The organism is Pedobacter sp. UC225_61 (assembly GCF_044452285.1).
In the GTDB taxonomy this organism is placed as follows: Bacteria; Bacteroidota; Bacteroidia; order Sphingobacteriales; family Sphingobacteriaceae; genus Pedobacter.
Window position 1 is genome coordinate 1,211,103 of sequence record NZ_JBIOAL010000001.1, and the last position, 115,343, is coordinate 1,326,445.

The 115,343-nt window shown below is 33.9% G+C and carries 107 protein-coding genes, 1 tRNA gene and 1 pseudogene (2 of these 109 cut by a window edge); 80 read left to right on the forward strand and 29 right to left on the reverse strand.

The window, feature by feature from the left end:
- The 4 genes in view from ACHMWN_RS05870 to ACHMWN_RS05885 are tightly spaced (at most 17 nt apart) and all read left to right on the forward strand, a layout consistent with a single transcriptional unit that may run on beyond the window.
- Positions 1 to 624: the 3' portion of a hemolysin III family protein gene (locus tag ACHMWN_RS05870; protein ID WP_397298508.1), read on the forward strand. The gene continues 18 nt to the left of window position 1, outside the view; 624 of the gene's 642 nt are visible here — the last part of the coding sequence; the start codon falls outside the window, past its left edge; it ends in the stop codon at positions 622 to 624.
- Positions 624 to 1,331 (forward strand): peptidoglycan DD-metalloendopeptidase family protein, encoded by a 708-nt coding sequence (locus ACHMWN_RS05875; RefSeq protein WP_397298510.1) that lies wholly within the window; start codon positions 624 to 626, stop codon positions 1,329 to 1,331. The genes ACHMWN_RS05870 and ACHMWN_RS05875 overlap by 1 nt, the downstream gene beginning before the upstream one ends.
- A 17-nt stretch (positions 1,332 to 1,348) precedes the next feature.
- Entirely contained in the window at positions 1,349 to 2,002 is a 654-nt protein-coding gene (locus tag ACHMWN_RS05880; protein ID WP_397298511.1) for an energy transducer TonB, read from the forward strand.
- 1 nt (position 2,003) lies between these two features.
- Positions 2,004 to 2,405 (forward strand): hypothetical protein, encoded by a 402-nt coding sequence (locus tag ACHMWN_RS05885; protein WP_397298513.1) that lies wholly within the window; start codon positions 2,004 to 2,006, stop codon positions 2,403 to 2,405.
- Here ACHMWN_RS05885 and ACHMWN_RS05890 read toward each other — a convergent pair.
- Entirely contained in the window at positions 2,383 to 3,264 is an 882-nt protein-coding gene (locus ACHMWN_RS05890; RefSeq protein ID WP_397298514.1) for a diacylglycerol/lipid kinase family protein, read from the reverse strand. The two genes, ACHMWN_RS05885 and ACHMWN_RS05890, sit on opposite strands and share 23 nt — an antisense overlap.
- A gap of 59 nt (positions 3,265 to 3,323) precedes the next feature.
- On the opposite strand from ACHMWN_RS05890, the gene ACHMWN_RS05895 reads away from it, so the two are divergent.
- Together ACHMWN_RS05895 and ACHMWN_RS05900 are read left to right on the forward strand one after the other, a co-directional pair.
- The gene (locus ACHMWN_RS05895; protein ID WP_397298515.1) at positions 3,324 to 4,301 is read left to right on the forward strand and encodes an App1 family protein; all 978 of its coding nucleotides are present in this window, start codon (positions 3,324 to 3,326) and stop codon (positions 4,299 to 4,301) included.
- Positions 4,302 to 4,308: 7 nt separating this feature from the next.
- Entirely contained in the window at positions 4,309 to 4,710 is a 402-nt protein-coding gene (locus ACHMWN_RS05900) for an META domain-containing protein (protein ID WP_397298517.1), read from the forward strand.
- Here the strand turns inward: ACHMWN_RS05900 and ACHMWN_RS05905 are convergent, their stop codons facing one another.
- The gene (locus tag ACHMWN_RS05905; RefSeq protein WP_397298518.1) at positions 4,711 to 5,079 is read right to left on the reverse strand and encodes a YccF domain-containing protein; all 369 of its coding nucleotides are present in this window, start codon (positions 5,077 to 5,079) and stop codon (positions 4,711 to 4,713) included.
- 52 nt (positions 5,080 to 5,131) lie between these two features.
- Between ACHMWN_RS05905 and aat the strand changes: the two genes are divergently transcribed.
- On the forward strand, positions 5,132 to 5,767 hold the full coding sequence (aat, locus tag ACHMWN_RS05910; protein ID WP_397298519.1) for a leucyl/phenylalanyl-tRNA--protein transferase: 636 nt from the start codon (positions 5,132 to 5,134) through the stop codon (positions 5,765 to 5,767).
- Here the strand turns inward: aat and ACHMWN_RS05915 are convergent.
- Both ACHMWN_RS05915 and ACHMWN_RS05920 read right to left on the reverse strand, forming a co-directional pair.
- Positions 5,759 to 6,415 carry a DUF2927 domain-containing protein gene (locus tag ACHMWN_RS05915; protein ID WP_397298520.1) on the reverse strand — a complete coding sequence of 219 codons (657 nt, stop codon included), beginning with the start codon at positions 6,413 to 6,415 and terminating at the stop codon, positions 5,759 to 5,761. The two genes, aat and ACHMWN_RS05915, sit on opposite strands and share 9 nt — an antisense overlap.
- A 4-nt stretch (positions 6,416 to 6,419) precedes the next feature.
- The gene (locus ACHMWN_RS05920; protein WP_397298522.1) at positions 6,420 to 9,317 is read right to left on the reverse strand and encodes an SNF2-related protein; all 2,898 of its coding nucleotides are present in this window, start codon (positions 9,315 to 9,317) and stop codon (positions 6,420 to 6,422) included.
- A gap of 320 nt (positions 9,318 to 9,637) precedes the next feature.
- Between ACHMWN_RS05920 and ACHMWN_RS05925 the strand changes: the two genes are divergently transcribed.
- Positions 9,638 to 10,279, forward strand: a complete 642-nt coding sequence (locus tag ACHMWN_RS05925; protein WP_397298523.1) for a GIN domain-containing protein — start codon at positions 9,638 to 9,640, stop codon at positions 10,277 to 10,279.
- Positions 10,280 to 10,423: 144 nt separating this feature from the next.
- On the opposite strand, the gene ACHMWN_RS05930 is transcribed toward ACHMWN_RS05925, so the two are convergent.
- Positions 10,424 to 11,965: an aldehyde dehydrogenase family protein gene (locus ACHMWN_RS05930; RefSeq protein ID WP_397298524.1), complete on the reverse strand. Its 1,542-nt coding sequence runs from the start codon at positions 11,963 to 11,965 to the stop codon at positions 10,424 to 10,426.
- Positions 11,966 to 12,116: 151 nt separating this feature from the next.
- On the opposite strand from ACHMWN_RS05930, the gene ACHMWN_RS05935 reads away from it, so the two are divergent.
- Positions 12,117 to 14,624: a M1 family metallopeptidase gene (locus ACHMWN_RS05935; RefSeq protein WP_397298525.1), complete on the forward strand. Its 2,508-nt coding sequence runs from the start codon at positions 12,117 to 12,119 to the stop codon at positions 14,622 to 14,624.
- Positions 14,625 to 14,707: 83 nt separating this feature from the next.
- Here the strand turns inward: ACHMWN_RS05935 and ACHMWN_RS05940 are convergent, their stop codons facing one another.
- Positions 14,708 to 15,172, reverse strand: a complete 465-nt coding sequence (locus ACHMWN_RS05940; protein WP_397298527.1) for a hypothetical protein — start codon at positions 15,170 to 15,172, stop codon at positions 14,708 to 14,710.
- A gap of 240 nt (positions 15,173 to 15,412) precedes the next feature.
- On the opposite strand from ACHMWN_RS05940, the gene ACHMWN_RS05945 reads away from it, so the two are divergent.
- The 7 genes from ACHMWN_RS05945 to ACHMWN_RS05975 all read left to right on the forward strand — a co-directional run bounded on the left by ACHMWN_RS05945 (position 15,413) and on the right by ACHMWN_RS05975 (position 21,454).
- Entirely contained in the window at positions 15,413 to 16,816 is a 1,404-nt protein-coding gene (locus ACHMWN_RS05945) for a tetratricopeptide repeat protein (protein WP_397298528.1), read from the forward strand.
- 65 nt (positions 16,817 to 16,881) lie between these two features.
- Entirely contained in the window at positions 16,882 to 17,649 is a 768-nt protein-coding gene (locus ACHMWN_RS05950) for a phosphosulfolactate synthase (RefSeq protein ID WP_397298529.1), read from the forward strand.
- 81 nt (positions 17,650 to 17,730) lie between these two features.
- On the forward strand, positions 17,731 to 18,492 hold the full coding sequence (locus ACHMWN_RS05955) for a shikimate dehydrogenase family protein (protein WP_397298531.1): 762 nt from the start codon (positions 17,731 to 17,733) through the stop codon (positions 18,490 to 18,492).
- A gap of 1 nt (position 18,493) precedes the next feature.
- Positions 18,494 to 19,078 (forward strand): gliding motility lipoprotein GldD, encoded by a 585-nt coding sequence (gene gldD / locus ACHMWN_RS05960; protein ID WP_397298532.1) that lies wholly within the window; start codon positions 18,494 to 18,496, stop codon positions 19,076 to 19,078.
- Positions 19,079 to 19,149: 71 nt separating this feature from the next.
- A complete protein-coding gene (locus tag ACHMWN_RS05965; protein ID WP_397298533.1) occupies positions 19,150 to 19,788 on the forward strand; it encodes an MBL fold metallo-hydrolase in 639 nt (212 codons plus the stop codon).
- Positions 19,789 to 19,834: 46 nt separating this feature from the next.
- Positions 19,835 to 21,067 carry an ABC transporter permease gene (locus tag ACHMWN_RS05970; protein WP_397298535.1) on the forward strand — a complete coding sequence of 411 codons (1,233 nt, stop codon included), beginning with the start codon at positions 19,835 to 19,837 and terminating at the stop codon, positions 21,065 to 21,067.
- Positions 21,068 to 21,070: 3 nt separating this feature from the next.
- On the forward strand, positions 21,071 to 21,454 hold the full coding sequence (locus tag ACHMWN_RS05975; RefSeq protein ID WP_397298536.1) for a hypothetical protein: 384 nt from the start codon (positions 21,071 to 21,073) through the stop codon (positions 21,452 to 21,454).
- Position 21,455: 1 nt separating this feature from the next.
- On the opposite strand, the gene ACHMWN_RS05980 is transcribed toward ACHMWN_RS05975, so the two are convergent.
- A complete protein-coding gene (locus tag ACHMWN_RS05980) occupies positions 21,456 to 22,307 on the reverse strand; it encodes a menaquinone biosynthesis family protein (protein ID WP_397298538.1) in 852 nt (283 codons plus the stop codon).
- A 45-nt stretch (positions 22,308 to 22,352) separates the two neighbouring features.
- Positions 22,353 to 22,976, reverse strand: a complete 624-nt coding sequence (gene mqnB, locus ACHMWN_RS05985) for a futalosine hydrolase (RefSeq protein ID WP_397298540.1) — start codon at positions 22,974 to 22,976, stop codon at positions 22,353 to 22,355.
- A gap of 108 nt (positions 22,977 to 23,084) precedes the next feature.
- Here mqnB and ACHMWN_RS05990 point away from each other — a divergent pair, with 108 nt between their 5' ends.
- From ACHMWN_RS05990 to ACHMWN_RS06015, 6 genes are all read left to right on the forward strand, one after another.
- Positions 23,085 to 23,495 carry a 6-pyruvoyl trahydropterin synthase family protein gene (locus ACHMWN_RS05990; protein ID WP_397298542.1) on the forward strand — a complete coding sequence of 137 codons (411 nt, stop codon included), beginning with the start codon at positions 23,085 to 23,087 and terminating at the stop codon, positions 23,493 to 23,495.
- A 26-nt stretch (positions 23,496 to 23,521) separates the two neighbouring features.
- Positions 23,522 to 24,157: a GTP cyclohydrolase I FolE gene (gene folE, locus ACHMWN_RS05995; RefSeq protein WP_397298544.1), complete on the forward strand. Its 636-nt coding sequence runs from the start codon at positions 23,522 to 23,524 to the stop codon at positions 24,155 to 24,157.
- 57 nt (positions 24,158 to 24,214) lie between these two features.
- A complete protein-coding gene (gene fabD / locus ACHMWN_RS06000) occupies positions 24,215 to 25,096 on the forward strand; it encodes an ACP S-malonyltransferase (RefSeq protein WP_397298546.1) in 882 nt (293 codons plus the stop codon).
- A 68-nt stretch (positions 25,097 to 25,164) separates the two neighbouring features.
- Positions 25,165 to 26,712 carry a hypothetical protein gene (locus ACHMWN_RS06005; protein WP_397298547.1) on the forward strand — a complete coding sequence of 516 codons (1,548 nt, stop codon included), beginning with the start codon at positions 25,165 to 25,167 and terminating at the stop codon, positions 26,710 to 26,712.
- A complete protein-coding gene (locus ACHMWN_RS06010) occupies positions 26,666 to 27,703 on the forward strand; it encodes a hypothetical protein (RefSeq protein WP_397298549.1) in 1,038 nt (345 codons plus the stop codon). The genes ACHMWN_RS06005 and ACHMWN_RS06010 overlap by 47 nt, the downstream gene beginning before the upstream one ends.
- A gap of 142 nt (positions 27,704 to 27,845) precedes the next feature.
- On the forward strand, positions 27,846 to 28,922 hold the full coding sequence (locus ACHMWN_RS06015; protein WP_397298550.1) for a sensor histidine kinase: 1,077 nt from the start codon (positions 27,846 to 27,848) through the stop codon (positions 28,920 to 28,922).
- Between the two features lie 18 nt (positions 28,923 to 28,940).
- On the opposite strand, the gene ACHMWN_RS06020 is transcribed toward ACHMWN_RS06015, so the two are convergent.
- The gene (locus ACHMWN_RS06020; protein WP_397298551.1) at positions 28,941 to 29,846 is read right to left on the reverse strand and encodes a hypothetical protein; all 906 of its coding nucleotides are present in this window, start codon (positions 29,844 to 29,846) and stop codon (positions 28,941 to 28,943) included.
- A gap of 227 nt (positions 29,847 to 30,073) precedes the next feature.
- On the opposite strand from ACHMWN_RS06020, the gene ACHMWN_RS06025 reads away from it, so the two are divergent.
- Entirely contained in the window at positions 30,074 to 31,612 is a 1,539-nt protein-coding gene (locus ACHMWN_RS06025; RefSeq protein ID WP_397298553.1) for a glycoside hydrolase family 10 protein, read from the forward strand.
- Between the two features lie 3 nt (positions 31,613 to 31,615).
- Here the strand turns inward: ACHMWN_RS06025 and ACHMWN_RS06030 are convergent, their stop codons facing one another.
- From ACHMWN_RS06030 to nagB, 3 genes are all read right to left on the reverse strand, one after another.
- A complete protein-coding gene (locus tag ACHMWN_RS06030) occupies positions 31,616 to 32,389 on the reverse strand; it encodes a DUF1835 domain-containing protein (protein WP_397298555.1) in 774 nt (257 codons plus the stop codon).
- 18 nt (positions 32,390 to 32,407) lie between these two features.
- Positions 32,408 to 33,556, reverse strand: coding sequence for an acyltransferase family protein (locus ACHMWN_RS06035; protein ID WP_397298557.1), 1,149 nt, complete (start codon positions 33,554 to 33,556; stop codon positions 32,408 to 32,410).
- An 86-nt stretch (positions 33,557 to 33,642) separates the two neighbouring features.
- Complete coding sequence (nagB, locus tag ACHMWN_RS06040; RefSeq protein ID WP_397298559.1) at positions 33,643 to 35,562, reverse strand: glucosamine-6-phosphate deaminase; 1,920 nt, start codon at positions 35,560 to 35,562, stop codon at positions 33,643 to 33,645.
- Positions 35,563 to 35,713: 151 nt separating this feature from the next.
- On the opposite strand from nagB, the gene ACHMWN_RS06045 reads away from it, so the two are divergent.
- The 6 genes from ACHMWN_RS06045 (at position 35,714) to ACHMWN_RS06070 (ending at position 47,345) form a co-directional block, all read left to right on the forward strand.
- The gene (locus ACHMWN_RS06045) at positions 35,714 to 36,913 is read left to right on the forward strand and encodes an anhydro-N-acetylmuramic acid kinase (RefSeq protein WP_397298561.1); all 1,200 of its coding nucleotides are present in this window, start codon (positions 35,714 to 35,716) and stop codon (positions 36,911 to 36,913) included.
- Between the two features lie 134 nt (positions 36,914 to 37,047).
- Positions 37,048 to 40,128: a SusC/RagA family TonB-linked outer membrane protein gene (locus ACHMWN_RS06050; RefSeq protein ID WP_397298563.1), complete on the forward strand. Its 3,081-nt coding sequence runs from the start codon at positions 37,048 to 37,050 to the stop codon at positions 40,126 to 40,128.
- A 16-nt stretch (positions 40,129 to 40,144) separates the two neighbouring features.
- The gene (locus ACHMWN_RS06055) at positions 40,145 to 41,440 is read left to right on the forward strand and encodes a RagB/SusD family nutrient uptake outer membrane protein (RefSeq protein WP_397298565.1); all 1,296 of its coding nucleotides are present in this window, start codon (positions 40,145 to 40,147) and stop codon (positions 41,438 to 41,440) included.
- Between the two features lie 608 nt (positions 41,441 to 42,048).
- Positions 42,049 to 45,474, forward strand: coding sequence for a SusC/RagA family TonB-linked outer membrane protein (locus ACHMWN_RS06060; protein ID WP_397298566.1), 3,426 nt, complete (start codon positions 42,049 to 42,051; stop codon positions 45,472 to 45,474).
- Positions 45,475 to 45,484: 10 nt separating this feature from the next.
- Positions 45,485 to 46,048, forward strand: coding sequence for a hypothetical protein (locus tag ACHMWN_RS06065; protein ID WP_397298568.1), 564 nt, complete (start codon positions 45,485 to 45,487; stop codon positions 46,046 to 46,048).
- Entirely contained in the window at positions 45,972 to 47,345 is a 1,374-nt protein-coding gene (locus ACHMWN_RS06070) for a RagB/SusD family nutrient uptake outer membrane protein (protein WP_397298570.1), read from the forward strand. The genes ACHMWN_RS06065 and ACHMWN_RS06070 overlap by 77 nt, the downstream gene beginning before the upstream one ends.
- 60 nt (positions 47,346 to 47,405) lie before the next feature.
- Here the strand turns inward: ACHMWN_RS06070 and ACHMWN_RS06075 are convergent, their stop codons facing one another.
- Positions 47,406 to 48,152: a DeoR/GlpR family DNA-binding transcription regulator gene (locus ACHMWN_RS06075; protein ID WP_397298571.1), complete on the reverse strand. Its 747-nt coding sequence runs from the start codon at positions 48,150 to 48,152 to the stop codon at positions 47,406 to 47,408.
- 219 nt (positions 48,153 to 48,371) lie between these two features.
- Between ACHMWN_RS06075 and ACHMWN_RS06080 the strand changes: the two genes are divergently transcribed.
- From ACHMWN_RS06080 to ACHMWN_RS06130, 11 genes are all read left to right on the forward strand, one after another.
- Positions 48,372 to 51,464 (forward strand): SusC/RagA family TonB-linked outer membrane protein, encoded by a 3,093-nt coding sequence (locus ACHMWN_RS06080; protein WP_397298573.1) that lies wholly within the window; start codon positions 48,372 to 48,374, stop codon positions 51,462 to 51,464.
- A gap of 18 nt (positions 51,465 to 51,482) precedes the next feature.
- A complete protein-coding gene (locus tag ACHMWN_RS06085) occupies positions 51,483 to 53,063 on the forward strand; it encodes a SusD/RagB family nutrient-binding outer membrane lipoprotein (protein WP_397298575.1) in 1,581 nt (526 codons plus the stop codon).
- Between the two features lie 10 nt (positions 53,064 to 53,073).
- The gene (locus ACHMWN_RS06090; RefSeq protein WP_397298576.1) at positions 53,074 to 53,886 is read left to right on the forward strand and encodes a hypothetical protein; all 813 of its coding nucleotides are present in this window, start codon (positions 53,074 to 53,076) and stop codon (positions 53,884 to 53,886) included.
- 110 nt (positions 53,887 to 53,996) lie between these two features.
- A complete protein-coding gene (locus ACHMWN_RS06095; protein ID WP_397298578.1) occupies positions 53,997 to 54,212 on the forward strand; it encodes a hypothetical protein in 216 nt (71 codons plus the stop codon).
- 58 nt (positions 54,213 to 54,270) lie between these two features.
- Entirely contained in the window at positions 54,271 to 54,987 is a 717-nt protein-coding gene (locus ACHMWN_RS06100) for a S41 family peptidase (RefSeq protein ID WP_397298580.1), read from the forward strand.
- A complete protein-coding gene (locus ACHMWN_RS06105; RefSeq protein WP_397298581.1) occupies positions 54,941 to 55,963 on the forward strand; it encodes a S41 family peptidase in 1,023 nt (340 codons plus the stop codon). Before ACHMWN_RS06100 ends, ACHMWN_RS06105 begins: the two co-directional genes overlap by 47 nt.
- A 235-nt stretch (positions 55,964 to 56,198) precedes the next feature.
- On the forward strand, positions 56,199 to 59,450 hold the full coding sequence (locus tag ACHMWN_RS06110) for a SusC/RagA family TonB-linked outer membrane protein (RefSeq protein WP_397298583.1): 3,252 nt from the start codon (positions 56,199 to 56,201) through the stop codon (positions 59,448 to 59,450).
- Positions 59,451 to 59,485: 35 nt separating this feature from the next.
- A complete protein-coding gene (locus ACHMWN_RS06115) occupies positions 59,486 to 60,097 on the forward strand; it encodes a SusD/RagB family nutrient-binding outer membrane lipoprotein (protein WP_397298584.1) in 612 nt (203 codons plus the stop codon).
- The gene (locus tag ACHMWN_RS06120; RefSeq protein ID WP_397298585.1) at positions 60,078 to 60,926 is read left to right on the forward strand and encodes a SusD/RagB family nutrient-binding outer membrane lipoprotein; all 849 of its coding nucleotides are present in this window, start codon (positions 60,078 to 60,080) and stop codon (positions 60,924 to 60,926) included. Before ACHMWN_RS06115 ends, ACHMWN_RS06120 begins: the two co-directional genes overlap by 20 nt.
- A gap of 27 nt (positions 60,927 to 60,953) precedes the next feature.
- Positions 60,954 to 61,985 (forward strand): DUF1735 domain-containing protein, encoded by a 1,032-nt coding sequence (locus ACHMWN_RS06125; RefSeq protein ID WP_397298587.1) that lies wholly within the window; start codon positions 60,954 to 60,956, stop codon positions 61,983 to 61,985.
- A gap of 184 nt (positions 61,986 to 62,169) precedes the next feature.
- Positions 62,170 to 62,850, forward strand: coding sequence for a hypothetical protein (locus ACHMWN_RS06130; protein ID WP_397298589.1), 681 nt, complete (start codon positions 62,170 to 62,172; stop codon positions 62,848 to 62,850).
- 71 nt (positions 62,851 to 62,921) lie between these two features.
- Here ACHMWN_RS06130 and ACHMWN_RS06135 read toward each other — a convergent pair whose 3' ends face one another.
- Positions 62,922 to 63,251 (reverse strand): 2Fe-2S iron-sulfur cluster-binding protein, encoded by a 330-nt coding sequence (locus ACHMWN_RS06135; protein ID WP_397298591.1) that lies wholly within the window; start codon positions 63,249 to 63,251, stop codon positions 62,922 to 62,924.
- Between the two features lie 2 nt (positions 63,252 to 63,253).
- Entirely contained in the window at positions 63,254 to 64,264 is a 1,011-nt protein-coding gene (locus ACHMWN_RS06140; protein ID WP_397298593.1) for an NAD(P)/FAD-dependent oxidoreductase, read from the reverse strand.
- A 208-nt stretch (positions 64,265 to 64,472) separates the two neighbouring features.
- Here ACHMWN_RS06140 and ACHMWN_RS06145 point away from each other — a divergent pair, with 208 nt between their 5' ends.
- The 3 genes from ACHMWN_RS06145 (at position 64,473) to ACHMWN_RS06155 (ending at position 66,692) form a co-directional block, all read left to right on the forward strand.
- A complete protein-coding gene (locus tag ACHMWN_RS06145; RefSeq protein WP_397298594.1) occupies positions 64,473 to 65,219 on the forward strand; it encodes a UDP-2,3-diacylglucosamine diphosphatase in 747 nt (248 codons plus the stop codon).
- Positions 65,220 to 65,451: 232 nt separating this feature from the next.
- Positions 65,452 to 66,525 carry a peptide chain release factor 1 gene (gene prfA / locus ACHMWN_RS06150; protein ID WP_397298596.1) on the forward strand — a complete coding sequence of 358 codons (1,074 nt, stop codon included), beginning with the start codon at positions 65,452 to 65,454 and terminating at the stop codon, positions 66,523 to 66,525.
- A 93-nt stretch (positions 66,526 to 66,618) separates the two neighbouring features.
- Positions 66,619 to 66,692, forward strand: a tRNA-Asp gene (locus ACHMWN_RS06155).
- 42 nt (positions 66,693 to 66,734) lie between these two features.
- Here ACHMWN_RS06155 and ACHMWN_RS06160 read toward each other — a convergent pair.
- Together ACHMWN_RS06160 and ACHMWN_RS06165 are read right to left on the reverse strand one after the other, a co-directional pair.
- Positions 66,735 to 67,157, reverse strand: coding sequence for a hypothetical protein (locus tag ACHMWN_RS06160; RefSeq protein WP_397298597.1), 423 nt, complete (start codon positions 67,155 to 67,157; stop codon positions 66,735 to 66,737).
- The gene (locus ACHMWN_RS06165; RefSeq protein ID WP_397298598.1) at positions 67,141 to 67,560 is read right to left on the reverse strand and encodes a DUF5655 domain-containing protein; all 420 of its coding nucleotides are present in this window, start codon (positions 67,558 to 67,560) and stop codon (positions 67,141 to 67,143) included. The genes ACHMWN_RS06160 and ACHMWN_RS06165 overlap by 17 nt, the downstream gene beginning before the upstream one ends.
- 152 nt (positions 67,561 to 67,712) lie before the next feature.
- Here ACHMWN_RS06165 and ACHMWN_RS06170 point away from each other — a divergent pair, with 152 nt between their 5' ends.
- Entirely contained in the window at positions 67,713 to 69,062 is a 1,350-nt protein-coding gene (locus ACHMWN_RS06170) for a Gfo/Idh/MocA family protein (protein WP_397298599.1), read from the forward strand.
- Positions 69,063 to 69,097: 35 nt separating this feature from the next.
- On the opposite strand, the gene ACHMWN_RS06175 is transcribed toward ACHMWN_RS06170, so the two are convergent.
- Together ACHMWN_RS06175 and ACHMWN_RS06180 are read right to left on the reverse strand one after the other, a co-directional pair.
- Positions 69,098 to 70,120 (reverse strand): LacI family DNA-binding transcriptional regulator, encoded by a 1,023-nt coding sequence (locus ACHMWN_RS06175; RefSeq protein WP_397298600.1) that lies wholly within the window; start codon positions 70,118 to 70,120, stop codon positions 69,098 to 69,100.
- Positions 70,121 to 70,225: 105 nt separating this feature from the next.
- Positions 70,226 to 70,570, reverse strand: coding sequence for a hypothetical protein (locus tag ACHMWN_RS06180; protein ID WP_397298601.1), 345 nt, complete (start codon positions 70,568 to 70,570; stop codon positions 70,226 to 70,228).
- Between the two features lie 215 nt (positions 70,571 to 70,785).
- Here ACHMWN_RS06180 and ACHMWN_RS06185 point away from each other — a divergent pair, with 215 nt between their 5' ends.
- Positions 70,786 to 71,316 carry an ExbD/TolR family protein gene (locus tag ACHMWN_RS06185; RefSeq protein ID WP_397298603.1) on the forward strand — a complete coding sequence of 177 codons (531 nt, stop codon included), beginning with the start codon at positions 70,786 to 70,788 and terminating at the stop codon, positions 71,314 to 71,316.
- Positions 71,317 to 71,368: 52 nt separating this feature from the next.
- On the opposite strand, the gene metK is transcribed toward ACHMWN_RS06185, so the two are convergent.
- Entirely contained in the window at positions 71,369 to 72,619 is a 1,251-nt protein-coding gene (metK, locus tag ACHMWN_RS06190; protein WP_397298605.1) for a methionine adenosyltransferase, read from the reverse strand.
- A gap of 231 nt (positions 72,620 to 72,850) precedes the next feature.
- Here metK and ACHMWN_RS06195 point away from each other — a divergent pair, with 231 nt between their 5' ends.
- The 29 genes and pseudogenes from ACHMWN_RS06195 to ACHMWN_RS06335 all read left to right on the forward strand — a co-directional run bounded on the left by ACHMWN_RS06195 (position 72,851) and on the right by ACHMWN_RS06335 (position 99,511).
- The gene (locus ACHMWN_RS06195) at positions 72,851 to 73,738 is read left to right on the forward strand and encodes a diacylglycerol/lipid kinase family protein (protein ID WP_397298607.1); all 888 of its coding nucleotides are present in this window, start codon (positions 72,851 to 72,853) and stop codon (positions 73,736 to 73,738) included.
- Positions 73,739 to 73,764: 26 nt separating this feature from the next.
- Positions 73,765 to 74,121: a translation initiation factor gene (locus ACHMWN_RS06200; protein WP_397298609.1), complete on the forward strand. Its 357-nt coding sequence runs from the start codon at positions 73,765 to 73,767 to the stop codon at positions 74,119 to 74,121.
- Between the two features lie 144 nt (positions 74,122 to 74,265).
- A complete protein-coding gene (gene pckA / locus ACHMWN_RS06205; RefSeq protein ID WP_397298610.1) occupies positions 74,266 to 75,870 on the forward strand; it encodes a phosphoenolpyruvate carboxykinase (ATP) in 1,605 nt (534 codons plus the stop codon).
- Positions 75,871 to 76,159: 289 nt separating this feature from the next.
- A complete protein-coding gene (locus ACHMWN_RS06210) occupies positions 76,160 to 77,041 on the forward strand; it encodes a MotA/TolQ/ExbB proton channel family protein (RefSeq protein ID WP_397298612.1) in 882 nt (293 codons plus the stop codon).
- An 84-nt stretch (positions 77,042 to 77,125) separates the two neighbouring features.
- Complete coding sequence (locus tag ACHMWN_RS06215; protein ID WP_397298614.1) at positions 77,126 to 77,746, forward strand: ExbD/TolR family protein; 621 nt, start codon at positions 77,126 to 77,128, stop codon at positions 77,744 to 77,746.
- 8 nt (positions 77,747 to 77,754) lie between these two features.
- Positions 77,755 to 78,297 carry a biopolymer transporter ExbD gene (locus ACHMWN_RS06220; RefSeq protein WP_182922684.1) on the forward strand — a complete coding sequence of 181 codons (543 nt, stop codon included), beginning with the start codon at positions 77,755 to 77,757 and terminating at the stop codon, positions 78,295 to 78,297.
- 30 nt (positions 78,298 to 78,327) lie between these two features.
- A complete protein-coding gene (locus tag ACHMWN_RS06225; protein ID WP_397298616.1) occupies positions 78,328 to 79,146 on the forward strand; it encodes an energy transducer TonB in 819 nt (272 codons plus the stop codon).
- Positions 79,147 to 79,381: 235 nt separating this feature from the next.
- A complete protein-coding gene (locus ACHMWN_RS06230; protein ID WP_397298617.1) occupies positions 79,382 to 80,293 on the forward strand; it encodes a PstS family phosphate ABC transporter substrate-binding protein in 912 nt (303 codons plus the stop codon).
- 83 nt (positions 80,294 to 80,376) lie between these two features.
- Complete coding sequence (locus ACHMWN_RS06235) at positions 80,377 to 82,092, forward strand: hypothetical protein (RefSeq protein WP_397298618.1); 1,716 nt, start codon at positions 80,377 to 80,379, stop codon at positions 82,090 to 82,092.
- A gap of 75 nt (positions 82,093 to 82,167) precedes the next feature.
- A complete protein-coding gene (locus ACHMWN_RS06240) occupies positions 82,168 to 82,539 on the forward strand; it encodes an NADH-quinone oxidoreductase subunit A (RefSeq protein ID WP_397298620.1) in 372 nt (123 codons plus the stop codon).
- A 107-nt stretch (positions 82,540 to 82,646) separates the two neighbouring features.
- Positions 82,647 to 83,189: an NADH-quinone oxidoreductase subunit B gene (locus ACHMWN_RS06245; RefSeq protein ID WP_397298622.1), complete on the forward strand. Its 543-nt coding sequence runs from the start codon at positions 82,647 to 82,649 to the stop codon at positions 83,187 to 83,189.
- Positions 83,189 to 83,689 (forward strand): NADH-quinone oxidoreductase subunit C, encoded by a 501-nt coding sequence (locus tag ACHMWN_RS06250; RefSeq protein WP_397298623.1) that lies wholly within the window; start codon positions 83,189 to 83,191, stop codon positions 83,687 to 83,689. Before ACHMWN_RS06245 ends, ACHMWN_RS06250 begins: the two co-directional genes overlap by 1 nt.
- A 3-nt stretch (positions 83,690 to 83,692) precedes the next feature.
- Complete coding sequence (locus ACHMWN_RS06255) at positions 83,693 to 84,907, forward strand: NADH-quinone oxidoreductase subunit D (RefSeq protein WP_397298625.1); 1,215 nt, start codon at positions 83,693 to 83,695, stop codon at positions 84,905 to 84,907.
- Entirely contained in the window at positions 84,900 to 85,412 is a 513-nt protein-coding gene (gene nuoE, locus ACHMWN_RS06260; protein ID WP_397298627.1) for an NADH-quinone oxidoreductase subunit NuoE, read from the forward strand. Before ACHMWN_RS06255 ends, nuoE begins: the two co-directional genes overlap by 8 nt.
- Positions 85,412 to 86,789 (forward strand): annotated as a pseudogene (gene nuoF / locus ACHMWN_RS06265) (NADH-quinone oxidoreductase subunit NuoF). The gene nuoE and the pseudogene nuoF overlap by 1 nt, the downstream one beginning before the upstream one ends.
- 2 nt (positions 86,790 to 86,791) lie before the next feature.
- On the forward strand, positions 86,792 to 87,802 hold the full coding sequence (locus ACHMWN_RS06270; RefSeq protein WP_397298628.1) for a 2Fe-2S iron-sulfur cluster-binding protein: 1,011 nt from the start codon (positions 86,792 to 86,794) through the stop codon (positions 87,800 to 87,802).
- A 1-nt stretch (position 87,803) separates the two neighbouring features.
- Positions 87,804 to 88,841, forward strand: a complete 1,038-nt coding sequence (gene nuoH / locus ACHMWN_RS06275; protein WP_397298629.1) for an NADH-quinone oxidoreductase subunit NuoH — start codon at positions 87,804 to 87,806, stop codon at positions 88,839 to 88,841.
- A 9-nt stretch (positions 88,842 to 88,850) separates the two neighbouring features.
- A complete protein-coding gene (locus tag ACHMWN_RS06280) occupies positions 88,851 to 89,351 on the forward strand; it encodes a NuoI/complex I 23 kDa subunit family protein (protein WP_397298630.1) in 501 nt (166 codons plus the stop codon).
- Positions 89,352 to 89,401: 50 nt separating this feature from the next.
- Positions 89,402 to 89,908, forward strand: a complete 507-nt coding sequence (locus ACHMWN_RS06285) for an NADH-quinone oxidoreductase subunit J (protein WP_131551941.1) — start codon at positions 89,402 to 89,404, stop codon at positions 89,906 to 89,908.
- Complete coding sequence (nuoK, locus tag ACHMWN_RS06290) at positions 89,901 to 90,230, forward strand: NADH-quinone oxidoreductase subunit NuoK (RefSeq protein ID WP_372817651.1); 330 nt, start codon at positions 89,901 to 89,903, stop codon at positions 90,228 to 90,230. The genes ACHMWN_RS06285 and nuoK overlap by 8 nt, the downstream gene beginning before the upstream one ends.
- 11 nt (positions 90,231 to 90,241) lie before the next feature.
- Positions 90,242 to 92,143, forward strand: a complete 1,902-nt coding sequence (nuoL, locus tag ACHMWN_RS06295; protein WP_397298632.1) for an NADH-quinone oxidoreductase subunit L — start codon at positions 90,242 to 90,244, stop codon at positions 92,141 to 92,143.
- 19 nt (positions 92,144 to 92,162) lie between these two features.
- Entirely contained in the window at positions 92,163 to 93,626 is a 1,464-nt protein-coding gene (locus ACHMWN_RS06300) for a NuoM family protein (protein ID WP_397298634.1), read from the forward strand.
- 2 nt (positions 93,627 to 93,628) lie between these two features.
- A complete protein-coding gene (locus tag ACHMWN_RS06305; protein WP_397298636.1) occupies positions 93,629 to 95,002 on the forward strand; it encodes an NADH-quinone oxidoreductase subunit N in 1,374 nt (457 codons plus the stop codon).
- A 46-nt stretch (positions 95,003 to 95,048) separates the two neighbouring features.
- Positions 95,049 to 95,723, forward strand: a complete 675-nt coding sequence (locus ACHMWN_RS06310) for a DedA family protein (RefSeq protein WP_397298638.1) — start codon at positions 95,049 to 95,051, stop codon at positions 95,721 to 95,723.
- Positions 95,720 to 96,268 carry an inorganic diphosphatase gene (locus ACHMWN_RS06315; protein WP_173273264.1) on the forward strand — a complete coding sequence of 183 codons (549 nt, stop codon included), beginning with the start codon at positions 95,720 to 95,722 and terminating at the stop codon, positions 96,266 to 96,268. The genes ACHMWN_RS06310 and ACHMWN_RS06315 overlap by 4 nt, the downstream gene beginning before the upstream one ends.
- On the forward strand, positions 96,268 to 97,581 hold the full coding sequence (locus ACHMWN_RS06320; RefSeq protein ID WP_397298640.1) for a hemolysin family protein: 1,314 nt from the start codon (positions 96,268 to 96,270) through the stop codon (positions 97,579 to 97,581). Before ACHMWN_RS06315 ends, ACHMWN_RS06320 begins: the two co-directional genes overlap by 1 nt.
- A 12-nt stretch (positions 97,582 to 97,593) precedes the next feature.
- Positions 97,594 to 98,295: a 16S rRNA (uracil(1498)-N(3))-methyltransferase gene (locus ACHMWN_RS06325; protein WP_397298642.1), complete on the forward strand. Its 702-nt coding sequence runs from the start codon at positions 97,594 to 97,596 to the stop codon at positions 98,293 to 98,295.
- 128 nt (positions 98,296 to 98,423) lie between these two features.
- Positions 98,424 to 99,008, forward strand: a complete 585-nt coding sequence (locus ACHMWN_RS06330; protein WP_397298644.1) for a DUF4159 domain-containing protein — start codon at positions 98,424 to 98,426, stop codon at positions 99,006 to 99,008.
- Positions 99,009 to 99,010: 2 nt separating this feature from the next.
- A complete protein-coding gene (locus ACHMWN_RS06335; protein ID WP_397298646.1) occupies positions 99,011 to 99,511 on the forward strand; it encodes a biotin/lipoyl-containing protein in 501 nt (166 codons plus the stop codon).
- Between the two features lie 47 nt (positions 99,512 to 99,558).
- Here ACHMWN_RS06335 and ACHMWN_RS06340 read toward each other — a convergent pair whose 3' ends face one another.
- Positions 99,559 to 101,148: an SUMF1/EgtB/PvdO family nonheme iron enzyme gene (locus ACHMWN_RS06340; protein ID WP_397298647.1), complete on the reverse strand. Its 1,590-nt coding sequence runs from the start codon at positions 101,146 to 101,148 to the stop codon at positions 99,559 to 99,561.
- Between the two features lie 329 nt (positions 101,149 to 101,477).
- Between ACHMWN_RS06340 and porV the strand changes: the two genes are divergently transcribed.
- On the forward strand, positions 101,478 to 102,659 hold the full coding sequence (gene porV, locus ACHMWN_RS06345) for a type IX secretion system outer membrane channel protein PorV (RefSeq protein ID WP_397298651.1): 1,182 nt from the start codon (positions 101,478 to 101,480) through the stop codon (positions 102,657 to 102,659).
- Positions 102,659 to 103,138 carry a 2-C-methyl-D-erythritol 2,4-cyclodiphosphate synthase gene (gene ispF / locus ACHMWN_RS06350; protein WP_397298654.1) on the forward strand — a complete coding sequence of 160 codons (480 nt, stop codon included), beginning with the start codon at positions 102,659 to 102,661 and terminating at the stop codon, positions 103,136 to 103,138. The genes porV and ispF overlap by 1 nt, the downstream gene beginning before the upstream one ends.
- Positions 103,139 to 103,191: 53 nt before the next feature.
- Here the strand turns inward: ispF and ACHMWN_RS06355 are convergent, their stop codons facing one another.
- From ACHMWN_RS06355 to ACHMWN_RS06390, 8 genes are all read right to left on the reverse strand, one after another.
- The gene (locus ACHMWN_RS06355; RefSeq protein ID WP_397298656.1) at positions 103,192 to 104,067 is read right to left on the reverse strand and encodes a pirin family protein; all 876 of its coding nucleotides are present in this window, start codon (positions 104,065 to 104,067) and stop codon (positions 103,192 to 103,194) included.
- Positions 104,068 to 104,092: 25 nt separating this feature from the next.
- Complete coding sequence (locus ACHMWN_RS06360) at positions 104,093 to 104,623, reverse strand: YceI family protein (RefSeq protein WP_397298658.1); 531 nt, start codon at positions 104,621 to 104,623, stop codon at positions 104,093 to 104,095.
- A gap of 157 nt (positions 104,624 to 104,780) precedes the next feature.
- A complete protein-coding gene (locus tag ACHMWN_RS06365; protein WP_397298660.1) occupies positions 104,781 to 105,368 on the reverse strand; it encodes a Crp/Fnr family transcriptional regulator in 588 nt (195 codons plus the stop codon).
- Positions 105,369 to 105,370: 2 nt separating this feature from the next.
- Complete coding sequence (locus tag ACHMWN_RS06370) at positions 105,371 to 105,535, reverse strand: FeoB-associated Cys-rich membrane protein (protein WP_397298663.1); 165 nt, start codon at positions 105,533 to 105,535, stop codon at positions 105,371 to 105,373.
- 101 nt (positions 105,536 to 105,636) lie between these two features.
- A complete protein-coding gene (locus ACHMWN_RS06375; RefSeq protein ID WP_397298666.1) occupies positions 105,637 to 106,734 on the reverse strand; it encodes a hypothetical protein in 1,098 nt (365 codons plus the stop codon).
- A gap of 131 nt (positions 106,735 to 106,865) precedes the next feature.
- Positions 106,866 to 108,797: a carboxylate-amine ligase gene (locus ACHMWN_RS06380; RefSeq protein WP_397298668.1), complete on the reverse strand. Its 1,932-nt coding sequence runs from the start codon at positions 108,795 to 108,797 to the stop codon at positions 106,866 to 106,868.
- Positions 108,798 to 108,819: 22 nt separating this feature from the next.
- Positions 108,820 to 109,881: a RimK family alpha-L-glutamate ligase gene (locus ACHMWN_RS06385; RefSeq protein ID WP_397298670.1), complete on the reverse strand. Its 1,062-nt coding sequence runs from the start codon at positions 109,879 to 109,881 to the stop codon at positions 108,820 to 108,822.
- Between the two features lie 30 nt (positions 109,882 to 109,911).
- Positions 109,912 to 110,616, reverse strand: a complete 705-nt coding sequence (locus tag ACHMWN_RS06390) for an esterase family protein (RefSeq protein ID WP_397298673.1) — start codon at positions 110,614 to 110,616, stop codon at positions 109,912 to 109,914.
- Between the two features lie 149 nt (positions 110,617 to 110,765).
- Between ACHMWN_RS06390 and ACHMWN_RS06395 the strand changes: the two genes are divergently transcribed.
- From ACHMWN_RS06395 to ACHMWN_RS06410, 4 genes are all read left to right on the forward strand, one after another.
- Positions 110,766 to 111,605 carry an alpha/beta hydrolase gene (locus ACHMWN_RS06395; RefSeq protein WP_397298674.1) on the forward strand — a complete coding sequence of 280 codons (840 nt, stop codon included), beginning with the start codon at positions 110,766 to 110,768 and terminating at the stop codon, positions 111,603 to 111,605.
- 141 nt (positions 111,606 to 111,746) lie between these two features.
- Positions 111,747 to 113,549 (forward strand): translational GTPase TypA, encoded by a 1,803-nt coding sequence (gene typA / locus ACHMWN_RS06400; RefSeq protein ID WP_397298677.1) that lies wholly within the window; start codon positions 111,747 to 111,749, stop codon positions 113,547 to 113,549.
- A gap of 183 nt (positions 113,550 to 113,732) precedes the next feature.
- Positions 113,733 to 114,668 carry a lysophospholipid acyltransferase family protein gene (locus tag ACHMWN_RS06405; protein ID WP_397298679.1) on the forward strand — a complete coding sequence of 312 codons (936 nt, stop codon included), beginning with the start codon at positions 113,733 to 113,735 and terminating at the stop codon, positions 114,666 to 114,668.
- A gap of 119 nt (positions 114,669 to 114,787) precedes the next feature.
- A protein-coding gene (locus ACHMWN_RS06410; protein ID WP_397298682.1) for a thioredoxin family protein crosses the window boundary here: on the forward strand, positions 114,788 to 115,343 show its 5' portion. Its footprint extends 17 nt past the window's final position; the window shows 556 of its 573 coding nt (coding positions 1-556); the start codon lies at positions 114,788 to 114,790; its stop codon lies beyond the right edge, outside the window.

Here is a 115,343-nt window from a genome sequence, read left to right on the forward strand (position 1 = left end):
ATACGCGAACCAGGAAACTTTTTTACTCACGTTATTCCAGCACTTTTAGCAATTCCAGGATTATACCTTTTGCTACAAAGATCACATACTTACTTTGAGTATTCGGCGGCTTATATTTATGGAATTGGTATTTTGATTTTATTTGGCGTAAGTGCAACTTATCATAGTGTTCCAAAAACAGAATATGGCATTCGTTTTTGGCAAAAATTTGATCATTGCTGCATTTATTTAATGATTGCAGGTTCTTTTACACCAACAGCTTTGCTGGTTTTTGATGGCTGGTTGCGCTGGGTATTATTTGGTGCAGTTTGGTTAATCGCATTAATTGGCTGCTTATTGAAGATATTTAACCGACTAAAGAGCCAAGCATTATCTACCGCTTTATACATATCGATGGGTTGTTTGGTAATTCCTTTTCTACAAAAAATGTTACAAGTTCTACCAGCTGCTTCAATTGCATGGTTAATTATTGGTGGCGTATTTTATGTTGGGGGTACGTATTATTACGCAAAGGATAAGCCTCTTAATAGATTTTTTCATAGTCATGAGTTATGGCATGTATTTGTGAATTTCGGGGCACTTTCGCACTTTATTTACAATTATGTTTACGTTTTTAATGTGTGATGAATACTCTACAAAAACTTCAGGACTTCTTAACTAATCCAATACATACAATTGGGAAAGTTGTTGATTTTAATTCATCAACTGATACGTTATTGCCATTCGATTTTACGGCAAGCAATATAGAATTAACAACCGAAATATTAGCAGATACGAATTTATTTTCCCTTTGGGTTGATAGAAAATTAGTGGAAAGTAATGCTAAATATGGTATTGGAGGTTATAATGAACACCGTACAATTTATAGCAGAAGCGGACATTTTGATACGAATGAGGAGCCTCGGAGATTACATTTAGGAATTGATATTTGGGGGCCTGCGGAAACGCCAATCTATAATTTTTACGATGCAAAAGTGCACAGTTTTCATTTCAATGATAATTTTGGAGATTACGGCGCCACCATAATTTTGCAATACCAATTGGATGATGTGACATTGTATGCATTGTATGGTCATTTAAGCTTAAAATCGTTAACTAATTTACAAGAAGGACAATTTATCAAAAAAGGGAAACATTTTGCCAGTTTTGGTATTGCCGAAGAGAATGGTCATTGGCCACCGCATCTACATTTTCAATTAATGTTTGATATGGAAAATAAAAAAGGTGATTATCCTGGAGTTTGTCAATTTTCTAAACGAGATGCTTATCTACACAATTGCCCAGATCCAGCATTAATTTTGCAGCATACTTTTACATCGGCTTTGCCTTAATTTTCGTAAATTTAATTATGTTCAAAATTACAGCAGCTTTTCTTCTGTTAATTTCTGTTTGTGTTAAGGCGCAAGAACCTCAACTAAAAGGTGGACTATCGTCTTTTTTGACTGAAAATAAAATTTATCCGCCGTATTCCTTATATAATTGTATTCAAGGATCAGTCAGCATTGGGTTTAAATTAAACTCAAAAGGGAATATTTATTATTCAGCTATTAAAAAAGGAATAGGAACTGATTTAGACGATGAAGCATTACGATTAATTAGAATGACTAATGGAAAATGGATAGTTCCGTTAACGCATGATACCACAACTTTAGTGATAGTTCCTGTTAATTTTTCATTAAGTGGTTATGATTGTGATCGAAAGGATAAAAAAGAAATTGCTTTAGCCATCAAAGCATATAAAGACGAAGAAGAATTGACAAACGTTGTAATCAATTTTTACCGCAATAAAGAAAAGGGAAATTTTAAACAAGAAGATGAGATCAAGATTTTACAGATTAAGGCCGATTTGGGAATAGACGATGAATATTTAGATGCTAGAGTTAATTCTGGCCTTAAAAAACAAAAGCAAGGCGATATGCAAGGCGCTTGTGAAGATTTTAAATTTGTAAAGTATATGGGCTCTGACAAAGCAAATGATTGGCTCTTAAAATTCTGTAAATAATATGCGCATACTTTTTCGTTCTCTTGCTTTTTTAGATTTAATATCACTTGTTTTTATGGCAATGCAATTGTGGAATATTGCAAATCATTATAACGAAATGCCTAATCAACTTTCCGTAAAAGTAGAAGGTATATTAATGTTTCCAATGTTTTTACTAGTGCTATTTGGCGCTAATGGATTGTTTTTCACCAAAAAATTCGGTTTTATACTCTATTATATTCAATTTCCATTTAGGCTTTATTTATGGGTTTTTACTGTCGGATTTATAACTCTTTTACCAGAAGCGCTTGATAATTTTGAAGATAAATGGCCTAATATCTTATTAAAAGTTTGTATAATGGTAGAATTTATTAGGTTGTATTTAACAGTAAAAGGCCAACTTAAACTGAAGGACCAGCAATAATATGTATTGCTTTTGGAATTAGTTTTGCCTCAATTTCATTCACTTTTCCAATATATTCACCATCAACTTGGAAATGCGCCTTATATTTTGTCGTTATTTTTAAACTGGAAGCTTGAAAACTCTCAATCTTTTTAGGATTCCAAGGTAAATTGCTCACCCATATTTTAAGAATTTCCATTACTGCATATTCTTTTACCAGAATAATTTCGAAAAGAGTATCATCAAGTTTCCCATCAGGATTTATTTGCAAACCAGAACCATATTGTGTAGCATTTGCAATGGCAACCATTGCCGCTTTCTGTTTTATTAATTTCTTTCCAATTTTAAACTCAACATCCATCTTATGATGATTCCAAAATGCCTGCCATGCAGCTTTTGCATACGTCCACATTCCACGGCCATGTAATTCGTCAAATTTTTTAACTAAAAAGGCATTAAATCCAATGTCAGCTAAATGGATACACAATTCATCATTAACCAAAACAGCATGTATTTGTTTTGGTTTTGCTGTTATCGTTAACGCTAAAGCCTCTTCTATTTTCAACGGAATATTCAATTCCTTAGCCATACCATTTGCAGACCCTGCCGGTATAATACCAATAGGCGTAGTAGTTTCTAATAAGCATTCGGCCACCAATTTTAAAGTTCCGTCTCCACCAACAGCAATTACTCGATCTGCTTTTGAATTTTTAATGGTTGTTTTTAAATCAGCAAGTGCACAATCTTTTGGTAATTCATAAATTTCAAAATCTTCGGCTTTTGATTTAAAAAATGCCTTTATTTCTTTTTTAAAGTCGATAGTATTATTGCCAGAACCAGGGTTTATGATAAAGAGCAATTTTTGAGTTTTCGATTTCACAGATGGTTATTTAATCTTTCATACAAACAACTGATGTTAAACTCTGTTTTAATTATATCATGAATAATGCTGCAAGTGTAAAAGTATATCACGGATATGGTCACACACACAATTTAGTGGTATATGGTCATGTGTTTAAATTTAAATCAAAAACCACACAAAATTTCAGTGATAATTTTTTTGTAAACATTGTTCATCTATTTAAGCTTTTTGTGGTTAAGCCTTATGCTTTTGCAAGAGTTAGATTAAATTTCTACGGGCAAATAGTGAGTCAAAAGGCGGAATACGATGGCTTTTTTAAGTTTGAATGGAAAGCAGAGAAAGATATTCCAGCAGGTTGGCATAATGTAAAAGTAGAGGTGCTAAATGATGATAAAGATAATGTCATTGCTGAAGCAGAAGGGAAAATATTTGTACCACATATTACTCAATATGCTTTTATTTCTGATATTGATGATACGATTATGATTTCTCACTCTGCCACAATTGCAAGGCGATTAAGAGAGCTTTTTATCAAAAATCCCCATACTCGAAAGACATTTCCATCTGTACAAAAACATTATCAATTGTTAGCCAAAGCACACACAGAAATAGATCAACCAAACCCGTTTTTTTACGTGTCGAGTAGTGAATGGAATTTGTATGATTATTTAGTAGAAACCTTTCGTTTTAATCAATTGCCCGAAGGAGCATTCTTGTTAAATCAACTTAAAAGATGGAAAAGCTTAATTAAAACTGGAAAAACTGAACATGGAGGTAAATTATTAAGAGTAATGCGAATTATTGATGCCTTCCCAAATCAACAATTTGTTTTTTTTGGAGATAATTCTCAGCAAGATCCTGCAATTTACCATGCCATTGCAGAAAAATATCCATTAAATATTGCAGCAGTATATATTAGAAATATAAGGCCAGAAAGACAAAGTATTACAGAAGAATTATTAGCAAAAATAGAGCAACAACAAATAAAAACGTGTTTATTTGTACATAGTGATGAAGCAGTTGCACATTCAATAAAAATTGGACTAATTAAATGATTAAGTTATGAAAAGAATATTTTTAGGATTTATCCTCGTAATTGCATTGCAATCTTGTTCGGAAAAACTAGGAATGAATGGTATTGCTAATACCAAATGGGTTTTAAACGAATGGCCAGGACAAGCAATGCCCAACACTACAAAAAAAGCAACTTTAAATTTTGATGCAGATCATAAAGTTAGTGGCAAATCTTTCTGTAATGGCTTTGGAGGTATGGCTACAATTGATGGTAATAAGATAAAAATTGGTGAACTAATTGGTACAATGATGTATTGTGAGGATGTTGGTCAGGCAGAGGGTAAATACACTGAGGGCTTGAAATCGGTAAATTCTTTTAAAATAGTTGATGGTAAACTACAGTTGCTAAAAGACGGTCAACTAGCAATGGTTTTTACAAAAGAGGAGTAATTAACTAATTGATTTTCCAAAAGGAGAAAAAGCTAAATTCATCAGTTTAAAATGTTGTAACCCAAACGGGATGCCCACAACTGTTATGCAAAATAACAATCCAAAAATTAAGTGTGTTATTACAATCCAAATTCCGCCAAATACCAACCAAATAATATTCATTACGGTTGATAAACAGCCAATATTTGAAGAAGTATCGGTTATTTTAACGCCAAATGGTGCTAAACCAACAATGGCAAATTTGAAACATTGAATACCGAAAGGGATACCTACAATGGTTAGGCATAAAACTAATCCACCAAAAAGATATTGAAAGAAAATAAAAATCCCTCCAAAAATCACCCAGATAATATTGCCGATAAAACTCATGTTTTTAAGACGGCTTGCTTTATCATTTGTTACAATTTAGTCACATTGCAACATGGTTTTCAGACTACTTGAAAATGCTTTAATTTTCCCAGAGACATCGTTAGCAGAGCCTGATGGTTTACTTGCTGTTGGCGGAGATTTGAGTGTAGAACGCTTATTTTTAGCCTATCAAAGTGGAATATTTCCATGGTTTAGTGAGGGAGAACCTATTTTGTGGTATGCGCCTCATGAACGCTGTGTAATTTATCCTGATAAGATTAAAATTAGCAAAAGTATGCGCAAGGTTTTACAGTCAGAAGTTTTTGAAATTACCGTTAATCATGCATTTGATAAAGTAATTGAATATTGTGCAAAAATCCCTAGAATTGGTCAAGACGGTACTTGGATAACCGACGACATGCAAAAAGCATATTTAAATTTGCATGAAAAAGGTCTAGCGTACAGCGTGGAAGTTTGGAAAGATAAAAACCTAGTTGGTGGTTTGTATGGTGTTAAAATAAACAAAGTTTTCTGCGGAGAAAGTATGTTTAGTTTGGTTAGTAATGCATCAAAATTTGCTTTAATTCATTTGAGCAAAAATATGGGTTTTGAACTGATCGATTGTCAGTTACCAAACGAACATTTAATGAGTTTAGGCGCAGAAATGATAAGCAGAAAGAAGTATTTATCGATGCTTAGCTCACTTTAAAATCTTATCAACTTGATCTCTCGTCATACCTGGTTTTATAGCCGGGAAATACAAGGCGGAGATAATATGTATATCAAAATCTTCAATTTTAATATCGTTGTTATTTTTAATAGTAAAAACACTACTAGGCGCTAATTCAGAACTACCTGAAAACCCAATGCACTTAACTATGTTTTTTTTGATAGCATTTTTAATATTTATTCTGCTTCCAAATTTTTTGGTATTAATTAAACTTTGACCCCAATAAATTTCACCACCATTAGTCGCTCTAACTCTGTAAGATCCTATAGCATCTAACGGCCTATTTGTAGAGGTATAGGCTTGAAAATCTGCTGGTTTTTCTCCGAAAACTAGTGTAAAATTTTCTTCAGATTCATTAGTTGATTTTTTGATGTCAAGCGGAGTTATTTTCTTTAGCAAATTAAAAAACGAATCAACTTCTTTAACAATATAAGCAGATGTATCTCCATAGATTTTATATCGAATCGGTTTTGCCCATTTAGATAATGTTTCATATTCTCCAATCTGTTTTCTCTTGTACACAATTTCATCGAAAACGATTTTTTCGTTTTCAGTTAGCTTCTGAGCGAAGGAATTTAAGCTGGAAATAATTAGCAGAAATAGAATGAAATTTTTTGAGACCTTCATAAATCTAATTTAATAACTCCTTAATATCATCTTTACTAAGCGATTTAAAGAAACTTTCTTCCGTAGTAATTAACGAATTTGCCAAAGATTTCTTACGTCTTTGCAGAGCGAGGATTTTCTCTTCGACAGTGTCTTTGGAAATAAATTTATAGATAAAAACCTTTTTATCCTGACCAATTCTATGTGTCCTATCTATTGCTTGTTGCTCAACAGCTGGGTTCCACCATGGATCTAAAATAAAAACGTAATCCGCTTGAGTTAAATTTAAACCTACACCACCAGCTTTTATTGAAATTAAAAATACTTTTAAATCTTTGTTCTCTTGAAATTCAGCTACAATTTCTCCACGATTTTTTGTTCCGCCATCTAAATAGGCAAAAGGAATTTGTTGTTTTTCAAAGCAATCTTTAAAAATGCTAAGGTGCTTTACAAACTGTGAGAAAATAAGCACTTTATGACCGCCTTTTAACACATTATCTAAAGTGTGCATCACGTTTTTGAACTTACCAGAATCAGAATCGTATTCTTCATCAATCATTACTGGATGATTTGCCAACTGCCTCAAAGCAGTTAATCCTTGCAATAACTGAATTTGTTTTTTGGCGTACGTTCCGTTATCCATGCTGGTCAACAAATCATTTCTATAGGCCGATTTAGTTTTTTCGTAATATGCAGCTTGATCCTCGCTCATATCGCAATAATAAATTTGCTCTGTTTTTGGAGGAAGCTCTGCCGCTACTTGTTCTTTCGTTCTACGTAACACAAAAGGCTTTATGATTGCTTGAAGTTTTCTTGCCTTTTCTTCGTCTTTTCGTTTTTCAATTGCTTGGACATATTCTTCATTAAAAAATGATTGTGTGCCCAATAATCCAGGATTTAAGAATGTAAGTTGTGTCCATAAATCGGCAACAGAGTTTTCCACAGGTGTACCACTCAAAACTAATTTATGTCTAGATTTTAACATTCTAACTGCTTTGAAAGACTTAGAGGATGGATTTTTTATATTTTGACTTTCATCTAAAATAATATAGTTGAAATAGAATTTGCTGATTAATTCCACATCAACACGAGTAATCCCATAGGTTGTAATTACAACATCGTACTTATCGAAAAGGCTAATATCTTTATTACGAAAAGTGCCTGTATGTGCGTGTATTTTAAGTTTTGGTGTAAATTTTTTCGCTTCGTTTAACCAGTTATAAATTAACGAGGTTGGCATAATAATTAATGAAGTACTATGCGTTTCATTTTGCTCATCTTCTTCTTTTAGTTTCTGCAACATAGCCAACGTTTGGATGGTTTTACCCAAACCCATATCATCCGCAAGACAACCACCGAAATTATATTCACGCAAAAAGCTAAACCAATTGTATCCCGCTTTTTGATAATGCCGCAAATCTCCTTTAAAATTTACAGGCATTTGCGTATCTGCAATGTGCTCGAAATCGTTTAGTCGTTGCAATTTTCTATCTAACGTTACATTGGCTAAACTATCTTCAGCTAAATCATTAATTAAACCAATGTGATGTTTTTTTAATTTCAGATTTTTACCGCCATCGGCTAAGCTAAACAAACTGCTATATTGCGTAAACCATTTTTCAGGAATGATTGCAATATCTCCATCTGGCAAAATAAACTCCCTTTTTTTATGAAGAATATGTTGTTTTAACGCAATAAATGGAATTGGATGAACGCCAAAATAGACTACTGCGTTAATGTCAAACCAGTCGTTATCTTCTTTAATTTCGAAATCAATTTTGTTGGCGCCAAAAACAAAACGTTTGCTACTACTCGATTGTTCAATTTCAAAACCTTGCTCTTGTAAAGTTTCTATATGTTCGTTTACCCAAGTAATTACCGCATAGGCCGGATTATCATTCTCGCTTAAATTTGGCAATTCTAAATGATGAAAAAGTGCACTTATTTTTTTTAAACCTAAGCTTTGTAACGTAGAAAATTTTTGTTTTTCCCAGTCCGTATTGCGTTTAATACGCGTAAATGTATAATTGTCTTCATCTTTACTTAAGCGTACAGTAACTTTATGCTCGTTGCCCATTGCAAAAGCATAATTTCCATATTTAAAATAAAGCTGAATTTGCGAAGTTCCACCATCAACATAAATAACTTTTATTACCGCTGTTGGATCATGCTTCTCTGTTTTAATTTCAAATCCCTCTGCATATACATGATGTTTTTCTATTAACGGGGCTACAAACTTTTCGAAATATGTTTCTTCTGTGGCTTTAGAAATTGCGATATAACGTTTGTTTAAAAATGGAACAAATTTCTTTCCCTCAATATCTCCTTCAAAATAATAAAGTACATCATTTAACAGCATCCAAGCAGGTTGATTACAAACTACTTGTGCATCTTTAAACATAAAATCAATGCGTAAACCTTGATATTTAATGGTTGGAAAATAACGGGTTTCTGTTTCTCCACGTCTAAAATGAAAAAGTACTGTTGCAGGTTCAGTAGCCAAATCTATTTTTCGCTCTGCTGGCCAACCATCTTTATCCATTAAATATAAGCCGTCTTTTATTTTAAGGATTTCAAGAACTTCTGCTAGTTTCTTTTCAATTTTTGGACGAACGCTTTCATAAAATTTATCATCGTAAAATTTACTAAAGAATTCAAAAGGTCTGATTGCTTTTTTATGATACTTTTTTATGATGTAATCTTGTTCTGTATCATCTAAAATCTTGATCAATTTAAAATCAACCTCAGTTAAATGTTTCGAAAATTCTTTAGCAGTATGTGTAAATAAACGCTGATAAGTTAAAGAAAAATCGCCCTGCGGATTAAGTTGAACTATGTGAGGTTCAATTAAATAGCCTAAAAACTCATGCTTGCATAAGGAATATACGATTTTGCAGGGTTTGGAACTATTTACGCGTAACATTGGCAAGGGCTAAAAGAAAGAAAAGATAAGCAGCTAAAAATTTCTAAACTTACAGTATTTCAATTTCTAATCAAACTGAATAGATAAATTTTTTTGTTTAACTGCTCATCTATCATTGACAAATGAAAAATTTCCCATCACTGTTCGTCGAAAAATTACAGCCGTTCGTCGTGAGTTACTTGCTCATGGTCTAAAAGGAGCAAAAGCGCTGCAACCTTTTTAGGGTATTGACGTCTTAATTACGAAACCTGCCAGCAAGGGCTTGCAGAAAATAAAAAATTATAAATATCAGATAAACAATTATTTAAAATATTAAGAATATGAAAACTTCTATTAAAACAGTATTCGCAGCAGCATTAACACTAGTAGTATTAACAAGTTCTGCATTCGCATCAACAGATGTAAAAGAAAGCAATGTTACTATCTTAAATCAGATAAAAAACATCAATAAAATTGTAGTAAGCGGTAACGTTGAAGTATTATTGGTACAAGCGCCAACTGAAAGTGTAAAAGTATACGATAGCTATTACTCAAAAAATGCATTGGTACAACAAGAAAACGGTGTGTTACGCATCAGTTCTTTCCAAAAAGAAACGTTAACTGTAGCAGTTTATGTTCGTAACCTTTCTTCAATTGAAGGTGGAGATAACTCTAGAATAAGAACTTACGGTAAAGTGAATTTCTTAAGTTTAGATGTGATTTTAAAGGATAAAGCAACTGCTGATCTTAACACAACTACAGTAAATTTATTTACTTCGGTAAAAGATGATGCAAGCTTGAAATTAGGTGGTTCAACTTCTGAATATTACGCAGTGTTAAGCTCGAATGCAAAATTAAACATGGGCTGTTTTGTAGCCGAAACTTCAAGCGTTAACTCTACTGCAACGGTTTTAGCAAAAGTAATAACAGTTAAAAAACCAACTTTAGAAAGTATTGTACTAATTGACGAGTTAGCAAAATAATAACCCAATCATATATCAATTTTAAAATCAAAAGAGCCTCAAATTGAGGCTCTTTTTTATAAGATTAATTTGAAACCACAAGATAATACAGGTTTTGTAATCCTGAGATTGTCGAAGAAAAATCTGCACATCTGCGGCTAACTATTATAAATCAAATTTAATTCCTTGAGCTAAAGGCAATGTATTTGCATAGTTAATAGTATTTGTTTGTCTACGCATATATGCTTTCCAAGCATCAGATCCACTTTCTCTACCTCCACCTGTTTCTTTTTCGCCGCCAAAAGCACCACCAATTTCTGCGCCTGAGGTGCCAATATTTACGTTTGCAATACCGCAATCAGAACCTTGAGCAGACAAAAATTGTTCAGCTTCTCTTAAATTTAACGTCATAATTGCAGATGATAATCCTTGTGGAACGCCATTTTGCAAAGCGATAGCTTCATCCAACTCTTTGTATTTTATCAGATATAAAATTGGCGCAAAAGTTTCATGCTGAACAATTTTATAATCGTTTTTAACTTCGGCAATACAAGGTTTTACATAACAGCCAGAAGAATAATCAGCACCACTTAAAACGCCACCTTCTACAACAAAATTTCCACCTTCGGCTTTACATTTTTCAATAGAATCTAAATAGCTTGCAACGGCATCTTTATCAATTAATGGCCCAACGTGGTTGTTTTGATCTAAAGGATCTCCAATTCGCAATTGTCCGTAGGCTTTAACAAGTTTTGCGGTAAACGCATCATACACACTTTCGTGGATAATTAAACGACGCGTAGAAGTACAACGTTGTCCAGCTGTACCAACTGCACCAAATACAGCGCCAATAATAGACATATCTAAATCTGCATCTTTAGAAATAATAATGGCATTGTTTCCACCTAGTTCTAATAAACTTCTACCCAGACGAGCGCCAACTGCAGCACCAACTGATTTTCCCATTCTGGTAGAACCTGTTGCAGAAACCAATGGAATTCTAGTGTCATTACTTAACAATTCGCCTACTTCTCTATCCCCAATAACTAAATTAGAAACGCCTTCAGGTACATCATTAGCTGCTAAAACTTTTGCTATAATATGCTGACAAGCAATAGCCGTTAAAGGTGTTTTTTCTGATGGTTTCCAGATACAAACATTTCCACAAACCCACGCCAAAGCCGTATTCCAACTCCAAACGGCAACAGGGAAATTAAATGCCGAAATAATTCCAACAATTCCTATTGGATGCCATTGCTCATACATACGATGATTTGGTCGCTCGCTATGCATGGTTAACCCATATAACTGACGAGATAAACCAACTGCAAAATCGCAGATGTCAATCATTTCTTGCACTTCGCCAAATCCTTCTTGCAAACTTTTTCCCATTTCATAAGAAACTAAAGTTCCTAAAGCTTCTTTGTTTGCTCTTAACGCTTCACCAAATTGACGCACCATTTCTCCTCTTTTTGGAGCGGGTACAGTTCGCCATTGTAAGAAAGCTTTTTGCGCAGTTTCAACTACTAAATCATAATCTTTTGCAGAGGCAACTTGTACTGATGCTATTTTTTTTGCATCTACAGGAGAGTGGCTTTCAATAATTTTTTCGCTAGCTGTTTTTCCCCAATTACTGCCCGTACTGTAGGCTGGATTACTATTTTCAATTCCTAATTGTTTTAAAACAGCGTTGATATTTGTTTTCATATGATGATGTTTAATCTGAAAATCGATTTATACAAAACAACAAAAAATTAAGCAGGTTTACCAAATTATAAATAGCCGATAATCTTTTGTAGCTTTCTAACTACCTTGTAACTTTATTTATCAAATTAAATCCAATAAAAAAATATAAACCATGAATAAACATTTTATAGCCGGATTAATGAGTCTGGTAATTGTAGGTGGAATTTCTTCAGCAAATGCTCAAGAAGAAAAAGCAAAAGTTAACCCAACTTATCGCGTTACGGCCACAAAAGTTAATGATTTAGTGCATACCAAATTAGATGTCAGCTTCGATTACGCAAAGCGATATTTATATGGAAAAGCTTGGATAACGCTAAAACCTCACTTTTACACTACCGATTCTGTAACTCTTGATGCAAAAGGAATGGATGTTAAAAGCATCGCGGTAGTTGGCGCTAAAGGAAATACACCATTAAAGTTTACGAACGATAAAGAGAAGTTATACATTCAGTTAAATAAAAATTATGTTAAGGATGAAAAATATACCTTATACATTGATTATACAGCAAAACCGAATGAATTAACGATAAAAGGAAGTGCAGCAATTACTGATGCAAAAGGACTATATTTTATTAATCCTGATGGCACAGAAAAAAATAAACCAACACAAATTTGGACGCAAGGTGAAACTGAAGCTTCTTCTGCTTGGTTCCCAACAATTGATAAACCAAACCAAAAAACAACTGCCGAAATTTCGATGACGGTTTTGTCTAAATATGTGACTTTATCAAACGGTAAATTAGTTTCGCAAAAAGGAAACACAAACGGAACAAGAACAGATACTTGGAAAATGGATCTACCACATTCGCCGTATTTATTTATGATGGCCGTAGGCGATTTCAAAATTTATAAAGATACCTACAAGGGCAAAGAAGTTAATTATTATTTAGAGCCAAAATATGCGCCTTATGCCAAGGCTATTTTCGGTAAAACGCCTAAAATGATGGGTTTCTTTTCTCAGGTGACTGGAGTTGAATATCCTTGGAATAAATACTCACAAATTGTTGCTCGCGATTATGTTTCGGGAGCAATGGAAAACACAACTGCTACTCTACACGGTGAAGCTGTACAAGCAACGGATAGAGAATTGTTAGATGGGGATCAAGAAAGTACAATTGCTCATGAGTTATTTCACCAGTGGTTTGGCGATTATGTAACTGCAGAATCGTGGTCGAATATTACAGTGAATGAATCATTTGCCGCTTTTTCAGAAATTATTTGGAAACAATATGATGCAGGTAAAGATGCTGCGGATAGAACGAGATACGAGAAATTAAATACTTATTTATCATCTACTCAAAATGGTGAAAGTCCAACTTTAGTACGTTTTAATTATAACGATAAAGAAGATGTTTTCGATAATATCAGTTACCCAAAAGGAGCAGTAATTTTATATGCGCTGAAAAATCAAATGGGTGATGATGCCTTCTTCAAATCGTTAAACCGTTATTTAACAACAAATGCGTTTAAAAATGGAGAAGCCCAACAATTACGTTTGGCATTTGAAGATGTAACAGGAAAAGATTGGTCGCCATATTTTAACCAATGGTATTATGCAGGTGGGCATCCAATTTTAGATGTGAAATATGATTATAAAGATGGAAATACAACTATAAATGTGAAACAAATTCAATCTGTATCTGTACAAACATTTACACTTCCAATAAAAGTAGATATTTACGTTGGCGGTAAAAAAACCACTAAAGAAATTGTTATTAATAGTAGAGAACAAAGCTTTAGTTTTCCTGTATCGGCAAAGCCTGATTTAATCGATTTTGATGCTGATAAAATTATAGTTGGACAGATTAAAGAAGATAAAACGTTAGAAAATTATATTTTCCAATATACAAATGCGCCATCTTATGCTAATAGAATAAAAGCAATTGAGCAAGCAACATTGAAAAATAAAGAAACCGCTGCTCAACAAATGTTATTATTAGCGTTAAAAGATCAAAATGAAGCATTAAGAGCCTTGGCTATTAAAGGTTTTAATTTAAAGGATGAAAAAATAAAAGACATGGTTGGATCTACATTAGCAACCATGGCAAAGCAAGATAAAAATTCAAATGTTAGAGCAACTGCATTAGCAAGATTAGCAACATCTGGTGATAAAGCGTATTTATCCCTTGCAAAAGAAAGTTTAAAAGATCGTTCTTATAAAGTAATTGGTACAGCTCTACAAGCTATCAATATGTTAGAGCCAACTTCATTAAATGGAGTAATGTCTAGTTTAGACGCAGATACAAAAGCACATATTCCTAATCAATTAGCCCAAGTTTATGCTGCTTTAGGAGATGATAGCTACAATGATTTTTACTTGAATATTGTAAATAATGAGGGCATCAATAAATTAGCTCAAGTAGTTGGTTTTTATTCTTCTTATTTAAGTAAAAACACGAACCCAAAAATTACGCAAGCTGGTGTTCAAGCTATCATTACTAACATGGATAGAACTAAATTGACACAGTATTACGGAAAACAATTTGTGCAGGTGTTCACTACTGCAGAGCAAGCTAAATTAAAAGCGGCAGAAACTTCTTCGAGTCAAGAAGCAAAAGATAATCTGCTTAAACAAGCGAGCTATTTTAAAGCCGGCGCTGATGAGTTAGCGAAGAAATAGAATTAAGCCGCAGATGTGCAGATTTCTTTCGATTATATTTAGGAAAAATCTGCGCATCTGCGGCTTTATCATGTTTAACTAATTTAAAAATTGCAATTATCTTTCCGTCTAGTATCGATAATATAAATAATTTTCCACCCATCTTCTCCTTTAAAAAGTTGGAAAGAATTAACGCCGCAATGGCTAAATTTTTCACCGACATAAAATTTATAATCCGTCCAAACACTAGCAAGATTGGCATCGATTAATATTTTCGTGAATACAATACGTTCATCGTATTTTTCGGGATGCGGAGTGCCAACACTTTTAATAAAATCGCTTACGTTTTCTGTTCTTATTATAAATTTTCCATCCTTGTTTTTAGCAATGGTTTGCATGATATTTTGAGCTGCTAAAGCTTTACGTATCATAGCTGTATCGGCATTTCTCATGCCATCAAACAATAAATTAATAGTTGTTTTTACTGCTGTTTCTTCGGTGTTTGATTGCGCATAAAGCTGAATGCTTCCAAATATGGACAATAATAGAATAAAACTTAATCGTTTCATGACTTCAATTTTACTGATTTAAGTTAAATATATGATATTTTTGTAAATAGTTAAAAGAACAAAGGTTGTAATCCAACTGCCCGCATCATTCACACTTGCTTAAAGCTAAATCTTTTATTACTAATCAATTACATTATAGAGTGTGTGTATGTTGAAAATTATTTTCGTAAGTCGGCTTGTAAAAAACGTAAACTTATAAGGTATTTGAAATAATAGGGTTGTTCTTTAAATATTCGAGACATGGAAGAAGAATTTGAATTTGATTTTAACAATGATGCGCAAAACTCTGTAGAACGCTACGAAGAGATGATCCGAAACCAGGATCAATATTTTTTTGATGCGCAGGCATTTGAATATATAATTGACAATTATATAGAAAAGAACGACCCGGTTAAAGCATTGCAAGTTGTAGAATATGCTTTAAACCAACATCCGTACGCTGCGGTTTTTTTAATTAAGCAAGCTCAATTATTATTATTTACTAATCAGGTAGATAAGGCATTCTCTGCACTAGAAAAGGCTGAAATGTTAGAGGCATCTGAGCCGGACATTTATGTATTACGTGGAAATATTTATCAGAATTTAGAGCGCCATGCAGAAGCTTTAGAAAATTTTGAGAAAGCATTAACATTAGCAGAAACTACCGATGAAATTTTATTGCAGATGGCATATGTGTATCAAAATATGCACGATTATGAAACTGCAATTGTTTACATCAAGCGAAGCTTGGAACAAAACATGGAAAATAAGGACGGTTTATATGAACTTGCCTTTTGCTATGATATTTTAGATAAACAGGAAGAAAGCATTCAATTCTACCAAGAATATATTGATAGTGATCCGTATTCTTATGCGGCATGGTACAATTTGGCAAACTCCTATCACAAGTTAGATTTGTTTGAAAAAGCAATTGATGCCTACGATTATGCTATTTTAATTAAGGAAAATTTTGCTTCAGCTTATTATAATAAAGGAAATGCTTTAGTGCAATTAGATAAATACCAAGAGGCGATAGATGTTTATAAACAAACTTTTGAATACGAACCACCTAATGCAGATACCTATTGTGCAATTGGAGAATGCTACGAGAAGCTTGAAAAAATGGACGAAGCCCGTTCTTACTATAAGAAATCCGTAAAAATGGATTCTAAAATGGCTGATGCTTGGTTTGGAATTGGTGTAACCTTAAATTTTGAAGAACGTTTTTTCGAATCACTTCATTTTTATAAAAAAGCATTAGAATTGGATGAAGAAAACCCTGATTTTTGGTTTGCTATGGCCGATGCACATTATAAATTAGGTCAGATAGACGAATCAGTAGAAGCATATTATAAAGTTTTAGAATATAATCCGCTAGATATTGAAGCTTGGCTAGATTTTTCAACTGTGTTATATGAACAAGGAAAATTAGTAGAGGCTTCAGAAACGATGGCTGAGGCGATTAAAAATAATCCAGATGCAGCAGAATTATATTACCGAATGGTAGCTTATTTATTTGCGCTTGGTCAAAGTAATGATGCTATTGCGTATTTAGAAACAGCTTTGGTGACTGATCCAGAAAAACATTATATCTTGTTCGAATATTTACCTCAATTACAAGATAATGGGTTGATTATTGAAGTAATCAATAAATACATCAAATAGAAATTAACAAGAAATAACAGCTTTATTTAAAAAATAGCAGAGTTTTTTTAACCTTTGCAGCATATATGAACTACAAATTAAATGATATTCCTGATCGCTCGGTAAAACCTCGTCAAAGTGGATTAACTATGGTGATGGATAAAGGCCTAAGTCTTAGACAAGTTGAAGATTTTATAGATATTGCAGGCGTACATACAGATATTGTAAAATTAGGATGGGCAACCTCTTTTGTAACTCCTAAATTAAAGGAAAAACTTGCGATTTATCGTGATGCCGGTATTCCAACTTACTTTGGTGGAACATTGTTTGAGGCTTTCGCTATCCGTAACCAATTTGATGATTACCGTAGAGTTTTAGACGAATTTGGAATGGAGTATGCTGAAGTTTCGGATGGTTCTATGGATATTGAGCACGATGAAAAGTGTGAATTTATTAGAAAATTATCATCTCAAGTAACTGTAATTTCTGAAGTTGGTTCTAAAGATGCAGCTAAAATATTTGCACCTTATAAATGGATTGCCTTAATGAAAGCTGAAATAGAGGCAGGTTCTTGGAAAGTTATTGCAGAAGCTCGTGAGGGTGGAAATGTGGGTATTTATCGTGGTACTGGGGAAGTAAGGGAAGGATTAGTGGATGAGATTTTAACACAAATACCTGAAGAAACGATTATTTGGGAAGCACCACAAAAAGAACAACAAGTTTGGTTTATCAAACTAATTGGTACAAATGTAAATTTGGGTAATATCGCACCTGCGGAAGTTATTCCTTTAGAAACTATCCGTTTAGGTTTAAGAGGAGATACTTTTGATTATTTCTTAAATAAAGGAAAATAAAACTATAAAAAACTCGTAATTGCGAGCATAGCGAAGCAATCTTTTAGCAAGAAAGATTGCTTCGTCGTTTTACTCCTCGCAATGACGCAACAATTTGACATGAGAACATTCGGATTAATCGGCTTTCCTTTATCGCATTCATTTTCAAAGAAATTCTTTTCCGAAAAATTCGAGAAAGAACGGATAGCGGATTGTAGTTACGAATTATTTCCGATTGAAAATGCGAATGAAATTGAAGGTTTAATTGCAAAGAATCCATCACTTTGCGGATTAAATATAACTATACCACATAAAGTAAATGTAATTCCATTTTTAAATGAAATTGATGATGCAGCGAAAGAAATTGGAGCCGTAAATTGTATTTCAATTGATCAAAATCACGATAAACCAAAATTAAAAGGATACAATACGGACGCATATGGTTTTTCTGAATCTTTAAAGCCATTGTTAAAAAAACATCATCAAAAGGCATTAATATTTGGCGATGGTGGAGCTGCAAAAGCTGTTAAATATGTATTAAATAAATTGCAAATTCCTTATTTGGTGGTGGTAAGAAATCCTGCACCAAATGCAATCTTATATTCTGCAATTACCGAAGAGATATTGAATGAATATATGATGCTCATTAACACGACACCATTGGGAATGTCACCAAATTTAAATTCTTACCCACCAATTCCGTATCAGTTTTTAACCGCACAACATTTGGCATACGATTTAGTTTATAATCCAGAAGAAACGGAGTTTTTAAAGAGAGCGAAAAATCAAGGCGCAAAAATTAAAAATGGATTGGAAATGCTATTTCTACAGGCAGAACGTTCATGGTATATTTGGAATACATAATATGAAAAGAAATCTCATTTTGCTATTCGTTTTGCTCTCCGTTATTGCTGCCTGTACCAGTGAAAGTACAAATACACCAAAGCCTAAAGGATATTTCCGGATCAATTTTCCAAAAAAGCAATACCAAGTATTCAATTCGGATTGTCCCTTTACATTTGAATACCCTGTTTACGCTCAAATAACTGCAGATAGCGATAAAAATGCTCAACCTTGTTGGAATAATATGAATTTCCCACAATTTAATGGTAAACTTCACCTTACTTATCATGGTGTTTTTTCGGAAAAGAATTATAACGAAATGACGGAATCGGCGAGAACATTAGCCATGAAACATACAATTAAGGCAAATTCAATCGACCAAAGAGTAATTAATTATCCTGAAAAGAAAGTATATGGAATTTACTACGCAATAGAAGGGAATACGGCATCTTCTGTTCAGTTCTTTTTGACGGACAGTGCAAAACATTATTTTAGAGGGGCGTTGTATTTTAACGAACGTCCCCAGTACGACTCCATTCAGCCAGTAGTTAAATTTCTTAAAAAGGATATTGATAGAATGATTGAGACTTTTAAATGGAAAAACTAGTGTGAAGTTGAAATGTCGTAAGTTGCAACGTTTCAATGTTCAAATATTTCAAACTTACAACTTTGTAAAATATGATCAGTTTAAAGAAATTTACATTTAATCCTTACCAAGAAAATGCTTACGTTTTATATGATGAAACAGGAGCTTGCGTAATTATAGACCCAGGAATGTATGATGGAGCTGAGCAAAACGAATTGGTAACTTTTATTAGAGAAAACGAATTACAGCCAGAACTTTTGCTCAATACCCATTGCCATATTGACCATGTATTAGGAAATAAATTTGTGTTTGATAACTGGTCATTAAAACCACAATTTCATAAAGGAGAATTATACATTTTACAAGCAGTTGCAGGTTATGCACCACAAATGGGTATGCGATATGAACTTTCTCCAGAGCCGGAAGTTTTTTTACCAGAAACTGGTACTATTAATTTTGGTCAAAGTAAATTAGAATTGATTTTTGCACCGGGTCATTCGCCAGCACATTTATGTTTTTACGCAGTTGATGAAAACTTTTTAATAGGCGGAGATGTATTATTTTACCGAAGTATAGGTAGGACAGATTTGCCTGGGGGGAATCATAAGCAATTAATAACTAGTATTAAAGAAAATTTATTTCAACTGCCAGATGATTGTGAAGTTTTTCCTGGACATGGCCCTTCTACAACCATTGCTTTTGAGAAAATGAATAATCCATTTTTAGTGTAGTTAGTAAACGTCATTTTTACCGCTTACATTTCCATATATTTGAAAGGTGAATACAGCATTTTATATTGCCCGCAGGTATCTTTTTGCAAAAAAATCGACCAATGCCATAAATATCATTTCGGCAATTTCTGTATTGGGTGTTTTTGTAGGGAGTACAGCTTTAATCATTATTTTATCCGTATTTAACGGTTTTGAAGAAGTTGTACTTAAGATGTTTAATACCATCACACCACAAATCATTATCATGCCATCTAAAGGCAAAACGTTTAATCCAAATACAGTTTATTTAAAAGAATTACAGGTAAATAAATCGATATTCTCCTATACCGAAGTCCTATCAGAGAACGCATTAATTTGGTATAATAATAAACAATCTCCAGCTTTAGTAAAAGGTGTGAGTAGTGATTTTTTGAAAAATAAGAGTTTAGATACCATCATGATTGAAGGCAATTTTGTATTGGAGAATAAGAATGGCCCAAATGCAGTGATCGGCTCTGCTTTACAAGCTTATTTAGGTGTAAATTCTAGTGATCCTTTTGAAAAACTACAAATTTATTCTCCAAAAAAGGGTGTTAAAGCGAATTCTATTAATCCAATGGATGATTTTACCGTGTTGAGTATTCCACCATCTGGAGTATTTGAAGTTCAACAAGATTTCGATAATTTAATTATTGTACCCTTAGCATTTGCTCGGGAACTTTTAGGAGAAGAAAAAAATGTATCGGCAATAGAAATAAATGTAAATGATGGTATAGACGCTGAAACCTTAAAAAATGAGATAGCTCAAAAACTAGGATCAAACTTTGTAGTTAAAAACAGAATTCAACAAAACCAAGGATTATATAATGTTTTAGGTTCAGAGAAATGGATGGTTTATATCATTCTAACCTTCATTTTAATTATTGCTATATTTAATATTATTGGCTCTTTAACGATGTTGGTTATAGATAAACTTAAAGATATTTCTATATTGAATAGTCTTGGAGCCGGGAAAAAATTAATTAAAAGAATATTTTTGGTTGAGGGGATGATGATAACGTTAGCGGGTTGTATCTTTGGCTTATTAATTGGATTTGTTTTCTGTTTATTACAACAACGTTATGGATGGGTTAAAATGGGTGAATCGAATTTATTAGTGTCCAATGCTTATCCAATTGCTTTTAAATGGAAAGATTTCGTACTCGTTTTTATCACTGTTAGTATTTTTTCTTTTATTGCTTCAGCTTTGGCATCAAATTTAAGTGTAAAGAAAATAGATCAATTAAATCAAGATCTTTAAGACATGAATGACTATAAAAAATTAATTCTCTTATTATTTACATCAATGATTGTTTTATCAGCATGCCATAATGATAAAAAATCGAATGATGATTCAACAAAAAAAATCATAGCAAAAGGACTTTACAGCTTCGGTCCAGAAATTAAATCTTTTACAGATTGCGAAGAACGAAGAGAATATTGGGTTGCAGATAGTGCTAAAACATTAGAATTGGCCTATAATAATTTAGGATTTGAAAAGCCATATACCCCAGTTTATATAGAAGTTGAATGTAAATTAGTAAAATCAGATACAACAACAGTTACGGGCGATTATGACTCAACAATGGTGGTAACGAAGTTGCTTAAAATTAGCAAGCAAATTCCTGAGGGGCCTTGTTCACAGTAATTTAAGCCACATATAAATTCTGCTTAAAAGCAGGAATTATTTCGTTTTTAATTGCTTTTTCAAATAAATTATCTATTGCTTTCTTGCCTTCTTCACCTAAATCTATTGAGTATTTATTAACGTACAATTCTATATGTTTGTACATCACGGCCTCATCCATTTCTTGTGCATGTTGACGAATAAACTTAATACCAGATTTAGGATTGGCAAAAGCATATTCCACAGATTTTCTAATCAATCTATTTACTTTCTGCTGTATTTCTAAACTTAATTTTCGATTAATTACAATCCCACCCAATGGGATGGCACAACCTGTTAATTTCTCCCAATACGTACCTAAATCAACTACTTTATGCAAACCCTTATCCTGATAAGTAAAGCGATTTTCGTGAATAATTAAACCTAAATCAATTTCTTCGTTTAATAAAGAATTTTCAATTTCAGAAAACACCATTTCTCTTTTATTTGTGAGTTGAGGATAGGCAACTCCCAATAAAAAATTTGCAGTAGTATATTTGCCAGGTATTGCAGTTGTCAGCTGACAGTTTTCAAATTTCAATTGCTGATTAATTCGCTCAAAATTCTCATTTTTGCAAATCAATAAAGGACCAACGCCGAAACCTAAAGCGCTACCAGCATTTAAAAGAGCGTACTTTTCTATTACATAAGCAAACGCATGAAAACTCAATTTGGTAATGTCTAATTCGCCATGCATAGCCTTTTGATTTAAGGTTTCTACATCATCAAAAGAAACATCAAAAGTTAAACCTTCTGTATCAATTTTATCATGAATTAAGGCATCAAATATGAAGGTATCATTAGGGCAAGGTGAAAAACCGAGTGTAAGTTTCATAGAGCAAAAATAAAGTTAAAAGTAATTCATATCGTCATGTTTAACTCATTTCGTTTTTGCATTAATAAAATCGATCAACCAATCATTTAAATTTTTAATAGCTAATCCCATTTGCCAATTTTCTTTATTTCTTGGCTCTACATAGTTAGAAATGCTTCTCACTTGTGCACATGGAATTTGTAAGGTATTACACCCATAAAATACAACGGCACCTTCCATACTTTCAGTTTGCGGATTAAATTTTTGTTCAATTTTTGCGATGCTATTAGCATTACCATGAACTTTATTCACAGTAATTCCCTTAGCAATAGGTAAATCAACTATTTGATAAGTAGCCTTAAACGTATTGTTTCCAAAGCCTAATTCATCAATCGTAATAAATTCATCATGATTTTCTGCGCCTAATTCGGAAAATGTATCTGTGTTAATGTTAAGTAAACTTCCCAATGGGATATTTTTATCAAAACTACCAGCAATGCCAACATTTACAACCAAATTGTAAATACTATTCAAATGCCTACCTAAAGCAAAAGCGGTAGCCGTCATGCCAACGCCAGTTATGAGTATATCAAATTTATCCTGCTGTACAAAATTTTTATCTGGCAGATTAAAATGCTCAAATACCTTACCTAATTCAGCTTTAGTGGCGGCAACAACCAATAGTTTCATAAGGTAAATGTAAAGAAATTCTTTCTATGCTAAATGCTAGTCGCGAAAGGTCTATCTGCTATTAACCTTAACCAATATATAGTATATTTGTTCTTTATTTGATACAAAATGATTTACATAACACGCAGAGAGAGTTTTAATGCAGCTCACAAATTATCAAGAACAGATTGGAGTGAGGATAAAAATACGGAGGTTTATGGTAAGTGCGCAAATCCGAATTGGCATGGGCATAATTATCAATTATATGTAACTGTTAAAGGAGAGGTTAACCCAGAAACTGGATTTTTAGTGGATTTAAAGTGGTTGAAGCAAATAATTAACGTGTATGTGATAGATAAAGTAGATCATAAGAATTTAAATTTAGATGTAGAATTTATGAAAGATATTTTGGCATCTACAGAGAATTTAGCAATCGCGATTTGGGATATTTTATTACCTCATATTAATGAAAGCGGAGCACAATTACATTGCATTAAAATTTATGAAACCGAAAATAACTTTGTAGAGTATTTTGGTTAATAACCATTAAAAGCAACTTATAACTAATGGAAAACGATAAATACGATCACGAAGAAGAAACAATAGGCTATCAAAAAATAGATCGATACGATGATGAAAAAATCGCCTCGGTTGCTGTTCATTATAAAGATATTTTAGGGAAATTAGGTGAAAATCCTGAACGAGAAGGTCTTTTAAAAACACCAGAACGTGTAGCGAAAGCCTTGCAATATTTAACTCATGGCTACGATATTCAACCGCAAGAAATTCTTCGCTCTGCAATGTTTAAAGAAGAGTATAGTCAAATGGTAGTGGTAAAAGACATTGAAGTTTATTCGATGTGCGAACACCATATGTTGCCATTTTTTGGGAAAGCGCACATTGCTTATATTCCAAATGGACACATTGTGGGCTTAAGTAAAATTCCTAGAGTAGTAGATGCATTTGCTCGTCGTTTACAAGTACAGGAACGTTTAACAAATGAAATAAGAGATTGTATTCAAGAAACATTGCATCCTGCAGGAGTAGCAGTTGTAATTGAATGTAAACACTTATGCATGTCTATGCGTGGAGTCCAAAAGCAAAATTCAGTAACTACAACTTCGGCATTTACGGGAGAATTTATTAGTAACGATAAAACAAGAGCAGAGTTTTTGAGGTTAATAACAGCAGATCTTCACTAAACCAATTTTAAGAACAAAATTTTAACAAAACAAACTTCCCTATTGGGATTTTAAAATATGAAAGCATATATATTTCCAGGGCAAGGCGCCCAATTTGTAGGTATGGGTAAAGACCTTTATGAAAATCCTTTAGCAAAAGAATTGTTTGAAAAAGCCAACGAAATTATAGGTTTTCGCATTAGCGATATTATGTTTAGTGGTACAGATGAAGAGTTAAAGCAAACAAATGTAACACAACCTGCTATTTTTCTTCACTCTGTTATTTTAGCCAAGGTTTTAGGAGATAATTTTAAACCAGATATGGTTGCTGGGCACTCTTTAGGAGAATTTTCTGCATTAGTAGCTGCAAATGCATTATCATTTGAAGATGGTATGAAATTAGTAATAGCTCGTGCAAATGCAATGCAAAAAGCATGCGAACTTCAACCAAGTACTATGGCGGCTATTCTAGGTTTAGCAGATGAAGTTGTAGAAGAAATATGTTCAAGTATTGATGCTGTTGTTGTTCCTGCAAATTACAATTGCCCAGGTCAATTAGTTATATCTGGTAGCATTGAAGGAATTGATGAAGCATGTTTGAAATTAACAGAAGCTGGAGCAAAAAGAGCATTAAAATTAAATGTTGGAGGTGCTTTTCACTCACCATTAATGGAGCCTGCAAAAGTCGAATTACAAGAAGCAATTGAAAATACTGATATTTTATCACCAATATGCCCAATTTATCAAAATGTAAATGCAAAACCAACTACTGATCCTGCAACAATAAAGGCAAACTTAATTGCTCAATTAACTGGCGCAGTACGATGGACACAAACGGCTACAAATATGATTGCTGACGGAGCCACAGAATTTGTAGAAGTGGGACCTGGAAATGTATTACAAGGCTTGGTTAAAAAAGTAAATAGAGAAGTACAAACTAGCAGCGCAAGCATAGTTTAAGTGCCCAAAAGTTGTTTAGTCAAATGAAGCAACTATATATAATTAATACCTTATTAAAATAACTTAACGTGAGTATTGGAGGTAAAATCAGGTTTTTATTATTATTATTAGGCATTTGCTGTATTATTACGGCATTGTCTTTAAATAATTCGATTACCAAAAAAGATCTCCTTTTACATGAGGCAGCAGTATTACAACAAAATTTAGCAGCAAAAGAGCGGATTGTTCAAGGTTATTTGAATAATCCTGCCAAAATAAACGAGCTAAAGCAACTTTATAAAGACGATAAGCTAGCAATAAACTTTATAAATACTAATCGAGTAAATGGTATTAACGTATTAGTTTATAAAGAAGGGAATCTTCAATTTTGGAGCTCCATTAAATCATTTCCTACAAATGTTAATCGTTTAAAAGAAGGAACCTCATTTACTCAATTGCTTAATGGTTGGTATGAGTTAGTTAAGAAAACATCAGACAACTATACTTTTGTGTTTCTTATTGCCGTAAAAACACAATTTAGTATAGAAAATCAATACCTGAAAAACCAGATAGTACCAGAGCTTTTTCCTAGAAATAGCTTAGATTTAGCAACCTTTACAGATAGAGAGATTACAGAAATCTTTAGCATTCATAAAGAATATCTTTTTCCTGTTAAACTAAGTGAAGAATATTCAAAAAACATCTATGCATCAATACAGGTATGGTTATGGGTAATTGGCCTTTTTAGCATCTGTTTATTTGTAAATTATTATTGTTCGTGGTTAGCTAAAAGAGGTTTAGTTGTTTCAGCTACATTAGTGTTAAGCGTATTTTTTATTGCCTTTAGGTTATCAGATTTACAATTTTTTTGGTTTAATCATCAATTTAACCTCGAAATTTTTAGTCCCTCTATCTATGCTCAAAGCGACTTCTTTCCGTCGCTTGGAGATTTACTTTTAAATGTGATCGCTGTAACATGGATTGCCTTATTTGCATATACACACCGTCATCAGTACATTCTACCAAAATGGATGGTTAAAGGTAAAGCGGTGGGCATTTTATTTCATGTATTATTCCTACTTATTTTATCTGCTGCCGCCTTTTTAATCGATGACATTTTCTTTGGACTCATATATAATTCAAAAATTAATTTTGACATTACTAACATCATTAATCTTGATTGGATAAGCTGGGTTTGTATCTTAATTTTATGTATTGTCTGGTTAAATGTTTATCTAGCTACCAATATCTTTATCGAGTTAAGCAAACAACTTAAGGTTACAAATAAAGAAAGGTTAATTGTTTTTTTAACATTATTAGCTGGCTATTTTATATACAAATTAGCTATAGATTTTAATGTTTTCTTTTTAGTTTATGGTTTGCTTATTTTCATTATAGGGTGGAATAACTATATTCAATTCCGTAAATTTTCGATAGGAACTTTTGCTATTATTTTCTTATGTATGGCTTTTCTTACAGCTATTAAATACATCAGATTTAATGACATTAAAGAACGCAGTAATAGAGCTGCTATCGCAGAAAAGCTATTAAATGCTGATGATCCTAAAGTGATAAACTCTATCGATAGCTTTGAAAAGGGAATTTCCTCCGGATTCATCTATTGTAGAATATTTTAAAAATCCTAGACTTACCAAAACATTCAGCTTCCACGATTATATTGAAAAAAAATACCTTGACGGGTATTTATCTCGCTTCGAATATAATATGTATGAATACAATAATCGAGATTCAACATTAAAAAATGAGGAAAGCATTCCTATTTCAAAATACAAAAATTTAGTAAGATCAGGGGCTGTTAAAACACCAGAAACAACCTATTCTTACCGAATTAATGACACTTTTGGCTATCAAAATTACTTCGGACTTATTCCAATATTTGATGGAAAAAATCTACTTGGAACATTAGTAATTGAATTAAAATCTCAACCATACGATATAAATAGTCATTTCCCAGATTTATTAATCGATGGAAAAACGAAAAGCGATGAAGATTTTACCGATTATTCTTTAGCTTTCTACAAAGATAATCTGTTGTATAGCCAATCTGGAAAATACACATATCCTATGGTTAACAAGCGATTTAAAGGTGCTGTAGGGAAAATTGAGTTTGTCAATGATGAAGCACAGGATGAAATCGATGCAGGTACTGATAAGAAGATTGCATATAGCCACGCAGTTAATCGACCTAATAGCTCCAAATTAATTATAATAAGTAAAGAAAAGGTATCCTACATTGCCCGTTTGGCTACATTATCCTTCTTCTTTTTAGTATTTATTTTATTTGGAATTGTACTTTATGTAATCATTTGGATAATTAAAAATATTAGTGATAATAAAGCCGGATGGTTTAGTTTTAATCGATATTTAATGATTAATGCGAATAGGATTCTTTATAAAACTAGAATTCAAGTTTCCATCGTATTATCGGTAGTTGCTACATTGTTAATTGTAGGTTGGACAACCTTTTTCTATATTAAAGATGATTATCTAAAACAGCAAGAGAATAGTATTCGGGAGAAATTAAGAAAAATTCAACTTTCTTATGAAAAACAAATTTTAAAAACTGGCGGAATTAAAAACGATAGCGAATTCTGCTTATGCATTTAATCAGTTTGCCGATGTGAATGCTGCTTTTTTAAACCTCTATGATACTAAAGGAAACTTATATCTAACTTCTTTGCCAAAAATGTATGATTATGGTATAATAGGGAAAAAGTTAGGGCCAAGAGCATTTATATCCTTAAACTTAATGCAACGTTCAGAATTTTTAAATTCTGCAGAGAAAATCGGCACTTTTACCTATGCTGCGGCGTATGCCCCGATACGTAATGCACAAAATGAAACTGTTGCTTATATGGGTTTACCATACTACGCTAATGAAGCTGACTATCAGGCAAAAATCGGATTATTCATTAATACTTTAATTAATATTTACGCTTTAGTTTTTGTGTTAATTGGAGTGCTTGCAGTATTCCTGGCTAACCAAATTACTAACCCACTTACATTTATCCAAGAAAGCATTAAAAAAACTAAACTTGGACAAAAAAACCAACCTATTGTTTGGCATCGACAAGATGAAATTGGGTCACTGATTAAAGAATATAATAAGATGATTGCTGCTTTAGAGATAAGTGCTACTAAATTAGCACGATCGGAGAGGGAAAGTGCTTGGCGAGAAATGGCAAAACAAGTAGCGCATGAAATTAAAAACCCATTGACGCCGTTAAAATTAGGAGTTCAATTACTAGAAAAATCATGGAAAGAAAATGATCCTAATTTTGAAAGGAAATTTGCGAGCTTCAATAAATCATTTATTGAACAAATAGATAGCTTAGCCACAATTGCATCTGAGTTCTCTAATTTTGCTAAGATGCCAGATACTAAATTGGAAGATTTAGAACTCCTACCAGTAATTGAACAGGCAATAGCAGTATTTAATACTTCAGATAGCATTGAAATTGTAGTGCTAAACCGTACAAATAGAAAAGTAATTATATTAGGCGATAAAGATCAGTTGTTACGTACATTTAATAATCTGCTTAAAAATGCAATAGAAGCAAGTGAAGGCAAAGGAAAATGTGCAATTCAGATTCGCCTTATAAACAATAATAAGTACGTTTATGTAGAAGTGCAAGACAATGGTAAGGGGATTGATTTAGTATTACAGGATAAGATTTTTGTGCCTAATTTCACTACAAAATCTTCAGGTACAGGTTTAGGATTGGCCTTTGTAAAACAAGCTATAGAAAACGCTGGTGGTACAATAGAATTTACATCAGAAATTAATCAAGGAACTACATTCTATTTAAGTTTTCCTATTATTTAATAAGAATAAAAAGAAGGTTTAGCGAAGTGTGATTTGACCTTTGCCCATTATAAAGCCATCGGTATACAGAATGATAGAGTAAGTCCCTTTCATAAACTCTTTTGGATTTGTCCAATCAATTTTATAAACAGCTTCGTCATTATTGTATGAGAATTCAATAGCATTACTGTATTGCATTTGCTGGCCATCTATCTCAAACATATTATTTTCATTAGCAACCAAGTTTCCTGCTGGATCAAATACTCTTAAATATACTTTATGATAATTTTTTTCTGCTAATGAATTTGGCACAATAGAAAAATCTATGGTGAATTTGTTAGCGGTGCTAGCACGAGTTACAAGTACATTTTTTCCGCTTTCTTTAACTTTATAAGCATTAATATTAATATTAGCTGCTTTTAACGCTGCGCCTACTTTTACTTTAGCATTTAAATTCTGATTTTCTTTTTCAAGGTTTTCTGCCTTTTCACTGTAGGTATTTGCAGTTGTTTTAAGGCTATCTCGTTCAGATTTCAGGTAGGTGTTTTCCGTTTCTAATCGCTTAATTTTATCGTTGTAATTTTTTACAAACTCTCTTAATTCCTTAACCTGGTTTTGCGCTTTTTCTAAATCACCATGTGTAAGCTGACCCTTTTGCAAAGCCAATTTTAATTCAGCTATTTTTTCTCTAGCTAGCTTTTGTTCTTCTTGTAGCTTTTCGCTTAAGGTTACGTTTAATGAATTTACTTTGTCGAGTTCTACTTCAATTTTTTCTACTTCAAGATTTAGGCGATCTTTTTCGGTATTTACAGTTACAAAGCGATTGCTCTGTTGTTTATCTTTAAAATATAGGTATGCATTTATACCTAAAAGTGCAGCTATTACAATAACTAAAAAGTAAACTTTATTTCTATCGATTTTATTAACGGGATCTTGGTCTTGCATGTTTATTAAATTTCAAATTGGCCAAAATATGCAGCCAATTAACTTAATCTAAAGTATTTCGATTTTAAAGGACAGCTAACATAATATAAAAAAATGAAAAGTGTAAAATTTGTAGCACTTTTGTGTCAGATTTTTTAAAAAAAGTCGTTTATTAAAAGTCAAAGGACAGTTAATGTACTTTGACGACTACAAATCAAACCTGTTTTTCTTTTATACAAAACCAAATAATGAATAAAAGCCATATTTACGCACTTTTACTCTTACTAGCTGCTCCACTTTTTTCTAACGCACAAAACACCACAAAAATTGCTCCAAAACGCGAATTTAGAGGCGTTTGGATAGCCTCAGTTACAAATATAGATTGGCCCTCAAAACCTGGCCTTTCTGCTGATCAACAAAAACAAGAATATATTGGGATATTAGAACAACATAAGAAAAATGGCATAAACGCTATTATGTTGCAAATTAGGCCTACAGCCGATGCATTATATGCTAAATCTAGAGAGCTTTGGAGTCATTGGTTAACAGGCACACAAGGTATTGCACCAGCTCCTGGATACGATCCTTTGGAATTTGCAATAAAAGAGGCCCATAATAGAGGAATGGAGTTACATGCATGGTTTAATCCATACAGAGCAACAATGACGGCTGGACAGTTGGTAAGCCCTGATCATATTACTAAAAAACGCCCAGAATTATTCTATACGTATGGCGGCCAGAAGTTGTTTGACCCAGGATTACCAGAAGTGCAAGCGTACATTGTACAAGTTATTTTAGATGTGGTTAAAGAATATGATATTGATGGCGTACACTTTGATGATTATTTTTATCCTTATCGCATAGAAGGGCAAAGAATTAATGATGCTGCTACTTTTGCAAAATATCCTAATGGATTTACAAAAATTGATGATTGGCGTAGAAACAATGTTAATATGCTAATAAAAACAGTAAATGATAGCGTTCATTATTATAAGAAATATGTAAAGTTTGGCGTAAGTCCTTTTGGGATTTGGCGAAATATTAGAGAAGATACCTTAGGATCTAAAACAAATGGCCTATCAAATTATGGGGAATTATATGCTGATTTTAGAAAATGGATTAAAGAAGGATGGGTAGACTATATTAATCCGCAAATATATTTCACTTTTGGAAGGTCTGCTGCACCTTTTAATGTGTTATTAGATTGGTGGGGAAATAATACGTATGGAAGACATTTATATATTGGTCAGGCGGCTTATTTAGTACGAGTGCCAACGAAAGTAGATCCAACGTGGATGAAATTCGATGAAATTCCTAATCAAATTAGATACATGAGGGACAATAATAGAGTGCAAGGAAGTATTTTTTTTAGCTCTAAATCGCTTTCTACAAATGCTAGATCTCTTGCCGATTCACTTAGAAATAATTTTTACAAATACCCAGCTTTACCACCACAAATGCCTTGGTTGGATGATGTTATTCCTAATGTTCCACAAAATTTAACGGCAGATGCACTTGAAGATGGAGTTAATTTGAAGTGGGAAAAACCACTAAAAGCAACCGATGGCGAAACAGCATCAGGTTATGTGATTTATCGATTTGAAGCAGGTGAAAAAATCAATGTTTTAAACCCGAAAAATATAGTAAACATTAGTTTTAGAGATTTTACCTTTTATATAGACACAAATGCAGAAAAAGGAAAAAGATATAACTATTTGGTTACTGCTTTAGATCGCTTAAAGAATGAAAGTGAGCCTAGTGGACCAGTTGGTGTACAAGCAAAATAGAAGTTAAAATAATTCCTTTTTAATTAATTTTCTTTCTTTTAGTTGAGTTAGAATATGGTCAAGCTGTAAATCTGTTAAGCCATATATACTTTCTTTTGTCCAAAATGTATGATAAAGTTCAGCTTTGCTGGAAATGCCCAAACGTATTAAACTCAATAGAACTTCTTCAATATAGTTTAATTGAGTAATTGGATTAGGAAACCGTAATAAATGTGCTTTAAGTGCTTTTTTTAGGAGCCATAAATTTCCAAAGTCTCGAGTTAGAAATCCTTGAATTTGCTCAACATCATTGTCGATATATAAGTCCCAAGCTTCTGCAGCTAGCTTTAGATCAGTTTTTTGTAATTTAACTTTTTGAGCTAAAAGTTTTTTTAACTGAGTTGGATTTAATTCGCCTAAACCTCTAAAATTTAGCATTCCCTCTATAGTATCTGGACAGATTAAATAGATAGAACTATTTTCTCCAGAAATTAGAATAGAAAGTATATAAATCAGGTTAATTTGACAGGTTAGATCGTATTCAAACCATAAAATAACCTCATCGTATTGCTCAAGATGGCTTAATTTTTCAACTTCTGTAATTACCTTTTGTTGGTAATTGATAGCGTTTTCTCCAAAAGTTTTACAAATCCAATCTGACCGAAGTTCCCATAAATTTGTTTTTGAAACCGGTCCATCAGCTAAAATTTCACGCCAAACTAAAATATCTCCTTCAATTTGCGTTTGATTGAAAACAAATAATGTAGCATCCCCATTTAAAATGTGAAGTGTTTTCATGCAGTGAATTTTCTTCAGCTACACTTTAATAATAATATTTCTCTTGTACATTATCCAAAGTATTACATAAAAGAAAAGTATTACAAATATCGCATACGCTAACGATGCGTTTATTGGAGAAAAATGAGGAGTGAAAAAAGTTTCATTAAAATAGGTTAACGCACCTGTTTCATCGCCATCAGCACGTTTAATTTTAATCATATTTAGCAAACGTGGCATCAATCCAGATACAAAAAATACAGTGATTGCATTTACGCCATAAATTACAAAAGGTTTTGTAAAACGATTGTATTGATGTACGTCGATAATCCAATAAGAAAGTGCTAAAACAATGGTGGCCAGACCTCCAGTATAAAGTACGTATGAACTTGTCCATAATGCTTTGTTTATAGGAAATTCTAAATCCCATAAAAGGCCTGCAATTACACATACGCTACCAACAGAAAATAACCAAGCAATTTTTGAAGCAGGTTCAACATCTTTACGTTTTAAATAAACGCCAACTAAAACACCGAATAATCCAGTTGCAATAGCAGGCAATGTACTTAATATTCCCTCAGGATCCCAAGTAACAGCAGATTTCCATAAATGTGCCTCGGTTAAAATTGTTCTATCTAACCAAGCGCCTAAATTGGTTTCTTTTTCAAGATTAGCATAGCCAACACCCGGTACAGGCACAAACATCATTAATGCCCAATAGGCTAAAAGAATAATAATTATTGTTCTAAAAATATTTTTTTCAGATGATTTTAAAAATATCACTGAACAGATAAAAAACACAACTGCAATACGTTGTAAAACACCTGGAATACGAACGTTTTTAAGTGCTTCTATAAAATTATAATCATGAAAATTTCTAGGGAAAATAGCTAAAATAAACCCTAATCCAAACAAAATTAAGCCTCTTTTTAATGCTTTAAGTATTGTTTTTTGATGAGATTTAGGATCTTCTTTTTTACTGCCCATGGCATAAGCTATGGAAACACCAACTATAAATAGAAAGAAAGGAAATACAAGATCTGTTGGAGTACAACCATTCCATTCGGCATGTTCTAGCGGAGCGTAAATGTGACTCCAGCTTCCTGGATTATTAACTAAAATCATTGTGGCGACAGTTAGACCACGGAAAAAGTCTAATGATAATAATCGCTGAGGTTTAAGTTCCATTTCTTTATGTTAAAATTATCTTCTATAAGACTAATATATAGAAGATAATTTTAAATCATTAATAAAAATGAACGGAAGGACAGGATTTAGAATTTATAGCGAACAAAAGCTTCCATTGCTTCGTAATCTGCTAAACCTAAATTATCATAGGCTTTTGCGGTTTCTCTGTTCCTATCTTCAGCTCTTTGCCAAAATTCTCTAGCATCATCACCTGGAAAAACAGCTCTATCTTTTTGAGATTGATGTTTGAAAATAGCAAACTTTTTACGTTCAACTTCTTGTGGACTAAGCGGAACTGCCATTTCAATTTCGTGTGTTTCAAATTCTAACCATGCACCGCGATACATCCATAACCAGCAATCTTTAACCCAGCTTTCTGTTTTTTGTAATCTTTTTAAAGCTTCTAAAATAATATTGAAACAAACAATGTGTGTACCATGAGGATCTTCAAAATCGCCTGCGGCAAATACTTGTTCAGGTTTAATTTTTTGAAGTAATTCCATCGTTAGTAAAACATCTGCCTCAGTAACCGGATTTTTTTGATTTTTTCCGCTCTCATAAAAAGGCAATGCCATAAAATGAATATGATCATCTTCTAGTCCGCAATAACGAGCACCAGCAATAGCTTCTCCTTTTCTAATTAACCCCTTAACGGTTTGTATTTCTGGAGTATCTACTTGATTTGGTTTTTTTTGCTCCATAAACTGGCGCATTCTAGCATACATGCTTTTCATCTCTGGATGCATCATGCCCATCTTCTCAGAAAAATCATTGTTAAATTCTACAAAACGCAATGCATCATCATCCCAAACTGCGGTATTGCCCGAAGTTTGATAAGCAACGTGTACATCGTGTTTCTGATCAACTAAGCGAATAAATGTTCCACCCATAGAAATTACATCATCATCTGGATGTGGAGAGAAAATAACAACACGTTTTTTAGCTGGCTCAGCTCTTTCAGGTCTTTGACTATCATCGGCATTCGGTTTACCACCTGGCCAGCCTGTTATTGTATGTTGTAGTTTGTTAAAAATATGAATGTTGATATTGTAAACCGGCCCCTTTTCTAACGCTAGCTGCGCCATGCCGTTGTTATTGAAGTCGTCTTCTGTTAATTTTAAGATAGGTTTATGCAGCGTATTTGCTAACCAAATTACCGCTTTTCTAATTAATTGATCTGTCCAAACACAATCTTTTACTAGCCAAGGTGTATCAAATCTAGTTAATAAAGAAGCAGCATCTTCATCTAAAACAAATTCTACATTATCAGAAAGTTGCAAATATGTAGCAGGTACTTCGCTTGACATTTCTCCTTCTACAGCTTTTTTAATAATTGGAGATTTTTTACGGTTCCAAGCCATTAACACAATTTCCCGTGCTTTAAAGATGGTTCCAATCCCCATTGTAATCGCCTTTGTAGGCACAAAAGATTTACCGCCAAAATCGCGAGCCGCATCTCTACGAGTTAAATCATCTAAAGTAACTAAACGTGTACCCGAATTAGGTGCAGATCCCGGCTCATTAAAGCCAATGTGACCTGTACGTCCAATACCTAGTATTTGCATATCAAGGCCACCTAAATCACCAATTTTTCGCTCATATTCTAAGCAAAAAGCAGGTATTTCTTCTAGTTTTAACGTTCCATCTGGAATGTGAACATTGTTTTTATCAATATCAATATGATCAAACAAATGCTCGTTCATAAATGAAACATAACTTTGAGCAGCCGTAGGTTGCATTGGATAATATTCATCCAAATTAAACGTAATCACATTTTTAAAGCTTAAGCCTTCCTCTTTGTGTAAGCGTACTAATTCAGCATAAACTGCAATAGGTGTGGCACCAGTTGCTAATCCTAGCACTGCATTTAAATTGTTTTTTTGTTTGTCTTTAATAATGTTCGCAATTCTATGCGCTACATTTATAGAAGCTTCTTTAGGGTTTTTAAAGACTGTAACAGGGAGTTTTTCGAACCTCGTTTCTTCTAAAAGATTTAATCTTGCCATTAATTCTGGTATTGTTTAGTGAACGGAGCAGTAAATATAGGCAGTAATAAGCACTTTTTAATAAAGGTTATTTACTTTTATCGCAAGTATTTTTATGAATTACCATTAATACTGCAATCAAACGTTTGATATCTAGAAATATTTTATTCTTATGAACACTACTATTAAAAGACTCCATTCAATAGCAAATAAAAAGGAAAGAGTAATTATTGGACTAATGTCGGGTACTTCTATGGATGGTTTAGACATTGCATTGTGCAGATGTAAAAATAGCGGGAGTAAAACGGAAGTTAAGTTGCTAAACTTTATAACAATGCCCTACCAGGATGATTTTAGAGCAGATGTTAAAAGTATATTTTCTAGAAGAGATGCAGATTTAGAAAAGGTGTGTTTATTAAATGAACTTATTGGTCTTAAACACGCAGAGCTGATTTTAAATGCATTGAAAAAGTGGAATATTAATCCTTCAGAAATTGATATAATTGCTAGTCACGGACAAACTATATTTCATGCTCCAAAATCATTACATGGCAAAAGCAATTATCCAAACGCAACTTTACAAATAGGCGATGGAGATCATATTGCCGTTGCAACTGGCATTATAACCATAGCAGATTTTAGACAAAAACATTTAGCCGCTGGCGGAGAAGGTGCTCCATTAGCTGTTTATGGAGATTATTTGGTTTTTTCTAAAAAGGATGAAGATAGAATAATGTTAAATATTGGTGGGATTGCCAATTTTACTTTCCTGCCGGGAGATAAGGATGCCGCTAAAGTTTTTTCAACAGATGTTGGTCCAGGTAATACATTAATGGATCAATTTGTACAATTTCACTATCCTGGCAATTACTATGATAAAAATGGAGAAAGAGCAAGCACTGGAAAACTGAATTCATCTTTGCTGAAAGAACTATTAAACAATAAATTTTTCGAAACATCTTTTCCTAAAACCACTGGTCCAGAGTTATTTAATTTAGATTATTTGCAAAAAGCACAGGAGATTAGTGAAACAACAACTATTAGCAATGAAGATGTATTAGCAACGCTGTGTCACTTCTCTGCAAATGCAATTGTTGATGCAATTCAAAGAACCATTGATTCTACCTCATTACCGAAAATATTTATGAGTGGAGGTGGAATGCATAATCCTTTATTAGTTAAATTATTAAAAAATGCACTACCAAAAGTAATTTTTAATACAACTGATGAATTAGAAATAAATCCAGATGCTAAGGAAGCTGTACTTTTTGCCTTATTGGCAAATGAAACCTTAGCAGGAAACCCAATTAATTTTGGGGAAAGAGAAGGGGTTCCATCAATTTGTATGGGAAAAATCTGTTTGCCAGAATAATGTTAGTTTGTTTATAATTTTTATTCAAGTTTAAACAAACATTTTTTCCATCTTTAATAAATTTTTCAAACCATTAATGTTTGGAGAATAAATAATCAGCTTTGCTGTAATGCTAACCATTTAAAAATTTAAGTATGACGAAATTTTACATGTTTCGGTGCCCAAAACTATTTTTTTTGTTTTTGACACCAACGCTTTTGCTACTGCTGTTCTCTTCAGCTAGCGCACAAACAAGTCGCTATGTAATTAGCGGTAAGGTAATAGAAAAGTCCACTAAAACTGGAATTCCTGGAGCAGGCATCAAATTGCAAGGAACAAGTTTTGCGGTAGCTGCCAACAGCGATGGTGCTTATTCTTTAGTAGCCAACCTTGCACCTGGAACTTATCAGCTTGTTGCTACTTACGTTGGTTATAAAACAGTTACTAAACAAATTACTTTGGGTAGTAACAGTAACTTATCTGCAGATTTCTCTTTAGCTCCAGATGCGATGGGTTTGGATGAGGTCATTGTAACTGGTACTTCTCAAGGTACTACAAGGAAGCAATTAGGAAGTTATGTGAGTACAGTTAAGGGAGATGATTTAAATAAAGCGCCTAGTGGTAACGCTTTAGCATCTTTACAAGGTAAAACACCGGGTGCTCAAATTAGCCAAAATTCTGGAGATCCTGCAGGAGGTATATCTGTAAGGTTAAGAGGAGTAAGCTCTGTAAATTCTTCTTCAGAACCGTTATATATTATTGATGGAGTAATTGTCAACAATTCTACCACTAGAGTAACCAACACTTCATCAAATTATGATGGAGGAAACTTTGTAGGCAATATTGGTCAAAATAGAATGGTTGATGTAAATCCTGCAGATATCGAACGCATTGAGGTACTAAATGGTGCTGCTGCAGCTGCAATCTATGGCTCGAGAGCAAATGCAGGAGTGATTCAGATCTTTACAAAAAGAGGGAAATCAGGAGCTACACAAGTTAGTTTTAATACAAGTTTGATAATTAGCGAATTACGTAAACAAATAGACGTAAATCAATCTCCAACTAAGTTTGGAGGGCCAACCGATGGGCCTACAGCACAAACACAGGACGTATTATCTCCAGCATTAACCAATACAACTCCAGTTACTAGATATAATTATCAAGATTATATTTTTCATACAGGTATAGGGACAGATAATGCGGTAACCGTAGCTGGCGGAAATGAGAATACTAAGTTTTATACTTCTGCTGGTTATTTTTCTAACCAAGGTATTATACAAAATACAGATTTTAAACGTATTAATTTCAGAGCAAACTTTGATCAAATAATTAATAAATGGGCCAAAATGACGGCTGGGTTCAATTATATTCACAGTGATGCAAATGAAAAGCCTGATGGCAACTCGTTCTTTTCTCCAATGAACTCTGTCACCATCATAGGTAATTTCCACGATATTTTTGCCAGAGATGCACTTGGTAATTTAAAAGCTGTTGGTGAGCGTGGCCGTGTAAATCCGGTTTCTGTAATCGAAGATATTAAACAACGTCAATTTACAAATCGTGTTATTGCAAATGCTGGGCTAAAACTTACCCCACTTAAAAACTTAACTATTGATTATACAATGGGGCTGGACAATTCCATACAAAATGGTACTACTTATATTCCTCCTTTTGCTTATAATGTAAGTACTGGTTTTTATGGTGGTGGCCCAACCCTAGATCCATCATTAAATGGCTATGCAAGTGCAGCTAATGCTACTACCACCTTATTTAATAATGAGTTAAACTTTACTTATGATACAAAAATATCAGATCTCCTAAGTTCTACTACACAACTTGGAGGTTCTTATCAATACCAAAAAGATTTATACAGTTTAACAAACGGAAGAGGCTTGGCCCCATTTGTACAAGTTGTAAATGGAGCAAGTACAATGTTAACAGGAGCAGATAGCAGATCTGAATTCTCTATTAGCGGTGCGTATTTGCAACAAAACTTTAAATATAAAGATCATTTATTCGTAACTGGAGCAATTAGAGTAGATCAGTCTACCGTATTTGGAGAAGACAATAGAACACAATTCTATCCTAAAGCTAACATTAGCTATGTGTTGTCATCTGCAGATTATTGGAAAGATTTTGGAGTTTCCTCATGGTGGAATACCTTTAAGATTAGAGCTGCTTATGGTCAGTCTGGTAACTTAACTGGTATTGGTGCTTATGATCGTTTTAATGTGTATTTGCCTAGTGCATTAAACAGTAAAACCACGCTGACTTCAAGATCGGTTTTAGCTAATACAGATGTAGTGCCTGAGCGTCAAGAAGAGTTAGAGATTGGTACAGATATGTCGTTTTTTAATAATAGATTAGGACTAACTTTTAGCTATTATAACAAAACCGTTTCAGATTTGCTTTTAGAAGTTTCTGTAGCGCCTTCTACAGGTTTCTCTAGTTTGTTAGACAATATTAGTGGCACGCTTAAAAATAAGGGTGTTGAGCTAATGCTAACAGGTATGCCAATTAAATCACAAGATTTTAGTTGGACATCCACTCTAATTTACAACAGAAACAGAAATAAAATTGTTGGTTCAGGTGCACGACAAACATTTTCTACAAACCCAGGAGCACCGGTGTCTATTATTGATGGTTATCCGATAGGCGTATTTTATGGAACTTATTTCGAAAGAGATGCTACAGGAAATATTGCTACAAATGCTGCCGGAATTCCTTTAACTGCTGGCCAGGCAGCGGGTAATGTGCAACGTAAGGTTATAGGAGATCCTAATCCTGATTACACGGGCTCATTTGTAAATGAGTTTACCTATAAAAAATTGAGTTTACGTGTGCAACTGGATGCCGTGCAAGGAGGCGATGTATGGAATGCAGATTGGAGAACTAGGCAAGGAGTAGGTAATGGAAAGGTTGCAGAGGCAGAGCAAAGAGGGCAATTGCCTCGAGGTTATGTGGCTGGTGCTTACAATGTAGAAGAATGGCGAATAGACGATGGCTCTTTTGTAAAATTGAGAGAAATTTCTTTAAGTTATAATGTTGGACAAGTTAAGTTCATTAAAAATTTAGCCATTAATTTAAGTGGTAGAAACTTATTCTCTTGGGATAATTATAAAGGTTATGATCCAGAGTTAAACTCTGGTGGTCAATCTACACTTTTAAGAAATATTGATTTCGGTCCAGTGCCTATTCCTAGAACGTTCTCTTTAGGCTTGCAAGCAAAATTCTAATTTAAAAACCTTTTTTATGAAAAATTTAAAATCAAAATATATAGGTTACACATTTCTCTTTACAGCAATTACATTTTCAGTTGCCTGTAATAAAGAGTATTTGAATCCAAATGCAGCAACTGCTGATGATGTATTAACCTCTGCAAAAGGCTTAACTGGAGTAACAGTTGGCCTGCAAAAAAGTTACTCAACCACACGTCCTAGTATGCTTTATGCATCTATTACTTTAAATGGGTTAACAACCAATGAATTAATATCTATCAATACTGGTAATACAAATGAAGAAAGATTAGCGGCCGGTGGTGTTCAAGTTGATGGTTCAAATACCATAATAGGGAATGTTTGGATTGGTGCAAATAAAATAATTTACGATGCCGATAACGTAATTAAAAATGCAGCAAATTTGCCAGATAAAAACTATGCAGCGGGATTAATTGCCCATGCTAGTATTTTTAAAGCATTAGCGTTGGGAAATTTATCAGAATATTGGGAAAAAATTCCAGCAGGAACTGGACAAAATGTACAGTTTATAACCCGATTAGATGGTTTTAATAAAGCAATTAGTACTATAGATAATGCTTTAGCAGCAATTGCTGCAAATCCGATTAGCACTTCATTTTTAGGAAATATCCCTGCAGGAATTGACATCGTAAATACATTGAATGCTTTAAAAGCTCGTTACGCTTTATTTGCAGGTAACTATGCTTTGGCATTAACCGCTGCTAATGCAGTAGATTTAACTAAAAAATCTACTTTTACTTATGATGCTTTAAATCTTAATCCACTTTTTGAAATTGCAACATCTACGAATAACGTAATTCAACCTAAAAATTTAAGTTTAGGTCAAACAGGGGCAAACGTACCAGATGCGGCTGATTTAAGAATACCTTTTTACACAAGTGTAAATACAACCGTTCGTATCAATGGATTTGGTGCAGGAACTTTTACTCAAATTCCAGTGTATTTACCAGGGGAAATTACATTAATTAAAGCGGAGGCTTATGCTCGCCAAGCTGCACCAAATTTATCGAGTTCATTAACTGAACTGAATAAGATTGTGACAAAAACAGCAGCTACAGATCCTTTTGGTGTTGGTGCGTCATTACCTGCTTTAACTGGACCTTATACCCAACAAGAGCTTTTAGACCTGATTTACAAACATCGTTGCATTGAGCTCTTTATGTCTGGATTGAAGTTAGAGGATATGCGAAGATTTGGAAGGCCAACATCAGAAATGAAACGAAGTTTCATGCCGTATCCGTTTCAAGAACGAGATAACAATACCAATACACCTGCAAACCCTGCTTTTTAGTAGATTGCTCGGGTTTCGTCTAACTAAACATACTGCTTAAGCAATATAAAGGAGTAGAAATTATTTTTCTACTCCTTTTTTTTTCTAAAATATCGCCTTGTTGCATGTGCCAAAATGAACTATTTAGGATTGAATTTTTAACTATAGATTAATGAAAGTTGAAAGGGTTTTAACTCAAAGTTAACAAGGTGATTAACCCTATTAAGACCCTGTTTGCACCTTGTTATCACCTTGTGATTACCTTGTAAAACTGAACGTAAAATTTTAGGAACAATTAAGGCATTAGATCATAAATTAATTATAAGTTAAATCAACTTTTGCTTATAATCTGTCAGTTAGTGTTTTACCTCAGCAAGGCTAACACACCTTCATTTTTTTTATAACCTATCCATAGCATTAAGAATGCTTGAAATGTGATGCTGGTTTTTGCTGGTTTTTGCAATAAAAATTCGGTATCTACACTCAAAATACTTGTTAAATTTCTTTTTTTAGTAAAAAACATTTATGATATTTACTTGACAATTACTTATTTGCGTATTAATGCGTGTTTAGTAAATGTTAACAATCAACAAAAAACAAAAAAATTATTATTAACCAAATTCATGTTTATGAAAAAAAAATTACTCATGCTGTTTTTGGGCACGTTTTTGTTCGCTATACAAGTTATGGCGCAGCAAATAACGGTTACTGGTAAAGTAACTTCTGCAGAAGATGGATTGCCCATTCCAGGTGCTTCTGTAAAAATTAAAGGCAGCGCCTCTGCTGTCCAAACAAATCCCGATGGAAAGTATTCTATTCAAACCAAAGCGGGAGATGTGTTGCAATTTGTTTATTTAGGAATGACAACATTGGAACAAACTGTAGGTACTTCTACCACAATTAATGCTTCACTACTTTCAGATAGTAAATCTTTAGGTGAAGTTGTTGTAGTAGGATATGGCACACAGAAAAAAGGAAACCTTACCGGTGCTGTTTCTACAATTGATATTAAAAAAACATTAGAGTCTAGACCAATTGCCGATGTAGGAAGAGCGTTACAAGGCGCTACTCCAGGTTTAAGTGTGGTTGTGCCATCTGGTGAGGTGGGTTCTGATCCTACCATAAAAATTAGAGGTCAAATTGGTTCATTTAGAGGGACTTCTGCCCCTTTAATCTTATTAGATAACGTAGAAATTCCTAGTATCCAGTTGGTAAACCCTAGTGATATTGCTTCAATTACTATCTTAAAGGATGCTGCTGCCTCATCTATCTATGGTGCTAAAGCTGCTTTTGGTGTTGTTTTGATCACTAGTAAGCAAGGCTCTAGTGGCGCTAAACCATCCATTGCCTATAACAACAACTTTTCTTTCCAAAATCCTTCTAAAGAATATAAAATGGGCGATGTAAATACGCTTAAATATATTGTAGATGCGTATGAAAGAATTGGTACGACTACTCCGGTAGGTGCATTTTATTTTACAGATCGTGCCAGCTATGAAAAAGCGGTGGCTTGGAAAGACAAATATGGAAGTACAATTGGAGCAAATGATCCTACCATATATGGTAGAGATTGGTATGTAAATAGTGCTGGACAAAAAATGGGTGTTAGAACGTATAACCCATACGATTACATGGTTGAAGAATGGGCGCCAACTCAATCGCATAACCTTTCAATTGGCGGTACAACAGGTAAAACATCTTATAACATTGGTGGAGCTTTGCTTGATCAAAGTGGTATGATGAAACCAGCAAAGGAAGACAGATTTACACGTTATAATGCGAACATGCGTGTTAGTAGTGAGATTAACAAATACATTACTGCACGTGCTGGAGCGATTTTCTCTCGAAGAAATAAACAATATGCATATGTAACCTTGCCAGCTAATGCCGATCCATGGTTGTATTTATACCGTTGGGCTCCTATTTATCCATTTGGTAAAGATGATCATGGTGATCCAATTCGTAGCCCAGCAAGCGAAGCAGCAGCTGCTAATACTGCTAACATTCTTCAGAATTATATGAATCTGAATTTGGGTACAACGGTAAACATCATGGATAACTGGAAAGTTGACTTTGATTATACTTTTACCAATCAAGAATCTATTAATAAGCGCCCAGGTACTCGTTTTACAGCTAGAGACTCTTGGTCTGCTCCAATAGCTAGAGTAGATGGTTCTGGAAATCCTGTATTTGTAAACAGTGAAGGTCAAGTCGTTCCAAGTAGTACTCCTGGAGCAATACGTGCTTATGATCTTAATTATTCGACTTACACTGCGAATGGCTCTACACCAGATCATTTTTATCGTTCTGCAGAAAATTATTACAACCATACAATTAATGCCTTTACTACATACAATTGGAATTTAAATGAAAGTAATAATTTCAAGTTCATAGCAGGTATTAATAGAGTCGTTTCTACTACAGAATGGAATTCTTCGCAGATCACTAACTTAACTGATATCAACAATCCACAATATGGTTTAGGTGTTGGAACTGTTACTGCCAATGCTGATAAATACTGGGAAGGTCAGTTAGGTTACTTTGGTCGTGTGAATTATGCCTTCAAGAATAAATATTTATTCGAAGCAAATATTCGTTACGATGGTTCTTCAAAATTCCCTAGTCGTTTATGGTGGAGATGGTTCCCGTCGGCCTCTGCTGGATGGGTAGCTAGTGAAGAGAAATTTATGGAGTGGGCAAAGCCAGCACTTTCATCTTTGAAATTTAGAGGTTCTTATGGAACTATCGGAGATCAAACTGTGCCTAACTCGTTATACATTTCGTTAATGGATGCACCACTATCTACTTGGATAGGTGGTAATAATACAAGAGTTGTTTCTGTAACTACACCACCATTAGTTGCAAGCGATATCGAATGGCAGGATATTACAACTGCAAACTTTGGTGTTGATGCTGGATTTTTGAGAAACAGCTTAAACTTTACTTTTGATATTTACCAAAGAGATGCAACTAATATTATTGTGCCAAAAGAAGGTATTCCAGCAACGCTTGGTATAGATGCACCACAAAGTAACTATGGCGCATTAAGAACAAGAGGATGGGAGTTTGGAGTGAATTATAATCATAAATTCGAAAATGGAATAGGCATTAACCTAAGTGCCAATGTTTCTGATGCAAGAACTACTATTCAAGAATATGGTACCTCAACTGGAGTTAACTCTAATTATACGGGCAAAACGTATGGTGAAATTTGGGGTTACCGCACAGATAGATTGTATCAAATGGATGATTTTGAGTTAGATGGTGCTGGAAAACCACAATTGATTACATTAACTGCTGCTGAAAGCGCATTTAACGCTGGAAAGAAAGCATACAAATTAAAATCAGTAAATGGTGTAAAACCTGTTTATCAGCCATTCTTGCAAAATAGTACAACCTTTAATTTCGGTCCTGGTGATGTTAAGTTTAAAGACTTAAACGGCGATGGAGAGATCAGCAATGGATCAGCTACTTTGGCCGATCATGGCGATTTAGATAAAATCGGAAATTCAACACCTAGATACGAATACGGATTTAGATTGGGAGCAGATTGGAAAGGATTTGATATCAGTGCTTTCTTCCAAGGAGTTGGTAGCCGTCAAATTTGGGGCGAAGGATTTTTAGCCATTGCAGGTTATAATGCTGGAGATGGCGCAATGCCAGCGGCAATTGTAGACGATTATTGGACACCACAAAACACAGGAGCTTTTTATCCAGCTGCCTATAATAATGCTGGAAGTGGAACTACAAATAACATGCAAGTGCAAGATAGGTATTTATTAAACATGGCTTATTTGCGATTGAAAAACCTGACTGTTGGTTATACATTGCCGCAAAACTTGTTAAAGAGAGTAGGTATAAGTTCAATGAGAGTGTATACCTCATTAGAAAACATCATTACTTGGGATCACTTGAATGGATTACCTATAGATCCTGAAGCACTTGCTGGTAATATAAACGTATTCTCTCCAAGCAGCACGTATAACTCAGGACGTACTGGTGTTGGAATACCAACTTTTAAAAGCATGTCATTCGGTGTTCAATTAAATTTTTAAAATTATACATATGAAATTTCATAAACTTATATATAGTATAGGAATAGCAACAATGTTGTTTGTTTCCTGTAAAAAAGATACACTTGATCGTAAACCATTGACGAGTATCCTCGATGACCAATATTGGCGTAATGAGGATGACTTAAGATTGTTTGGTAATGGATTTTACACGAATTATTTTAATGGATTTGCTACAGGTTTTACTTTAGACTACACACCTGTTAGAGGATATACTTTTAATGATGATTTAACAGGTAAAAATGCACAATCAGCTTTTGAAAGTAGTGTTCCATCAAGCAGAGGTTCTAATTCTGAAGGAGCTGCGTGGCAGCCACAGTACGGAGGCCCGACTTGGAATTTTGCTTGGGTACGTAAAGCTAATATTTTCTTAGATCGTATAGAAACTAAGGTTAAACCAAATCTTTCTTCCGATGCGTATAAGCATTGGACTGCCGTAGCTCGCTTTTTTAGAGCATTTGAATACAGTAGACTAGTAAGTGTTTTTCGGGGATGTTCCTTACTTCGATCAAGAATTAACAACAGAAGATTTACCTATCCTATACAAAGATCGTGAGGCAAGAGGCTTGGTAATGGATAAAGTGTATGATGATTTGAAGTATGTAATGGCTAATATGCGTGAAAATGATGGTACGCAGTATCTAAATAGATATATGGCGGCAGGCTTTATTTCAAGATTCATGTTATTTGAAGGAACTTGGGAACACTATCACGGAATTGACGCTACTCGTGCTAAAAAATATTTAGAATTTGCAAGAGATGCTGCTGAATATGTAATGGTAAGTAACAAATATAATTTTAGTCGCGATTTCAAATCAATCTTTTCTTCAGAGAGCTTGGCAGGTCACCCAGAGGTTTTATTGTATAGAGCATACGATGCTGCTTTAACAATTACACACAGTACGTTATCTTACCAAAATGGTACAGAGGTGGTGGGTGTAGACGCGAACTTAAACTTTATCCGCTCATTTATTGTAAATGATGGTAAAACATGGAATAACTCTGCAGTAACTGGAGCAAAAACTTTTACAATAGCAGACCTTGTTAAAACAAGAGACCCTCGTTTTGAAGCCTCATTTATGGATAAACCTTCAAGTAATTCAGCAACTTTGCTATATGGCTATAAATTTGCGCCAAGAGAAGCGCTAACTTATATTGGAAAAACTTACCCTTCACAATATGGTAGCAGTACCAATACTAGTGATTCTCCGGTATTGCGTTTGGCTGAAATAGTGTTGAATTGGATTGAAGCCAAAGCAGTTTTAGCAGAGTATTATGGTGGTACTGCCGTAGCACAAACGGATATTGATAAATCTATCAATGCAATTAGAAACCGACCATTGGATGCCGCTGCTGCCGCTAAAGGTGTTCAAAAAACTGCGCCTTTATTATTAGCTGATTTACCTGTTGATCCAAATCGTGATGCAGATGTTCCTGCTTTGATCTGGGAAATCCGCAGAGAAAGAAGAATGGAGTTTGTTTTTGAACAATTTAGGCTTGGAGACATCAGAAGATGGAAGAAACTAACCTATATGAACTTCAATAAACCTGAATACTTATTAGGTCCATGGATAGATTTGCCAGCTGAATTGCCAAGCGCATTAACTGCAGCAGCTGCTACAGCTAAAAATGTGAAAGTAATGAAGGCAGATGCTAATGGAAATCCAAATGGTACGATTGTAATATATGATGGTACAAATGCTGCAAATATGGTTGGATTTTGGATGGTAACGAATGCCTCAAATAGAGCTACATTTACAGATAAATCTTACTTGTCTCCGGTTGGGCAAACTCAAATACAACAATATACTGAGAAAGGGTATAAGCTTACTCAAACCCCAGGTTGGAATTAGAATTATAACCATAAAAAAAGGCCATCTATTACAGATGGCCTTTTTTAGTATAGGTACAAATTATAAAATGCGTAATCCTTTTACCTTATAATTTTCTAAAAGTGAGTCATCAGGTTCTAATTCAGTAATGAAATAGCTAATATTCTCTAACGATGCAACTTTAATTCTAAGAGAAATATTTAGTTTTTCAGAAATACATAAGATTGCAGATTTTCTAGATGAACTAAGCATTCTTTTTTTCAGTTGATTAATTTCCCAATCGGTATCTGTAAGGCCATCAGTAGGATGTATAGCGCTTGTGCCTAACAAACATAAATCGGCATTGATTTCAGATAGCTGACTAATTACATGGCCACCATAGGTAATTTGTGAGTTTTTAGAAAACATACCTCCAATTAGAATTACCTCAACTTTTCTATACTTGGCTAATTCTACAGCTACTAATGGACTAATCGTAAAAAACGTAGCCGCTAAGTTTTCAGGTAATTGCTTTACCAATTCAATTATGGTGGTTCCGCCACCTGTTAAAATTACCATGCCATCCTTAATTAAAGGGATAGCTTTTTTTGCAATATTTATTTTGGCGTCCTTCGCGTAAACAGTACTATCGTCAAAACTAGAATGATAAGATTTAGAAAGAGCACCACCATGAACTTTATATAATAAATTATCATCAGACATCTCTTGTAAATCTCTCCTTATGGTGTCTTCAGAAACATTCAATAACTGAACAAGATCTGAAGTAAGTACTCTGTTATGCAAGTTAATTTGTCGCATAACAAAATCGTGGCGTTCTTTTTTTAACATATATAGCGTTTGTGATACTAAGATATAAAATTAAAAAAACATTGTGCTGGTTTTTGCTGGTTTCTGCAATAAAATTTATCATTTAAATTAAATAATTTTCTTTAAACTCAAAAACATTTATGATATTTACTTGACAATTGCTATTTTGCGTATTAATGCAGGTTTGGCAAGGGAACCAGAATAATCAACAAAACAAAACTTAATTATTAATCAAATTTTATGAAAAGAAAACTACTTTTACTTTTCGTAATGTGTTTTTTGTGCTTAACTCAAGTTTTTGCACAACAAAAAACAATTACGGGTAAAATCCTTGATGAAGACAGGTTACCACTACCTGGTGCCTCAGTTAAGGTTAAAGGCCTTCCGGGAGGTTCGGTTAGTTCTTCCGATGGTGTTTATAGTATCAAGGCTGCGCCAGGCCAAATTCTTGTATTTAGTTATATTGGAACTATTAGTCAAGAAGTTACTGTTGGAGCTTCAAATGCAATTGATGTAGTGTTAAGAACTGATGCAAATCAATTATCTGAAGTTCAAATTACGGGTGCGTTAGGTATCAAAGACGATAAAAAAGCTGCAGGTGCATCTATTCAATCTGTTTCTGGTGCTGTTATTGCTCAAACACAAAGAGAGAATTTTGTGAATGGTTTACAGGGGCGTATTGCAGGTTTAACAATCAATAGTACTTCTGGGGTGCCAGGTGCTTCAAGTCAAATTATTTTAAGGGGTTTTAGTTCTGTAAACAGTAACAACCAGCCTTTAATTGTAATTGATGGTATTCCTGCGGATAATACCACCATGAACACAGCAAATTTTGCTTCTAGTACAGCATCCAACAGTTCTTTAGAAAACAGAGGGACAGATTTTACGAACCGTTCATCTGACTTTAGTCCTGAAGATATTGAAGACATTACGGTGCTAAAAGGACCTGAAGCTGCAGCTTTGTATGGTATTGATGCTGCAAATGGAGCAATATTGATTACTACAAAAAGAGGTAAAGCAGGAGATGGTCGTATTAACTATAGCAATAGTTTTAGAATTGATCAAGTTACAACAGTTCCTAATGTACAAGATGTGTATGGATTAGGTACAAATGGTGTACTTGAAACCACAACTATTTCATATTTCGGTCCTAAATACCAAGAAGGAACAAAAATTTATGATAACGTTTCTGACTTCTTTCAAACAGCATTAACTCAAAAACATAATTTATCGTTTGAAGGTGGTTCTGATAAAGCAACGTATAGAATATCGACTACCTATAATCAACAAAATGGTGCGATCCCAAATACAAGTTATGATCGTTTTACTTTAGGTGGTGCTTCAACTGCAACATTGAATAAATGGTTAAAATTGGATTTGTCATTAAACTATAGTTATTCTAGAAATGATAAGGTTTTTAAAGGTGCTGGCGGTCCGTTAATTGGGTTGCTAGTTTGGCCAAGAACGGATGATGCTAAAAACTACCTTACTCCTGCAGGTTTAAGAAGAAAGTTTTGGGATAATTTAGCGAACGATAGCCAATTAGATAATCCTTATTTTAATATCAATAAAAATGGAGCCTATGACGTTAACAATAGAGTTTTTGCAAGTACAAGTTTAATCTTAACTCCAATTAAAGATTTCACGTTTACCACTCGTTTAGGTTTTGATATTGGCGCTTTCCAATCTCAAAGTGTGTATCATCCAGAAAGTTATTATGCTTTTTTAAGAGGAGGAGCTTTTGATCAGCTTACACAAAATACGCGTAACTTAAACGCTAACTCTTTTGTAAACTACAAAAAAGAGGTTTTACCTAAATTTACAATTAATGCTTTATTTGGTGGAGAAATCAAATCAGAAGACAGTAGAGGATTAAGTGCTTATGGTGAAAAATTCTTAGAACCAAATTTTGTATCTATCAATAATACAACTGCAAGTACAAGGAGAGCATTAAGCACAATTCGTCAAAGAAGGGTTGCTTCATTGTATGGTCAGTTACAAATGAATTATAATAAATTAGTGTATGTTACGGTAACTGGCAGAAATGACTGGACCTCTACTTTGCCAATAGCAAATAACTCATTCTTTTATCCATCTGTTTCTACAAGTTTCAACTTTACAGACCTGAAAGGTTTAGAAGGTTTAAAAAATGTGTTAAGCAGTGGTAAAATTAGAGCAAGTATTGCTCAGGTAGGTAGAGATGCTCGTCCATACAAAGTTTTCCCATCGTTGCAGTTTGAAGATTTATCTTATGGTGGATATCGTTATGGTTTTACAGGACCAAACCCAACTTTAAAACCAGAAATTGCAACTTCGTATGAGTTTGGTGCAGATTTATCATTCTTAAAGAATAGAATTAACTTAGAATTTACGTATTACAAAAAGAAAACTGACGAGCAAATTGTTAATGATATTAGAGCAAGTTATGGAACTGGCTTTGTGTTAACAGATTTAAATGGTGGTAATACGTCAAACTTTGGTTACGAAGTTTTATTAACAGCTAAGCCAATTCTTAAAAAAGATTTCAGTTGGAATGTAATTGCGAACTTTGATTTATCAAGATCTAAACTACTTTCTTTACCAAGAGATGTACCTAAGTCGTATAGCTCTGATACGTGGTTATATGGTAATGTTCGTGGTGGTGCACAACCAGGTCAGCCTTTAACACAATTTACAGGTAACTTCTACTTAAGAAACAATGATGGAGAAATTTTAATAAGTCCTGCCACAGGTCTTCCGATCAGAAGTACAGCTTTCATTTCGAATGGATCAGATCGCTGGCCAGATTGGACACTTGGTTTAACTAACGAATTTGGGTACAAAAACTTTAGATTATCTTTCCTAATTGATTTTAGAAAAGGTGGTGATGTGTTAAATGCTACAGAGCACTATTTAACACAAAGAGGTTTAACTGCTAGAACCTTAGATCGTGAAACGCCAAGAGTTATTAAAGGAATTTTACAAGATGGATTAGAAAATTCAGCTAAACCAACGCCAAATAATATTGTTGTAAATCCATATTATGATAGTAGATATTACTCTTCAATTAGTGAAGAATTATTTATTGAGAAAGATATCAACTGGATAAGAATGAGAGATATTACATTGTCGTATACCTTATCATCTAAATTGTTGGCAAGACAAAAATTCGTTAAATCGGCTTCCATTTTTGCAACTGCAACAGATGTATTCTTAATTACTAATTATTCTGGTGCAGATCCAATTGCGAATGGTAATAATGCCGCGACTGTTGGTGCTGGTGGAATGGCTATTGATTTTGGAAACTTTCCTACGTCATTGGGTATTAACTTTGGGGTAAGAATTGGATTGTAATATTAAAATCAAATTAAAATGAAAAAATTTATATATAGTGCAGCTTTACTCATTTTGATCAGCGTATCAGGATGTAAAAAGTGGTTGGATGTAAATGTTAATCCAAATAACCCACAAGAAGTATCTCCAAATTTATATTTGGGGCCGATACTTACTAACTTAACATTTTCACAACAGTACGATGGCCGTTATATCGGTAAATATATCCAAAACTGGGCTGAATATACAGCATCAGACACTTGGGATAGACATGGTTACTTATTTAATTCTCAAGATCCTGCATCAGAGCAATGGAGAACAGTTTATTTCTTGTTAGGCTATAATTTGATCGATATGATGCGTATTTCTGAAGCTGAAGAGCGCTGGGACTTATTGGGTATTGGGTATGTTATTAAAGCATTGGGCTGGCAACATTTAACCGATACGCATGGTGAGCTAATTTTAAAGCAGGCGTTTGACCAAAGTAGAAAAACTTTTGATTATGATTCTCAGGAAGACGTATATAATGAAATTCAACGCTTGTTAGATTTAGCTATTGTGAATTTAAAAAGAACAGATGGTAAAGTTAGTCAGGCTTATTTAGCAAGTTCTGATGCTTATTTTCAAGGGAATAAAGATAAATGGTTGAAATTTGCCTATGGTTTAAAAGCACTTAGCTTAAATCATTTAAGTAATAAGGGAGCAAAGTATAAACCAGATGACATTATTGCTGCTGTTGATTTAGCGATGGCAGGTAATGCTGATAATGCGAAATTTAAATTTAGTGGGTTAGTTTCAACCTCTTCAAATTTCTATGGTCCTCAAAGAGGAAATCTAAATACTTTTAGGCAAACAACTTTTTTTGTGAATCTAATGAATGGAACTCAATTTAACGGAGTTGTGGATCCTCGATTAAAAAGATTATTATTCCCATCAACAGATGGTAATGTGTATGGTATTGAACCTACCTATGGTTATAACAGTAGCACAGCTGCGCAAAGACCTTCTTTAACATTTTGGGGTAGTGCATCTTCTGGAACAAACTTATCAGGAAATTACATTTTTAATGATAAATCTAGTTATCCAGTAATGACGTATTCAGAGCTTCAATTTATTAAAGCAGAAGCAGCATTTAGAAAGGGAGATAAACCAACTGCTTTAGATGCATATAAAAAAGGAATTGATGCACACATTGATTTTGTAAACCAAGCTAATGCTGAAGCAGCAAACGCTACAGTGACTCAAATTACTACCGCAGAAAAAACAGCATTCTTAACATCAGCTGCAATACCTACTAATCCTGCTGATTTAAAATTGGGCGATATTATGTTGCAGAAATACATTGCACTTTGGGGTTGGGGTATTAACGAAACTTGGGCTGATTTGAGAAGGTATCATTATATTGATGCAGATCCATCTGCTCCTACTGCTACTCAAGTTTATAGAGGTTTTACAATTCCTGCTGCCGATCGAATTTTTAGCGAGAATAACAATAAGCCTGCCTACAGATTACGTCCACGTTATAACTCGGAATGGGTTTGGAATATTGATGCTTTTGAAAAAATAGGCGGAAAAAGATTAGATTATCATACTATTCCAATTTGGATTGCAACCCCTTAATATTAAGATTATGAAAAAGACGATATTATTAATTCCTATATATCTAATCGCACTTATAATGATGTTTTCATCATGTGAAAAAAATGCGGTAACCGATATTACTGTTCCTTATTCAGGAGCGCAATTTAAATACTATAATTTTGCAATTAATGGTCCAACCGTAAATTTTTATGCAAATGATATAAAAACAACCGCAACTTTAACGGCCTCTGGAGTAGAGGCTGCTGCTGGTGTTAACTTCGGAGGACTAGTGCCACTAAGAGGTTATTCGCTATCGCCAGTAGGTAGTGTTAAGTTTTCATCGTTAACACCAAGTACGATGGTGGTAAATGCTGCTTTAGGTCAAGGGCCAAACATTGAAACATCTGCTGTAACAAAAACAGTGGAAGATGGTAAAAACTATAGTTACTACACAAGTGGTATTTATGATTATGTGACTAAAAAATCTGATGCTTTTATTGTTGAAGATATCTTGCCAGCTCCTGATACATCAATTGCGTATATCAGAGTTGTTAATCCGGGTCATAATACAACTGCTTTGTCATTAGAATTAACTCAGACTTTTACAAGTACAACACCTGGTGTTCCACCACTTGTTATTGTTACAACACCGATAACGGGGGTAGCGTATAAAGCAGCTTCTCCATATATCGCGGTTAAGCAAGGAGCCTATTCATTAAGAATGATTGACTCTCCAAGCGGTAAAGTGGTAACTAGAGCAGCAACATCATTCCTTAAAGGTAGGTTATACACATTTACTTTACGAGGGAATCTAATTACTGGTACTCCTGCTCCTTTCCTCGATTTTACAGAAAATCGATAAATTAGCTATATTAATTAAAAGCCCATTTGGAATTTTCAAATGGGCTTTTTGATTCTATATATCAGAATCATATTCAAAATTTTATACTTTTGTAGCAAAGAATAAATACAATGGCAAGCTTTACACTTACTCCTGAAACCTGGGAAAGGGTTAGAATTAAATTTTTAAGAAAATATCGTGATTTAACTCAAGCAGATCTTTCTTTTACGTCTGGTCAAGAAGATCAATTAGTGCAAAAGCTCATGACTTTGGTTAAAAGAGATCAAAAGTATATTGAATTTACTATTCGCAAAGCATTAGCTGATCCTAACGGCAATCGCTTGTAATAACCAGTTTTAAATCCTAGACCTTTTTTGTAAGTTTACCTCTATTAATAAAAGGTAAATGAAGAAGGTTAAAATAGGCATCTTATTGTTTTCCATTGGCTTGTTGTCATTAACATTTGCCTTTAAAGAAGATTTATTTCTAGTTTCTAAAAACTTAGATGTTTTCGCATCACTCTATAAAGAGATAAATATCAACTATGTGGAAGAGACAAATCCTACAGACTTGATGCGAACCAGCATTGACGCGATGTTAGAAGAGCTTGATCCTTACACAGAGTATATTCCTGAATCTGAAATAGAAGATTATAAATTAAAATATGTTAGCACTCAATACGGTGGTATAGGTGCGGGTACCTTATTTATTGAAGGGAAACTTTTTGTGAATGAAGTAAGCGAAGGAAATCCAGCAAATAAACAAGGGGTTAAACCTGGCGATCAGATTGTAAAAATTAATGGCATTGATACAAAAGGAAAAGATAGAGGGCAAATAAGTCAATTATTACGTGGGCCTAAAGGATCTTCATTAAGTTTAGTAATCATAAGAGATGGTGCAGTATTAAATAAAACTCTTGTTAGAGAAGAAATTAAACAGCCAAATGTATCCTATTCAGGTATTTTGGATAATCAGATTGGGTATATCCGATTGGATAAGTTTTTGGAAAATTCTGGGCAAGAAGTTGCAACGGCATTAGAAAATATTAATAAAGAAAAACCAAAAGGCATTATACTTGATTTACGTAATAATGGTGGGGGGTATTTTGCAAGAGGCTGTTAAAATTGTAAATCTATTTGTAGATAAAAACATTTTAGTGGTTACCCAAAAAGGTAGAAATCCTGAAAAAACAATTGCTTATAAAACAGTTAATCAACCTGTATCTCCACAAGTGCCATTAGTTGTTTTAGTAAATGGTTCATCGGCCTCAGCTTCAGAAATCGTGGCAGGTGCATTACAAGATTTAGATAGAGCAATTGTTATTGGTCAACGCAGTTATGGTAAAGGTCTTGTACAACAAACTTTTAACCTTCCGTACAATAGTTTAGTTAAGGTAACTGTTGCGAAGTATTACACGCCATCTGGGCGCTGTATTCAAGCTTTAGATTATGCACATAAAAATCAGAATGGAGAAGCGGAAAAGTTTGCAGATTCCGTAATGAAAGCCTATGATACAAAAGCTGGTAGAACAGTATACAATGGCAATGGGGTTTATCCAGATGTATTTATAGCGCCAATTAAATACAGTCCTATTACTATCTCGCTAATCAATAAAAATCTTTTGTTTGATTATGCCAATAGCTATAGAAAGGCAAATAAAGAAATAACAAATGTTAAAACCTTTCAATTAAGCGATGCAGATTATGCCCAGTTTGTTAATTCATTAGCAGATAAAGATTACAGTTATACATCTCGAACAGAGCGTTTACTATCTGATTTAAGAACAGAGGCAGAAAACGAAAACAAACTTGTAGCTGTTAAAGGAGATTTAGAAGAATTAAAATCTAAAATGTTAAGTGCCAAAAAAACTGATTTAATTACACATAAAGCAGAAATTAAAAGAGTGCTAGAAACTCAAATCATTAGTCGTTATTATTTCGAAAAAGGAAAAATTGAGCAAGCATTTCAATACGATAAAGAAATATTACAAGCCAAAACATTATTTAATAATCAGCAACAAATGTTAGCCATTCTTAAAGGAGATGGTGTATACAAAACAATCGGTAGCCCAATAAAATCCTTTACATCAGAAAATTAAAATTCTGCAAATGCTTGATTAACTATCTTTTAAGTTGATAATTTGATTTTAAATCTCTTAGAACTTTGAATTATACTCCTGTAAGTGTTAAAAAGTGTTAAAATTTAAGCAACTGAAAATCAGTCGTTTATAATCTTCAATTGTTAATTTAATACATTAAAGTTTTGATTCATACATACTTTTACTCATATTTAGGAATTAATTAACTATTAACTAACCTAAATTTTATTAATTTATGAAAAAACTTGTACTAAGTTTATTCATCTTGTGTACACTATCGGTAGCCGCTTTCGCTCAAGAACGCACAGTTACAGGTACAGTTACCTCAAGTGAAGACGGTCTCCCGATTCCTGGAGCATCCGTAAAAGTAAAAGAGGTTCCTTCTGCTGGGACAATGACAAGTGCAGATGGAAAATACTCTTTAAGAGTTCCTGCGAATGGAAAAACATTAATTATTTCTTACATCGGATTTACACCAAAAGAAGTTGCAATTTCTGGTGGTAATGTAAATGTTTCACTTGCAACAGATCCAAAAGTTCTAAATGAAGTTGTTATTGAAGGTGCTTATGGAACTAAACAAACAGCAAGATCAACTTCTGCAAATACTCAAAGTGTTTCAGGTGACAAATTGAACACTGTACGTTCTAACAACATTAACAATGCATTAGCGGGTAAAGTTGCTGGTATTCAAGTAAGAAGTCAATCTACAGCTGCATTAGGTAGAAATACCGATGTTAGACTGAGAGGTGCTGGTGGTTTTGGAACAGGAAACGGCGCATTATATGTTGTTGATGGAACAATTTTGCCAAATGCTGACGATTTGAACTTAGATGATATTGAAGATATCTCTGTATTACAAGGTCCTGCAGCTTCAGCATTATTAGGTTCGCAAGCAGCAGCTGGTGCCATTTTAATTACTACCAAAAAAGGTAGAAAAGGTTCAGGTTCTGGAATTACAGTAAACCTTGGTGCTACTTTTGAAGATCCATATATCTTGCCAAATTATCAGAATTCATATGCTGGTGGTGCTGCTGCAGATTTAGCTAAGTATACTTGGAAAAGCACTGACCCTATAGAGTGGAAAGCTTTAGATGGTAAATATTATCATGATTATAGTGATGATGCAAGTTGGGGTCCTCGTATGGTAGGTCAAGAATATATTCCTTGGTATGCTTGGTACGGTGGAACAAAATACTCTTACAAAACTGCGTCATTAACTCCTCAACCAGATAATGCTAAAGATTATTATCAAACAGGTGTTGTGTTAAATAACACAATTACGTATGGTACAAATGGAGAGAATTACAATTTCAAAATGTCTTATGGCAATCAGTATACTTCTGGTATCACCACTGGTACAAACTTGCAGAAAAATACTTTGAATTTGGTTGCAAATTATGATCTTTCAAAACACTTTACTGTTGGTGCAAATATTAATTATGTTAAAACAGTATTGCATGGAGATATTGATGATGCTTATTCTAATCAAAGCTCTGGCTCATTTAACCAATGGTTTCATAGAGATTTAGATATGGGCATTATGAAAGAACTACGTGGTTTAACTACTAAAGGTCCAGGTACTACCAATATCTTTGCATCTTGGAACCACGCTAATCCTAATATTTATGATCCAGCTAATCCGAAAAACTTCTATGCTGCTAATTTTTGGTATAACTTCTATACTTACTTTGATAATATTTCTAAAGTTAATCAAAGAGATAGATTGTATGGTAACTTGTCATTAACTTATAAAGTAAACAATGACTTGAAATTTACTGCTACTTACCGTAAAAATCAAAATACTTCATTTACTGAAAACAAATACAGCAGTAAATTATTTGATAGTGGTTTACAAACTTTTGGTAACGATCCAAATGCTAGAGGGAACTATTTAACGGCAAATACTTATTCAAACAGAGAAAATTATGAGTTGATAGGTCAGTATAGCAAAAAAATCAAAGATTTTACAGTTGATGCAACTGCTGGTATTGATATGTTTTCTGCTACATCTAAATCTGTTCAAATTCAAACAGTTAATGGTTTAGCAATACCTGATTTATTTACTGTAAATAACAGTGTAAATCCGCCAACTTTAACTAACAGTCGTTCACAAGATAGATATAGAGCACTTTTAGCTAGAGCAACTTTTGGCTATAAAAACTTTGCCTTTATCGAAGGTTCAATACGTAATGATTGGTTCTCTACTCTTCCAGGAGATCACAATGATGTATTGTCTAAATCATTAGGTGCTTCATTTGTATTTAGCGATTTATTACCAAAAGAATCATTCGGATGGTTATCTCAAGGTAAATTGAGAGCATCGTGGGGAGAGATTCCACAATCATTAAGTGCTTACGATTATCCAGGCTTCTCTTATGGAGTAAATGCCTTGAAATGGAATGGTTCTAGCATATTAATGCAAACACCAGATAGATTGGTAGATCCAGAAATTAGAGGTGCTGTTGCAACAAGTAAAGAGATTGGTTTAGATTTAAAATTTTTAAACAATAGAGTTGGAATTTCTGCAACCCTTTGGGATGCTACAGAAAAGAATTATCCAAGAGCTATCACTATTAATGGTGCTTCAGGTTTTACTTCAATCTTAACTAACATTGGTCAGATTGACAGAAAAGGTCTAGAATTACAATTAACTGGTCGCCCTTTAGATTTGCCTAATTTCTCATGGAACATCTCTGCAACTTATGCTAATTTGTTAGATAACAAAGTTGTTGAGGTTAGTAAGAAATATGGTGTAACTAGGATTGGTGGTGTTGATGGTGCTGGACAAGGTTTACCAGGTGTAATTCATGAAGAAGGTAAACAATGGGGGCAATTATTTGGTGCTGGTAAAAAGAGAAATGCTGATGGTATTCCTTTAGTAGATGCAAATGGTTTCTTTATCAGTGATCCATTAGTATTTTTTGGAAGTATTTTGCCTAAACATACAGGTGGTTTGCAAAACTCTTTCGTAATCTTTAAAGATTTCGAAGTAAATGCAAATATAGATTGGCAAGTAGGTGGTAAATTCGCTTCATTATCAAACATGTATGGTTCTTATAGTGGTTTAACTGCTCGTACTGCTGCCGTTAATGACAAAGGCATGAATGTGCGTGATGCTGTTGCGAATGGTGGTGGAGTTAGAGTTGACGGTGTAAGTAGCACTACTGGCTTACCAGTAACTTACTATGTTGATGCTCAACAATATTATCACAACTTGGTTGATAACAAAACTTTTGATGATTATATCTACGATTTAACTTACGTTAAATTACGTGAAGTTTCATTAGGATATAAAATACCAGTTAAAAAATTAGGTATCAATAAATTCGTGCAGAATGCAACATTCTCAGTTGTGGCAAGAAATCCAGTATTAATCTATGCTAAAACCAAAGATTTCGATCCTTCTGAAATTTCAGGTAATGGTGGTGAGTCTGGTCAGTTGCCAGGTACAAGAGGATTTGGATTTAACTTAAGAGTTGGTTTTTAAGTTTAGGGATAAGAATTTACATTAAAATAAAAGACATGAAAAAAATATTAAAATATTCATTTGCCTGCCTGTTTTTAATAACAGCAGCTGGATGTAATAAATTTGAGGATTTTGGTAATACTAACGTAAATCCATCAGCGGTTAATGATGCTAATCCAGCAGCTTTATTATCCAATGCTATTCAGGGTTTACAAGCTCGTGCATTTGAAATAAGACCAGGGTATTATGCGCAGTATTTTTCAGAAACACAATATCCTGAGCAATCACTTTATTCAATACCTCAAGTTAGTTTTGCTGGTATTTATAGCGGTGCATTGTATGATATGCAAAATGTGATATCTTTAAGTACATCTAGTAATAATCAGATACAAGTAGCTAAAATTATACAACAGTATATTTTTTGGACAATGACTGATCGCTGGGGAGATATTCCGTATAGTCAAGCACTAAAAGGAATATCAGTTATCGCTCCAGTTTATGACAAACAAGAAGATATTTACAAAGGCATGTTGTCAACTTTAACAGCGGCTGTTGCTGCTATTGACGGTGGCTCAGTTGGCGGAGATATTGCCTATGGTGGTGATGCAGCTTCTTGGAAAAGAGTGGGCAATTCATTAAGAAATCTTAATGTCTATCCAATTATCTAAAAGATATCCAGGTGCATCTGAATATGCAGCAACTCAGTTTAAAGCTGCACTTGCAGATGGCGGAGGTTACATAGCTACAAATGCACAAAATTTGCAATTAACTGCTGATGGTTCAAATTATCAAAACCCTTATTTTTCAATCTATAATGGTCGTAACGATTTGGGACAAAGTGCTACAATGACTAGTATCACAAATGCAACAGGTGATGCAAGACAAAATGCATTTGGTGGAGCAAGTGAGCAAAAGGGACAAAATGCAACCTCTAATATTGGTGTGCCATATGGTGTTAATAGAACTGTTGTTACCGCGTTTACTGATGCTAACCCAGGTTGGGCACGTGTTTTAAGAGGCGATTTGCGTACAGATGTACCTGCAAAACCAACATATATTCTTACTGCAGCTGAGGTTGCTTTAGCAAGAGCAGAAGCAGCTAACTTAGGTTGGACTACTGAAGTTTTAGCAACTGTGTATGCTCAAGGTATTGCTTTATCATTTGAGCAATGGGGTGCAGGTACTCCTTCTCCAGCTTATATGGCTCAAGCAGATGTAGCACTTACTGGTGGTGTTGCCAATGCAAAAAACATTGCAGTACAACGTTGGCTAGCTAGTTATCCTGATGGTTTACAAGGTTGGAATATTTGGAGAAAATCTGGTTATCCAGTTTTAACTCCAGCTCCCAATGCTACAAGTACTAAAAAGCAGATTATAAGAAGATATGTTTATGGTACTGATGAGCGTACATCTAACTTGGCAAATCTAAACGCTGCAATCGCTCGTATTCCTGGAGGGGTAGATGAAGGTGAGGCTAGAGTTTGGTGGGATCAATAATTATTTACTTATTTAAAATATAAAACAATGAAACATACAATATTAAGATGTCTAAGTTTCGCCTTGGTGGGTTTAACTTTCTTCACATCTTGTAGAAAGGATGCCTTTTACAATAAAGATAATGAAGAAACCAATGGAGGTAGTACTATTATTAAGGTAATGGGCGGTAAAGAGCCAACAGTGTTTTTAGATGCACTTAGCGGGATTAAAAAAGTTACTATTTTTAGCTTAAGAAAAGATGCTGGAAATGCTGATGCACTTAATCAAGCAACTACGGTTACCTTAACATACGATGCTGCAGTACTTGCTGCTTATAATACTGCACACCCAACACAATCTGCTGCTGAAATTTTACCAGATGCTTTATTTACTATTGCAAGTAATGGTATTACAAGAACAGCTACTGGGTTTGAAGTTAAATTTGCTCCAGGTGAATTTGCTAAAGATTTCGATATCAACTTGAATTTTGACAATTTCGACTTTGATAAAAGATTTGTTTTTCCATTTAAAATCACAAGTAATATTACTACACCAAATGTTGTGCAGTCTACTCTTGTAATGACGGTAAGTGTTAAAAATAAATGGGATGGTATATACACTGTAAGTGGAACAATGGTGGATGTAACTAATCCGGCATTTGCTCATTTTTCAACTAGCCCTACTATTACGTCTGACGCACCTTATAGATTGCAGTTACGTACAATTAGTGCAACCAAATGTGTGATTTGGGATCCTAAATACTTCAATGGTGGTGGTAATTTTGATCCTTTTTATACTGGTACAGGTACTAGTTCTTTTGGATCATTTGATCCAATTATAGAATTTGATCCAGCAACTAATAAAGTTATTGGAATTACTAACTTCTATGGTGCTGACGTAGCAGCTACATTAAGGAATGCAAGATTAGACCCAACTGGTGTTAATCAATATACTCCTTCAAACAAAACTTTACTGATTAAGTATAACTTAACTCAGAAAGCAGGTCTTACTCCTGCATTGGCTTCGCCATTTGTAAGAGCAACTTGGGATGAGAAATGGGTTTATGCTGGTTCGAGATAATTTTAATAAATAGTTTAATGCTCCCTTTCAAAAGAAGGGAGCTTTTTTTTGACCAATTTTTATTAGTAATTAATCTTCATTTGAGCTAAATAATATATTGTTAAGTTTCTCGTTTAGATAAAGTTAATTTGATTAATACTAAATTTATATCTATATTGACGATAACGAGTTATATAATAGGAATATGAAAAAAGGAAAAATATTTGCGTTAGGTTTAATTGTTTTTACTCTGTATTTAACAGATATTGTTCAAGCTCAACAAAACAATAAAATTTCTCAAAATGCTGGTGGTAGCATATTACGTGTGAAAAAGTCTAACGGTGATGATGTAATTGGTTCACCATATTTATTAGAAGAATGGGTAAAAGGTAATGTTAAGTTTAAAGATAATACGTCTGCTAGAAACGGAGACTTTAAATATGATGTTATGGAAGATTTATTGATTGTTAAATCTGAAAGTGGGGAGGAAAATGTATTTAGCGATCCAATTGATGAATTCACTTTAACTGTAAAAGGTAAATCTAAGCTTTTCAAGAACGGATTTTCTGGCGAGAATGGCGTAAATGGGAAAAGTTATTTTGAGGTTATTTACAACGGCAAAACTAAATTATTAAAGAGGTATTCTAAAACCATTATAGAAAGTAAGGGTTACAATACGAGTACAATTACAAAAAAATATGAGGAATCTAGTTTATATTATATAGCCAAAGCAGATAATAAACTAATTCCAATCAAAAAAAATGACAAATCAATTCTTGATGCTTTAGAGAAACCAGAACTTAGCAAATATGTAAAAGATAATAAGTTAAATCTGAAATCTGATGAGGATATAGAGAAGTTATTGGCATATTATGATACGCTGTAATAAATTCTAGTTAAAAATGAAAAGGGCAAATTACTAAGTAATTTGCCCTTTTCATTTTTCCTTATTGCTAACTAATCCATTGCATGTAACCTTACTTTAAGCCCGTCCATAGATGGGTTTAATTGTAATTGGCAGGCTAACCTAGAGTTTGGTAATAAGTCTGGTAATGTATCTAACATTGCGTATTCATCATCACTCATTTCGTTAAGTTTTTCTTCACCTTCCATTACATCTACGCAGCAAGTTGCGCATAAGGCCATACCACCACATGTGGCTAGAATATCATACTCGCTAGCTTTTAAAAACTCCATTAAACTTAAGCCCATATCGGTAGGGGCAATTAAAGTGCTAATATTACCTTCACGGTCTTCAACTTGTATAGAAATATCGTTTGTTTCCATTCTTAAAATTCAGTTACACCATTAACAGTAGTATATTTCATGGTATATTTAATACCTGGGTTCATATATTGATAAGCACTATGACTCATTAAAGCAGCTTCGTGGAAACCACATAAAATTAACTTTAATTTATTAGTATAGGTATTAATATCACCAATTGCATAAATACCAGGGATATTCGTCGAATAGTCATCAGTATTTACTTCAATAGCACTTTTGCTTATGTTTAAATTCCACTGCTCTATAGGGCCTAATTTAGGGCTTAAACCGAATAAAGGAATAAGATGATCTGCAGCAAAAGAAGTAGTTTCCATGGTACGGTTATGAATAACTTCTACATTTTCTAATTTTCCATTACCAGAAACAGAGTTTAAATTACTATTTAGAACCAAGTTAATCTTTCCACTTTCTGCCAATTCCATTACTTTAGCAACAGAATTTGGTGCTCCACGGAAACTTTCACTACGGTGTACTAGGGTTAATTCCGAGCAAATATCAGCTAAGAAAATCGTCCAATCTAAAGCTGAATCACCACCACCTGCAATTACCATTTTTTGACCGCGATATTTTTCCGGATCTAAAATCATGTAATTAACGCCTCTTCCATTTTCAAACTGCTCTAAACCAGCTACTGCAGGTTTACGAGGCTCAAAGCAACCTAATCCACCAGCAATAACAACTACTTTAGCCTCGATAATGGTACCCATGTTTGTGGTTAATACAAAATCTGCTTCCCCACGTTTTTCTAAGCCTTCAATTCTTTCTCCTAAAGTATAACCTGGATGAAAAGGCTTTGCCTGCTCTACTAAATTGTCAATTAATTCTTGAGCCAACACAGTTGGATATCCGGGGATATCATATATAGGTTTTTTTGGATAAATTTCTGAAAGTTGACCACCAACCTGAGGTAAGTAATCAATAAGGTGACAACGCATTTTCAATAATCCGGCTTCAAAAATGGCAAATAAACCAACAGGTCCGGCGCCAATAATGGCTATATCAGTAGAAATCATGTATTAAAATTTGATGCAAAGTTACAAAAACACAAACACTATTTAGATATGTTCCAAATTATTTTGAATTAAATCTATAAATTCAGTAGTTATTATTTTATAAAAATGCTATTAACTACTGAAGCAGAACTATATTTTGTTGAAGTGAGGGATACCCAAATGGTAAAATGCTAAAAATTAATCATTTTCCCCTACCTTTGAGCAATACATGAATAAAAACATTTATTTCGCTTCTGATTTCCATTTAGGTGCACCAAGTTATGATGAAAGTCGTAAACGTGAAGAGCGTATTGTAAGGTGGTTGAATTTTATTGAGCCAACCTGTTCTGAACTCTTCTTGATGGGTGATGTTTTTGATTTTTGGTTTGAATACACCAAGGTAATTCCAAAAGGGTTTATACGTTTGCAAGGTAAATTAGCGCAAATGGCTGATTCTGGGATTAAAATCTACTTCTTTAAGGGAAATCACGACATGTGGATAAATGATTATTTCACGAAAGAAATCGGAATTGAAATTGTTAGTGATGAGTTAATTATTGAACGAAACGGAAAGAAATTTTATTTACATCATGGTGATGGATTAGGTCCAGGAGATGCGAAATATAAATTTTTGAGAAAAATTTTCAGAAATCGCTTTTGTCAATGGCTATTTTCTATATTACCACCACGAATTGGGTTGTTTATTGCCAATGGTTGGTCTGGAAATAGTAGAATTGCTAGCAATAAAAAGGAAGTATTTTTAGGCAACGAAAATGAATGGCTTGCGATTTTTGCCAAGGAACAATTGGAAAAAAAGCACTTTGATTATTTCATTTTTGGACATCGACATTTGCCTTTAGATATTCAATTAAATGAAAATAGTCGCTATGTAAACATTGGCGAGTGGATTAATTATAATTCTTACGGTGTATTTGATGGAGAAGATTTACGCCTGTCTTATTATAAAAGCGTTTAATGTGCATGCAAACTGAGAAGTACTAACTGTACTTATTCTTTCCGCTTTTTTTGCTTATTTTTGCATCTTTATTTGCACAGGTTTGTGTTAAATAAACCCGCCCCGATAGTTATCGGTAGATGTTGAATTTTCTTTTTCTGAAGATTTAAACGCAAAGCGGGACTTGCTTTGTTTAGTATAGCGAAGCATATTTTTTCAAAGGGATACCTTTTGTACAAAAGAATTTAAAACTATGTTAGAGAAATTAGAAGCGATAAAGTTGCGTTGGGAAGATGTAGAAGAGCAATTGAGCAATCCTGATACAATACAGGATATGAAACGTTTTGCTGCTTTAAATAAGGAATACAAAGACTTGGGCAAGATTGTAGATGAATATAAAATCTACAAAAATGTGATGAGTAATATTGAGGCCAACAAAGAGATTTTGAGCACTGAGAAAGATCAGGAAATGCGTGAAATGGCGAAAGAAGAATTGGATTTGTTATTGGAACAACAGGAAAAAATGGAAGAAGCTATCCGTTTGATGCTGATTCCAAAAGATCCAGAAGATGCTAAAAATGCAGTTTTCGAGATTAGAGGTGGAACTGGAGGAGATGAAGCTGCGCTATTTGCAGGCGATTTGTATAGAATGTATAGCCGCTTCTTTGATCAGAAGGGTTGGAAAGTTGAAACTGTTGATGTAACTGAAGGTACTGCTGGTGGATATAAAGAGGTGATTTTAAAAGTGACGGGAGAGGACGTTTACGGACAATTGAAATATGAATCAGGTGTGCACCGCGTACAACGTGTGCCTGATACAGAAACGCAAGGTCGAGTACATACATCGGCAGCATCCGTTGCTGTTTTGCCAGAAGCTGAAGAAATTGATTTGTACATTAACCCAGCAGATATCGAATTACATACATCACGTTCTGGTGGTGCCGGTGGTCAAAATGTAAACAAAGTAGAAACAAAAGTACAATTAACACATAAACCATCTGGTATTGTAGTAGTTTGTCAGCAAGATAGATCGCAGTTGGGTAACCGTTTAATTGCAATGGAGATGTTGCGTAGCAAATTATATGATATTGAATTGCAGAAAAAGAATGGTGATATTGCTGCTAGACGTAAAACAATGGTATCTACAGGAGATAGATCTGCAAAGATAAGAACGTACAATTATCCACAGGGAAGAGTAACGGATCATCGTATTGGTTTGACGTTATATAACTTAAATGGTGTAATGGATGGTGGTGTACAAGAGTTAATCGACGCTTTACAATTTGCAGAGAACGCAGAGAAGATGAAAGAAGGTGCTGTCATTTAATGACTTACAATTATTTTAACTTTTTTGTTGTAAAATAAATTAAAGACGCTATATTTGCAATCCCAATCCGAAAGTGATTTTGTTTTGGGAAACGGGCCGGTAGTTCAGCTGGTTAGAATGCCGCCCTGTCACGGCGGAGGTCGCGGGTTCGAGTTCCGTCCGGCCCGCAAGAAGCCTTAACGAAAGTTGAGGCTTTTTTGATTCTTAGCTTATTTCAATCGTCTTGGCAAAAAGGTTAAAATAATGCCTTTAAAATTCGCCAATACATCCCAAAACTTTCTGTTGCTGTCTATTTCACTTTCACCACAATCAATAATATCACTTCGATTAATAATAAAATCTGCAGCTTCCTCTACCAATTTTAAACTAATTAGATTTTTTATTGCCTTTGCAAAATAACTCGCATAAGCGTGTGCCCATATCTCAATAATTAACGAATCGTTGGTGATTGCTAATTCCTTCCCAAAGAAGTTTAAATAGTCTATTTTGATACTATTAACCAAAACTTCCGAACGTTGCTCGATATCGGTAATCAAAAATTTTTGTAATGCTTTAGGTCGTTTAATCCTGATAAGTTGCTTTTCAAAAACGACCAGTAATTTGCAACCGCTTAGCTCATATGTTTTTTCCATTGATATAAGCTTTTTTCATGTAGGTGATTACTTCATCATTCACATCTTCTGGTAAATAGATCCTTAAATGATGGTTGTAGTCATTACTTTCTGGTACGGCTGCTATTTTACGAAAACAATAATTATCGTCGAAGGGCTCATTAAAAGGGAATACAACATCCATAAAATCTTTTCCTAATTTAATGATATAAGCAAATCGTTTATTGGCCACAAGAGCTATCATAGATTTTGTCGCTTGCAATTTTATATCCCCAATTTCATTATATTTTAAAATAAAATGATTGAATAAACCGACTGTTGTTTCACTTTTCCCTATAAGAAAATCATTAATTGTTTTATCTCCACAATAATGAATTTGATTGGAATTCTTAAAAGTCTGATTACATAAAGCGCAAGTCCACATATTGAATGATCAAATAAAGCAACGCTAAGTTAAATATTTGCGCAGATTATCAAACGTTTGCGTTGTGTAAATCACCAGATTCTTGTAGCTCAAAAGGGTATTTTTTATAATTTACAATTAATTAACAACAACCTGAAAACCAAAAACACAAAATGGAAAGAAGAGATTTTATTAAAAATGGTGCTGTTGCAGCTGCAGGCATAAGTATTTTACCTACCGGAACTTTATTTGCAAAGGATAATGGTAGAGTAAGATTAGGCTATATTGGCGTTGGTGCAAGAGGAATGAGTCACATTAGTGAGGGTGTATTAAGAGATGATGTAGAAATTGTGGCTATTTGCGATACACAAGAGAGTTCTTTAAAAATATGTAGGTCATTTATTGCTAAATCTGGCCGACCTGCAGCTAAAGAATATACCGGCGGACTTGATGCATATAAAGCATTATTAGATATAAAAGATATAGATGCAGTAATTATTGCTACACCATGGCAATTCCATCACCCACAAGCTATATATGCGATGAAAGCAGGCAAATATGTTGGCTGTGAGGTAATTGCTGGTTTAACTGTAGAAGAGCATTGGGATATTGTAAAAACTTCAGAAAAAACGGGAATGCCATATTCTACTTTAGAAAACGTTTGCTACCGCAGAGATGTAATGGCAGTTTTAAATATGGTTAGACAAGGCGTTTTTGGGGAGTTAGTTCATTTAGAAGGGGGCTATCAACATAATTTAAGAAATGTGCTTTTTAACAACGGTAAAAATTATTATGGTGGAGGAGTGGAATACGGCCCTAATGCTTTGAGTGAGGCACAATGGCGTACACAATTTAATATTGACCAAGATGGAGATTTGTATCCAACTCATGGTGCTGGTCCTGTAATGCAATATGCAAATATTAATAGAGGTAACCGATTTACAAATTTGGTTTCTTTTAGCTCTAAGGCACGTGGTTTAGCGAGTTATGTAAATGATCTTTCACCTGGTCATCCAAATTCGAAAATTAATTATAAAAATGGTGATGTAACCACCACACTGATTAATTGTGCAAACGGCGAAACTGTATTGTTATCTCATGATACACATTTGCCAAGACCATATTCTTTAGGATTTAGAGTGCAAGGAACTGAAGGTATTTGGATGGACGTTGCTAAATCAATATATATTGAAAAACAGGCAAAAAGAAATGATGCATGGGAGCCAGTAAAAGAATGGTTTGATAAATACGATCATCCAGTTTGGAAAAAATACGCAAAAGAAGCTGAAGGAGCAGGGCATGGTGGCATGGATTGGTTTGTATTTAATGGGTTTATTCAGGCTGTAAAGGCGAAAAAACAGACACCAATTGACGTGTATGATTCTGTAACGATGAGTGTTATCACTCCTTTATCTACAAAGTCTTTAAAAGAAGGAAATAAACCACAAGAATTTCCAGATTTTACAAGAGGAGCGTGGAAAGATAGAAAAAATGTGTTCGCACTTGATGATAGCGGATTTTAAGATTTTTAAGAGGCTGAAATTATTTCAGCCTTTTTTTATCCTTTATGACTTTCTATAAGTTGAGATTCGATTATTGTTTTATAATAACCTTGGGTTTCTTCATTAACGTCGCTATTTAATAAATCTAATAACGTATCAATCGCTTTTTGCCCTTGTATTGCAGGAAACTGTTCAACCGAAGCAACTGGAGGATGCTCCATAAAACCAATAATTGAAGAATTTGCATAACTTACAAATTCAATTTGTTGGTCAAGATTTAAGTTTAAACGTCTTAAAGATTTAATTGCAAAAGCAGATACATAATCATTAAATGTAACAATAGCTGTTGGTTTCCGTTTGTGATTTAATAAAGTTTCTAATGCTGTTTTAGTGCCACCTTCAGTTAAATCACAATCAACAATTAAAGTAGGGTCAAACTTTAGCCTATTTTTGTAAAGCGCTTTTATATAGCCTTCTTTTCTTTGTCCGCTAGCAACAAGTGTACTTGGCCCATTAATTAATCCAATACTCCTGTGACCTCTTTTTAATAAATAATTAACCGCTTCAATGCTGCCTGTTTCTATGTTACAAGCTACATAATGGATGTTTTTAATTGGAGGAATTCGATCAAAGAATACAACAGGAATTTGGTGTTTCCTCAGCAATTCAAAATGATCAAAATTAGAAGTTGTTTTAGCTACTGAAACTAATAAACCATCAATTCTATGGTTCTTCATTTTTTCCACTAATTGCTTTTCTCTTTCTTCATCATCATGAGATTGAGCTAATAATACAGTGTAATTTTTCTTGTATGCAATATCTTCAATTGCACTAATTGCAGAAGCGAAAAATGCTTCAGCCAGTTCAGGTAAAATTACACCTATGGTAAATGTTTTCCCTTTTTGAAAAAAAATAGCAGTTTGATTAGGTTCATATTCCATTTCTTTGGCCATTAGCTTAACTTTTTGCTGCGTAGTTAAGCTAATGCTTGGATGGCCATGTAATGCCCTAGAAACTGTTGAAATAGACAAATCGAGCTTTTTTGCGATTTCCTTAATGGTAATGGGTTTCTTAATCATCTGTCTGTTGCGCCAAAAGGCTTTCCGAAGATAACTATTTTATACTATATATTAAATATCAAACGTTTGTGCTAAATTAATTATCATTTTGGCCATTAACGCCAGTTAAAATAGCTCTTGTTCATCACGATCTGCTACAGGAATTTTCTTTAGAAAATCGTCAAATGCTGGTCCATCATTATCAGAATAAATGCCATAAGCATCTAAAATGTAACCAATATTTTTCTCGTTATCTTCCACTAAATAAAGTACGGAGTTATCTGCTGGATCAGACATGCCCTCAAAACGATATGTTTTTACGATTGTCAACTCATCAGGTGTATATATTTTATTCAAATTAGTCGATTGCATTTTCCCATGATCTGACATTCTAATTTCATTATCCTTTCCTTTAAGTCTTAATTTCTCTAATATTTGACTTAAAGTGTTCATTTCTACTGGCTGTTCCATGATTTTTAATATTTATGTATCGTAAAAACAACAGCAATTGAAATTGGTTTTTTATTTCGGATAGATAATTGAAAATTAAAATTTTGATCTTAAGGAATTTTATCTTGACAATATTTTCAGTATTAAAATGAGCTATAATTGAATGTGGTTAAGAAAAACTAATTACTTTTATGAAATACGTGATAAAATGTCATCTTATTTAAAACCTAAACAAGATGGCAACAACACTTAACATTCCTCAAAACGGCAAGGCTGTAAAAGGAAGAACCAAAAAACCATTACCCAATGTAGATTTAACCGCAATGGTAGACTTAGCATTTCTATTGATAACTTTCTTTATGCTAACTACATCGTTGGCCAAAATGAAAGCTTTAGAGATTGCAAAGCCAGTAGAATCTCCCATTCCATCTGCATACCCTCAGTCAAGAACCATGACTATTTTACTTGGAAAGAATAATCAAGCAATTTATTATATGGGTGAAGCAGGAAAAACTGAAATGAATATAATAAACATGAAGGATATTCAACGGAAGATTATAGCAAATAAACAACTAGTTGCTAGCACACATACTACTGCATTAAAAAAGGAAATGATTGTGATTATCAAACCTACTAATACTTCAAGCTATAAGAATTTTGTAGATGTAATAGATGAAATGAATATCTCAAACATTAAATCTTATGCAATAGATGATAAATACATCTCTGACAGAGAGAAAGCATTTTTGAAAGAAAAAGGAATATAAAAAAGCCCTTTAGATTTATTCTGAAGGGCTTTTATATATTTAATATAATTGATTATAAACCAAATGCAGCTTTTACTTTATCTACGAAATCAAGTTTTTCCCAAGTAAATAATTCTACAGTAACAGTCTTTTCTTCACCATTAGGTGTTCTAAAAGTTTTTGTAACTGTTTCAGGTTTACGACCCATGTGCCCGTAAGCGGCAGTTTCGCTATAAATCGGGTTTCGCAATTTTAAACGTTGCTCAATAAAATAAGGACGCATATCGAAAATGGATTCTACTTTTTTGCTGATTTCGCCATCGGTTAAATTTACCTTAGAAGTACCATAAGTTACTACGTTTATTGAGGTTGGCTTTGCAACACCAATTGCGTAACTCACTTGGACTAAAATTTCGTCTGCTAAACCAGCAGCAACTAAGTTTTTAGCGATATGACGAGTTGCATAAGCTGCACTTCTATCTACTTTACTTGGGTCTTTTCCAGAAAATGCACCACCACCGTGAGCACCTTTTCCCCCATACGTATCAACAATAATTTTTCTTCCTGTTAAGCCAGTATCGCCATGTGGCCCACCAATAACAAATTTTCCAGTTGGGTTAATATGATAGGTGATTTGATCATTAAATAAATGAGCATATTGAGGATATTTCGCTTTAATTCTAGGAATTAAAATAGAAACTAAATCCGATTTAATTTTTGCCAGCATAGTCGCCTCTTCATCAAAATCATCATGTTGAGTTGAGATTACAATTGCATCAATTCGTTGCGGTTTATTATCATCTGAATATTCTAAAGTTACCTGAGATTTTGCATCTGGACGTAAATACGTAATTTCAGCATTCTCTCTTCTTAAATTAGCTAATTCGATTAATAATGCATGAGATAAATCAAGAGCCAAAGGCATATAATTTTCAGTTTCATTAGTTGCATAACCGAACATCATTCCCTGATCGCCTGCACCTTGCTCTTCTTTTGTAGTTCTATCTACACCCTGGTTAATATCTTGAGACTGTTCGTGAATAGCTGATAAAATTCCACAAGAATTTGCTTCGAACATATATTCACTTTTAGTGTAACCAATTTTTTTGATTACATCTCTAGCAATCTGTTGTACATCTAAATAGGTTTTAGATTTAACTTCACCTGCTAAAATAACTTGGCCAGTAGTAACTAAAGTTTCGCACGCAACTTTAGATTCGCTATCGAATGCTAAAAAGTTATCAATTAATGCGTCCGAAATTTGATCTGCAATTTTATCTGGATGACCTTCAGATACAGATTCTGATGTAAATAAATACGACATTTTAAATAATTAATTCTTTAATAAAACTTATTATGTAAAATGGATTTTGATCCTGTAAACAGGCAGTAAAAGGAAGTGTGGTAATGGTTAGCACTTTTTTTTACGTGGTTGCAATCCAGCTAATATTTCATAGCATCGCAAATCAGTCCACTTTTAACAGCGCAAAATTACTATAATATTATTAATAGTCAAAAAATATCAGGTATTTTGTGCAACCAAATCCTTTGTAAATTGTTAAAAGCAAATATCTTATTTATTATTAATCCAATATCTGGCGGGAAAAAAAAGCAGATGATGCCGGCATTAATAGATTCTCAACTTGATAAAACGAAATTTAATCCAAATTTTAGTTTTACAGAATATGTTGGGCATGCGGCAGAATTAGCAGAAGAAGCCGCTAATAAAAATTTTGATGTAATTGTTGCTGTGGGGGGCGATGGAACAATAAATGAGATTGCACCCAAAGTAATGCAGCTGAATAAAACTTTAGCTATAATTCCTTTTGGCTCTGGTAATGGTTTAGCTCGATTCTTGAAGATTCCAATGAATTCTAAGAAAGCAATTCAATTAATTAATACGTTTAATACCCAAATTATTGATGCAGCCAAACTAAATAGCAAATACTTTTTTAACATGGCAGGAATGGGTTTTGATGCTCACATTAGTTCGGTATTTGCAGGAAATAAACGTAGAGGCTTAAAAGGATACATAGAAATGGGCTTAAAGGAAATGATTGCTTATAAACCGCAAAATTATGAAATTGAAATTGATGGAATAAGTTATACTCGAGATGCCTTTGTAGTAAGCATTGCGAACTCATCTCAATACGGTAATAACGTATATATATCACCCAAATCTTCTTTAACGGATGGGTTATTAGATGTTTGTATTGTGAAACCATTTCCATTATACAAATTGCCAATACTAGCCTATCAGATGGTGAGGGCAACTACTGATAAATCTGAAATGATAGAAATAATTAGAGGTAAACATATTAAAATTACTAGAGTAAAAGAAGATTCTATTCATTTAGATGGGGAACCTTTCTTTATGGGGAAAGATTTAGAAATAGAAGTAATCCCAGCAGCTTTAAAAATAATTACTGCAACAAAAGATTAGAATTGAGAAGATTTAAATATTAAACAGTGGCAAAAGAGAAAAAAAAGGTAATTAACGATTTTGGTGGAATTATGTATTCAACAGATCCTTCATTTATTTATGATGATGAAGCGGCTGCGACTGATGAGCCAATTCCAAATGCTCAACAAGATTTAAGAGTAACACTTGACAAAAAGAATAGAGGTGGTAAAGCCGTAACATTGATTACAGGTTTTATAGGGGATGATGAAAAATTAATGGCATTGGCAAAAATGCTAAAAACAAAATGTGGAGTAGGTGGCGCAGCTAAAGATGGAGAAATTTTAATACAAGGAGATTTTAGAGATAAGGTGATTTCAATCCTCCAAAAAGAAGGTTATAAAGTAAAAAAATCTGGAGGTTAATGTAGTGTTAATTTTTAACATAATATATTGATAATAAGTGTTTTAAACGTTAGTGTATTTGCCACAATAAGTAAAATTTTTCCAAAAAAAGCGTATTTTTTGCGTTAATATCTGCTTAGCTTTGCATGATATTAGACCAAATATATGAGCAATAAAAATGTAAAGCAGCCCGATTTAGGCTATCTAAATTTAAGTGCTAAAACAGTTAAATATCAATTAAGTGTAGCAGAATTAGTTGAAGAAGCTTTAAAAAATGACGAAGGTACTTTAGCGGATAACGGTGCATTGGCGGTTGATACAGGCAAATTTACAGGACGTTCTCCTAAAGATCGTTTTATAGTTTGCGATGAAGTCACCGAAAATGCAGTTTGGTGGGGTGATATAAATATTAAAATAAGCCCAGCACATTTCAATCAACTGTTTGATAAAATAACTAACCATTTAAGTACAAAACAGATTTATGTTCGTGATGCGTATGCATGCGCAGATGATAATTATAGAACTACTATTCGTGTTGTTACAGAAGATGCCTTCCAAAATCTTTTTGCAAACAACTTATTTTTAAGATTTCCACAAGAAGAACTTCCAGAACAACCAGAGTGGACAATTATTGCAGCACCTTCATTTTTAGCTAATCCTTCAACGGATGGAACCCGCCAGCCCAATTTCTCTATTTTAAACTTCTCAAAGAAGATGATTTTAATTGGCGGTACAGCATATACTGGTGAAATTAAAAAAGGAATTTTTTCGGTATTAAATTTTATATTACCTGAACAAAAAAACACATTATCAATGCATTGTTCTGCTAATGTTGGGGAAGATGGAGATACAGCTATATTTTTTGGATTATCAGGAACTGGTAAAACAACGTTATCTGCGGATCCAAAAAGAGCTTTAATAGGTGATGATGAACATGGGTGGGGAGAAACCTCAGTTTTCAATTTTGAAGGTGGTTGCTATGCAAAATGTATAGATTTAACAGCCCAAAATGAACCACAAATATACAATGCAATTAAATTCGGCTCTTTATTAGAAAACACAAACTATTTTCCAAATACACGCATTGTTGATTTTTCAAATATTGAAAAAACAGAAAATACTAGAGTTGCTTATCCTATAAACTATATAGATAATGCGATGGTGCCTTCAGTAGCATCAGTTCCAAAAAATATCTTTTTCTTAACAGCGGATGCATTTGGGGTATTGCCTCCAATCTCTAAACTAACCCCAGGTCAGGCAATGTTTCACTTTATATCTGGTTATACTGCAAAAGTAGCTGGTACCGAAGCTGGGGTTACAGAACCTCAATTAACTTTCTCTGCTTGTTTTGGTAAGGCATTTTTACCATTACATCCTGCTAAATATGCCAAATTATTGGGTGAAAAAATGGAGAAGAATAAAGTTAACGTCTGGTTAATCAACACAGGATGGAGTGGCGGACCTTATGGAGTAGGGACTAGAATGAAATTAACTTATACCAGGGCGATGATTAGTGCGGCATTAAATGGTAGTTTGGCAAAAGCCGATTTTGTAGAACATCCTGTATTTGGATTATTAATGCCAACAAATTGTCCAGATGTGCCCTCAGAAATTTTGAATCCTCGAAACACATGGTCAAACAAACAAAATTACGATAGTAAGGCAAATGAATTAGCTGCGGCATTTTTAGATAACTTTAAGCAATTTGAAGATTTTGCCAATGAAGAAATACAAAACGCACTCCCGAAAGTGGTTGAAAATGTACATTAGTGTATTTTTTTTGCTTAAAATTTGTTTTTAATTAAATTTTTAGTTTTAATTGCGGAAGATTGTCTCGAACAAAGGCAATCTTTTTTGGTTATACACTTAGCTCAAAAAGAAAAAGGGGCTAGCGTAACGAATTAATTGTATAACGATTATTTAATTTGTAATTTAAAATCAATTTATAAATTTGCTAAACGCAACAATTGATTTCAATAAACGTTGTGTGTATTACTATATTATTTAAATAATTTCTTTAAATTTAAAACAAGTACTAAAACTAAAAAACTAAAAAAAAATGGCAAACGCACCAAAACCAACAACAGTTAAAAAAGAGAGTTCAACTGCATCTAATTTATTTGCAACTCTTGTTATTCCTATTTGTATCCTTATCGGGATATCACTTTTCATTTTTGTATTGGGTAAACCGTCAAACTTTACAATTGATGATTCTATTGCAAAAGCAAACAGTACAGTTTCATTAGCTTTCTTTAATGATGATACAACTCACATTTTACCTAAAGTTGGTAACTATGGTGGTATGGCTTACAAAGGCGGATTTATTGTGCCAATATTAATGGGTATGCTTTTAATGGTATTTGTATTCTCAATTGAGCGTTTAATTGTAATTGGTAAAGCGACAGGTAAAGGAAGCTTAGATTCTTTTGTTAAAAAAATTCAATCACTTTTAAGCTCAGGTAATATCTCAGCAGCTGCAGCAGAATGTGATAAACAAGAAGGTTCGGTTGCGAACGTAATTAAATCTGGCCTTAAAAAATATGGTGAGATGGAAGACGAGAAAAACATGGACACTGATCAAAAATGTTTAGCTATCCAAAAAGATATTGAAGAAGCTACTTCATTAGAAATGCCAATGTTAGAGCAAAACTTAACAATCATCGCTACGTTGGTATCAGTAGGTACGTTAATGGGTCTATTAGGTACAGTAACAGGTATGATTAAGGCGTTTGGTGGTTTGGCTAACTCTGGAGCACCAGATCAAGCGGCATTAGCAACTGGTATTTCTGAAGCTTTGATTAACACAGCTACTGGTATTGGTACTTCTACATTAGCGATTATCATGTACAACATCTTAACTTCGAAAATCGATAAATTAACTTATGCTATTGATGAGGCAGGTTTTAGCATCATCCAAACTTACGCTTCTACACATAAATAGAAATTATTTTAATTTTTTTTTACCGGCTTTATGGAAAACCGGAAGAATTAACATCATTAATTAAAATATTATAATTTTTATATTATGCCTAGAGTAAAAGTTCCAAGAAAGAGTACCTCAGTAGACATGACCGCAATGTGCGATGTGGCCTTCTTGTTGTTAACTTTCTTTATTTTAACGGCAACTTCACGTCAACCAGATCCGTTGGATATCAAAACTCCATCGTCTACGGTTCAATTTAAGGTGCCTGATAAAGATTTGGCAATATTGAGTATCGGTAAAGGAAAAGTTTTTATGGAGATCATTGGTCAAGACGTAAAAAAATTGACCTTACAAAAAATGGCTACATTATATGGTACCTCATTTACAGAAGATGAAGCAAAACGTTTTGGTGTAATTTCATCATTCGGAGTTCCATTTGGTAACCTAAAGCAGTTCATTAATTTGAATGGTGATGATCGTGCAAAATTTGAAGCAAAACTAAACGGAATACCAACAGATTCTACCACTAATGGCGAACTATATAGATGGATAGAACAATCTCGTAGAGCTACTGCTGAATTGCACAATACCGAAATGAGAGTAAGTATTAAAGGAGATGGAAAAGAAGAATATCCAACAATTAGAAAAATTGTAGACGTACTTCAAAAACAACAAGTTAACAAATTTAGTTTAATTACATCAGCGGAAGCTGCTGCTAAATAAAAGAAGCGATGGCAGAATTAAATACAGGTGGCGATGGCGGTAAAGGCGGCAAAGTAAGAAGTAAAAAACAATCTACACGTGTAGATTTAACCGCAATGGTTGATTTAGCGTTCTTATTGATTACTTTCTTCATGCTAACTACTTCCTTATCAAAACCATTAGCAATGGATATTGCTAAACCCGATAAAGACGTTAAAGATTTAAATAAACTTGAGTTGAAAGCATCTCAAACAATGACGATCTTATTAGGTAAGAATGATAAAATTGCATGGTATATGGGAGAGGCTGGTAAATCAACACCAACTATTGAAGGTTTTAATGATATTAGAGCATCACTCCTGAAAAATAAACAAGAAGTAAAAGATAAAATGGGTAAAGACATCATTATTGTGGTGAAACCTACCGATGCATCTACTTACGAAAATTTTGTTAATATCATGGACGAATTGAATATTACCAAAACTAATATTAATGCACCAGCTATTGATGATGATCCTAAACACCTAATGGATAGTGAAAAAGAAGCTATGAAAACAGGTGGGATTTTATAATAAAATAATAACAAATTAAAATATTAAGCAATGTTTGGATCTAAAATAGATTTATTTAACAAAGAGTGGCTTGATGTAATATTTGCCAAAAAGAATAAGAATTATGGAGCTTACGAGCTTCGTCAAACTAATGCGGCTAATACATCAAAATCACTACTTATTGCATCGGCAATATTTATATTACTGTTCTTAGCGCCAAAAATTTACGCTCTGATTGCAGGAATATTGCCTGAGCCACCTAAGGAAAAAGTGGTAGAAATGGTGATGCAACCACCTCCACCAATTAATCCGGATGTGAAAACTCCACCACCAGTTGAGCCACCTCCACCAAAGCAGGATCAAATTAAGTTTCCTCCTCCAATTGTGAAACCGGATAACGAGGTACGTGACGAAGAACCGCCTAAGGCAGAAGATTTGAAAAAAGCAGATCCTGGGCAAAAAACAATTGAAGGTGATCCATCAGCAGATATTGTGCAAATTGCACCTGCAGGTGAAGGACCGAAACAAGCAGCCCAAGTTGAAGATAATACGGTATATAATTTCGTAAGTATGGAAAATCCGCCAAGTTACCCAGGTGGTATTCAGAAATTTTATGATTATTTAGGTACCATTAAGTATCCAGCAATGGCAACTGAGGCAGGAATTTCTGGGACACTGTACTTATCATTTACAATCGAAAAAGATGGTTCTGTAACTGACGCTAAAGTTGATAGAAAAGTAGGATATGGAATGGATGAAGAAGCACTTAAAGTCCTAAGAGCGAGTAAAAGATGGAATCCAGGTATGCAAAATGGTAAACCTGTACGTGTTAAATATAATATTCCAATTAAATTTAACTTGCAACAATAAACATCAAAATGTTTAATCTGAATTACTTTAAACAGAAATCGCCTCAACAGCGATTTCTGTTTATTTTAGGGCTTACTATGTTTCTGTTTTATTTAGTTTTAGGCTCTATCTTAATTTTTTGGAAGGATCTTATACCATTGGAAATGGAAGCAAAATATAGAATCGTATTTGGCATAGGATTAATAGTTTACGCTTTAATTAGATTTTATCGCATAATCAATCAAAAGGATACAGTATGAAAATGAAAAATATAGGTTTTGTATTCCTATTATTAGCCATTTTATCTTGCAATAGATCTCCAAAAAAAAATGGAGCTGAAGAAACAAGGACTTCTGGAACAACTGAATTGTTGGTTGATGAATCCTTTGCTCGTATTCTAGATGATCAAATAGAAGTTTTTAAAAGTGATTACCCAAATGCAAAAATAACAACTGTATTAGGGAATGAAAATAAGATTTTACCAGATTTTTTGAACGGAAAGGTTAAAATGTTGGTACTATCTAGAATGCTAAAACCTGAAGAAGAACTTTATTATAAACAAAAGCAAATTGCTATTTTTACAGATAGGTTTGCAGTCGATGGAATTGCGCTTATAACTAACGCTGCTAATATAGATACTAATATTACAGTAAAAGACGTACTTGATATTTTAAAAGGTAATGCTAACAATAATAAAAAGTTAGTTTTTGATAATGCATATTCTAGTACAATAAGATATTTCATAGATTCTGCAAAGGTAAAGGAATTACCTAAAACGGGAGTTTATACATTACAATCAAATAATGATGTAATTAAATACATAGCCGAGAATAAAGATTATATTGGTGTAGTTGGTGTTAATTGGCTATTGGAAAATAATAAAGACATTTTGACATACTTACCAAAAGTTAAAGTAATGGGTGTTAAGAATTTAACTGGTAAAAAAGGTGCTGATGCTTTTTATAAACCCAGTCAAAACAACTTAATTAAAGGAGTTTATCCTTTTTTAAGAAATGTATATATTATAAATGCTGAAGGTAGAGATGGTTTAGGCACAGGATTTGCAAATTGGTTAACTAGCCCTCGTGGACAGTTAATTGTACTCAAATCAGGACTAGGTCCTCATAAGATGGTATCAAGAGATTTTAACATAAGAAACACGAACTAAAATTAATATTAAAACTAATGAGATGAACGTTGCTGTAACAGAACCAAGAAAGATTACAGGAAAAGTTATTTCGATTAAAACAAATGAAGACGATGAAAATGATTAAGAAAGCAATAACCTTAAGTTTAGGTTTGGTAATGATGGGTGGTGCCTCATTTGCTCAAAGTTTAGCTGATGCAAAGAAGGCAATAGATGCAGAACAGTATCAAAAAGCTACTTCTATGCTTAAAACGTTAGTAAATTCACAAGCTAGCAAAGGTGAAAATTATTTTAGCCTAGGTGAAGTGTATTTACGTACGGATGATATTGATTCAGCAAGAGCAGTATTTTCTAAGGGAATTACTGCAGAACCAAAATATGCATTAAACTACGTTGGTTTAGGTCATGCTGATTTAAAATCAAATAATGCAACTTCTGCTAAAACAAATTTTGATAAAGCATTGTCTTTTGGAGCTAAAGACTATTTAACTTACTTAGCTATTGGGAAAGCTTATTTAGACCAAAAAACTCCAGATTATGCTGCTGCACTTCCAAATTTGCAAAAAGCAGATGAATTAGATTCAAAAGATAAAGATCCTGAAACATTTTTAGCAATTGCGGATTACTATGCAATGCAACATAAAAATTCGGAAGCTTATAACATGTATTTAAGAGCAACAGATATTAATCCAGCTTTATATCGTGTTAATGTACAAATTGGTAAAATGTATAAAGAAGCTTACGCATTTGCAGAAGCAGAAGCACAGTTAAAAAAAGCTGTAGCTGGTGACCCTAATTATGGCCCTGCTTATCGTGAATTAGCAGAGTTATATTTGCAATGGTCTTATCAAGATCCTAAAAATGGCGATGCAAAAAGAGCTGATGCATTAACAAACATGAAAAAGTATTTAGATTTAACTGATAAGTCTTTTGAATCTCGTTTACGTTATGCTCAATTTTTAGTTTACGCTGGCGATTTTGCAACATTATCAAATGAAGTTGCAACTTTAAATGCTCCTGATGCTAATAACCCTAAAACATTTGTAGTAATACGTATGCGTGGATATTCTGCTATTGAGAATAAAAATTATCCTCAAGGTGTTCAATTCATGAATGAGTTATTTGCTAGAAAGCAAGACACTGCTCGTATTCTTGGATCAGATTATTTATATTTAGGTAAAGCTTTACAAGGTACTGGCAATGATAGTTTAGCAGTAGTTAATATTACAAGAGGAGTTGAGTTAGATACTACAAAAGTTGAAGACTTAGCGGAGATTGGCAAAAAATTCTACGCAGAAAAAAAATACGATAAAGCTATTCCCGTGTTTAAGAAAGTAGTTTCATTGAATTCTAAGAACCCTAACATGGCGATGAATTATTACTATTTAGCATTAGCTGAATACGTAAAATCTGGTGCTAAAGATAGAGCTTTGCTTGTAGAAAGTGACTCTGCGTTGGCTAAAGTAATTACATTAGCTCCTGAATACGATCCAGCTTTTCTTTATAGAGCTCGTATCAATAAAGCAATTGATGTAATCGATAACCCAGAAACTCAAAAAGGGTTAGCAGTTCCTTTTTATGAAAAATATATAACACTTTTAACGGTAACAAAACCAGAGAAAGCTGCAGCGAATGTTAAAAACCTTGCCGATTCTTATAATTATTTAGGCTTCTACTATTCAGGTGTTGATAAAGAAAAAGCGAAAGAATACTTTAATAAAACTTTATCTATTGATCCTTCGAATGCATATGCAGCAGATAATTTAAAGTTATTGAGTGCTCCACCAGCACAACCAAAAAAAGCACCAATTAAGAAATAATATCTTAATTATTAATAAAGAAAGGCAGGGTTTGTAATCCTGCCTTTTTCTTTTAATTTTGCATAAAATAATAAAATGGAAACTACAAGTACAGCCCACGATTTTTTACCTATTATATTTCAAGTTATTGTTGCTTTAGGATTTGTTGTAGTAACTCTATTTGCTACGCATTTTTTAGGTCCTAAGCGTAAAACAAAAGATAAACTCTCTACTTTTGAAGCGGGTGTTAAGTCTGTTGGTAATGCTCGTCAACCGTTTTCTATTAAGTATTTTTTGGTTGCTATTCTTTTTGTATTATTTGATGTTGAAGTAATCTTCATGTATCCTTGGGCAGTAAATTTTAGGGAGCTAGGTTGGAACGGGATTATTGAAATGTTCATTTTTATGGGTACTCTTTTATTAGGGTTTATCTATATTCTAAAGAAAAAAGCATTAGATTGGAATTAATTATTTAGATTAATTCTAAATGCCAATACCATAATCTATTTGCTTTTAAAATATTGTAAATTTGTTGCTTATTCTCTATTAGGAATAAGCATTTTTTGTTTAAAAACATGAGTGAAATCAATATAGTAGATGCGCCACCAGGTATAGAGGGCTCAGGCTTTTTTGCTACTTCCTTAGATAAGGTAATCGGTTTGGCCCGTTCACATTCATTATGGCCATTGCCATTTGCTACTTCTTGCTGTGGTATAGAATTTATGGCAACTATGGGTTCGCATTACGATTTTGGTCGTTTTGGTGCAGAGAGATTAAGTTTTTCTCCACGACAGGCAGATTTATTAATGGTAATGGGAACTATCGCTAAGAAAATGGCGCCAGTTTTAAAACAAGTTTATTTACAAATGGCGGAACCTCGTTGGGTAATTGCTGTTGGCGCTTGTGCATCAAGTGGAGGTATTTTCGATACTTACTCTGTGTTACAAGGAATAGATGAGATTATCCCTGTTGATGTTTACGTTCCAGGCTGCCCTCCACGTCCAGAGGCTATTTTAGATGGCTTTGGAAAAATCCAGGAATTGGTAAAGAACGAATTGGGCAGAAGAAGATATTCAGATCAGTATAAACAAATGTTAGCTTCATACGGAATCGACTAATGGCTAAAGCAACAAATACAGAAATCATTGATTTGCTAGGTGAAAAATTCGGCGAGCAACTTTTTGATGTTACAGAACCTTATGGATTGCTAACTTTTTCTACTACTAAAGATAGAATTATTGATGTTTTATCTTTTATAAAGGAAAATGGAAAGGTCAACTTTAACTTCCTTACCGATTTAACGGGCGTTCATTATCCAGAGAAAAATCAAATTGCTGTTGTTTATCATTTACACAGTATGGTTAGTGGCATTAGATTGAGGTTAAAGGTGTTTCTACATGAAAATGACCCAGCAATTCCTACTGCATCTACGCTTTGGAATTCGGCTAATTGGATGGAGAGAGAAACCTATGATTTTTTTGGAGTTAAGTTTGAAGGACATCCTGATTTAAGAAGAATACTAAATATGGATGAACTTAATGTACATCCAATGTTAAAACAATATCCGTTAGAAGATCCTAACAGAGTTGATAAAAAAGACGAATACTTTGGTAGATAAAACATGAAGCACAATCAACCAGTATATACAGATAATGATCCGCAGAGCGAATTGGTAACCCTAAATTTAGGCCCAACTCACCCTGCAACACACGGTGTTTTCCAAAACGTATTGCAATTAGACGGCGAGCGTATTGTAAGTGGTGTTTCTACTATCGGATACATTCATAGAGCATTTGAAAAAATTGCTGAGCACCGACCGTTTTACCAAATTACACCTTTAACTGACCGTTTAAACTATTGTTCATCTCCAATTAATAACATGGGATGGCATATGACGGTTGAAAAATTACTGAATATCCAAATTCCTAAACGTGTTGATTACTTGCGTGTAATTATCATGGAATTGGCTAGAATTTCTGACCATATCATTTGTAATACCATTATTGCTCAAGATACTGGTGCAACAACAACTTTCCTTTACTTATTCCAATTTAGAGAGCATATTTACGAAATCTACGAAGAAATTTGTGGCGCTCGCTTAACGACTAATATTGGTCGTATCGGTGGTTTAGAAAGAGATTTTAATGATATCGCATTTGCGAAGATTAATAAGTTTCTAAAAGAATTTCCGGTTGCTTTAAGAGAGTTTGAAAGCTTGTTGAACCGTAACCGTATTTTTATTGACCGTACTGCTGGCGTTGCCGAAGTTACCCAAGAAACTGCTTTAAGTTTCGGTTGGACTGGCCCATTATTACGTGCAACGGGCGTAGATTATGATGTTCGTGTAAGCGAGCCTTATTCATCTTATCAAGATTTTGATTTCGAAATTCCGGTAGGTACAAGTGGCGATATTTATGATCGTTATTTGGTACGTAATGAAGAAATGTGGCAAAGTGTTCGCATCATTGAGCAAGCTTTAGAAAAGTTAAAATCGGAGCCTAAAGGTATTTTCCACGCTGATGTGCCAGAATTTTACTTACCAGGAAAAGAAGAAGTTTATAACAATATGGAAGCATTAATCTATCACTTTAAAATTGTGATGGGCGAAATTGATGCGCCAAAAGCAGAAGTTTACCACGCTGTAGAAGGTGGTAATGGAGAACTTGGATTTTATTTGATAAATGATGGCGGTAGAACACCTTATCGTTTGCACTTTAGAAGACCTAGTTTTATTAATTATTCAATGTTTGCAAAAATGAGCGAAGGTATGCTGTTATCAGATGCCATCATTAACATGAGTAGCATGAACATTATTGCAGGAGAATTAGATGCTTAAAGTAGAAGAAACACAACCTGTAGAATTTTCATCGGCTTTAATTGAAAAGTTTGATGAAATTGTTAAACGTTATCCTGCTGGAAAACAAAAATCAGCTTTGCTACCTATTTTACATTTGGTGCAAGCAGAATTTGGTTGGACTAGTGTGCCTGCAATGGATAAAGTTGCTGAATATTTGAATATAGAACCGATTGAAGTGTATGAAGTTGCATCTTTTTATAGCATGTACTTTTTACAGCCAAAAGGAAAATATGTATTAGAAGTTTGTAGAACTGGACCTTGTTGTTTAGTTGGTGCAGAAAAAATAATGGACCATATTGAAAGTAAGCTTGGAGTTAAAGAAGGCGAAGTTACTGCTGATGGTTTATTTAGTTGGAGAGGTGTAGAGTGTTTAGCAGCGTGTGGTTTTGCTCCAGTATTACAAATCGGTCCGGAATATACTTTCTATGAAAACTTAACTGAGCAATCGGTTGATCATTTAATAGACAATTTACGCAATAAATAATGGGACGTAAACTATTATTAGAACATATCAACGTACCTGGCATTAACACCCTAGAAGTTTACCGCCAAAAAGGTGGTTATCGTGCCGTAGAAAAAGCTTTGAAAACTTTAACACCTGATGAAGTGGTGGAAGAAGTTAAAAAATCTGGTTTACGCGGTCGTGGTGGTGCGGGTTTCCCAACGGGGATGAAATGGAGTTTTTTGGCTAAACCAGAAGGTGTTGCTCGTTATTTGGTATGCAACGCTGATGAATCTGAGCCTGGAACTTTTAAAGACAGATATTTAATGACATACATTCCTCATGCATTAATTGAAGGAATGATTGTGTCGAGTTTCGCCCTTGGTGCAAACACATCTTATATCTACGTTCGCGGTGAAATGATGCCTCAAATCCGCATCTTGGAAAAAGCAATTGCAGAAGCGAAAGCTGCTGGATTTTTGGGAAATAACATTTTAGGAACAGGATACAATTTAGAATTATACGTACAACCTGGTGGTGGTGCTTACATTTGCGGGGAAGAAACCGCCTTGTTAAAATCATTAGAAGGGAAAAGAGGAAATCCTCGTATAAAACCGCCTTTTCCAGCAATTGCTGGATTGTATGGTTGCCCAACAGTAGTAAACAATGTTGAATTCTATTGCTGCAGTTGTGCCAATTATCAATGATGGTGGAGACGAATATGCAAAAGTTGGTATTGGTAGAAGTACAGGAACCAAATTGATATCAGCTTCTGGAAACTTGGTAAAACCAGGGGTTTATGAAATTGAATTGGGCTTACCAGTTGAAGAATTTATCTATTCTGACGAATACTGTGGTGGTATCGCCAATGGAAAAAGGCTAAAAGCTACAGTAGCAGGAGGTTCTTCTGTTCCGATTTTACCAGCAAACCTAACGCTTAAATATGCCAACGGCGAACCTCGTTTAATGAGTTACGAATCGCTTTCTGAAGGTGGTTTTGCTACCGGAACAATGATGGGTTCGGGTGGTTTTATAGCATTTGATGAAGATCAGTGCATCGTTAGAAATACTTGGAATTTTGCTCGCTTTTATCACCATGAAAGTTGTGGGCAATGTTCACCTTGTCGTGAAGGAACGGGTTGGTTGGAAAAAGTGTTACATAGACTAGAATACGGACACGGCAAAATGAGTGATATCGATTTGCTAGTTGATGTGTCTAAAAAGATAGAAGGAAATACAATTTGTCCATTGGGTGATGCCGCGGCTTGGCCAGTTGCAAGTGCAATTAGACATTTTAGAGATGAGTTTGAGTGGCATGTAAAGGAGCCAGTTAAAAGCTTGAGCAGTAATTATGGCTTAGCCAATTACGCTGTTCCAATAGAGAAAAAAGTTGAAGAAGTTAAACAGGATAATCTTTAACCATGAGTGATTTAATGAAAGTTACTATTGATGGTATAACGGTAGAAGTAGCACCGGGTACAAGTATTCTCAATGCCGCAAGGCAAATTGGGGGTGATATTGTTCCCCCTGCAATGTGTTATTATTCTAAGTTAGAAGGTAGTGGTGGTAAATGTCGTACTTGCATCGTTAAGGTAAGTAAAGGCTCTGAAAAAGATCCTCGTCCGATGCCTAAATTAGTTGCATCTTGCCGTACTACTGTAATGGACGGAATGGAGGTGCAAAATATTACATCTCCTGAAGTTTTGGAAGCGAGAAATGGTGTTGTTGAAATGTTATTGATTAACCATCCATTAGATTGTCCAATTTGTGACCAAGCAGGTGAGTGCGATTTACAAAACTTAGGCTATGAAAACGGATTACAGCGTACTCGTTACGAGTTTGAGCGTCGTACTTTCGAAAGAATAGACATAGGTGATAAAATCCAGTTACACATGAACAGATGCATTTTATGTTATCGTTGTGTGTTTACTGCCGACCAAATTACAAATAAACGTGTTCATGGTATTTTAAATCGTGGAGACCATTCAGAAATTTCTACTTATATCCAAACAGCTGTCGATAATGATTTCTCTGGAAACGTGATAGATGTTTGCCCTGTAGGTGCTTTAACAGATAAAACATTCAGGTTTAAAAACAGAGTTTGGTTTACTAAACCTGTTGACGCACATAGAAATTGTGATCACGAAAAATGCAATGGTAAAGTAACCCTTTGGTATAAGGGTGAGGATGTTTTACGTGTTACTGCTCGTAAGGATCAATACGGTGAGGTTGAAGAATTTATTTGCAACGAATGTCGTTTTGAGAAGAAAGCAACTGCAGATTGGACAATCGAACACCCAACTCATATTCCTGATACTTCGGTAATTTCATCAAATCACTACGAAACATTTAAGCCGTTACCTGTGATTAAAGAAAATTTGGCTTTGCAAGAAGCTAATAAGGTTGAACTAGAAAAAACCAGTAAATTCTAAAATGGATATAAATTTTGTAATCGAAAAATTTGCGCTGGTAACTATTTTGTTTTCCATTAGTTTGGTAATAGCAATGTATTCTACTTATGCAGAGCGAAAAGTGGCTGCCTTTTTACAAGATCGTTTAGGTCCAGATAGAGCTGGCCCCTTCGGTATTTTACAACCATTAGCGGATGGTTTAAAAATGTTCATGAAGGAAGAGATTATTCCATCTAATGCTAGTAAATGGTTATTTATGGTTGGCCCAGGTTTGGCTATGCTTTGTGCTTGTATTGGCACTGCAGTTATTCCTTGGGGTCAAGATTTAAACATCAATGGAAGAGTTGTTCCATTGCAAGTAACTGATATTAATGTTGGTGTACTTTATCTTTTTGGTGTTGTTTCGTTAGGCGTTTATGGGGTAATGATTGGTGGTTGGGCGTCTAACAATAAATATTCATTATTAAGTGCAATCAGGGCAGCATCTCAAAATATTAGTTATGAAGTGGCGATGGGCTTATCTATCATCGCCTTATTATTAATGACCAATACATTAAGCTTAAGAGAAATTGTAGCGCAACAACATGGTTGGCATTGGAATGTACTTTATCAGCCATTAGGATTTATCATTTTTATGGTGTGTTCTTTTGCAGAAACTAATCGTGCTCCATTCGATTTACCTGAGTGTGAAACTGAATTAATCGGTGGTTACCATACAGAATATTCATCGATGAAATTAGGATTTTACTTATTTGCTGAATATATCAACATGTTTGTTTCATCTGCTGTGATGGCCACCTTATATTTTGGCGGTTACAATTACCCTTGGATGGATACTGTTGCAGGTCATGTTAGCCCTAATGTTGCAGCATTAATTGGAACAGTTGTTTTATTTGCTAAAATATTTATGTTCATCTTTTTCTTCATGTGGGTGCGCTGGACAATTCCTCGTTTCCGTTATGATCAATTGATGAATTTAGGATGGAAAGCATTAATTCCGTTGGCAATTGCCAATATTATAGTTACAGGGATTGTGATCGCTGTTGTAAATAAGTTTTAAGAGAGAGCTATGGAATCATTAAGTAACAAGAAAAAAGTACTAGAGCAAAAGCCTCTTAATCTTGCAGAACGTATGTATTTACCTGCAATTGTAAAAGGTTTAGGTACTACAATGAGCCACTTTTTTAAGAAAAGTTCAACTATTAGATATCCAGAAGTAGAACGTGAATTTTCTATCAACTGGAGAGGAATGCATTCTTTAAAAAGAGATGAAGAAGGTAGAGAGCGCTGTACTGCTTGTGGGTTATGTGCATTATCATGTCCTGCAGAAGCAATTACTATGATTGCAGCAGAACGTAAACCAGAAGAGAAAGCATTATATAGAGAAGAGAAATATGCAGCAGTTTATGAAATTAATATGTTGCGTTGTATTTTCTGTGGATTGTGTGAAGAGGCTTGCCCTAAAGAAGCGATTTATTTAGATGGACCAATTGTTCCTTCTGATTATTTACGTAAAGATTTTATTTACGGCAAAGATAAATTAGTTGAAGCTCCTTTGGAGGTGAAATAAAATAATATCGCCCTATGGCGAAACTAATAAACTAAATAAAAAGAAAATTAATGGGTACATCAGTATTCTATTTCGTAGCAACATTAAGCATCATTTTTTCACTGATGGTTATCTTTTCGAAGAACCCAATCCACAGTGTTTTATACTTGATTCTTACCTTTTTTACTTTTACAGTTCACTATGTACTATTAAACGCACAATTTTTAGCGGTTGTAAATTTCATTGTTTACATGGGTGCAATTATGGTTTTATTCCTCTTTGTACTAATGCTTTTGAACTTGAATAAAGAAAATGAACCCAATAAATCAGCATTAGTTAAAATTTTAGGCGTAATAGCTGGCGGATGTTTATTAGTAACCTTAGTTGGTTCATTTAAAGCAGTTTCAATTAATAGCCCATTAGTATTGCAAAATCCAAATTTAGGATTGGTAAAAAACTTAGGTAAAGAATTATTCGGTCCGTTCATGTTGCCATTTGAATTGTCATCAATTTTATTGCTTACAGCAATGGTTGGCGCAGTATTGTTAACTAAAAAAGAAGAAAAAGCAAATGGATAATTTAACTTCAACCATGCAAACAGTTCCACTTAACCATTACATTTGGTTATGTGCTATTATATTCACTATTGGGGTAATGGGAGTGTTAACACGTAGAAATGCTATCGTTATTTTTATGTCGGTAGAGTTAATGTTAAACTCTGTTAACTTATTACTGACTGCTTTTTCTGTTCATCACAACGATCCATCAGGACAAGTTTTTGTGTTTTTTATTATGGCTTTGGCAGCTGCTGAAGTAGCCGTAGGACTAGCAATTATTGTAATGGTTTACAGAAATACGCAGTCGATAGATATTAATGTATTAAATCGCCTTAAGTGGTAATTAGATAGAAGATGATAAATAGTTTACTTTGGTTAATCCCTTTACTCCCGCTTTTAGGCTTTGTAATTAATGGCCTTGGCAGAAATACCTTTAGAAAAAGCCTAGTTGGTTTTATTGGTAGTGGTGTAATATTTGCTTCTTTTGCATTAAGTGTTGCTTTATTTTTTGACTTACATTCAAGTGTTCAAAAGCAATTTCCAGTAGAACTTTTCGATTGGATTAGCGCTGGTAATTTACATATACCACTTTCGTTTTTATATGATCCATTGAGCTCAATTATGTTGTTAATTATAACTGGTATTGGCTTTTTAATCCATTTGTATTCTGTCGGTTACATGCATGATGATGCTGGATTTGGTAAATTCTTCAGCTACTTAAATCTATTTATCTTCTTTATGTTGATTTTAGTTTTAGGCTCGAACTATATCGTAATGTTTATCGGTTGGGAAGGCGTTGGCTTATGTTCTTACCTATTAATCGGTTTCTGGTATACCAATAGCAATTACGCAAGTGCGGCTAAAAAAGCATTTGTAATGAATAGAATTGGCGATTTAGGATTTCTTTTAGGTGTTTTCTTAATCTTCAATACGTTTGGAAGTGTAGAATTTGCTAAAGTATTTCCTCAGGCTGCTTCAATGATGCCGGGAGCAGGAACAATTACGTTAATTACCATTTTATTATTTATTGGAGCTTGCGGTAAATCTGCACAGTTACCTTTATTTACATGGTTACCAGATGCGATGGCTGGTCCAACGCCAGTTTCTGCCTTAATACATGCGGCTACAATGGTAACAGCAGGTATTTATATGATTGCTCGTTCAAGCGTATTATTCGATTTAGCGCCAACTACGCAAATGATTATCGCGATTATTGGAACAGCAACTGCTTTAATTGCTGCAATAATTGCCCTAACACAAACAGACATTAAAAAAGTATTGGCTTATTCAACTGTATCTCAATTAGGATATATGTTTTTAGGTTTGGGCGTTGGTGCCTATACAGGATCATTCTTCCATGTCTTAACTCACGCTTTCTTTAAAGCATTGTTATTCTTGGGTGCTGGGTCTGTTATTCATGCGATGCATCATGAGCAAGATATGCGTCACATGGGTGGATTAAAATCTAAATTGAAAATTACATTTACTACGATGATGATTGGTACAATCGCAATTGCAGGTTTACCACCTTTCTCTGGTTTTTTCTCTAAGGATGAAATTTTAGCTCACGCTTTTGAATACAATAAAGTGCTTTGGGCAATTGGATTATTTACCGCATTTTTAACTGCTTTTTATATGTTCAGAATGATGTTTTTAACATTCTCAGGAAAATATAGAGGGACACATCATGCAGAAGAACACATTCAGGAATCGCCAAAAATCATGACTTATCCATTAATTGTGTTGGCTATTTTGGCTGCAATTGGTGGAGTAATAAATATCCCACATGTATTTGGTGGTAACGAATGGTTGGCACATTGGTTAACTGGAGCAGGCATTGCTCAACATGAGTTGGAATTAAGTCATGCTACAGAATTTGGACTAATGGGAGCTTCTGTTTTAGCAGCATTAATTGCTTTGTTTTATGCGTATACTAAATATGTGAAAAATGCTCACATTCCAGTTTCAGATGAAAGCAAACGCTCAATTTTTGCTAAAATATCATATAATAAATTCTATTTAGATGAAATTTATTATGCCATTATCACAAAACCTTTAGATGCATTTTCTAGATTTTTCTATCGTATTATCGATAAAAAAGTAATTGATGGTTTGGTGAATGGCTTTGGTTGGTCGGCAACTGAAGGAAGTAAAGGTTTACGCCTTTTACAATCGGGTAATGTTGGCTTTTATATATTTATGATGGTATTCGGTATCATCGCATTGTTATTGTATACTTATTTATCTATCGCTTAGTTCGGTTCAAAACATATAAATGGAATTATTATTACTCCTATTTTTACCTCTTGTAGGTGCAATCATTACCTCATTACTTAAAGGCAGTTCAGCTAAATTAAGTGCTTTAGGTTTTGCACTAGTATCGCTCTGCGTAACTATTAGTTTATTAACTCAATTTACTCCAGATGCGACTACACAATTTGTAGTAAACTATCCTTGGATACAACAATTAGGCATTAATTTCCATGCGGGTATTGATGGAATTAGCATGATTACGGTTATTTTAACAAATGTTTTAATGCCATTAATCATCCTTTCGAGCTTTAAACACGAATACAAAAATGCCAATGCTTTTTATTCATTAATTCTATTTATGCAAAGCGGATTGCTGTTGGTATTTACTGCATTAGATGGATTTTTATTTTATATCGGTTGGGAAGCAGCTTTAATTCCAATTTATTTTATTTGCGCCATGTGGGGCGGAAAAGACCGTATCAAAGTAAACATGAAGTTTTTTGTTTACACGATTGCTGGTTCACTTTTCATGTTATTAGGTATTATTTACTTATATCTTCAAAATCCTGCAAAGAATTTTGATATCAATGCATTTTACGCTTTAAACTTAGATTCATATCAACAAGGTTGGATATTTTGGGCGTTCTTTATTGCTTTTGCCATTAAGATGCCAGTATTCCCTTTCCATACTTGGCAACCAGATACCTATACAGAGGCTCCTGCTCCAGGAACCATGTTATTATCAGGTATCATGTTGAAGATGGGTATTTATGGTGTAATTAGATGGTTATTGCCAATCGTACCTCAAGGTGTTAACGACTGGGTTTGTGTAGTAATGATACTATCAGTTATTGGAATTGTTTATGCTTCATTAATTGCATTTACACAAAAAGATGCGAAACGTTTGGTGGCCTATTCATCAATTGCTCACGTTGGTTTAATATCAGCTGGTATTTTTGCATTAAATACGCAAGGCTTGCAAGGTGTAATGGTACAAATGTTAAGTCATGGTATCAATGTAATTGGTTTATTTTTCGTGTTGGATATTATTTCATCTCGCCTTAAAACAAATAAAATTGATGAATTAGGTGGATTAGCAAAAGTTGCTCCGAAATTAGCAATTACTTTCTTAATTATTGTTTTAGGAACAGTGGCCTTACCAGGAACCAACGGGTTTATTGGCGAGTTTTTATTGCTATTTAGCGTATACAGTTACAATGCATGGTTGGGCTTAATCGCTGGGCTGACTATCATTTTTGGGGCAGTTTATATGCTTAGAATGTATCAAAGAGTAATGTTAGGCGAAACCAATGCATTAACCATCAGTTTCACAGATATTAAAGGAACAGAAAAGGTAGTATTGTACACTATTTGCGTACTGATAATTGTAATGGGTGTTTATCCAAAGCCAATTTTGCACTTATCTGAAGCTTCAGTACAACATTTATTAGAACAAGTAAATCAAAAATTAACAGGGGTAAACTAAACATGAACATTATTATAACCATCGCCGCTACGGCTTTAATAGTACTTTATGCAGGTTTGTTTAAGGCAAAAAAAGCCTTGCTACCCTTAACTTTAATTGGTTTATTGGTTGCATTGGGTTTCGTGGCTTGCTCATGGAACAATCCAACAACGTATTACGGAATGATGCGAATGGATAATTTCGCCTTAGCATTTTCAGCCATAGCTATAATTGGTACTTTCTTTATATTTCTATTAACTCAAAATTATTTTGCCGAAGGAAGTGATAACATAGCAGAGTATTTTACGTTGATTTTGTTTGCCCTATCGGGAATGATTATCATGGTTTCTTACCAAAATATGTCGATGTTATTTATTGGCTTAGAAATCATGTCGGTAAGTTTGTATATACTAGCGGGAATACGAAAATTGAATTTTGCATCAAATGAAGCTTCTTTAAAATACTTTTTAATGGGTGCTTTTTCTACAGGATTTTTGTTATTCGGTATTACCTTAATTTATGGAGCAACAGGTTCTTTTGATATTGCAACTGTTCAGAATTACTTAGTAAATAATGTAAAATCAATTTCGCCATTATTTTATCCAGGTGTTATTTTAATGATGATTGGTTTATGCTTTAAAGTTGGAGCAGCACCTTTCCATTTCTGGGTTCCAGATGTATATGAAGGTTCACCATCATTAATTACCACATTCATGTCAACAGTTGTTAAAACAGCTGGTTTTGCTGCTTTTTTAAGATTATTCGCCGGAGCATTCCAACCATTACACGATTTTTGGATGCCGGCATTAATGGTTATCACTATTATTACTTTATTCATAGGGAATATTACAGCGCTTTACCAAAAGAACTTTAAACGCATGCTGACGTATTCGAGTGTATCACATGCAGGTTATATGTTATTTTCTTTAATCGTGTTAACTGCTAACTCTGCAAATAATGTACTAGTGTATGCTGCAGCTTATACATTTGCAACAATTATCGCCTTTGCAATTTTGATTTTGGTGAAACAAAAAACAGGTAATGATAACTTCGAAAACTTTAATGGTTTAGGTAAAAAAAACCCGTTAACAGCTTTCGCATTGACAATTGCAATGCTTTCTTTAGCAGGTATTCCATTAACTGCAGGCTTTATTGGAAAATATGTTATGTTTTTAAATGTGATGGAAAATTATCAAACCGTTTTAGTAGTTATTGCTATTCTAAACGCATTGATAGGATTCTATTATTATTTTAAAGTTATCATATCAATGTGGTTTAAAGATGGTTCAGATACCGTTTTAGATACTCCATTACAATATAAAATAGTATTAGCGTTGTCGGTAATAGTTACCTTATTTTTAGGGGTTTATCCATCTCTTATTTTAAATTTGATATAGCCTAATGATATAGATTATTATTTGTAGTTTTACGAATAATTCAACTATGCAAGAATTCTGGAATTCACTACAGCATTTTATTGATCCCGAAAAATTACTTAAAGAGGGTGGTTTCTATGTTGTTTTGTTTGTGATTTTTGCTGAAACCGGTTTGTTCTTCGGTTTCTTTTTACCAGGCGATTATCTTTTGTTTTTAGCAGGCATGTTTGTTGCAACCGGCAGGTTGGATGTAAATATTTATGTTCTTGTACTGGGTTTGTGCATTGCGGCTATTTCTGGAAATTTTACAGGATATTGGTTTGGAAGAAAAACAGGGCCATTATTGTACAAAAGAAAAGATAGTATTTTTTTTAAGAAAAAATATCTTTTAGCAGCAGAACGATATTACAGAAAACAAGGTGCCTTTGCTTTAATAATGGGTAGATTTGTGCCAATTGTTAGAACGTTTGCTCCTATTTTTGCAGGAGTAGTAAAATTAGAACTTAAAAAATTTGCATTTTATAATATTGTAGGTGCAATATTATGGATAGCATCCTTAACTTTGCTTGGGTATTTTTTAGGCAGAAGATTTGCCCAACAAATTGAAGAATATTTGGTTTATATAATAATAGGTTTCATTGTAATTACCACTATACCATTGGTTATCACATTTGTGAAAAAACAGGTAAATAAGAGTGAAGACGAAGATGAAACGGAGATTGAAGAAGAAGAAAAAAAATGAGTAAAGAAGATCATCATCCATGGCATAGCGTTTCTCCTGGAGAGAACCTACCAGCTGTAGTAAATGCAATAATTGAAATCCCTAAAGGTTCAAAAGCAAAATACGAAATAGATAAAGAATCTAATCTGATTAAATTAGATAGAGTTCTTTTTTCATCTGTTATGTATCCAGCAAATTATGGCTTTATCCCACAAACATATTGTGATGATAATGACCCATTGGATATTTTAGTTTTATGTTCGGTAGATGTTTACCCAATGACAATTATTGAAGCTAAAGTTATTGGTGTAATGCATATGGTTGATAATGGAGAGCAAGATGATAAAATTATTGCTGTAGCAAAAAACGATATGTCTGTAAATTACATCAACGATCTACACGAATTGCCACCACATACCATGAAAGAAATTGTAAAATTCTTTCAAGATTACAAAGCATTAGAAGAGAAAAAGGTAACTATTGAACACTTGCTTGGTGTACGCTATGCACATAAGGTGATACAAGAAAGCATAGAGCTTTACGATAAGAAATTTAGAAATATATAATGGGCTGGGATTTATTCTGGACTTTCTTTTTAGTTGCACTTAACGGATTTTTTGTAGCCGCTGAATTTGCTATTGTAAAAGTTCGAGGTTCTCAAATTGAAATCAAAGCAAAAACTGGTAGTCGTGTAGGTAAAATTGCAAAGCATATTATCCACAATTTAGATGGGTTTTTGGCAGCAACACAATTGGGGATTACCTTGGCTTCGCTTGGTTTAGGTTGGGTAGGTGAACGTGTAATGCATGAAATTATTCATGATGGACTAATTAAGTTTGGAATAAGCGAATCTGTAATTAATTCGGCATCCACTATTATAGCATTTTCGATCATTACAATTATGCATATTGTTTTTGGAGAATTAGCGCCGAAATCGATTGCAATACAAAGACCAGTTGCTACTACATTGTTTATTGCATTACCATTAAGGGCATTTTATTTTGTTGGCCGACCAGTAATTTGGCTGTTGAATGGATTTGCTTCTCTTGTTTTGAAATTATTTGGAATTAATTCTGCGGGTGGTCACGAATCATTGCACAGCAATGAAGAACTTCAATATCTGCTAGACCAAGGTAAGGAAAGCGGTGCCTTAGAAGATAACGAGCATGAATTAATTAAAAATGTATTCGATTTCAACGAGCGTGTGGTTAAAAATATCATGGTGCCTCGAACAAAAATTTCTGGTATAGAACTTAATACCTCAAAGGAAGAAGTGGTGCAGACCATTATTGGTGAAGGATATTCTCGTATGCCAGTTTACGATGATATTATTGATAAAATTATCGGTATTGTACATGCAAAAGATGTATTGCCACTTTTAGCAGGTAAAAAACAATGGGCATTAGCAGATATTATCAGAAAACCATATTTCGTACCTGAAACAAAAAAAATTAACGATTTGCTAAGTGAATTACAGCAAAAACGTATTCAAATTGCAATTGTAATTGATGAGTTTGGCGGTACAGCCGGTATGGTTACTTTAGAGGATATTGTAGAAGAAATTGTTGGAGAAATTCAGGATGAATACGATGAAGAAAAACCAACGGTAGAAAAAATTTCAGATACAGAATTTGTCATTAATGCGTATGCTACAGTATACGATGTGAATGAACATTTGCCTCATGATTTACCAGAAGATGAAGATTTTGACACTGTAGGAGGATTAGTTTCGCATGCTTTTGGTAAAATTCCTGAAGTAGGTGATAGTGAAGAATGCTATGGCTATTTATTTACCATTTTAAAGAAAACTGAACAGAATATCGAAACCATAAAACTTGAGCTTGTAATTAATAAAAGCGATATGGTAGATACGCATTAAAAACCCAAACTAATGCATGTTTTTTATACACCTGACATTACTTCAAATCATTATACACTAAACGAAGAGGAAAGTAGGCATTGCAGTAAAGTGCTTCGTTTGACTAGCGGCGATATCATTCATTTAATTGATGGAAAGGGCGGTTTGTACGAAGCTGAGATTACTGGGATGAACAAAAAAAATGTTCAACTGACTGTAATTAACAAACAAACAGAATTTGGCAAACGAAATCATTTTTTACACATTGCTATTGCGCCGACAAAAAACATTGACCGCTTGGAGTGGTTTTTAGAAAAAGCTACAGAAATAGGCATTGATGAAATAACACCAATCATTTGCGATCGTTCCGAACGTAAAATTGTAAAAGAAGAAAGATTAGAAAAAGTGATAACTTCCGCTGTAAAGCAATCCTTAACTGCTTATCATCCTAAACTAAATACAGCTACTTCTTTTGCAGAATTTATGAAACAAAATGTTAGTGGAGAAAAGTTCATTGCACATTGTATTGAAGGAGATAAGCCATTTATCAATCACCTTACTCAAGCAAATCAATCGTATTTAATTTTAATAGGCCCTGAGGGAGATTTTACTCAAACCGAAGTCGATATCGCTTTGCAAAATGGCTATAAAGCAGTAACTTTAGGTAACACCCGATTAAGAACTGAAACTGCTGCCTTAGCAGCTTGTTTTGAGGCTAATTATATCAATAGATGAAGTTGATTTACGATTTGAGATTTACGATCTACGATTTTGCGATACAAAAGCATAGGCATTTCGCTATAATCTTAAGTCTCTTAACGTTAATTCTTAGTAGTAGTAGTTTTACAGCCCCGACTTATAAAATGGGTAAGTTAAAGTATAATGGTGGTGGAGATTGGTATGGGAATAGAACTGCTTTGCCTAACCTTATTGATTTTTGTAATAAAAATTTAAAAACTAATTTTTCTCCCGATGAAGGAATTGTAGAGGTTGGAAGTGCCGAATTATATAATTTTCCTTTTGTGTATATGACTGGGCATGGTAATGTGATTTTTAATAATCAAGAAGCGGCTAATTTGAGGAAGTACTTAATTGGTGGTGGATTTTTGCATATCGATGATAATTATGGATTAGATAAGTTTATCAGACCTGAGATGAAAAAAGTGTTTCCAGAACTGAGTTTTGTAGAATTGCCAGCTAATCACAAAATTTACAATCAAAAATTTAAATTCCCGGCTGGTTTACCAAAAATACACGAACACGATGGCAAAAGACCACAAGGATTTGCACTAATTTGGAAAGGACGAGTGGTTTGTTATTATACGTATGAATGCGACTTAGGCAATGGTTGGGAAGATTTTGGAACATATCCGACAGACACACAAGAAAGTCGTAATAAGGCGCTTAAAATGGGCGCTAACTTAATTCAGTATGCTTTAACACAATAAAAATGTATCAAATAAAAGTAAACGATAAATATAACTTTGATATAATAGCTGATCATGACCAGTTAAAGGTTAATAATGAAACGATAGCATTAGATCGACTTGCACTAAACTCTAATTCTGCTCATGTCTTATTTAAAAATAAATCCTATACTGTTGAAGTTGTAGAATTGAATAAGGATGAAAAAACAGTTGTAATTAAAGTAAATAATAATAGTTACACACTAACCATAAAGGATCAATTCGATCAATTGTTAAAGCAATTGGGAATGGATAATTTGGTAGTAAATAAAATACAGCAAATTAAGGCTCCAATGCCTGGCTTAGTTTTGAGTGTTTTGGTAACTGAAGGGACTGAAGTAAAAAAAGGAGATAACCTTTTAGTACTTGAGGCAATGAAAATGGAAAATATGATTAAATCACCAACAGATGGTGTAATTAAGAAAATAGAAATTAAACAAGGAGATAAAGTAGAGAAGAATGAAATACTAATTAGTTTTCATTAAAAAGAAAAGGGGAGTAATTTGCTCCCCTTTTCTTTTTAAATTTTTATCTATTTGCCCTTAACCTTAAATTGAGGTTTACCAACAGATTTTATTTCTGATGAACCTAACATGGTCATCGCACAACGGAAGCCAATATCGGCTGTTGATTCGTCTTCTTGTAAATATCGTCTAGCTGCAGGGTTTAACCACTGTGCTTGGTCGTCCCAAGAGCCACCTTTGTAAACTCTAGATTTATTATTCACCAAAGTAGATACACCATACAAAGAGCTTTCTTCATCTCTGTAACCACGTTGATCAGGGTTATAAGTTCCAGTTCCTGTACTTCCAGCAGCCTTACCCGCTTGTAATTCAGCCCAAGTCTGTTTAACACCAGAATTAGCATTTACCATTTGTGGCTTACCATATTTATCTTGTTTAAGTTTTCCATTAATTGGATCCCTATCTTTATTTTGATATTGGTTACCTCTAAATGCATTTAAAGCATCTGCTTGTTCAAAAGTTGAAGCACGATAAATATCGCGTGTCCACTCATTTACATTGCCGGCCATGTTATATAATCCAAAATCATTTGGCTCGTAGCTTCTAACATCTTGTGTAAATGCAGCTTTATCATTTAATGATCCCCCAACACCCATATAATCGCCTTTTCCTCTTTTAAAGTTAGCTAAAATTAAGCCTCTTGTACTTTTCTTAGCAGACGTAATTCCTAAACCGTTCCATGGGTATATTTTCCTCTCGCCAATGTTTTCGTATTGTGTATTTCCAATTAATCCTAATGCGGCATATTCCCACTCTAATTCTGATGGTAATCTAAAAGGTTGTAAAATCACTCCGTCTTCCAATCTTACATTTCTTGTCGCACTAGGTGCACCCCTTCCAGTTGTTGCAGCAGTTCCGTTAGCTGTTGCGGCAGGATTAAGATCGGCTTTTGCTTTTGGCCCTTTATCATCATATTGACCATTCAAATAAATTTCTGTATTGAATGGAGTTGTTGGTCTTGCAGCTGCTGGTGTAGCTGTAGCGTTTCTGCCAGTAGCTGTTCCATTTACTGTAGCGAACGAACTCATAAAGCCTTTATCTCTTAATAATTTTTCATTCACCATATCTGTTCTCCAAGCACAATACCTTTCGGCTTGTAAAGCGCTAACACCAACAACAGGATAATTCTGATAAGCTGGATGTCTTAAATAATTATTTACATAAGGCTCATTGAAAGATAGCGGTCTGCGCCAAACTAAAGTGTCTGGTAATTCTTCATAATAATATTGAGCATCAGTTGGATAACTACGTTTAATCCAGTTTAAATATTCTAGCCAGTTCGTGTTCGAAACTTCAGTTTCATCCATGTAGAATGAACTTACACTAACCTCTCTTTTATAATTATAGTTGCTTAAATCTTGTCCTGGAATATCAACAGCACTACCTCCCATAATAAATACACCACCTTCTATCTCAACTAAACCAGTTCCTGCAGGACCTCGCTTGTATTTGCTTGCAACTTCAAAACCGCCATTCTCCTTTTTATTATAGGCATAACCAGTTTTGCTCGAAACATCTTTCGTCGAATTCTTATTACAAGAAGTAAAAATTGTAATACTAAATAAGAATATAAATAATTGTAAATATGTTTTTTTCATAATTGTGCCTATATAACACCTAGCTGATAAAATTACACAAAAAAAGAGCGATCTGCCAAAAAAATATTTTTTAATTTATTGTCAGTTTGCCGACTTAATACCTGTTTTCTCACTCATAATTGACTAAATGATAGTTTGAAACGTAATCGCTCTTTGTTTAGTATAGTTTCTATTCTTTATTAAAAAAGCTTCTCCTTATTCTCATACCTTTTTCTTTTAATATACGTTGTATGATTTAACAAGAAATCAAGAGAATGAAGGTGTTATTACTTTGAAATTAGTAAACACTATGTTAACTTGCATACCTGTTATATGTCTATATTTAACTAATGAATCTGAAGTACTTTAGCGCAGCAGCCTTAGGCATGTTTTCTTTAGCGATGTTTTGTGGTGGCGAGCTATTTGCGCAGGTTGTACAACCAGGTACTCAAACAAATGGTAGTCAATCCAATAATATTAATACAGCAGTTCCATTTTTACTAATTACTCCAGATGCTAGAGCTGGCAGTATGGGTGAAGCAGGTGTGGCAACACAACCAGATGCGAATGCAATGAGTATTAATCCTGCTAAGTTGGCTTTTTTAGATAAACCTTATGGCTTTTCGGCATCTTATAGCCCATGGTTAAAAAACTTAGTGCCTGACATTAATTTAGCTTACCTAAGTGGTTTTTACAAAGTAGATGATAGAAATACAATAGGTGGTGCGTTACGTTATTTTTCATTAGGACAAATTCAACTTACAGATGCAAATCAGCAGGATTTAGGAATTTATAGTCCTAATGAATTTTCTTTTGATGCAACCTTTTCAAGAAGATTTGGGAATGAATTTTCATTAGGAACTACAGCTAGATTTATTTATTCGAATTTAACATCTGGTCAATTTTCTGCTGGGCAACAAACTAAAGCTGGTACAGCATTCGCACTAGATGTATCTGCATATTACAGAAAACAAACCATAGTATTAGGCAAAGATGCTGTAGTTGCTGCTGGAGCTAATTTTTCTAACATTGGCACAAAAATAGGTTATGTAGATGGTGGTGATAAATATTTTTTGCCAACCAATATGAAATTAGGAGGGGCTACTACGTTGATTATTGATGATTATAGTCAATTTACATTTGCCTTAGATTTTAATAAATTGATGGTTCCAACTCAGCCAATAAGAGATTCTAATGGGAATATAATATCAGGGAAAGACCCAAATCGTTCTGTGCCTGCTGGAATTTTTGGTTCATTTAGTGATGCACCAGGTGGATTTAGTGAAGAATTAAAAGAGGTTAGCATAGCTACTGGTGTAGAATATTGGTACAATCAACAATTTGCATTAAGAGCTGGATATTTTTACGAAGCTCCAGAAAAAGGAGATCGTCGTTATTTTACAGTTGGTGCTGGTTTAAAATACAATATTTTTAATATAGATTTTTCTTATTTATTGGCTGATCCACAAAAAAGTCCATTAGCTAATACATTGAGATTTAGCTTACTATTTAATTTTGGGGATACAAAATAATGAAAATTAAAGTAGGGTTCGGGTTTGATGTACACCAGTTAAAAAATAATCATCCATTTATAGTTGGTGGAGTAAACCTAGAACATCACAGAGGCGCTTTTGGTCATTCTGATGCAGATGTTTTATTGCATGCCATTTGCGATGCACTTTTAGGCGCTGCTAATTTAAGGGATATCGGTTTTCATTTTAAGAATACAGATCCTAAATGGAAAGGAATAAGTAGTGTTATTTTATTAAAAGAAACGGTAAAATTACTTATTGAAAAAGGATATGAAATTGGGAATATAGATGCAATGCTATGTCTAGAAGCACCTAAAATAAATCCTCACATTCCACAAATGCAAGAAAATATCGCGGCTGCAATTGGAATGTCGGTAGAAGATATTTCCATTAAAGCCACTACAAATGAACAAATGGGTTTTATTGGACGAGAAGAAGGAGTAGTTGCGTATGCAGTTTGCCTGATTCAGAAAAACTAAAAAAGCCGATCATCACTTACGCAATCATCGGCTTTAAGAAATTAACAAATCCTCTATTCTTCTAAATAACCAAATTTACCTTCGTTGTAATCGGCTATTGCTTGTTGTATTTCTTCAGGTTTATTCATCAAAAATGGACCATAAGATGCAATTGGTTCATTAATTGGTTCGCCGCTTAATACAAGAATTACACTGTTTTCTAATGCTTCTATCTCAATCGCTTCCCCTTCATTTTCAAAGTGAACCATTTGGTCTGTTTTTGCATTTTCTGAACCATTCACTTTCACATTTCCTTCAATGATTACAAAACCCGTATTAAAATTTGCGGGAAAATTGAAGTTAACTTTTCCTTGTTTGTTTAAGCGAACATTGTACATTTCTATCGGACTAAAAGTAGAGACACTTCCTTTTGTTCCTTCATAGTCGCCAGCAATTACTTCAATTACACCTGCACTATCTGGTAAATTAAATTTTTGTACTTCGCTGTGTTTAACACCTTGATATTTTGGTGTGCTCATTTTATCCTTAGCGGGAAGATTTACCCAAAGTTGAACCATTTGAAATGGTCCACCTTTTTTGCTAAAGTTCTCTTCGTGATATTCTTTGTGTAAAATACCACTTGCTGCAGTCATCCATTGAATATCACCTGGATAAATTACACCACTATTACCAGCGCTATCGTGGTGAGCAACTGCCCCATGATAAGCAATAGTTACCGTTTCAAATCCACGATGTGGGTGAACCCCAACTCCACGAGGTTCATTACGAGCAGAAAATTCAATCTTCGCATTGTAGTCGAGCATAAAAAACGGGCTCATGTTCAATTTATATCCGCTAGGAAAGAAATTGTGTACCCTAAAACCATCGCCAACCATATGTGGTGCAGGTGGATTTAATATTGCTGCAACTTTTTTTACATTTGCTTCCATTGTATTCCTCTTTCTTATTTAAAAATTAAGCTTGTTTTACAAACTGTAATTCTCCTAAAATTCTTACTTCTTCACTTACCATTACTCCACCAGTTTCTAAAGCAGCATTCCATGTTAAGCCAAAATCGTTACGATTAATTTTTCCGCTCAATGTAAAACCTGCTTTTGTATTTCCCCATGGATCGGTTGCAATGCCACCAAACTCTGCTGTTAATTTAACCGATTTGGTCACATCTTTAACCGTTAAATCACCTTTAAGGATATAATCATCACCATCTTTTTCTACTGAAGTTGATTTGAATTCGATGTTTGCATATTTTTCAGCATCAAAGAAATCTGCACTTTTTAAGTGATTATCACGATCTATATTACCAGTATCTATAGAGCTAATATCACCTTTAAAAGAGATGTCAGCATTTGTGAAATCATCATCATTTGAAGTTAATTCTGCAGAGAAAGATTTTAAATTACCTGTAACTGTAGTAATCATTAAATGCTTTACTTTAAATTGTAATTCGCTGTGGGTTGGATCTAATGTCCATTTAGTAGTTGCCATAATTTTATTTTTTAATGTCCTTTTAAATTGATAACACAAAATTAAGACAAGCTGTTTCTCTAAACATTGATGTATGGTAAGAAATCGATTCAACAGTCATTACCTCATTATGGGGTAGTTGGTTAATGAACAAAGTGAACCAATGAATGATTGATAGTTACCTAAAATGTTTTTTGGCCAAATCTTTACGTACTCTGCTTAAAGATTCTGGAGTGATGCCTAAATAAGAAGCAATCATCCATTGTGGTACGCGTAAAGTAAGGTTTGGATAGAGTTTAATAAAGTCTAAATATCTTTCTTCCGCAGTTGCGGATAATAACATATTTAACCTTTTTTGCATAAAGCGGATGGAATTATGGAGCATTAAGATGTTAAGCTCTAATATTTCAGGAACAATATTTTTGATGGCAGGAAAGAAATCTTTTTTAACAATGAGTACTTCTGTATCTTCAATGGCATCAATATAAAAGAAAGCAGGCTCATTAAAGACAAAAGTATCTCTATCAGATAGCATCCAATCTTCGGGTGCAAACTGAATAATGTGTTCCTTGCCTTTTTCGTCTATTGAGAAATAACGTAATAAACCACTATTTACAAAATAAGACTCAGACTTTAAATCTCCAGGACTTAAAAGGATTTGACCTTTTTTAATAGTTTTGGTTTTTAAACAACTTACAGCTTCTATTGCCTGTTCTTCTGTAATGGTTAATCTTTTTTGCAGATAAGCTGCGAACTTGCCTAACATTGCTATTTAGTTTTGGGTTCAGGAATGTTATCGAAATTTGCAGCACATTTGCCACATCCTGAAGCACAACCACTATTTTTTGGAGAAACAGAACGATAAATCATTCGGCCAACATAAAATAATGCGCCAGCAAAAATGATAATCATTAAGATGAATTGAATATCCATACTGCAAATTTACGATTTATTAATTAGGAGCATTCAGATTAGTGTCAAAATTCTAGTCAGCATTTTAGGAATTAAGAAAAATAAAGATTCCTTAAATGTCTTTAATTCATAATGTTAAAGGGTTCCATCAACCCGACTGTACCACCAACCCAATCGAAATCTGCATTGTAGCGAACACCAATCATTTTTCCTCTACTTAGTCTTCCTAAATTAATGCAAAGTTGAGGCTCTTCGCCTTCTGGCCATAAATACATCATTCTTATTTCGGCTTTTACACCTCCATCAGGCGCTTGAATAACTGGTTCGTAAACTACTTTTCGTTGCAAAATCCAATTTTCAGGATCTTTAATGGCTTTTATATCTGCTTCAGTTACGTCTATAATTACGCCCATTCCAGCAAAGCTGAATAATGGTTTTAACACGTAATTTTCTAAATCCATTGGGATAGTTTCTAAGGTATTTAAAAAATTCGTTTCTGGAACAAATTCACTTTTTAAAAAAGGCATAGTGTATTTGCTAATGCGATAAAACCAATTTGGATGTGTTATCCACTCTATGTCTAATTCTTCCCTAGGATCGAAACTGTTTTTAAAAATGTCAGTATTTTCTGCAATCTCATCAAAAATTAAGCGATTATAAATACGTTTTAATTGAATTTTTTGTCCTTTTTCTTCGTAGAATAATTGCTTGCCTTCTTTGTAAACTTCTTCTAATGCTAAGATTTTAATGCCTAAATGTTTAGCGGTCACAAAAAAATCAATAGCGGTTTTTTGATTAGGCGCATCTACATCCATCAACGCAACTTCATGCGGAGCATAATTTCCTATAATTACTTTTTTAAATAGTTCGAAATAGGAAGTTTCGTTCAAACCTTTAAAATATGGACTAAGCTTCTCATCTAAATTAAAAACTTCTTTGTAAGTGTGAGCCAAATGCGATTGAAACCCATATAATGATGGAAAACCTTGCATTTCTATTAACATTGGGGTAACTTCTCCCTTTTCATTTTTACATAATCCGTAATCGAAGGTTAAAAAATGAGGATGCGAAGTTTCATTCGGTACATTCCACTGTTGTGGAATTGCATTTTGAGTTAGGTCTTTAAAGTTATCTTGTTTAATGAGTGAAATAATTTCTTCGCCAGAGGCAATTAGCTTTTCTTTTAATGCCTGAGGAATAAAAATAGGAGTTCTCCGCAACTCTAAATGGGATAGGAGGAAAACCTTCTTCTAGTTTTTTGAGTAATTGACTGTATTTTTGTTCAGTAAAATTAGCATTAAATTGTTGACGATATTTTTCAATCATGGTAATGAATTAAATTAATTTACCATTAAACTTCCTGTAAAGTATCAATAGCTTGAGTTAAAAAATTAGGCAAAATTACACTTTGAGTTAATGTAATTCTATCTGGATCATCAAGGCTATTTAGCATATCATAATATTTATCTTCTCCATGATTTTCTATAATCGCTGTTTTCTTTTCATCCTGAAGCAAATACATTTTCATCCCAATTGGATCTGCCTCAGGGTGGAATTGAGTGCCAATAATTTCGTCAGAAAAACGGATAGCCATAATACAACGTTCTAAATTAACATGTGGGCGTTCTTTCTCTAATGCTAAAATTGATGCTCCTTTTGCAGCAAAATCTGCTAAGTTTGGCTGTACTACTTGCCAATCGCGATTATCAACCGAGTAAAATGGGTTATGAAGTCCATTAAAAACAACTTCTTCTTTTCCACCTTCAGTAAGACTTATCGGAAAAATGCCAAAAGAATTTGATTTTCTTCTAGTCACACTTCCTAATCCATATTTTCTACAAGCCAATTGAAAAGAATGACAAATTAGAAAAACATGTTTTTTATGCTCGTTTTTTACATTAAAATTTTCAATCTGATCTAATAAGGTGAAAAAATCGTTCTCCCATTTTTCTCCTTCTCCATCAAACGGACTTCCAGGGCCCCCACTAGATATATAGATGTCGTATGTTGTATCTGGTATTTCTCCTTTTTGCCTCAAATCAAAAAGATCATAGGTCAAATTTAGTTGTGTTTCTTTGCGGTAACTTTGTAAAAGTTCCTGTATCCCCCTCATCCCCTGGTTCGGGAAGCCATTATTCATATCAATAACGGCTACCTTAATCTTATTTTTCTCACTCATTATCCTGCACCTATTAATGTTTGGGTAGTAATGTAATCTACCACCGATTTCAAAGCTACCAGTTTTCTCATAAACTGCAAGCTGTCGATCTGCTCCAGTACCATTTGCTAGTATTTTATGTACATAGTTGATTTCATTTCTACTACCTAAATCATCAACTACATCATCAATAAAATCTAATAGTTCTAAAATTAAATTACGGCAATTTACTTCCATTTCCTTGCCAAAATCAATTAAATTTCCATCAATACCATAACGAGCAGCCCTCCACTTGTTTTCATTAATTAATGCCCTAGAATAACTAATGAACTCCATATTTTGTAAACGTAACTTATACAGCTTTGCGCATAAAGCTTGAAATAAAGCTGTAAAAGCCATCGTTTCATCAATTAACATAGGACAGTCGCAAATGCGGAATTCTACAGTATCAAAGAATGGATGCACGCGAATATCCCACCAAATTTTCTTGGCGTTATCCATGCAATTCGTCTTAATTAATAATTTTACATAGTTATCGTAATCTTCTATGCTATTAAAAATATCAGGTATTCCAGTGCGAGGAAACTTATCGAAAACCTTTGTTCTAAATGATTTGTAACCAGTATTTCTGCTTTCCCAGAAAGGAGAATTTGTTGAAAGTGCGAAAACGTGTGGCAAAAAATAACGCACTTGATTTGCAATATGTATAGCTAACTCACGTGATTGGAAACCTACATGCACATGCAAACCAAAAATTAAATTAGATCGGGCGGCTTCTTGAAGTTCATTTACAATTTCACTATAACGTGGATGTTCAGTGATCAATTGTTTTTCCCAATGGGAGAATGGATGTGTTCCGGCTGCACCAATGCGTAAACCTTGTTCTCCAGCTAGTTGAGAAACCGTATACCGCAATTGAGAGATTTCTTTTCTAGCCTGATCAGTATTATGGCAAATTCCTGTGCCAACCTCAACCACGGCTTGGTGCATTTCTGCTTTAACCTGATCTTTATGTATTTTTTGGGCAGATTCTACAATTTTTTGGTCGTGTGAAGTTAATTCTCGGGTAACGGGATCAACTACCATGTATTCTTCTTCTATGCCGAGCGTAAATTCATTCATCATTTTAATTCCCTCTTTTAATTCCCTATTTTTTTGCTGCTGGAGCTTTTTTAGCTTTTGATGCCGCAACTTTAGCAGGTGCCTTAGGTTTTGCTGCAGCTTTTGGTTTTGCAATGGCTGCTTTCACTTTACCAATTAACGGTATACTTGCGGCAGATGTTTTTACATACTCGCCCCATGTTAAATTATCCTGACCAAATTTTTGCTCTTTAGCTTTTTCAATCGCATAGGTTGCTGCGGTTTCCACTACCCATTCGAAATTTTCTGCACCCACACTTTCTACACCAGCATCTGGAGCAGGATTACAAAAATCAATTGCTATCGGAATACCATTTCTAACTGCAAATTCAACTGTGTTAAAATCATAACCTAAGTATTTGTTTAATTTAAGCGTATACTCTTCAATGGTTTTTAACAGCTTTGCACTTGGTTTGGGGCCATCAATCACATAACGTAAATGATGTGGATTACGTGGCTCATATTGCATAATGCGTACATATTTTCCACCAATGCAATAACACCTATAGTATTCTTCAAACATAATTTCTTCTTGCAACATCATTACCGTTTGCTTGGTTTGACTGTGTTTGTCAAAAAAATCTTCTTTATCGTGAAGTTTATAAACCTCTTTCCATCCACCACCATCAAATGGCTTCATGTATGCTGGAAAACCTGTATACTCGAAAATAGCATCCCAATCCATTGGCATGGTTAAATTTTCAAATGATTTTTCAGTAGTATCATCAGGATGTTCTCTTGATGGAATTAAAGCAGTTTTCGGAACAGGGACACCAATATTTTCTGCCAATGCATTATTAAAAAACTTCTCGTCAGCACTCCACCAAAACGGATTATTAATTACTGCAGTTCCTCCCATTGCAGCATTTTTTAAATATGCACGGTAAAAAGGCACATCCTGAGAAATACGATCAATAATTACTGCATATTCAGGCTCTTCTGCCTGAAATACTTTACTAATTTTTACAAATTCAGCAGTAATTCCTTTTTCGCCCTTTTGATTTACTCTATCCACAAAAGCTTGCGGAAATGATCTTTCCTGTCCAAATAAAATCCCTATTTTCTTCATATAATTGATGTTTTAGTGGTCTACTTTAATTTATAATTGAGCTATATAATCTGGAAACATTTGTCGCCAAGTTGGCCAATCGTGATCTGCATTTTGTCTTATATCTAACCAATGATTAATTCCCTTTTGATGTAAAATCCCCGATAATCTTTCATTGTCACCTTTGCACATATCACGATCGGATGTTCCTAAAACAATTTTCATGTGCCAAAGTTCTTGGTTCATGTCGTTTGGTAAAAAATCTACAGGATTGTTAAAATAAGCATCATCGTTATAAAAACCATCTAATTGGCCAGTAATATCAAAAGCGCCACTCATGCTAAACATATGGCTTACTGTCCAAGGGTGACGAAACGCAAAATTTGCAGCATGATAACCTCCAAAACTACAACCAGCAGTAATCACTTTGTGGTGACCAGTTTCGTCTTTTGCTAAAGGAACCAATTCTTCCAATAAAAATTTATCGTACCAAATGTGGTTTTTAATCCGATCTGCGGGATGAATGCCTTTGTTATACCAGCTTAATTTATCAATCCCATCTGGGCAATAAATTTTTATTTTACCATCATCAACGAAATTCTGAACGGAATCAATTAATTTAAAGTCTTTGTTTTCGTAATAGCTTCCCATACTCGTGGGAAAAAGCAGAATTGGGTATCCACTATGACCAAATATGAGCGTTTCTATATCTCTGCTGAGGCTCGGGCTGTACCATTTTTTTAACTCTTCTTTCATGGTAAATTAAATTAGATACCTTAAGGTAGAAAAATATAGGCCAAACACAAAAAAATAAAGCTATTAATTCCTATAAATCTAGCCCTTATGTAAAAAATGTATCTGCTTAACCGATTTTTTAACAAGATGTGTACATTTGCACCAGATTAGTGAGAAAGCTATTATTGACTATGTACACCACATTAACATTGCCTACTGTTATCAAAACCATTCATCAGATAAAATCTGTTTTTTTAAAGAAAGAAATTGAAATAGAAATTTTCAGTCCCGATAATTTATTGGGAAATGAACGTGTTAATCTGTTGCTAATAAACGATGGGCAAGATTTAGCTCAAATGGATATGGAGAACACTTTAAATTCTTTATATGAAAAATGGAAGATTGAACCAACAGTTGTTGTAGGAATCAAGGCGTCAGCAGATAGATTACTAGAATACGGAGTTGCTGGCAAACCCGATTTTAAAAAAAGAGGTTCAAAAGCGCAAGGATATACAGATTTTATTATTAAAGAATTGTTGCCGTTTATACAAAGTGAAGTTGATGTTACGATTAACGGTAAGCGTGCTTTCGCTGGATTTTCTTTAGGCGGGTTAACTGCTTTTGATATTGCTTGGAACAATGATAATTATTTTGATGCAGTTGGTGTTTTCTCTGGTTCTTTTTGGTGGAGGAAAAAAGATTTAAATGCTGGTTATACAGATGATGATCGCATTTTACATCAACTAATTCGCGATACAAAAACTAATCCTGCTTTAAAGTTTTGGTTAATGACGGGTACAAACGATGAAACCGCCGATCGTAACCATAACTTTATTATCGATTCTATTGATGACACGATTGATGTAGTTAAAGAATTGATGAAAAAAGGTTATCAAAGACCTAATGATATCTTTTATTTTGAAATGGTAGGTGGAAAACACGATGTGCCAACTTGGGGCAAAGCCATGCCGAAGTTTTTAGAATGGGCTTTTGGTGAAAAAGGGAACTAAGAATTTCAAAAATTCTACAAGCTATTGATTTTCAAAATTTAACGAGAGGAAATATTTAATACGGAGATTTTAAATCCTGATTAACTCCTTAAAATTTCAATAAAAAAGCTTATCTTTGCGCCAAATTTATAGGCGCATTTTATGCAAAAGATTAGAAATATAGCTATTATAGCACACGTTGACCACGGTAAAACTACATTGGTTGATAAGATTTTACATTCTTGTTCTGTTTTTCGTGATAACGAGCAAAAAGGAGAATTGATATTAGACAACAACGATTTAGAGCGTGAACGTGGGATCACTATCGTATCTAAAAACGTTTCTGTACAATACAAAGACGTAAAAATTAACATCATTGATACTCCTGGTCACGCGGATTTTGGCGGTGAGGTTGAGCGTGTATTAAAAATGGCTGATGGTGTATTGTTATTATGTGATGCTTTTGAAGGTGCAATGCCTCAAACGCGTTTCGTAACACAAAAAGCTTTGGCTTTAGGTTTAAAACCAATTGTAGTTGTAAACAAAGTTGATAAAGAAAACTGTAGGCCAGAAGAGGTTTACGAGCAAATTTTTGAATTATTCTTCAACTTAGAAGCTACTGAAGATCAATTAGATTTTCCTGTAATCTACGGTTCATCTAAACAAGGTTGGATGAGTACGGATTGGAAAGTGCCAACTACAGATATTTTTGCGCTAATGGATGCTGTTGTTGCTAATATTCCAGCTCCACCAATGTTAGAAGGTACTTTGCAAATGCAAATTACATCATTAGATTATTCATCTTTTGTTGGTCGTATTGCAATTGGGCGTGTACACCGTGGTACAATTAAAGAAAACCAACCTATTACGTTAATTAAACGTGATGGTAAATTGGTTAAATCTAGAGTGAAAGAATTGTACACTTTTGAAGGTTTAGGTAAAATTAGAACTACGGAAGTTAGTTCTGGAGATATTTGTGCTGTTGTAGGTATTGATGGTTTTGATATCGGTGATACTATTGCTGATTTTGAGGCACCAGAGCAATTACCAGTAATTAGCATCGATGAGCCAACAATGAACATGTTGTTCACCATTAATAACTCACCTTTCTTTGGTAAAGAAGGTAAATTAGTTACTTCTCAACGTATAAAAGATCGTTTGATGAAAGAAATGGAGAAAAATCTAGCTCTTAAGGTTGTTGAAACTCAAGGTGCAGATTCGTGGTTGGTTTACGGTCGCGGTATTCTCCATTTATCAGTATTAATCGAAACGATGCGTCGCGAAGGTTATGAGTTACAGGTTGGACAGCCACAGGTTATCGTTAAAGAAATTGACGGTAAAAAATGTGAGCCAATTGAAACTTTAATTGTAGACGTACCTGGTGATGTTGCTGGTAAGGTAATCGAATTAGTAACTCAACGTAAAGGTGAGTTGTTAATCATGGAGCCAAAAGGCGATTTACAACACTTAGAATTCGAAATCCCAGCTCGTGGTATTATCGGTTTGCGTAACAACGTATTAACTGCAACTGCTGGCGAGGCGATTATGGCACACCGTTTTAAAGCTTACGAGCCTTGGAAAGGTACAATTCCTGGTCGTTTAAATGGTGTATTAATTTCTATGGATAAAGGTATGACTACTGCTTATTCTATCGATAAATTACAAGATAGAGGCCGTTTCTTTGTAGATCCAGGAGTTGATATTTATGAAGGTCAAATTTTAGGAGAGCACATTCGCGATAACGATTTGGTGATTAACATTGTTAAAGGAAAAGCATTAACTAACATGCGTGCTTCTGGTACTGATGATAATACGCGTATCGCTCCAGCTATTAAATTCTCTTTAGAAGAATGTATGGAGTACATTCAAGCTGATGAATATATTGAAGTAACACCTCAAAGTATTCGTTTACGTAAAATTTTCTTAACAGAACAGCTACGTAAAGCAAACGGAAGTAAAAATTAATCTGTTAAAGACTAAAAATAATAAAGCCTGTAAGCGAAAGTTTACAGGCTTTTCTTTTTTGAACTGCATAAACTCTTGTTTTGTCATCAGAGTTTCAAAACTTATAGCTCTAAAGTAAAAATCATAATATGATGATAATTATATAGTTATAGCTATTTACTTTTGTATTTAAGTGGATCAAAAATGTTTCAAAAGGGGTTCTCATATCTTGGTGTATTTTTTTTAACGACGCTATCTTTCTTGCCTTTGGGATTTTTATACTTATTGGCAGATATCTTCTATGTGTTCATTTATCATGTCTTTGGCTACCGTAAAAAGGTAGTTAGAGAAAATCTATTAAACTCCTTTCCGGAGAAAAATTTAGAACAGATTATTGCAATCGAAAAGAAGTTTTTTAAATATTTAGCGTCTTTGATGTTTGAAGTCATCAAGATGAGAAGTATGTCTGCCAAAGAATTAAATAAACGTGTAAAATTCAAGAATGTAGATTTAGTTGAGGCTTATCTAAGGAATAATGAAAGTGTACTTTTCTGCTCATCTCATTATGGAAATTACGAATGGGTGTGTATGGCAATTGGAATGACGTTTTCTGGCCAACATCATCCTATCTATAAGCCATTAAGTAGTGAGATTTTTGATAATTGGTTTTTGAAAATGAGGAGTAGATATGGAAACCAGATGGTTTCAATGCGCCAAACAATCAGAGCGATTCAATCGACTAAGCATTATCCAACTATGTTCACTTTTGGAAGTGATCAGGCTCCATCAAAAGAGGACTCACAATATTGGACTACACTTCTACATCAAGATGCCGCTATTCAATTAGGAGTAGAAAAAATTGCAAAGAAAACGAATAGGCCTGTTTTTTATTTAAAAACAAGCTATTTAAAAAGAGGATATTATGAGGTTGATTGTGTGCCAATTTGTTTAGATCCAAAAAACACAGCTGAATTTGAAATAACTGAATTGCATACACGGTTTTTAGAGGATTTCATTAAAGAAGAACCAGCATACTGGCTTTGGAGTCATCGGAGATGGAAGTACAAACCAGGAAAACTAGTTCGGAAAACTGAACAGCAAACTAAAATGGATGGTAAAATACTTCAATCCGAATTGTAATAAAAACTTATATCAAAAGTTTGTAAGCATTTGCTTGCAGCCTTTTGTTTTTATGGCATTTAATTTTTTCTTGGTTTATAGCTAAAATTCTTAAATTAGTTTATAGTAATTTGAAAATCATGAAGATTAAACATCTATTATTTACAGTTGTTGCCTTATTTATTGTAAATATGGCATTTGCACAAAGTACACCTTCATCAGCAGATGATGTATTGAAAGAAGCTTTTAAGGAAGCAAAAGCACAAAATAAAAAAGTGTTTATTAAATTTAGTGCGTCGTGGTGTGGTTGGTGTCATAAGATGGATGATAGCATGAATGACCCAGAGTTAAAAGCTTTATTCGATAAAAGTTTTGTAATTAAACACTTAACGGTTATGGAATCAAAAGGGAAAGAGAACCTTGAGAATCCAGGAGCAATGGATCTAATCAAGAAATATAATAGTGATGGTTTTGGAATCCCAATATGGTTTATATTTGATGCAAATGGCAAATTGTTGGTAGATTCTCATTTAAGGCCAGAAGGCACTAGTTTTGAAACCAAAGGAAAAAACATCATTGGTTGTCCAGCCTCAAAAGAAGAAGTGGATTCGTTTGTGAAGTCGTTAAAAATGACGACAAAGCTAACAGATGCTGAATTAGCAAAAATTGCTGCTCGCTTTAGACAAAATGATCCTG

Excerpts from the sequence above, each read along its gene's own strand:
- ACHMWN_RS06210 (WP_397298612.1), top strand. The coding sequence starts at position 76,160 with ATGGCAAACGCACCAAAACCAACAACAGTTAAAAAAGAGAGTTCAACT.
- ACHMWN_RS06015 (WP_397298550.1), top strand. The coding sequence starts at position 27,846 with ATGCAACGTTCAGAATTTTTAAATTCTGCAGAGAAAATCGGCACTTTT.
- ACHMWN_RS05915 (WP_397298520.1), bottom strand. The coding sequence starts at position 6,415 with ATGAAGGTCTCAAAAAATTTCATTCTATTTCTGCTAATTATTTCCAGC.
- porV (WP_397298651.1), top strand. The coding sequence starts at position 101,478 with ATGAATCTGAAGTACTTTAGCGCAGCAGCCTTAGGCATGTTTTCTTTA.
- ACHMWN_RS06060 (WP_397298566.1), top strand. The coding sequence starts at position 42,049 with ATGAAAAAAAAATTACTCATGCTGTTTTTGGGCACGTTTTTGTTCGCT.
- ACHMWN_RS06185 (WP_397298603.1), top strand. The coding sequence starts at position 70,786 with ATGGCAACAACACTTAACATTCCTCAAAACGGCAAGGCTGTAAAAGGA.
- ACHMWN_RS06045 (WP_397298561.1), top strand. The coding sequence starts at position 35,714 with ATGAACACTACTATTAAAAGACTCCATTCAATAGCAAATAAAAAGGAA.
- ACHMWN_RS06240 (WP_397298620.1), top strand. The coding sequence starts at position 82,168 with ATGGAAACTACAAGTACAGCCCACGATTTTTTACCTATTATATTTCAA.
- ACHMWN_RS05885 (WP_397298513.1), top strand. The coding sequence starts at position 2,004 with ATGCGCATACTTTTTCGTTCTCTTGCTTTTTTAGATTTAATATCACTT.
- ACHMWN_RS06050 (WP_397298563.1), top strand. The coding sequence starts at position 37,048 with ATGACGAAATTTTACATGTTTCGGTGCCCAAAACTATTTTTTTTGTTT.
- ACHMWN_RS05980 (WP_397298538.1), bottom strand. The coding sequence starts at position 22,307 with ATGAAACTTACACTCGGTTTTTCACCTTGCCCTAATGATACCTTCATA.
- ispF (WP_397298654.1), top strand. The coding sequence starts at position 102,659 with ATGAAAATTAAAGTAGGGTTCGGGTTTGATGTACACCAGTTAAAAAAT.
- ACHMWN_RS06310 (WP_397298638.1), top strand. The coding sequence starts at position 95,049 with ATGCAAGAATTCTGGAATTCACTACAGCATTTTATTGATCCCGAAAAA.
- ACHMWN_RS06235 (WP_397298618.1), top strand. The coding sequence starts at position 80,377 with ATGAAGACGATGAAAATGATTAAGAAAGCAATAACCTTAAGTTTAGGT.
- ACHMWN_RS06025 (WP_397298553.1), top strand. The coding sequence starts at position 30,074 with ATGAATAAAAGCCATATTTACGCACTTTTACTCTTACTAGCTGCTCCA.
- gldD (WP_397298532.1), top strand. The coding sequence starts at position 18,494 with ATGAAAAGAAATCTCATTTTGCTATTCGTTTTGCTCTCCGTTATTGCT.
- ACHMWN_RS06300 (WP_397298634.1), top strand. The coding sequence starts at position 92,163 with ATGGAATTATTATTACTCCTATTTTTACCTCTTGTAGGTGCAATCATT.
- ACHMWN_RS06035 (WP_397298557.1), bottom strand. The coding sequence starts at position 33,556 with ATGGAACTTAAACCTCAGCGATTATTATCATTAGACTTTTTCCGTGGT.
- aat (WP_397298519.1), top strand. The coding sequence starts at position 5,132 with ATGGTTTTCAGACTACTTGAAAATGCTTTAATTTTCCCAGAGACATCG.
- ACHMWN_RS06175 (WP_397298600.1), bottom strand. The coding sequence starts at position 70,120 with ATGATTAAGAAACCCATTACCATTAAGGAAATCGCAAAAAAGCTCGAT.
- ACHMWN_RS05955 (WP_397298531.1), top strand. The coding sequence starts at position 17,731 with ATGACGCAACAATTTGACATGAGAACATTCGGATTAATCGGCTTTCCT.
- metK (WP_397298605.1), bottom strand. The coding sequence starts at position 72,619 with ATGTCGTATTTATTTACATCAGAATCTGTATCTGAAGGTCATCCAGAT.
- prfA (WP_397298596.1), top strand. The coding sequence starts at position 65,452 with ATGTTAGAGAAATTAGAAGCGATAAAGTTGCGTTGGGAAGATGTAGAA.
- ACHMWN_RS05875 (WP_397298510.1), top strand. The coding sequence starts at position 624 with ATGAATACTCTACAAAAACTTCAGGACTTCTTAACTAATCCAATACAT.
- ACHMWN_RS06145 (WP_397298594.1), top strand. The coding sequence starts at position 64,473 with ATGAATAAAAACATTTATTTCGCTTCTGATTTCCATTTAGGTGCACCA.
- ACHMWN_RS06030 (WP_397298555.1), bottom strand. The coding sequence starts at position 32,389 with ATGAAAACACTTCACATTTTAAATGGGGATGCTACATTATTTGTTTTC.
- ACHMWN_RS06130 (WP_397298589.1), top strand. The coding sequence starts at position 62,170 with ATGAAAAAAGGAAAAATATTTGCGTTAGGTTTAATTGTTTTTACTCTG.
- ACHMWN_RS06305 (WP_397298636.1), top strand. The coding sequence starts at position 93,629 with ATGAACATTATTATAACCATCGCCGCTACGGCTTTAATAGTACTTTAT.
- ACHMWN_RS05975 (WP_397298536.1), top strand. The coding sequence starts at position 21,071 with ATGAATGACTATAAAAAATTAATTCTCTTATTATTTACATCAATGATT.
- ACHMWN_RS06140 (WP_397298593.1), bottom strand. The coding sequence starts at position 64,264 with ATGATTTCTACTGATATAGCCATTATTGGCGCCGGACCTGTTGGTTTA.
- typA (WP_397298677.1), top strand. The coding sequence starts at position 111,747 with ATGCAAAAGATTAGAAATATAGCTATTATAGCACACGTTGACCACGGT.
- ACHMWN_RS06340 (WP_397298647.1), bottom strand. The coding sequence starts at position 101,148 with ATGAAAAAAACATATTTACAATTATTTATATTCTTATTTAGTATTACA.
- ACHMWN_RS06315 (WP_173273264.1), top strand. The coding sequence starts at position 95,720 with ATGAGTAAAGAAGATCATCATCCATGGCATAGCGTTTCTCCTGGAGAG.
- ACHMWN_RS06325 (WP_397298642.1), top strand. The coding sequence starts at position 97,594 with ATGCATGTTTTTTATACACCTGACATTACTTCAAATCATTATACACTA.
- nuoH (WP_397298629.1), top strand. The coding sequence starts at position 87,804 with ATGGATATAAATTTTGTAATCGAAAAATTTGCGCTGGTAACTATTTTG.
- pckA (WP_397298610.1), top strand. The coding sequence starts at position 74,266 with ATGAGCAATAAAAATGTAAAGCAGCCCGATTTAGGCTATCTAAATTTA.
- ACHMWN_RS06250 (WP_397298623.1), top strand. The coding sequence starts at position 83,189 with ATGGCTAAAGCAACAAATACAGAAATCATTGATTTGCTAGGTGAAAAA.
- ACHMWN_RS06020 (WP_397298551.1), bottom strand. The coding sequence starts at position 29,846 with ATGCAAGACCAAGATCCCGTTAATAAAATCGATAGAAATAAAGTTTAC.
- ACHMWN_RS06135 (WP_397298591.1), bottom strand. The coding sequence starts at position 63,251 with ATGGAAACAAACGATATTTCTATACAAGTTGAAGACCGTGAAGGTAAT.
- ACHMWN_RS06075 (WP_397298571.1), bottom strand. The coding sequence starts at position 48,152 with ATGTTAAAAAAAGAACGCCACGATTTTGTTATGCGACAAATTAACTTG.
- ACHMWN_RS06320 (WP_397298640.1), top strand. The coding sequence starts at position 96,268 with ATGGGCTGGGATTTATTCTGGACTTTCTTTTTAGTTGCACTTAACGGA.
- ACHMWN_RS06390 (WP_397298673.1), bottom strand. The coding sequence starts at position 110,616 with ATGAAAGAAGAGTTAAAAAAATGGTACAGCCCGAGCCTCAGCAGAGAT.
- nuoE (WP_397298627.1), top strand. The coding sequence starts at position 84,900 with ATGCTTAAAGTAGAAGAAACACAACCTGTAGAATTTTCATCGGCTTTA.
- ACHMWN_RS06405 (WP_397298679.1), top strand. The coding sequence starts at position 113,733 with ATGTTTCAAAAGGGGTTCTCATATCTTGGTGTATTTTTTTTAACGACG.
- nuoK (WP_372817651.1), top strand. The coding sequence starts at position 89,901 with ATGGATAATTTAACTTCAACCATGCAAACAGTTCCACTTAACCATTAC.
- ACHMWN_RS06180 (WP_397298601.1), bottom strand. The coding sequence starts at position 70,570 with ATGGAACAGCCAGTAGAAATGAACACTTTAAGTCAAATATTAGAGAAA.
- ACHMWN_RS05990 (WP_397298542.1), top strand. The coding sequence starts at position 23,085 with ATGATTTACATAACACGCAGAGAGAGTTTTAATGCAGCTCACAAATTA.
- ACHMWN_RS06170 (WP_397298599.1), top strand. The coding sequence starts at position 67,713 with ATGGAAAGAAGAGATTTTATTAAAAATGGTGCTGTTGCAGCTGCAGGC.
- ACHMWN_RS06125 (WP_397298587.1), top strand. The coding sequence starts at position 60,954 with ATGAAACATACAATATTAAGATGTCTAAGTTTCGCCTTGGTGGGTTTA.
- ACHMWN_RS06100 (WP_397298580.1), top strand. The coding sequence starts at position 54,271 with ATGAAGAAGGTTAAAATAGGCATCTTATTGTTTTCCATTGGCTTGTTG.
- ACHMWN_RS06095 (WP_397298578.1), top strand. The coding sequence starts at position 53,997 with ATGGCAAGCTTTACACTTACTCCTGAAACCTGGGAAAGGGTTAGAATT.
- ACHMWN_RS06090 (WP_397298576.1), top strand. The coding sequence starts at position 53,074 with ATGAAAAAGACGATATTATTAATTCCTATATATCTAATCGCACTTATA.
- ACHMWN_RS06385 (WP_397298670.1), bottom strand. The coding sequence starts at position 109,881 with ATGAAGAAAATAGGGATTTTATTTGGACAGGAAAGATCATTTCCGCAA.
- ACHMWN_RS06085 (WP_397298575.1), top strand. The coding sequence starts at position 51,483 with ATGAAAAAATTTATATATAGTGCAGCTTTACTCATTTTGATCAGCGTA.
- ACHMWN_RS05935 (WP_397298525.1), top strand. The coding sequence starts at position 12,117 with ATGAATAAACATTTTATAGCCGGATTAATGAGTCTGGTAATTGTAGGT.
- ACHMWN_RS06165 (WP_397298598.1), bottom strand. The coding sequence starts at position 67,560 with ATGTGGACTTGCGCTTTATGTAATCAGACTTTTAAGAATTCCAATCAA.
- ACHMWN_RS05925 (WP_397298523.1), top strand. The coding sequence starts at position 9,638 with ATGAAAACTTCTATTAAAACAGTATTCGCAGCAGCATTAACACTAGTA.
- ACHMWN_RS05900 (WP_397298517.1), top strand. The coding sequence starts at position 4,309 with ATGAAAAGAATATTTTTAGGATTTATCCTCGTAATTGCATTGCAATCT.
- ACHMWN_RS05945 (WP_397298528.1), top strand. The coding sequence starts at position 15,413 with ATGGAAGAAGAATTTGAATTTGATTTTAACAATGATGCGCAAAACTCT.
- ACHMWN_RS06215 (WP_397298614.1), top strand. The coding sequence starts at position 77,126 with ATGCCTAGAGTAAAAGTTCCAAGAAAGAGTACCTCAGTAGACATGACC.
- ACHMWN_RS06365 (WP_397298660.1), bottom strand. The coding sequence starts at position 105,368 with ATGTTAGGCAAGTTCGCAGCTTATCTGCAAAAAAGATTAACCATTACA.
- ACHMWN_RS05940 (WP_397298527.1), bottom strand. The coding sequence starts at position 15,172 with ATGAAACGATTAAGTTTTATTCTATTATTGTCCATATTTGGAAGCATT.
- ACHMWN_RS06360 (WP_397298658.1), bottom strand. The coding sequence starts at position 104,623 with ATGGCAACTACTAAATGGACATTAGATCCAACCCACAGCGAATTACAA.
- ACHMWN_RS06055 (WP_397298565.1), top strand. The coding sequence starts at position 40,145 with ATGAAAAATTTAAAATCAAAATATATAGGTTACACATTTCTCTTTACA.
- nuoL (WP_397298632.1), top strand. The coding sequence starts at position 90,242 with ATGATAAATAGTTTACTTTGGTTAATCCCTTTACTCCCGCTTTTAGGC.
- ACHMWN_RS06335 (WP_397298646.1), top strand. The coding sequence starts at position 99,011 with ATGTATCAAATAAAAGTAAACGATAAATATAACTTTGATATAATAGCT.
- ACHMWN_RS06285 (WP_131551941.1), top strand. The coding sequence starts at position 89,402 with ATGGGTACATCAGTATTCTATTTCGTAGCAACATTAAGCATCATTTTT.
- ACHMWN_RS05905 (WP_397298518.1), bottom strand. The coding sequence starts at position 5,079 with ATGAGTTTTATCGGCAATATTATCTGGGTGATTTTTGGAGGGATTTTT.
- fabD (WP_397298546.1), top strand. The coding sequence starts at position 24,215 with ATGAAAGCATATATATTTCCAGGGCAAGGCGCCCAATTTGTAGGTATG.
- ACHMWN_RS05895 (WP_397298515.1), top strand. The coding sequence starts at position 3,324 with ATGAATAATGCTGCAAGTGTAAAAGTATATCACGGATATGGTCACACA.
- ACHMWN_RS06160 (WP_397298597.1), bottom strand. The coding sequence starts at position 67,157 with ATGGAAAAAACATATGAGCTAAGCGGTTGCAAATTACTGGTCGTTTTT.
- ACHMWN_RS06065 (WP_397298568.1), top strand. The coding sequence starts at position 45,485 with ATGAAATTTCATAAACTTATATATAGTATAGGAATAGCAACAATGTTG.
- ACHMWN_RS05950 (WP_397298529.1), top strand. The coding sequence starts at position 16,882 with ATGAACTACAAATTAAATGATATTCCTGATCGCTCGGTAAAACCTCGT.
- ACHMWN_RS06280 (WP_397298630.1), top strand. The coding sequence starts at position 88,851 with ATGGAATCATTAAGTAACAAGAAAAAAGTACTAGAGCAAAAGCCTCTT.
- ACHMWN_RS06230 (WP_397298617.1), top strand. The coding sequence starts at position 79,382 with ATGAAAATGAAAAATATAGGTTTTGTATTCCTATTATTAGCCATTTTA.
- ACHMWN_RS06225 (WP_397298616.1), top strand. The coding sequence starts at position 78,328 with ATGTTTGGATCTAAAATAGATTTATTTAACAAAGAGTGGCTTGATGTA.
- ACHMWN_RS06115 (WP_397298584.1), top strand. The coding sequence starts at position 59,486 with ATGAAAAAAATATTAAAATATTCATTTGCCTGCCTGTTTTTAATAACA.
- ACHMWN_RS05965 (WP_397298533.1), top strand. The coding sequence starts at position 19,150 with ATGATCAGTTTAAAGAAATTTACATTTAATCCTTACCAAGAAAATGCT.
- ACHMWN_RS06220 (WP_182922684.1), top strand. The coding sequence starts at position 77,755 with ATGGCAGAATTAAATACAGGTGGCGATGGCGGTAAAGGCGGCAAAGTA.
- ACHMWN_RS05880 (WP_397298511.1), top strand. The coding sequence starts at position 1,349 with ATGTTCAAAATTACAGCAGCTTTTCTTCTGTTAATTTCTGTTTGTGTT.
- ACHMWN_RS06380 (WP_397298668.1), bottom strand. The coding sequence starts at position 108,797 with ATGATGAATGAATTTACGCTCGGCATAGAAGAAGAATACATGGTAGTT.
- nagB (WP_397298559.1), bottom strand. The coding sequence starts at position 35,562 with ATGGCAAGATTAAATCTTTTAGAAGAAACGAGGTTCGAAAAACTCCCT.
- ACHMWN_RS06110 (WP_397298583.1), top strand. The coding sequence starts at position 56,199 with ATGAAAAAACTTGTACTAAGTTTATTCATCTTGTGTACACTATCGGTA.
- ACHMWN_RS05930 (WP_397298524.1), bottom strand. The coding sequence starts at position 11,965 with ATGAAAACAAATATCAACGCTGTTTTAAAACAATTAGGAATTGAAAAT.
- ACHMWN_RS06270 (WP_397298628.1), top strand. The coding sequence starts at position 86,792 with ATGAGTGATTTAATGAAAGTTACTATTGATGGTATAACGGTAGAAGTA.
- ACHMWN_RS06080 (WP_397298573.1), top strand. The coding sequence starts at position 48,372 with ATGAAAAGAAAACTACTTTTACTTTTCGTAATGTGTTTTTTGTGCTTA.
- ACHMWN_RS06370 (WP_397298663.1), bottom strand. The coding sequence starts at position 105,535 with ATGGATATTCAATTCATCTTAATGATTATCATTTTTGCTGGCGCATTA.
- mqnB (WP_397298540.1), bottom strand. The coding sequence starts at position 22,976 with ATGAAACTATTGGTTGTTGCCGCCACTAAAGCTGAATTAGGTAAGGTA.
- folE (WP_397298544.1), top strand. The coding sequence starts at position 23,522 with ATGGAAAACGATAAATACGATCACGAAGAAGAAACAATAGGCTATCAA.
- ACHMWN_RS06255 (WP_397298625.1), top strand. The coding sequence starts at position 83,693 with ATGAAGCACAATCAACCAGTATATACAGATAATGATCCGCAGAGCGAA.
- ACHMWN_RS06245 (WP_397298622.1), top strand. The coding sequence starts at position 82,647 with ATGAGTGAAATCAATATAGTAGATGCGCCACCAGGTATAGAGGGCTCA.
- ACHMWN_RS06120 (WP_397298585.1), top strand. The coding sequence starts at position 60,078 with ATGTCTATCCAATTATCTAAAAGATATCCAGGTGCATCTGAATATGCA.
- ACHMWN_RS06355 (WP_397298656.1), bottom strand. The coding sequence starts at position 104,067 with ATGGAAGCAAATGTAAAAAAAGTTGCAGCAATATTAAATCCACCTGCA.
- ACHMWN_RS05920 (WP_397298522.1), bottom strand. The coding sequence starts at position 9,317 with ATGTTACGCGTAAATAGTTCCAAACCCTGCAAAATCGTATATTCCTTA.
- ACHMWN_RS06330 (WP_397298644.1), top strand. The coding sequence starts at position 98,424 with ATGGGTAAGTTAAAGTATAATGGTGGTGGAGATTGGTATGGGAATAGA.